Annotated in this window: 126 protein-coding genes and 7 tRNA genes (2 of these 133 cut by a window edge); 76 read left to right on the top strand and 57 right to left on the bottom strand. The window is 55.1% G+C overall.

All coding sequences use genetic code 11. The features are described 5' to 3' along the window. The 11 genes in view from ACYQ04_RS07165 to ACYQ04_RS07115 are tightly spaced (at most 39 nt apart) and all read left to right on the top strand, a layout consistent with a single transcriptional unit that may run on beyond the window. On the top strand, positions 1-1,817 hold the 3' portion of the coding sequence (locus ACYQ04_RS07165; RefSeq protein WP_460128433.1) for a proton-conducting transporter transmembrane domain-containing protein. Its footprint begins 205 nt before the window's first position; 1,817 of the gene's 2,022 nt are visible here — the last part of the coding sequence; its start codon lies beyond the left edge, outside the window; the stop codon is at positions 1,815-1,817. Positions 1,818-1,821: 4 nt separating this feature from the next. After that, positions 1,822-2,745: a respiratory chain complex I subunit 1 family protein gene (locus ACYQ04_RS07160; protein ID WP_460128431.1), complete on the top strand. Its 924-nt coding sequence runs from the start codon at positions 1,822-1,824 to the stop codon at positions 2,743-2,745. Between the two features lie 3 nt (positions 2,746-2,748). Then, a complete protein-coding gene (locus ACYQ04_RS07155; RefSeq protein ID WP_460128429.1) occupies positions 2,749-3,729 on the top strand; it encodes an NADH-quinone oxidoreductase subunit C in 981 nt (326 codons plus the stop codon). Between the two features lie 10 nt (positions 3,730-3,739). Further along, positions 3,740-4,549, top strand: a complete 810-nt coding sequence (locus ACYQ04_RS07150; protein ID WP_460128427.1) for a hydrogenase large subunit — start codon at positions 3,740-3,742, stop codon at positions 4,547-4,549. Next, the gene (locus ACYQ04_RS07145) at positions 4,549-5,154 is read left to right on the top strand and encodes a 4Fe-4S dicluster domain-containing protein (protein ID WP_460128425.1); all 606 of its coding nucleotides are present in this window, start codon (positions 4,549-4,551) and stop codon (positions 5,152-5,154) included. The genes ACYQ04_RS07150 and ACYQ04_RS07145 overlap by 1 nt, the downstream gene beginning before the upstream one ends. Continuing rightward, the gene (locus ACYQ04_RS07140; protein ID WP_460128423.1) at positions 5,154-5,984 is read left to right on the top strand and encodes an NADH-quinone oxidoreductase subunit B family protein; all 831 of its coding nucleotides are present in this window, start codon (positions 5,154-5,156) and stop codon (positions 5,982-5,984) included. The genes ACYQ04_RS07145 and ACYQ04_RS07140 overlap by 1 nt, the downstream gene beginning before the upstream one ends. Before the next feature lies 1 nt (position 5,985). After that, positions 5,986-6,303: a hypothetical protein gene (locus tag ACYQ04_RS07135; protein WP_460128421.1), complete on the top strand. Its 318-nt coding sequence runs from the start codon at positions 5,986-5,988 to the stop codon at positions 6,301-6,303. Positions 6,304-6,342: 39 nt separating this feature from the next. Beyond that, entirely contained in the window at positions 6,343-6,789 is a 447-nt protein-coding gene (locus ACYQ04_RS07130) for a hypothetical protein (protein WP_042688873.1), read from the top strand. Further along, a complete protein-coding gene (mobA, locus tag ACYQ04_RS07125) occupies positions 6,786-7,361 on the top strand; it encodes a molybdenum cofactor guanylyltransferase MobA (protein WP_460128419.1) in 576 nt (191 codons plus the stop codon). Before ACYQ04_RS07130 ends, mobA begins: the two co-directional genes overlap by 4 nt. Positions 7,362-7,394: 33 nt before the next feature. Further along, positions 7,395-7,976 (top strand): hypothetical protein, encoded by a 582-nt coding sequence (locus ACYQ04_RS07120; protein ID WP_460128418.1) that lies wholly within the window; start codon positions 7,395-7,397, stop codon positions 7,974-7,976. Next, positions 7,936-8,157, top strand: a complete 222-nt coding sequence (locus tag ACYQ04_RS07115) for a DUF8150 family protein (RefSeq protein WP_460128416.1) — start codon at positions 7,936-7,938, stop codon at positions 8,155-8,157. The genes ACYQ04_RS07120 and ACYQ04_RS07115 overlap by 41 nt, the downstream gene beginning before the upstream one ends. Before the next feature lie 61 nt (positions 8,158-8,218). On the opposite strand, the gene ACYQ04_RS07110 is transcribed toward ACYQ04_RS07115, so the two are convergent. The 8 genes from ACYQ04_RS07110 to hypA form a co-directional block, all read right to left on the bottom strand. Beyond that, positions 8,219-8,707: a hydrogenase 3 maturation endopeptidase HyCI gene (locus ACYQ04_RS07110; protein ID WP_460128415.1), complete on the bottom strand. Its 489-nt coding sequence runs from the start codon at positions 8,705-8,707 to the stop codon at positions 8,219-8,221. Positions 8,708-8,710: 3 nt separating this feature from the next. Further along, positions 8,711-9,238 (bottom strand): putative toxin-antitoxin system toxin component, PIN family, encoded by a 528-nt coding sequence (locus ACYQ04_RS07105; RefSeq protein WP_460128413.1) that lies wholly within the window; start codon positions 9,236-9,238, stop codon positions 8,711-8,713. Then, positions 9,190-9,519 carry a hypothetical protein gene (locus ACYQ04_RS07100; protein ID WP_460128411.1) on the bottom strand — a complete coding sequence of 110 codons (330 nt, stop codon included), beginning with the start codon at positions 9,517-9,519 and terminating at the stop codon, positions 9,190-9,192. The genes ACYQ04_RS07105 and ACYQ04_RS07100 overlap by 49 nt, the downstream gene beginning before the upstream one ends. Positions 9,520-9,588: 69 nt before the next feature. After that, complete coding sequence (locus tag ACYQ04_RS07095; protein WP_460128410.1) at positions 9,589-10,326, bottom strand: hypothetical protein; 738 nt, start codon at positions 10,324-10,326, stop codon at positions 9,589-9,591. A gap of 514 nt (positions 10,327-10,840) precedes the next feature. Then, positions 10,841-11,002, bottom strand: coding sequence for a hypothetical protein (locus tag ACYQ04_RS07090; protein ID WP_460128408.1), 162 nt, complete (start codon positions 11,000-11,002; stop codon positions 10,841-10,843). A 130-nt stretch (positions 11,003-11,132) separates the two neighbouring features. Beyond that, positions 11,133-11,399 carry a UPF0175 family protein gene (locus tag ACYQ04_RS07085; RefSeq protein ID WP_460128406.1) on the bottom strand — a complete coding sequence of 89 codons (267 nt, stop codon included), beginning with the start codon at positions 11,397-11,399 and terminating at the stop codon, positions 11,133-11,135. 71 nt (positions 11,400-11,470) lie between these two features. After that, on the bottom strand, positions 11,471-12,196 hold the full coding sequence (locus ACYQ04_RS07080) for an Mrp/NBP35 family ATP-binding protein (protein ID WP_460128402.1): 726 nt from the start codon (positions 12,194-12,196) through the stop codon (positions 11,471-11,473). Next, positions 12,193-12,612, bottom strand: a complete 420-nt coding sequence (gene hypA, locus ACYQ04_RS07075) for a hydrogenase nickel incorporation protein HypA (protein ID WP_460128400.1) — start codon at positions 12,610-12,612, stop codon at positions 12,193-12,195. The genes ACYQ04_RS07080 and hypA overlap by 4 nt, the downstream gene beginning before the upstream one ends. Before the next feature lie 109 nt (positions 12,613-12,721). On the opposite strand from hypA, the gene ACYQ04_RS07070 reads away from it, so the two are divergent. Continuing rightward, entirely contained in the window at positions 12,722-13,600 is an 879-nt protein-coding gene (locus tag ACYQ04_RS07070) for a cation diffusion facilitator family transporter (RefSeq protein WP_460128398.1), read from the top strand. Here ACYQ04_RS07070 and ACYQ04_RS07065 read toward each other — a convergent pair. Both ACYQ04_RS07065 and ACYQ04_RS07060 read right to left on the bottom strand, forming a co-directional pair. Next, complete coding sequence (locus ACYQ04_RS07065) at positions 13,542-14,462, bottom strand: hypothetical protein (protein ID WP_460128396.1); 921 nt, start codon at positions 14,460-14,462, stop codon at positions 13,542-13,544. The genes ACYQ04_RS07070 and ACYQ04_RS07065 overlap by 59 nt on opposite strands. A gap of 30 nt (positions 14,463-14,492) precedes the next feature. Then, on the bottom strand, positions 14,493-16,163 hold the full coding sequence (locus ACYQ04_RS07060; protein ID WP_460128394.1) for a radical SAM protein: 1,671 nt from the start codon (positions 16,161-16,163) through the stop codon (positions 14,493-14,495). A gap of 162 nt (positions 16,164-16,325) precedes the next feature. Here ACYQ04_RS07060 and ACYQ04_RS07055 point away from each other — a divergent pair, with 162 nt between their 5' ends. Together ACYQ04_RS07055 and ACYQ04_RS07050 are read left to right on the top strand one after the other, a co-directional pair. Continuing rightward, the gene (locus ACYQ04_RS07055; RefSeq protein ID WP_099210058.1) at positions 16,326-16,808 is read left to right on the top strand and encodes a GbsR/MarR family transcriptional regulator; all 483 of its coding nucleotides are present in this window, start codon (positions 16,326-16,328) and stop codon (positions 16,806-16,808) included. A gap of 55 nt (positions 16,809-16,863) precedes the next feature. Then, the gene (locus tag ACYQ04_RS07050; RefSeq protein WP_460130032.1) at positions 16,864-17,580 is read left to right on the top strand and encodes a sulfite exporter TauE/SafE family protein; all 717 of its coding nucleotides are present in this window, start codon (positions 16,864-16,866) and stop codon (positions 17,578-17,580) included. Here the strand turns inward: ACYQ04_RS07050 and ACYQ04_RS07045 are convergent. Beyond that, the gene (locus ACYQ04_RS07045; protein ID WP_460128392.1) at positions 17,549-18,571 is read right to left on the bottom strand and encodes a TDT family transporter; all 1,023 of its coding nucleotides are present in this window, start codon (positions 18,569-18,571) and stop codon (positions 17,549-17,551) included. The genes ACYQ04_RS07050 and ACYQ04_RS07045 overlap by 32 nt on opposite strands. Positions 18,572-18,614: 43 nt before the next feature. Continuing rightward, positions 18,615-18,932, bottom strand: a complete 318-nt coding sequence (locus ACYQ04_RS07040) for a NifB/NifX family molybdenum-iron cluster-binding protein (protein WP_460130030.1) — start codon at positions 18,930-18,932, stop codon at positions 18,615-18,617. Between the two features lie 124 nt (positions 18,933-19,056). Between ACYQ04_RS07040 and ACYQ04_RS07035 the strand changes: the two genes are divergently transcribed. Genes ACYQ04_RS07035 through ACYQ04_RS07020 form a run of 4 tightly spaced genes read left to right on the top strand, consistent with a single transcriptional unit; the run spans position 19,057 to position 22,700 of the window. Further along, entirely contained in the window at positions 19,057-19,752 is a 696-nt protein-coding gene (locus tag ACYQ04_RS07035; protein WP_460128390.1) for an FmdE family protein, read from the top strand. Beyond that, on the top strand, positions 19,742-20,923 hold the full coding sequence (locus ACYQ04_RS07030) for an iron ABC transporter substrate-binding protein (RefSeq protein ID WP_460128388.1): 1,182 nt from the start codon (positions 19,742-19,744) through the stop codon (positions 20,921-20,923). Before ACYQ04_RS07035 ends, ACYQ04_RS07030 begins: the two co-directional genes overlap by 11 nt. Positions 20,924-20,928: 5 nt before the next feature. Continuing rightward, positions 20,929-21,963, top strand: coding sequence for a FecCD family ABC transporter permease (locus ACYQ04_RS07025; protein WP_460130028.1), 1,035 nt, complete (start codon positions 20,929-20,931; stop codon positions 21,961-21,963). Beyond that, positions 21,960-22,700, top strand: coding sequence for an ABC transporter ATP-binding protein (locus ACYQ04_RS07020; RefSeq protein ID WP_460128386.1), 741 nt, complete (start codon positions 21,960-21,962; stop codon positions 22,698-22,700). Before ACYQ04_RS07025 ends, ACYQ04_RS07020 begins: the two co-directional genes overlap by 4 nt. Here ACYQ04_RS07020 and ACYQ04_RS07015 read toward each other — a convergent pair. Beyond that, positions 22,697-23,656 (bottom strand): hypothetical protein, encoded by a 960-nt coding sequence (locus tag ACYQ04_RS07015; RefSeq protein ID WP_460128384.1) that lies wholly within the window; start codon positions 23,654-23,656, stop codon positions 22,697-22,699. The genes ACYQ04_RS07020 and ACYQ04_RS07015 overlap by 4 nt on opposite strands. A gap of 80 nt (positions 23,657-23,736) precedes the next feature. On the opposite strand from ACYQ04_RS07015, the gene ACYQ04_RS07010 reads away from it, so the two are divergent. The 16 genes from ACYQ04_RS07010 (at position 23,737) to ACYQ04_RS06935 (ending at position 37,413) form a co-directional block, all read left to right on the top strand. Further along, positions 23,737-24,681, top strand: a complete 945-nt coding sequence (locus ACYQ04_RS07010; RefSeq protein ID WP_460128382.1) for a ribonuclease Z — start codon at positions 23,737-23,739, stop codon at positions 24,679-24,681. Next, positions 24,678-25,361 carry a TraB domain-containing protein gene (locus ACYQ04_RS07005; protein ID WP_460128380.1) on the top strand — a complete coding sequence of 228 codons (684 nt, stop codon included), beginning with the start codon at positions 24,678-24,680 and terminating at the stop codon, positions 25,359-25,361. The genes ACYQ04_RS07010 and ACYQ04_RS07005 overlap by 4 nt, the downstream gene beginning before the upstream one ends. 360 nt (positions 25,362-25,721) lie before the next feature. Beyond that, positions 25,722-25,904, top strand: coding sequence for a KH domain-containing protein (locus ACYQ04_RS07000; protein ID WP_042688913.1), 183 nt, complete (start codon positions 25,722-25,724; stop codon positions 25,902-25,904). Between the two features lie 69 nt (positions 25,905-25,973). Continuing rightward, positions 25,974-26,537, top strand: coding sequence for a glucose-6-phosphate isomerase (gene pgiA, locus ACYQ04_RS06995; protein ID WP_460130027.1), 564 nt, complete (start codon positions 25,974-25,976; stop codon positions 26,535-26,537). A gap of 49 nt (positions 26,538-26,586) precedes the next feature. Next, positions 26,587-27,942 carry an ADP-specific glucokinase gene (locus tag ACYQ04_RS06990; RefSeq protein WP_460128377.1) on the top strand — a complete coding sequence of 452 codons (1,356 nt, stop codon included), beginning with the start codon at positions 26,587-26,589 and terminating at the stop codon, positions 27,940-27,942. Positions 27,943-28,003: 61 nt separating this feature from the next. Next, on the top strand, positions 28,004-29,179 hold the full coding sequence (mpgS, locus tag ACYQ04_RS06985; RefSeq protein WP_460128375.1) for a mannosyl-3-phosphoglycerate synthase: 1,176 nt from the start codon (positions 28,004-28,006) through the stop codon (positions 29,177-29,179). Between the two features lie 3 nt (positions 29,180-29,182). Continuing rightward, positions 29,183-29,926 carry a mannosyl-3-phosphoglycerate phosphatase gene (gene mpgP / locus ACYQ04_RS06980; RefSeq protein ID WP_460128373.1) on the top strand — a complete coding sequence of 248 codons (744 nt, stop codon included), beginning with the start codon at positions 29,183-29,185 and terminating at the stop codon, positions 29,924-29,926. Then, positions 29,923-31,320: a mannose-1-phosphate guanylyltransferase/mannose-6-phosphate isomerase gene (locus tag ACYQ04_RS06975; protein WP_460128371.1), complete on the top strand. Its 1,398-nt coding sequence runs from the start codon at positions 29,923-29,925 to the stop codon at positions 31,318-31,320. Before mpgP ends, ACYQ04_RS06975 begins: the two co-directional genes overlap by 4 nt. A gap of 1 nt (position 31,321) precedes the next feature. After that, positions 31,322-32,698, top strand: a complete 1,377-nt coding sequence (gene glmM / locus ACYQ04_RS06970) for a phosphoglucosamine mutase (protein ID WP_460128369.1) — start codon at positions 31,322-31,324, stop codon at positions 32,696-32,698. 276 nt (positions 32,699-32,974) lie between these two features. Continuing rightward, positions 32,975-33,409, top strand: coding sequence for a hypothetical protein (locus tag ACYQ04_RS06965; RefSeq protein ID WP_460128366.1), 435 nt, complete (start codon positions 32,975-32,977; stop codon positions 33,407-33,409). Then, positions 33,406-34,398: a hypothetical protein gene (locus ACYQ04_RS06960; protein ID WP_460128364.1), complete on the top strand. Its 993-nt coding sequence runs from the start codon at positions 33,406-33,408 to the stop codon at positions 34,396-34,398. Before ACYQ04_RS06965 ends, ACYQ04_RS06960 begins: the two co-directional genes overlap by 4 nt. Beyond that, positions 34,395-35,171, top strand: a complete 777-nt coding sequence (locus ACYQ04_RS06955) for a hypothetical protein (protein ID WP_460128361.1) — start codon at positions 34,395-34,397, stop codon at positions 35,169-35,171. Before ACYQ04_RS06960 ends, ACYQ04_RS06955 begins: the two co-directional genes overlap by 4 nt. Next, entirely contained in the window at positions 35,168-35,611 is a 444-nt protein-coding gene (locus ACYQ04_RS06950; RefSeq protein WP_460128359.1) for a hypothetical protein, read from the top strand. Before ACYQ04_RS06955 ends, ACYQ04_RS06950 begins: the two co-directional genes overlap by 4 nt. After that, a complete protein-coding gene (locus ACYQ04_RS06945) occupies positions 35,602-36,285 on the top strand; it encodes an ABC transporter ATP-binding protein (protein WP_460128358.1) in 684 nt (227 codons plus the stop codon). Before ACYQ04_RS06950 ends, ACYQ04_RS06945 begins: the two co-directional genes overlap by 10 nt. 49 nt (positions 36,286-36,334) lie before the next feature. Continuing rightward, entirely contained in the window at positions 36,335-36,817 is a 483-nt protein-coding gene (locus tag ACYQ04_RS06940; RefSeq protein ID WP_460128356.1) for a permease, read from the top strand. Further along, on the top strand, positions 36,814-37,413 hold the full coding sequence (locus ACYQ04_RS06935) for a permease (protein WP_460128354.1): 600 nt from the start codon (positions 36,814-36,816) through the stop codon (positions 37,411-37,413). The genes ACYQ04_RS06940 and ACYQ04_RS06935 overlap by 4 nt, the downstream gene beginning before the upstream one ends. A gap of 10 nt (positions 37,414-37,423) precedes the next feature. Here the strand turns inward: ACYQ04_RS06935 and ACYQ04_RS06930 are convergent, their stop codons facing one another. From ACYQ04_RS06930 to ACYQ04_RS06890, 9 genes are all read right to left on the bottom strand, one after another. Further along, on the bottom strand, positions 37,424-38,233 hold the full coding sequence (locus ACYQ04_RS06930) for an energy-coupling factor ABC transporter ATP-binding protein (protein ID WP_460128352.1): 810 nt from the start codon (positions 38,231-38,233) through the stop codon (positions 37,424-37,426). Beyond that, on the bottom strand, positions 38,230-39,042 hold the full coding sequence (cbiQ, locus tag ACYQ04_RS06925) for a cobalt ECF transporter T component CbiQ (protein WP_460128350.1): 813 nt from the start codon (positions 39,040-39,042) through the stop codon (positions 38,230-38,232). Before cbiQ ends, ACYQ04_RS06930 begins: the two co-directional genes overlap by 4 nt. Before the next feature lie 21 nt (positions 39,043-39,063). Continuing rightward, on the bottom strand, positions 39,064-39,399 hold the full coding sequence (locus ACYQ04_RS06920) for a PDGLE domain-containing protein (protein ID WP_460128348.1): 336 nt from the start codon (positions 39,397-39,399) through the stop codon (positions 39,064-39,066). 4 nt (positions 39,400-39,403) lie between these two features. Beyond that, entirely contained in the window at positions 39,404-40,069 is a 666-nt protein-coding gene (cbiM, locus tag ACYQ04_RS06915) for a cobalt transporter CbiM (RefSeq protein ID WP_460128346.1), read from the bottom strand. Positions 40,070-40,225: 156 nt separating this feature from the next. Then, positions 40,226-41,026, bottom strand: coding sequence for a proteasome assembly chaperone family protein (locus tag ACYQ04_RS06910; RefSeq protein ID WP_042688952.1), 801 nt, complete (start codon positions 41,024-41,026; stop codon positions 40,226-40,228). Beyond that, complete coding sequence (locus ACYQ04_RS06905) at positions 41,023-41,202, bottom strand: RNA-protein complex protein Nop10 (RefSeq protein WP_460128344.1); 180 nt, start codon at positions 41,200-41,202, stop codon at positions 41,023-41,025. The genes ACYQ04_RS06910 and ACYQ04_RS06905 overlap by 4 nt, the downstream gene beginning before the upstream one ends. 2 nt (positions 41,203-41,204) lie before the next feature. Further along, the gene (locus tag ACYQ04_RS06900; RefSeq protein ID WP_460128342.1) at positions 41,205-42,026 is read right to left on the bottom strand and encodes a translation initiation factor IF-2 subunit alpha; all 822 of its coding nucleotides are present in this window, start codon (positions 42,024-42,026) and stop codon (positions 41,205-41,207) included. An 84-nt stretch (positions 42,027-42,110) separates the two neighbouring features. Beyond that, positions 42,111-42,308: a 30S ribosomal protein S27e gene (locus tag ACYQ04_RS06895; protein ID WP_015859102.1), complete on the bottom strand. Its 198-nt coding sequence runs from the start codon at positions 42,306-42,308 to the stop codon at positions 42,111-42,113. A gap of 2 nt (positions 42,309-42,310) precedes the next feature. Continuing rightward, positions 42,311-42,595, bottom strand: a complete 285-nt coding sequence (locus ACYQ04_RS06890; protein ID WP_042688957.1) for a 50S ribosomal protein L44e — start codon at positions 42,593-42,595, stop codon at positions 42,311-42,313. A gap of 166 nt (positions 42,596-42,761) precedes the next feature. Here ACYQ04_RS06890 and ACYQ04_RS06885 point away from each other — a divergent pair, with 166 nt between their 5' ends. Further along, positions 42,762-43,325, top strand: coding sequence for a ferritin family protein (locus ACYQ04_RS06885; protein ID WP_460128338.1), 564 nt, complete (start codon positions 42,762-42,764; stop codon positions 43,323-43,325). Here the strand turns inward: ACYQ04_RS06885 and ACYQ04_RS06880 are convergent. Both ACYQ04_RS06880 and ACYQ04_RS06875 read right to left on the bottom strand, forming a co-directional pair. Continuing rightward, complete coding sequence (locus ACYQ04_RS06880) at positions 43,315-43,896, bottom strand: LysO family transporter (protein WP_460128336.1); 582 nt, start codon at positions 43,894-43,896, stop codon at positions 43,315-43,317. The two genes, ACYQ04_RS06885 and ACYQ04_RS06880, sit on opposite strands and share 11 nt — an antisense overlap. Next, a complete protein-coding gene (locus ACYQ04_RS06875) occupies positions 43,893-44,129 on the bottom strand; it encodes a hypothetical protein (protein ID WP_460128334.1) in 237 nt (78 codons plus the stop codon). Before ACYQ04_RS06875 ends, ACYQ04_RS06880 begins: the two co-directional genes overlap by 4 nt. A gap of 231 nt (positions 44,130-44,360) precedes the next feature. Here ACYQ04_RS06875 and ACYQ04_RS06870 point away from each other — a divergent pair, with 231 nt between their 5' ends. Then, positions 44,361-45,560 (top strand): pyridoxal phosphate-dependent aminotransferase, encoded by a 1,200-nt coding sequence (locus ACYQ04_RS06870; protein WP_460130026.1) that lies wholly within the window; start codon positions 44,361-44,363, stop codon positions 45,558-45,560. A gap of 11 nt (positions 45,561-45,571) precedes the next feature. Here the strand turns inward: ACYQ04_RS06870 and ACYQ04_RS06865 are convergent, their stop codons facing one another. The 3 genes from ACYQ04_RS06865 to ACYQ04_RS06855 form a co-directional block, all read right to left on the bottom strand. After that, positions 45,572-45,775 carry a MoaD/ThiS family protein gene (locus ACYQ04_RS06865; RefSeq protein ID WP_460128332.1) on the bottom strand — a complete coding sequence of 68 codons (204 nt, stop codon included), beginning with the start codon at positions 45,773-45,775 and terminating at the stop codon, positions 45,572-45,574. A 940-nt stretch (positions 45,776-46,715) separates the two neighbouring features. Continuing rightward, a tRNA-Ile gene (locus ACYQ04_RS06860) sits at positions 46,716-46,793 on the bottom strand. 5 nt (positions 46,794-46,798) lie between these two features. Next, a tRNA-Asn gene (locus tag ACYQ04_RS06855) sits at positions 46,799-46,874 on the bottom strand. 97 nt (positions 46,875-46,971) lie between these two features. Between ACYQ04_RS06855 and ACYQ04_RS06850 the strand changes: the two genes are divergently transcribed. Further along, positions 46,972-47,048 (top strand) — tRNA-Thr (locus ACYQ04_RS06850). Position 47,049: 1 nt separating this feature from the next. Here ACYQ04_RS06850 and tmk read toward each other — a convergent pair. From tmk to ACYQ04_RS06835, 3 genes are all read right to left on the bottom strand, one after another. Next, positions 47,050-47,670 (bottom strand): dTMP kinase, encoded by a 621-nt coding sequence (tmk, locus tag ACYQ04_RS06845; RefSeq protein ID WP_099210093.1) that lies wholly within the window; start codon positions 47,668-47,670, stop codon positions 47,050-47,052. Positions 47,671-47,733: 63 nt separating this feature from the next. Next, the gene (locus ACYQ04_RS06840) at positions 47,734-48,438 is read right to left on the bottom strand and encodes a phosphohexomutase domain-containing protein (RefSeq protein WP_099210095.1); all 705 of its coding nucleotides are present in this window, start codon (positions 48,436-48,438) and stop codon (positions 47,734-47,736) included. 10 nt (positions 48,439-48,448) lie between these two features. Beyond that, entirely contained in the window at positions 48,449-49,534 is a 1,086-nt protein-coding gene (locus tag ACYQ04_RS06835) for a sugar phosphate nucleotidyltransferase (RefSeq protein ID WP_460130024.1), read from the bottom strand. 242 nt (positions 49,535-49,776) lie between these two features. On the opposite strand from ACYQ04_RS06835, the gene ACYQ04_RS06830 reads away from it, so the two are divergent. Continuing rightward, positions 49,777-51,654, top strand: a complete 1,878-nt coding sequence (locus ACYQ04_RS06830; RefSeq protein ID WP_460130023.1) for a phosphoenolpyruvate carboxykinase (GTP) — start codon at positions 49,777-49,779, stop codon at positions 51,652-51,654. Between the two features lie 82 nt (positions 51,655-51,736). Then, positions 51,737-54,235 carry a maltodextrin phosphorylase gene (gene malP / locus ACYQ04_RS06825; protein ID WP_460130021.1) on the top strand — a complete coding sequence of 833 codons (2,499 nt, stop codon included), beginning with the start codon at positions 51,737-51,739 and terminating at the stop codon, positions 54,233-54,235. 6 nt (positions 54,236-54,241) lie between these two features. Here malP and ACYQ04_RS06820 read toward each other — a convergent pair whose 3' ends face one another. Further along, entirely contained in the window at positions 54,242-55,960 is a 1,719-nt protein-coding gene (locus tag ACYQ04_RS06820) for a glutamate--tRNA ligase (RefSeq protein WP_460130020.1), read from the bottom strand. A gap of 109 nt (positions 55,961-56,069) precedes the next feature. On the opposite strand from ACYQ04_RS06820, the gene ACYQ04_RS06815 reads away from it, so the two are divergent. Beyond that, positions 56,070-56,798: a hypothetical protein gene (locus ACYQ04_RS06815; protein WP_460128330.1), complete on the top strand. Its 729-nt coding sequence runs from the start codon at positions 56,070-56,072 to the stop codon at positions 56,796-56,798. On the opposite strand, the gene dnaG is transcribed toward ACYQ04_RS06815, so the two are convergent. From dnaG to ACYQ04_RS06780, 7 genes are all read right to left on the bottom strand, one after another. Beyond that, positions 56,799-58,184, bottom strand: a complete 1,386-nt coding sequence (gene dnaG, locus ACYQ04_RS06810) for a DNA primase DnaG (RefSeq protein WP_460128328.1) — start codon at positions 58,182-58,184, stop codon at positions 56,799-56,801. It lies immediately after the preceding gene. Next, a complete protein-coding gene (locus ACYQ04_RS06805; protein WP_099210109.1) occupies positions 58,181-58,582 on the bottom strand; it encodes a toprim domain-containing protein in 402 nt (133 codons plus the stop codon). Before ACYQ04_RS06805 ends, dnaG begins: the two co-directional genes overlap by 4 nt. A 46-nt stretch (positions 58,583-58,628) precedes the next feature. Then, positions 58,629-59,903 (bottom strand): TIGR04013 family B12-binding domain/radical SAM domain-containing protein, encoded by a 1,275-nt coding sequence (locus tag ACYQ04_RS06800; protein ID WP_460128325.1) that lies wholly within the window; start codon positions 59,901-59,903, stop codon positions 58,629-58,631. A gap of 68 nt (positions 59,904-59,971) precedes the next feature. Beyond that, on the bottom strand, positions 59,972-60,175 hold the full coding sequence (gene hpkA / locus ACYQ04_RS06795) for an archaeal histone HpkA (RefSeq protein WP_099210113.1): 204 nt from the start codon (positions 60,173-60,175) through the stop codon (positions 59,972-59,974). Positions 60,176-60,451: 276 nt separating this feature from the next. Beyond that, positions 60,452-60,931, bottom strand: coding sequence for a dCTP deaminase (dcd, locus tag ACYQ04_RS06790; protein ID WP_460128324.1), 480 nt, complete (start codon positions 60,929-60,931; stop codon positions 60,452-60,454). Between the two features lie 477 nt (positions 60,932-61,408). Further along, a tRNA-Cys gene (locus tag ACYQ04_RS06785) sits at positions 61,409-61,483 on the bottom strand. Between the two features lie 19 nt (positions 61,484-61,502). Next, positions 61,503-61,588, bottom strand: a tRNA-Ser gene (locus ACYQ04_RS06780). Positions 61,589-61,675: 87 nt separating this feature from the next. Here ACYQ04_RS06780 and ACYQ04_RS06775 point away from each other — a divergent pair. Together ACYQ04_RS06775 and ACYQ04_RS06770 are read left to right on the top strand one after the other, a co-directional pair. Next, positions 61,676-62,926 carry an Nre family DNA repair protein gene (locus tag ACYQ04_RS06775; protein WP_460128322.1) on the top strand — a complete coding sequence of 417 codons (1,251 nt, stop codon included), beginning with the start codon at positions 61,676-61,678 and terminating at the stop codon, positions 62,924-62,926. 74 nt (positions 62,927-63,000) lie between these two features. Further along, positions 63,001-64,119, top strand: coding sequence for an alkaline phosphatase family protein (locus ACYQ04_RS06770; protein WP_460130019.1), 1,119 nt, complete (start codon positions 63,001-63,003; stop codon positions 64,117-64,119). Positions 64,120-64,234: 115 nt separating this feature from the next. Here ACYQ04_RS06770 and rpsG read toward each other — a convergent pair whose 3' ends face one another. The 9 genes from rpsG to pdo all read right to left on the bottom strand — a co-directional run bounded on the left by rpsG (position 64,235) and on the right by pdo (position 74,568). After that, positions 64,235-64,882: a 30S ribosomal protein S7 gene (rpsG, locus tag ACYQ04_RS06765; protein ID WP_460128320.1), complete on the bottom strand. Its 648-nt coding sequence runs from the start codon at positions 64,880-64,882 to the stop codon at positions 64,235-64,237. A 6-nt stretch (positions 64,883-64,888) separates the two neighbouring features. Continuing rightward, positions 64,889-65,332 carry a 30S ribosomal protein S12 gene (locus tag ACYQ04_RS06760; protein ID WP_042688992.1) on the bottom strand — a complete coding sequence of 148 codons (444 nt, stop codon included), beginning with the start codon at positions 65,330-65,332 and terminating at the stop codon, positions 64,889-64,891. Between the two features lie 10 nt (positions 65,333-65,342). Continuing rightward, the gene (locus ACYQ04_RS06755) at positions 65,343-65,780 is read right to left on the bottom strand and encodes a NusA-like transcription termination signal-binding factor (RefSeq protein ID WP_042688991.1); all 438 of its coding nucleotides are present in this window, start codon (positions 65,778-65,780) and stop codon (positions 65,343-65,345) included. Next, a complete protein-coding gene (locus ACYQ04_RS06750) occupies positions 65,780-66,088 on the bottom strand; it encodes a 50S ribosomal protein L30e (protein ID WP_099210129.1) in 309 nt (102 codons plus the stop codon). Before ACYQ04_RS06750 ends, ACYQ04_RS06755 begins: the two co-directional genes overlap by 1 nt. 13 nt (positions 66,089-66,101) lie before the next feature. Continuing rightward, a complete protein-coding gene (rpoA2, locus tag ACYQ04_RS06745) occupies positions 66,102-67,277 on the bottom strand; it encodes a DNA-directed RNA polymerase subunit A'' (RefSeq protein ID WP_460130016.1) in 1,176 nt (391 codons plus the stop codon). Between the two features lie 5 nt (positions 67,278-67,282). Next, positions 67,283-70,000 (bottom strand): DNA-directed RNA polymerase subunit A', encoded by a 2,718-nt coding sequence (locus ACYQ04_RS06740; RefSeq protein ID WP_460128319.1) that lies wholly within the window; start codon positions 69,998-70,000, stop codon positions 67,283-67,285. A 5-nt stretch (positions 70,001-70,005) separates the two neighbouring features. Next, the gene (locus tag ACYQ04_RS06735; protein WP_460128316.1) at positions 70,006-73,377 is read right to left on the bottom strand and encodes a DNA-directed RNA polymerase subunit B; all 3,372 of its coding nucleotides are present in this window, start codon (positions 73,375-73,377) and stop codon (positions 70,006-70,008) included. Positions 73,378-73,395: 18 nt separating this feature from the next. After that, on the bottom strand, positions 73,396-73,644 hold the full coding sequence (locus ACYQ04_RS06730; protein WP_042688985.1) for a DNA-directed RNA polymerase subunit H: 249 nt from the start codon (positions 73,642-73,644) through the stop codon (positions 73,396-73,398). 243 nt (positions 73,645-73,887) lie between these two features. Further along, positions 73,888-74,568, bottom strand: a complete 681-nt coding sequence (gene pdo / locus ACYQ04_RS06725) for a protein disulfide oxidoreductase (protein WP_460128314.1) — start codon at positions 74,566-74,568, stop codon at positions 73,888-73,890. Between the two features lie 133 nt (positions 74,569-74,701). Here pdo and surR point away from each other — a divergent pair, with 133 nt between their 5' ends. From surR to ACYQ04_RS06710, 3 genes are read left to right on the top strand one after another with little or no spacing between them, the layout of a single operon-like run. Next, on the top strand, positions 74,702-75,397 hold the full coding sequence (gene surR / locus ACYQ04_RS06720) for a sulfur metabolism transcriptional regulator SurR (protein ID WP_460128312.1): 696 nt from the start codon (positions 74,702-74,704) through the stop codon (positions 75,395-75,397). Beyond that, positions 75,381-75,584 (top strand): DUF362 domain-containing protein, encoded by a 204-nt coding sequence (locus ACYQ04_RS06715; protein WP_297513238.1) that lies wholly within the window; start codon positions 75,381-75,383, stop codon positions 75,582-75,584. Before surR ends, ACYQ04_RS06715 begins: the two co-directional genes overlap by 17 nt. After that, positions 75,581-76,768: a geranylgeranyl reductase family protein gene (locus ACYQ04_RS06710; protein WP_460128311.1), complete on the top strand. Its 1,188-nt coding sequence runs from the start codon at positions 75,581-75,583 to the stop codon at positions 76,766-76,768. Before ACYQ04_RS06715 ends, ACYQ04_RS06710 begins: the two co-directional genes overlap by 4 nt. On the opposite strand, the gene ACYQ04_RS06705 is transcribed toward ACYQ04_RS06710, so the two are convergent. Continuing rightward, positions 76,752-77,552 carry a hypothetical protein gene (locus ACYQ04_RS06705; RefSeq protein WP_460128309.1) on the bottom strand — a complete coding sequence of 267 codons (801 nt, stop codon included), beginning with the start codon at positions 77,550-77,552 and terminating at the stop codon, positions 76,752-76,754. The two genes, ACYQ04_RS06710 and ACYQ04_RS06705, sit on opposite strands and share 17 nt — an antisense overlap. A gap of 30 nt (positions 77,553-77,582) precedes the next feature. Next, positions 77,583-79,739, bottom strand: coding sequence for a DNA topoisomerase I (gene topA, locus ACYQ04_RS06700; RefSeq protein WP_460128306.1), 2,157 nt, complete (start codon positions 79,737-79,739; stop codon positions 77,583-77,585). An 85-nt stretch (positions 79,740-79,824) separates the two neighbouring features. Here topA and ACYQ04_RS06695 point away from each other — a divergent pair, with 85 nt between their 5' ends. The 4 genes from ACYQ04_RS06695 (at position 79,825) to trmBL2 (ending at position 86,052) form a co-directional block, all read left to right on the top strand. Next, a complete protein-coding gene (locus tag ACYQ04_RS06695) occupies positions 79,825-80,736 on the top strand; it encodes a hypothetical protein (RefSeq protein ID WP_460130014.1) in 912 nt (303 codons plus the stop codon). 12 nt (positions 80,737-80,748) lie between these two features. Continuing rightward, positions 80,749-81,249, top strand: coding sequence for a hypothetical protein (locus ACYQ04_RS06690; protein ID WP_460130012.1), 501 nt, complete (start codon positions 80,749-80,751; stop codon positions 81,247-81,249). A gap of 39 nt (positions 81,250-81,288) precedes the next feature. After that, positions 81,289-84,963 carry a reverse gyrase gene (rgy, locus tag ACYQ04_RS06685; protein WP_460128302.1) on the top strand — a complete coding sequence of 1,225 codons (3,675 nt, stop codon included), beginning with the start codon at positions 81,289-81,291 and terminating at the stop codon, positions 84,961-84,963. A 294-nt stretch (positions 84,964-85,257) separates the two neighbouring features. Further along, on the top strand, positions 85,258-86,052 hold the full coding sequence (gene trmBL2, locus ACYQ04_RS06680; RefSeq protein ID WP_460130010.1) for an HTH-type transcriptional regulator TrmBL2: 795 nt from the start codon (positions 85,258-85,260) through the stop codon (positions 86,050-86,052). 61 nt (positions 86,053-86,113) lie between these two features. On the opposite strand, the gene ACYQ04_RS06675 is transcribed toward trmBL2, so the two are convergent. The 3 genes from ACYQ04_RS06675 to ACYQ04_RS06665 are packed head-to-tail and all read right to left on the bottom strand — an operon-like array spanning position 86,114 to position 87,373. Continuing rightward, the gene (locus tag ACYQ04_RS06675; protein ID WP_460128299.1) at positions 86,114-86,326 is read right to left on the bottom strand and encodes an ArsR family transcriptional regulator; all 213 of its coding nucleotides are present in this window, start codon (positions 86,324-86,326) and stop codon (positions 86,114-86,116) included. Then, positions 86,323-86,643, bottom strand: coding sequence for an Sjogren's syndrome/scleroderma autoantigen 1 family protein (locus ACYQ04_RS06670; protein WP_042689038.1), 321 nt, complete (start codon positions 86,641-86,643; stop codon positions 86,323-86,325). The genes ACYQ04_RS06675 and ACYQ04_RS06670 overlap by 4 nt, the downstream gene beginning before the upstream one ends. 4 nt (positions 86,644-86,647) lie before the next feature. Further along, a complete protein-coding gene (locus tag ACYQ04_RS06665; protein ID WP_460128293.1) occupies positions 86,648-87,373 on the bottom strand; it encodes an arginase family protein in 726 nt (241 codons plus the stop codon). 138 nt (positions 87,374-87,511) lie between these two features. On the opposite strand from ACYQ04_RS06665, the gene hxlAB reads away from it, so the two are divergent. Genes hxlAB through ACYQ04_RS06640 form a run of 5 tightly spaced genes read left to right on the top strand, consistent with a single transcriptional unit; the run spans position 87,512 to position 91,118 of the window. After that, positions 87,512-88,732 carry a bifunctional 3-hexulose-6-phosphate synthase/6-phospho-3-hexuloisomerase gene (gene hxlAB, locus ACYQ04_RS06660; RefSeq protein ID WP_460128290.1) on the top strand — a complete coding sequence of 407 codons (1,221 nt, stop codon included), beginning with the start codon at positions 87,512-87,514 and terminating at the stop codon, positions 88,730-88,732. A gap of 8 nt (positions 88,733-88,740) precedes the next feature. Further along, positions 88,741-89,505, top strand: coding sequence for a hypothetical protein (locus tag ACYQ04_RS06655; protein ID WP_460130009.1), 765 nt, complete (start codon positions 88,741-88,743; stop codon positions 89,503-89,505). Further along, positions 89,486-90,121 carry a TIGR02253 family HAD-type hydrolase gene (locus ACYQ04_RS06650; protein WP_460128287.1) on the top strand — a complete coding sequence of 212 codons (636 nt, stop codon included), beginning with the start codon at positions 89,486-89,488 and terminating at the stop codon, positions 90,119-90,121. Before ACYQ04_RS06655 ends, ACYQ04_RS06650 begins: the two co-directional genes overlap by 20 nt. After that, positions 90,121-90,303, top strand: coding sequence for a hypothetical protein (locus tag ACYQ04_RS06645; RefSeq protein ID WP_460128286.1), 183 nt, complete (start codon positions 90,121-90,123; stop codon positions 90,301-90,303). Before ACYQ04_RS06650 ends, ACYQ04_RS06645 begins: the two co-directional genes overlap by 1 nt. Beyond that, on the top strand, positions 90,300-91,118 hold the full coding sequence (locus ACYQ04_RS06640) for a DUF4392 domain-containing protein (RefSeq protein WP_460128283.1): 819 nt from the start codon (positions 90,300-90,302) through the stop codon (positions 91,116-91,118). The genes ACYQ04_RS06645 and ACYQ04_RS06640 overlap by 4 nt, the downstream gene beginning before the upstream one ends. On the opposite strand, the gene ACYQ04_RS06635 is transcribed toward ACYQ04_RS06640, so the two are convergent. Beyond that, positions 91,115-91,477: a hypothetical protein gene (locus tag ACYQ04_RS06635; RefSeq protein ID WP_460128282.1), complete on the bottom strand. Its 363-nt coding sequence runs from the start codon at positions 91,475-91,477 to the stop codon at positions 91,115-91,117. The two genes, ACYQ04_RS06640 and ACYQ04_RS06635, sit on opposite strands and share 4 nt — an antisense overlap. Beyond that, a complete protein-coding gene (locus ACYQ04_RS06630) occupies positions 91,464-92,267 on the bottom strand; it encodes a hypothetical protein (RefSeq protein ID WP_460128280.1) in 804 nt (267 codons plus the stop codon). Before ACYQ04_RS06630 ends, ACYQ04_RS06635 begins: the two co-directional genes overlap by 14 nt. Positions 92,268-92,398: 131 nt before the next feature. Here ACYQ04_RS06630 and ACYQ04_RS06625 point away from each other — a divergent pair, with 131 nt between their 5' ends. The 5 genes from ACYQ04_RS06625 to ACYQ04_RS06605 all read left to right on the top strand — a co-directional run bounded on the left by ACYQ04_RS06625 (position 92,399) and on the right by ACYQ04_RS06605 (position 95,200). Next, a complete protein-coding gene (locus ACYQ04_RS06625) occupies positions 92,399-92,881 on the top strand; it encodes a hypothetical protein (RefSeq protein ID WP_460128278.1) in 483 nt (160 codons plus the stop codon). Positions 92,882-92,886: 5 nt separating this feature from the next. Then, entirely contained in the window at positions 92,887-93,240 is a 354-nt protein-coding gene (locus ACYQ04_RS06620) for a roadblock/LC7 domain-containing protein (protein ID WP_015859493.1), read from the top strand. A 35-nt stretch (positions 93,241-93,275) separates the two neighbouring features. Beyond that, positions 93,276-93,944, top strand: a complete 669-nt coding sequence (locus ACYQ04_RS06615; protein WP_460128276.1) for a DUF2226 domain-containing protein — start codon at positions 93,276-93,278, stop codon at positions 93,942-93,944. A gap of 30 nt (positions 93,945-93,974) precedes the next feature. Further along, positions 93,975-94,595 carry an HD domain-containing protein gene (locus ACYQ04_RS06610; protein ID WP_460128275.1) on the top strand — a complete coding sequence of 207 codons (621 nt, stop codon included), beginning with the start codon at positions 93,975-93,977 and terminating at the stop codon, positions 94,593-94,595. Between the two features lie 92 nt (positions 94,596-94,687). Then, positions 94,688-95,200: a KH domain-containing protein gene (locus ACYQ04_RS06605; protein WP_099210167.1), complete on the top strand. Its 513-nt coding sequence runs from the start codon at positions 94,688-94,690 to the stop codon at positions 95,198-95,200. Positions 95,201-95,203: 3 nt separating this feature from the next. Here ACYQ04_RS06605 and ACYQ04_RS06600 read toward each other — a convergent pair whose 3' ends face one another. Continuing rightward, positions 95,204-95,710 carry a putative toxin-antitoxin system toxin component, PIN family gene (locus tag ACYQ04_RS06600; protein ID WP_460128273.1) on the bottom strand — a complete coding sequence of 169 codons (507 nt, stop codon included), beginning with the start codon at positions 95,708-95,710 and terminating at the stop codon, positions 95,204-95,206. A 4-nt stretch (positions 95,711-95,714) separates the two neighbouring features. Next, positions 95,715-95,993 (bottom strand): hypothetical protein, encoded by a 279-nt coding sequence (locus ACYQ04_RS06595; protein ID WP_460128271.1) that lies wholly within the window; start codon positions 95,991-95,993, stop codon positions 95,715-95,717. Between the two features lie 96 nt (positions 95,994-96,089). Here ACYQ04_RS06595 and aspS point away from each other — a divergent pair, with 96 nt between their 5' ends. From aspS to ACYQ04_RS06565, 6 genes are all read left to right on the top strand, one after another. Then, positions 96,090-97,406, top strand: a complete 1,317-nt coding sequence (aspS, locus tag ACYQ04_RS06590; RefSeq protein WP_460130007.1) for an aspartate--tRNA(Asn) ligase — start codon at positions 96,090-96,092, stop codon at positions 97,404-97,406. 137 nt (positions 97,407-97,543) lie between these two features. Further along, complete coding sequence (locus tag ACYQ04_RS06585; RefSeq protein WP_460128270.1) at positions 97,544-99,622, top strand: COG1361 family protein; 2,079 nt, start codon at positions 97,544-97,546, stop codon at positions 99,620-99,622. A 30-nt stretch (positions 99,623-99,652) separates the two neighbouring features. Further along, entirely contained in the window at positions 99,653-100,015 is a 363-nt protein-coding gene (gene pth2 / locus ACYQ04_RS06580) for a peptidyl-tRNA hydrolase Pth2 (protein ID WP_460128267.1), read from the top strand. A gap of 3 nt (positions 100,016-100,018) precedes the next feature. Next, a complete protein-coding gene (gene truD, locus ACYQ04_RS06575) occupies positions 100,019-101,266 on the top strand; it encodes a tRNA pseudouridine(13) synthase TruD (RefSeq protein WP_460128261.1) in 1,248 nt (415 codons plus the stop codon). A 48-nt stretch (positions 101,267-101,314) separates the two neighbouring features. Continuing rightward, a complete protein-coding gene (locus ACYQ04_RS06570) occupies positions 101,315-102,055 on the top strand; it encodes a phosphoglycolate phosphatase (protein WP_460128257.1) in 741 nt (246 codons plus the stop codon). Further along, the gene (locus ACYQ04_RS06565) at positions 102,030-102,863 is read left to right on the top strand and encodes a GNAT family N-acetyltransferase (RefSeq protein WP_460128253.1); all 834 of its coding nucleotides are present in this window, start codon (positions 102,030-102,032) and stop codon (positions 102,861-102,863) included. The genes ACYQ04_RS06570 and ACYQ04_RS06565 overlap by 26 nt, the downstream gene beginning before the upstream one ends. On the opposite strand, the gene ACYQ04_RS06560 is transcribed toward ACYQ04_RS06565, so the two are convergent. Then, on the bottom strand, positions 102,856-104,001 hold the full coding sequence (locus tag ACYQ04_RS06560; protein ID WP_460130005.1) for a M20 metallopeptidase family protein: 1,146 nt from the start codon (positions 103,999-104,001) through the stop codon (positions 102,856-102,858). The two genes, ACYQ04_RS06565 and ACYQ04_RS06560, sit on opposite strands and share 8 nt — an antisense overlap. Positions 104,002-104,124: 123 nt before the next feature. On the opposite strand from ACYQ04_RS06560, the gene ACYQ04_RS06555 reads away from it, so the two are divergent. From ACYQ04_RS06555 to ACYQ04_RS06505, 11 genes are all read left to right on the top strand, one after another. Beyond that, a tRNA-Ala gene (locus tag ACYQ04_RS06555) sits at positions 104,125-104,202 on the top strand. 10 nt (positions 104,203-104,212) lie between these two features. Then, positions 104,213-104,290, top strand: a tRNA-Val gene (locus ACYQ04_RS06550). An 865-nt stretch (positions 104,291-105,155) separates the two neighbouring features. Continuing rightward, on the top strand, positions 105,156-105,416 hold the full coding sequence (locus ACYQ04_RS06545; protein ID WP_014121315.1) for a 50S ribosomal protein L37ae: 261 nt from the start codon (positions 105,156-105,158) through the stop codon (positions 105,414-105,416). A gap of 24 nt (positions 105,417-105,440) precedes the next feature. Continuing rightward, complete coding sequence (locus ACYQ04_RS06540; protein ID WP_042689082.1) at positions 105,441-105,590, top strand: DNA-directed RNA polymerase subunit P; 150 nt, start codon at positions 105,441-105,443, stop codon at positions 105,588-105,590. A 51-nt stretch (positions 105,591-105,641) separates the two neighbouring features. Beyond that, positions 105,642-106,277, top strand: a complete 636-nt coding sequence (locus ACYQ04_RS06535) for a ribosomal biogenesis protein (RefSeq protein ID WP_460130003.1) — start codon at positions 105,642-105,644, stop codon at positions 106,275-106,277. Continuing rightward, positions 106,226-106,498, top strand: a complete 273-nt coding sequence (pcc1, locus tag ACYQ04_RS06530; protein ID WP_460128250.1) for a KEOPS complex subunit Pcc1 — start codon at positions 106,226-106,228, stop codon at positions 106,496-106,498. The genes ACYQ04_RS06535 and pcc1 overlap by 52 nt, the downstream gene beginning before the upstream one ends. Before the next feature lie 195 nt (positions 106,499-106,693). Beyond that, on the top strand, positions 106,694-107,269 hold the full coding sequence (locus tag ACYQ04_RS06525; RefSeq protein ID WP_460128247.1) for a hypothetical protein: 576 nt from the start codon (positions 106,694-106,696) through the stop codon (positions 107,267-107,269). A 116-nt stretch (positions 107,270-107,385) separates the two neighbouring features. Next, positions 107,386-107,583, top strand: a complete 198-nt coding sequence (locus tag ACYQ04_RS06520) for a hypothetical protein (RefSeq protein ID WP_460128244.1) — start codon at positions 107,386-107,388, stop codon at positions 107,581-107,583. A gap of 11 nt (positions 107,584-107,594) precedes the next feature. Continuing rightward, positions 107,595-108,011, top strand: coding sequence for a hypothetical protein (locus ACYQ04_RS06515; RefSeq protein WP_460128242.1), 417 nt, complete (start codon positions 107,595-107,597; stop codon positions 108,009-108,011). Between the two features lie 91 nt (positions 108,012-108,102). Next, positions 108,103-108,453 (top strand): prefoldin subunit beta, encoded by a 351-nt coding sequence (locus ACYQ04_RS06510; RefSeq protein ID WP_014122032.1) that lies wholly within the window; start codon positions 108,103-108,105, stop codon positions 108,451-108,453. Positions 108,454-108,480: 27 nt separating this feature from the next. Beyond that, positions 108,481-108,582: the 5' portion of a DUF3194 domain-containing protein gene (locus ACYQ04_RS06505; protein WP_460130001.1), read on the top strand. 207 nt of this gene lie beyond the right edge of the window; only the first 102 of its 309 coding nucleotides appear in the window; its start codon is at positions 108,481-108,483; the stop codon falls past the right edge of the window.

Below are 108,582 nucleotides of genomic sequence, written 5' to 3'. Positions count from 1 at the left end.
CCGCGATATTCCTGTTCATAGTGGGCATAGTGAGCCTTGGCTCGGCAATATTCGCAATAGGCTACATGGACCACCATGAGAAGAGGGGCAAGGGCTGGGTCTATGCGGTGGCCTACAACACTTTCATAGGCTCGATGGCCCTCGTCGTTACGGTCAGCAACCTCGAGTGGTTCGTGTTCTCTTGGGAGCTCATGACCCTCAGCTCGTTCGTGCTGATATTCTGGAAGGAGGAGAAGAAGGACCTCGACGCGAGCTTCAAGTACTACATAACCATGCACTTCTTCGACACCATTCCACTGTTCCTGCTCCTCGGCCTTGCGAGCGTTTTGACGGGTAGTATTCACAACCTCAGCTATTCGGCTATTCAGCAGGCCCTCGCAACGGCCTCACCCCTTCAGAGGGGGCTGTTCTACGGCCTGTTCCTCATCGTGTTCATGACTAAAGCCGGTATAGTTCCGCTCCACTACTGGCTTCCAGACGCTCACCCTGCCGCTCCGAGCAACGTCTCAGCGCTCCTCAGTGGTATAATGATAAAGACCGCGGTCTACGGACTTCTCCGCTTTGACTGGGGCATGGCCGGCTACAACACACTCCTCGGCTACATCGTTGCCGGACTTGGAATAGCAACCCTTACAGTGGGAACCCTCTACGCCCTCAGGGAAACGAACTCCAAGAGGTTGCTGGCATACCACAGCGTAGGTCAGATGGGCTACATCTGGCTCGGCATTGGAATAGGCATGGTTCTCATACCTCATGGGGGGACCCTCGCCGCTATCGGTGCCCTTGGAATGTTCGCGGGCCTCTTCCACGCGATAAACCACGCAATCTTCAAGGGTGCCCTCTTCCTTGAGGCTGGTGCGGTCGAGTACGCAACTGGAACCGTTGAGCTGAACGAGCTGGGTGGCCTTGGACCGCTCATGAAGAGCACTGCCCTTGCGACGTTCTTCGCTTCGATGGCAATAAGCGGAATACCACCATTCAACGGCTTCATAAGCAAGTGGCTGATTTACGTGGCCGGCTTCCAGTCTGGCAACTACTTCCTCGCGTTTGGAGCGGTCATGGCGGCCTTCATCAGCGCGGCCACACTGGCTTCGTTCATCAAGTTCTACACGGCCCAGTTCGGCGGCGAGATGAAGCGCTACGAGCACGTTAAAGAGGTTCCGGCCGTCATGCAGCTCGGCGAGTGGATACTCGCGGCACTGACGCTCTTCATAGGAATATTCCCCTTCACGGTCGTTAAGTTCCTCAACGACGGCGTCGCTACCGTCAACCACGGATTAACTGCTCCAGTTACCCACAACGTCTACAAGATAGGCTTCAACTCGGTCACGTTCCTGCCAATAGTCTTCATAATCCTCCTTGGCATCGTATTCTTCATAGTCTACGCATACTTCAAGCCACTCAAGGGTCCAACGGCAAGGCCATGGGATTGCGGTGCCACGAGCATAAACGAGGACGAATACAAAGTGCTCGCCGAGGACTACTACCTCAAATACGAGGAGAAGATAGGGCACTTCTACGCCTTCACGGACTGGGCGTACTCCTTCGGAAAGAGCATAATAAACCACATCGTCAAGGCCTACCTCTGGGTTGCGAGCTACTTCGTGAAGATAGTAGACACCCCGTACACGAAGATAGAGAAGGTCAGCGACCTCTACTCGCTTGAGGTTATGTACCTCGACGAGGAAACCTTCAGGCCAGTGGTCAGACTGTTCAGGATAGTCAGGGACGTTCTTCCAGGTCTCAGGCTTGGGACGTTCATAGCACTGGCAATAATTGTTGTGGCCATAATCGTGGGAATCATAGTCTGGCTGTGAGGTGATGAAGATGAACGAATACGTTGGCTGGGCCTTCAAAATCGCGGGCGTTATCCTCTTCCTGTTGCTTCCTCCATATTTGGACGGAATAGCGAGAAGGGTCAAGGCGAGACTCCAGTACAGGCGCGGTCCTCCGCTCAGTCAGACATGGTACGACCTCAAGAAGCTCTTCGCCATTCCCTCTGTCATCCCGACCAAGAGCACCGTCTTCAGGATAGCCCCGTACCTCGCCCTGGCATCTGCAATAACCGCGGCCCTGCTGCTACCCTACGGCGGCTACGTCCCGATAAACTACGGCTACAACCTGATAGTGTTCTTCTACGTCATAGTGATGGTCAGCGTCTTCATAATGCTCGGGGGCTTCAGTGTTCAGAGTGCCTTCAGCCACCTCGGTTCGGCGAGAGAAATGCAACTCCTCCTCACCGTTGAGCCAATCCTCGCGGTGGTCTACGGCGTCCTCGCGTACAACGCGGGTTCCCTTAACATAGCCACTATATTCAACAACCTCCACCTCACTCCGTCGCTCATACTCGCCATCATAATACTCGCCTACGCGCTCTACGTGGAGAGCGGCTTCGTTCCCTTCGACATCGCCGAGGCCGAGCAGGAGGTCATTGGCGGACCCCTCAGCGAGTACAGCGGAAGGCTACTCGGGGTCTTCTACTACGCGATATACATCAAGCGCTTCGCCCTGCTATGGTTCTTCGTTAGCCTGATAACCTACCCGGTCATGAGGCCCATAAACGACGTCATAACCTCAGTTGGCCTGTTCATAGTCCAGATACTCTTGACGATAGCGTTCTATCCAATAATAGCAGCCCTTGAGGCGACCAACGCAAGGCTCCGCATAGACCATGTTGTGAAGGTTAACGTTAAGATATTCTTCATCGGACTCGGTATCCTTGCAATGGCGTTCATGGGGTGGTGAAAAATGGTAACGACGAGGGATTTGGAGGCTCACTTTGAATTTGAATGCAAAGCGTGTGAAAACGGCCACTGTGCAAAGGCGGACGTTGAGACAATCCTCTCGGAAAGGGAGGGCCTCAAGGAGTTTTACGAGGCCTTCAAAGAGCACATCAAGGAATGTAAGAGGATGACCTACGGTCAGTACATGTTTATCATCGACAGGGAAGTCCTTCCAGAGGCGGTCCTCTGGTGGCACAACCACCCTGAGTTCAAGGAGACCCATATGTCAACCGCCGTTGGGACCGACGAGAGACCACTTAACGGTAAGTTCGTTTATATGCCTTTTATCAATGTCCAGGTTGAACATAAGAACATGGACAGAAACTATTGGGTCTTCCTCAGAACCTACCTCCCAGCTGACGACCCAAGCTTCCCGAGCGTTGCCGAGAAGCTTCCGGCCGCACTCTGGATAGAGAGAGAAGTTAAGGATTTACTTGGCCTTAACCCGATTGGCCATCCAGATCCGAGAAGACTCATTCTACCTGAGGACTTCCCTGAGGGGGTATACCCGCTTAGAAAGGACATGGACTACAAGTATTCCCCGATAACTGATCCCAAGACTGAGTACCGTGAAACTCCTGAAGGGACTTCACTTGTTCCGATGGGTCCGGTTCACATGGGTATAGAGGAGCCGGCCCACTTCAGGCTCTTCGTCAAGGGGGAGGAGATAGTAGACGTCGACTACCGCGGCTTCTACTCCCACAGGGGAATCGAGAAGACCGGTGAGGGCAGACTTACCTACAACCAGGTTCTCTTCCTCGCCGAGAGAATCTGTGGAATCTGCGGCTACCAGCACTCGGTAAGCTATGCCATGGCCGTTGAGCGTCTGGCCGACGTGGAAATCCCGGACAGGGCGCGCTACATAAGGACGCTGATGCTCGAACTGGAGAGAATTCACAACCACCTACTATGGGTTGGTATAGCAAGCCCATATGGTAGGATTTGATACAGGCTTTATGCACGCCTGGCGCATTCGCGAGCCGGTCATGTGGCTCGTCGAGCGCTTAACCGGAAACAGGAAGCAGTACGGAATGAACATCGTCGGTGGAGTTAGGAGGGACATCCTCGACTACCGCAAGGAGGAGATACTCAAGGTCGTCAAGCAGATACGCGAGGAAACCAAGAAGTTCCTTGACATCGCTCTGAACACCAACACCTTCATCAAGCGCGCTGAGGGAGTCGGAATCCTGCCCTACAAAGTTGCCAAGGCCTACTCCGTCCTCGGACCGACCGCAAGGGCCAGCGGAAGGAAGATTGACACGAGGCTCGACCAGGCGACGAAGACCGCGATGGCCTACAACGAGGTTGACTTCAAGGTTCCTGTCTACAAGGAGGGCGACGTCCTCGCGAGGGTTCTCGTCAGGATGGACGAGCTCTTCGAGAGCCTCTGGATAGTGGAACAGCTCATAGACCAGATGCCCGGCGGGGACATAATGGTTCCAATCGGCGACCTGCCCGAGTACGAGGAGGCGTTGGGCTTTACAGAGGCCCACCGCGGTGAAGTGGTTCACTACGTCATGACCGGCGAGAAGAACAAGGTCTACCGCTGGAAAGTCCGTGCTCCTACGTACAACAACCTGCCCGCCGTTCCGGAGATGCTCAAGGGCTACCACGTTGCCGATGCACCGCTCATCATAGCGAGCATTGACCCGTGCTACTCCTGTACCGAGAGGGTTCAGTTCGTCGACGTCCAGACCGGCAAGGTGAAGGTTCTCACCGAGGCCGAGTTCAACGAGCTCTCAATCAAGTACAGGGGGGTGTTCTGATGGCCGAGAGCCTCTCCTACACCGAGAAGCTCAAGAAGTGGGACCGCTTCGAGGTCGAGAAGTTCAGCAAGAAGGCCCCGGTCACCACTCCCTATCCTTTTATTGACATCGAGAAGCCACCCGAGTACCGCGGAATTCCGCATATCAACCCCGAGAAGTGCATAGGCTGTGGTGCCTGCGTCAACGCCTGCCCGCCCGATGCGCTAATCCTCGAGTGGGACAAGGAGCACGGCGTTAAGAGGCTCACCTTCAACGCGGCGAGATGTATAAGGTGCCACCGCTGTGTGGAGGTCTGCCCGACCGGCGCGATGGAACCGACAACCCGCTTCGAGATAGCGACCGACAACAAGGAAGACCTCGTCGAGGTCGTCGAGCACAAGCTCGCTTACTGCGAGGAGTGTGGCGAATACCTCGACTTCACCGAGAGACAGATTGAGTACGTGAGAAACATCCTGCCCAAGGAAATCTTCGAAATGTACGCCCTTGAAGACAGAATCGGCCTGACCCAGGAGGCAAAGATGCGCAAGACCGTCGAGAAGCTCAGGGAGACCGAGGGAATTCCAGTCTCGGCCTTCATGCTCGTGAAGAAGGGGGGTGAGGAGTGATGGGAAGAAGGCTCAAGTCCGTCTGGGTCTATCACGTTGATGCTGGTTCATGTAACGGCTGTGATATCGAGGTGCTCGACGTCCTCAGCCCGTACTACGACCTTGAGAGGCTCGGTATCAAGGTCGTTCCCAACCCTAGGCACGCGGACGTTCTCTTCATCACAGGGCCACTCACAAGGCAGACAAGGATAGCGCTCAAGAAGGCCTACGAGGCCATGCCGCCCAAGCCGAGGATAGTGGTCGCCATAGGAACCTGTGCTTCAAGCGGTGGAATCTTCTACAACAGCTACGCCCTCTACAACACCTCCCCCCAGCGCGGAAGGGACAGGCTCAGGAGCGGTGGACCTGAGATGATAGTGCCGATAGACATGTACATCCCCGGCTGCCCGCCGAGCCCGGAGGAGATACTCTACGGCGTCGCTCAGCTCCTCGGCATCAAGGAGAAGAAGATGAAGGGCGAATACTGGGTCGCGCTCCCGCCGAAGGAGACGCCCAAGGCAGAGAACGAGGTCGAGTTCAGAATCCCCGACAGGCCGATACCGCTCCGCTACTGGCTCACCCTCCGCGAGGAGCTCAGGCGCGTCGTTGGCTACTACGACAGGGAGGCCGTCCTTGAGGACTTCATGGCCCTCGTCGAGAAGGCCTTCGAGAGCGACAATCCGAGGGAGAAGCTCCACGACCTCGTCACCGGCTACTTCCTCAAGGAGAAGGACTCCAGGATAAAGGTCGCCATGCGCTTCCTCGAGAACGAGTTCTGGAAGCTGTACGACGAGTACCACTCCCTCGGAGAGGCCCTCAAGAAGAAGTACCCCGTGACGGCGGGTGTCTGAGGTGCCCTGGAAGCTCTACCGCTTCAGGTACGAGGACTACCCGGAGTATTCGGCGAGGATAACCGGCCACTACGCTGGCGACCTGCTAATCATCGAGGAGGAGGGCGAGCTGAGCGAGGGGGCGGTGAGGCTCATAAAGGAAGCCCTTGGGATAGACGAAAACGCGAGGGCCTTCGACATCGAGGTCAGGGACGTGCTGAGGCTCCCGATTAAGGAGTTGCCAGAGAAGGACAGAAAGGTCCTGCTGGAGGCTTCCGAGAAGCTCGACTCCGAGAGCAAGCTTCACATAGAGTACCGCTACCAGCCGAGCTTCGATTAAACTTTTATTTTCCCACAACTTTTCTCGGGAGGTGGTGAGATGAACGAGGAGACGCTGAAGAAGGCCAAGGAGGAGCTGATTCAAAGGGTAAAAGACTTCTACGGTGACAACCTTCTCTCGATAATCTTCTACGGAAGGCATCTCCGCGACCCGAGCTTTCCGGAGATAGACGTGGTCGTAATCATCGACAAACCCTACGACCCTGTGAAGATGAACCGCATGGCCGACTTCGTGGAGAACATCCGCGACCCGATAGAGGAGAAGTACGGCTACCACGTCTCCTTCGAGCTCTACACGCGCGAGGAAGCGGAGAACTTCCACTCCGGCTACCTTGACGTTGTGGTTAACTACGAGGTCGCCTACGATAAGGATAACTACTTCCAGAACCTCATGAACGACATGCTGAACCCCAAGAAGGCGATGGACTACGTGAAGTACATCAGCACCATTGAGTACATCCAGCTGGACGAGGAGAGGGAGGAATGATTGGCGCTGTTTTGGCCGGCGGAAGGGGCAGGCGCTTCGGGGGCGACAAGCTACTCTACAGAATCAACGGCAGACCTTTGATTCTTTACACCATCGAGAGGCTTGAAACCGCCAAGAGAATCGACGAGGTAATCTTGGTTGCCTCGAAGGACAACGCAGAGAAGCTCAAAGCACTCGGCTACCGCGTGGTCGTTGATGAGCTCCTGATAGGCCCGATGGGGGGCGTTTACACGGCCTTAAGTCTCGGCGATGCCTTCGTCGTTGCCGGCGACATGCCCCTACTCGTTCCCGAGTTCATTGATTACATAATCGAAGAATTCGAGAATAGCGGAAAAATAGCCTGCGTGCCGCGCTGGAGCAACGGCTACCTCGAACCCCTTCACGCCGCTTATTCCAGGGCTTTCCGCGAAATCCTTGAGGCGAAGATAGAAACCGGAAACTACGCCCTCAACAGGGCAATCCGTGAAGCTAATCCCTGCTACCTCCTGATAGAGTCCCTTCCGGAGGAGTGGCGCGAGAGCTTCTTTAACGTGAACACGAGGGAGGATTTGGGGAGGATACAAAAGGGCTAAATACCATGCCCCCCAAAGTTTAACGGGAGAACCATGGGAATTGAGATTATGGAGAAGGCAATAGTAATCAACCGCGAGGTCAGCGAGCTGGATAAATTTGTGTTTGATGTCATAGATGTTCTTGAGAGACACGTCCGCTACGTTATAGTCAGTGGATACGTTACCATTCTCTTCGGCCGCTCAAGGGGCACTGAGGATGTCGATTTTGTGATAGGACCTCTCCCCAAGGAGAAGTTCATCTCCATGTGTGAAAGCGCGCAGAAGGCGGGCTTCGAGTTTCTAAACCCTGAGGACTGCGAGGGCCTGTACGAAATGCTTGTTGATAGGCTTGGAATACGAATGGTTAGAAAGGGTGAGATAATCCCAAATGCTGAAATAAAGTTCCCAAAGGATGCCTTCCATAGGGAGGCGCTTGAAAAGAGAATTCCTGTTCAGTTCAACGGCCGGGTGATTTACATCTCGCCGATAGAACTCCAGATAGCGTACAAGCTCTATCTTGGCACTGACAAGGACTTAGAAGATGCCTTTTTCCTCTACGAGCTGTTCAAGGATAAAATTGACCGGAGGGCTCTCGATGACTACGCGAGAAAACTTAGCATTGAAGTTCCGTTCTAAGCGTGATTTGGAAGAAAGACTCGCCTTTATCCGGCTTTACGTGAGAAGGTTAAAGGAGAACCCAGATGAGGTCTTCAAACAGCAGGTGAGGCTCGTGAATTCGTTCCTCGCCTCCGCCAAGAGCTTTCCGCTGAGTAGAGAAGAATACCTGCAGATGAAGAGAGAACTGCGGAGAGAATAACCCACTTTTGGGTGATACTCCCCTCGGTTAGTGTTCAAAAGGAAGATAAACCAATTCCCACTTACATTGTTGAGGGCTTATCCCTTTTTAGAATCCCCGTTAACAGCTCCGCCAGCCTCTCGGCGCGCTTCCTTATCAGCTCGCTTGGCTCCTGAAAGAGACCCGTCGAGCCTGGCTGACAGCCTATGAGCACGAACTCAGCGTTAACCATCGTTTTCATGAACTGGGTTACGAACTTCAGCGGAAGGCCGTGCGTTGATATTGCCTCGCCGAGCGTCCCCTCCGGGTCGGCTATGATGTACTCGCCGACCTCACCGCCGAAATCAACGGCATCGACGAGGACGACGAGGTCTGGCTTAAAGCTCGCTATTTTTCCAGTGTAGTTCTCCGGGACCTCCCCGCAGTTCAGCACGAGGACGTCGGGGTTGTCGAGCAACTCCTTCAGCCTCTCCGCTACGAGCACGCCGAAGGCGTCGTCCCCCCTGATGTCGTTTCCAATTCCGCAGATAACGACCCTTTTCGCGTTCTGGAAGAGTTCTTCGAGGTTCATTGACTACCCTCCCCCTACGAGCTTCTTTTTTCTCAACAGCTCGATAAGCTCAAGGCCCGTTACGACATAAATCTCCGTGTTTTCAACTTCAATTTTCATGCTTTCGTTTCTCATATCGAGAAGGTCTCGGTCGTAGGTAACTATGGCGAACGCATCGCCCTCAACTGCGACCTCAATCCACTTATCATCGCTTTCGTCTCTGCACAGTTTGACCTGCTTTTTTGGCGTGACGAACTGGCTGTGCTCTTCAACGAACCTCAGAACCCTCGCGGGGTTCTGGAGAGGAACTTTGGAGCTTTCGGGAACCTTTGAGTACAGTGCCGTTATCTTTGGGTGCGCGAGCTTGTACCTCATCTCCGCTATGGTTTCGGAAGAAGCATAGTTTATGAGGATTCCCCGGTGGATTAGCTCTAAAATGAATGCAACGGCGTTCCTTTTCGGGTTTTTGCTGAGGAGAAACGATATCAGGGCCGATGTCTCAATCACAACTCCAAGCCCATGGCCCTTAGCTTTCTCTCGATTTCCAGCCATTTTCTGACGTCCTCCTTGACCTCGATGAGGAGTTCGCTGAGGTCCTCTGGGGCGTCTTCCGTCGGCTCCTCGACCTCAAGGCTTCCAACGGCCTTTTCCTTTTCGGCTTTCTCAAGCCTCTCAAGGTTCTCCTTCCATTCGAGATACTTGAGGAGTTCCTCAACAGTAACGCCGAGGGAACTGGCGAGCTTTAAGACTATCTCGGAGATTAGAACCCTCTTCTCCCGGTCTTCGAGGAGTCTTTCAACGGTGTAAACTTCAGGGTTAACGACCTCGCTCATGGTTCCACAGGGGTCGTTTTGACACGGGCGTATTTTAAGGTTGCGATTGGGAAACGGGAGAAAGAAAAGTCAGACGGCCTCTGCTCCGTACTGTCTCAGAAGGTTGTAGATGTGCTGGGCCGCGTCGGTGTAAATCGTGTACTTCTTGCCCCTTGCCTTGAACTCAAGGTAATAACCGCCGAGAAGGGCCTTTTTGAGCTGAAGGAACTTTATCTCGCTCAGCGGAATGTCCTCGTAAACTTCACCGATTCCTGCGGCCCTTAAAGCGGCCTTTATGGCGACCGTTGCAACGTAACCCCTAAGCCTGTACTTGCCCGTGAGCTTGAGCCTCTTGTTCGTTATCACGAGGTTTCCGACGCGCTCCTGACTCATCGCTCCCATCTTGAAGCGGACTTCACCGCGGTAGAGTTCCTTTTCGGATTCTTCGGCTGAAACGGTAACCTTCTCGACGGTTTGGGGCACTTCAACGGGTTTAGCTGTGGCGAAGCGCTCCGCCTGCTCCTGAGTTGCTTTGGCGACCGCTCCGGTTTCGGCATCGTAGGCCTCAACGACGGCCTTGAGAAGGAAGTAGTGGAACTCGAAGAGGTGCTTGAAGAACTTGACGTCGCCGACGACGAACTTATCGCGCTCGTCGAGCATTTCGCGGGCTTCGTTGAGTAGCTCACGCATTTTCTCGACGTCACCGAGGTAGAGGGCGTCGCAGGCGCGGGCGGCGAAGTCGAGGACTTTTGGTAGTTTCTCCTCAATTATTTCGTTGTATCTCCATTCCGGTTCGTTTGAATTGAATATTCTATATTCTCGATACACTGTTTCAGAATTGATAATGTGCTCTAATGCAGATTTTGCAACTTTAAAGTTCTCAGAAGCCTCGGAAAAGGTGCCTCTCGAAAGATTCTCTAACCCCTGAATTAGTGGTTTATATAGGTATTCCAATGGTGAGATAGTTTTTTTCAAGTTTTTGTATTCTTCAGCACATTCGTCGTAGCCAAGGGAATGCTCATGCAATTTATCGTTGAGAAGAGAATTAAATTCATTTTTAAGTTTGAGATATTCTTTTGCCTGCTCTTTTGTTCTCTCGGCCTCTTGCCTACAATATCTGGCTCTAAGAGAATATAGGACTATGGATAAAAGTAGGAAGGTTATAAGTCCAATTCCTATGCCCCACATCATGCCTTTTTGGATACCAGTATATTCTAGCACAAACCCAAGAATTGATCCACCCACGAGAATCCACATAAAGGCAACGAATAAAACATCATCTCTCTTCCATTTCCATTCTTCTTTTGCCGCTCCGATGATAGTACTACAATCTTTGTGCCTCTTATATTCCCAGTAGTAATCCTCTAGTCTCTCTCTCCTCAATCAGCGGTTTAATGGCTTCAGCGCATTTCAGGATTTTCTCTGCGTCCACAGGATTCTTTACCCGCTCCAGCTCGGCCTTCATCTTCTCAAGAAGAGCGTCGAGGTTGACGTTGGCCTGCAACGACACACCACCCGAAGAAGTAGGGCGTGAAGATATTTAGGGGTTTCGGCTCGGAGCCTCTAAAAACGTTCTTTATTCACACGATGAATTCCAGTCAGGATTATAAGCGGCACTCCTTTATCTATGGTGGTCAAGATATACAGGCAGAAGACGACAATTCCAGACCATCTACGGTCTCTATATCTGCCTCTGCCTCTTCCATCGTGTAGTTTATCGGGACGTCCCTCTTTCTCAGCTCGTAGAGGAATTCCCTCAGACTCAGGCCTGCAAATTCCGCAGCCTTCCCGAGGCTCAGCCTCCCCTCGCGGTACAGTTCTATGGCCGCGAGCAGAAGAAGCTCTCTCTCAGGTTTCGGGCCAAGGAACTCGCGAAGCGTGGCAGGGGTTACACCTTCCATGCTCCCACCTGAAGTACAGTCTTCGGAGAAATATTTAGGGGTTTCGCCTCCATGAAATGAAAAAAGAAAGCTCACAGCTTCCCCGCAAGCTCCTTAACCTTCTCCGCGAACTCTGTCTTCATGAGCTCCTCGACGTTTCCGACCTTTGTGTCGAGGTCCGGATAGAAGGGTATGCCGATGAGGTACGGGACGTTGTAGCGCTCGGCGAGCTTCCTGACGTCTTCCTCGTTGTCCAATTTCATGTTCTCGACGACGCCGAGGACCTTGTGTTTCTCCTCGAGGAGCAACTGTATGAGCTTCTCGACGACGTTGAGGGCGAGCTTCGACGGGGTTGCAACGACGAGGAACTCTCCCCTCTTGAGGAAGCGGAGAACGTCGAGGAGCTGGTCGCCGAGTCCCGGTGGCATGTCGATAACGAGGTAGTCAAGCTCGTCCCAGCGCGTTATCGTGAGGAGCTCGATGAGGGCGTCGCTTATTTCCTTACCGCGGAGCGGTGTTGGCCTGTTCTCGGTGTAGTAGGCGATGCTCATGAACTTTATCCCGTGAACCGTCGGTGGGACGACACCTTTGTCCTCCTCCGGGAACTCCTTCGGCTCGAAGCCGAGAATCACGTGGTCACTTGCCCCGTGGAAGTCAAGGTCAAGCAGGCCGACCTTATAACCCTTCTCGGCCAGAGCTAAAGCGAGGGTCGTTGAGATGAGCGATTTTCCTACTCCTCCCTTCCCGCTGACGACGGGGATTATTCTCTTGACCTTCTCAAGCCTCGCGTTTATGGCTATCTCGCGCGGGTCAATCATGCCTCTCCCTCCTTCTCAATCATTATCCCGGCGACGTAAACGCCCCTACCCTGGACGACCTCAAAGTCGTGGCTCCCGCACTTCGGACAGGCAAGAAACGCGTGAACGACCTCGGGAATGAAGTGGATGTCCTCCTTTATGCGCTCGTCGAACTGGTCCTTGACTTCCTTGAGCTTCCAGGTGTGCCCGCAGTTACGGCACTTGAAGACTGCCTCTTCCTCCTCGAAGATTATCTCGGCCCCTTCGGCAATCGTTCCCGCGAACATCTGCTCCATCGCGAACTTCACGATGTCCTCCGCGACGTCCTGTAGTTCGCCGAGAACGACCTTGACGGCCTTTACCTTCTTTGCCCCCTCCCTCTGGGCGTAGTCGAGGACGGTTCTAACTATGGCATCCGCCAGCGCCCACTCGTGCATGGTATCACCGACGGAAATTGGCGTGCCACCTTAAAAATGGTTGGGTTTGAAACCGGTGGTGTGCAGACAAATTTATTAACGGTTCGATGGAACTCTCCACGGTGGTGTGATGGGGCACCACGGACACGGACTCAAGAGGAACCTGGCCATTTCAATCGTCCTGAACCTCACGATAACCATCGCAGAGGTAATCGGCGGGCTCATCTCGAGCAGTTTAGCCCTCCTGAGCGATTCGCTCCACAACTTCAGCGACAGCATGAGTCTGCTCGCGAGCTACTTCGCCCTAAAAATCGCAGAGCGAAGACCCAACGAGAAGTACACCTTCGGCTACAAACGAGCCGAAATTCTCGTTGCGTTTATTAACTCCGCCGTTTTAATCGGTGTTTCGCTCTTCCTCGTCGTCGAGGCTTACAGGCGCTTCAGGAATCCCCAGCCGATTGACACAGCCATAATGCTCCCGGTAGCCCTTATCGGCCTAATCGCGAACCTGCTCTCGGTTTTCCTCCTCCACGAGCACGCCCACGGCCTTAACGTCCGCTCCGCATACCTTCACCTTCTGAGCGACACCCTCTCGTCGGTGGCCGTCGTGATTGGTGGTTTACTGATTCGCTTCTACGGCGTCGAGTGGGTTGATCCGCTCGTTACGGTTTTGATAGCGCTCTACATCCTCCGCGAGGCCTACGAGGTGCTGAGGGAGAGCGTTGACGTCCTGATGGAGGCGTCGCCGGAGCTCGACCTTGAGGCGATAAAGGCCGAGCTCGAATCAATCCCCGGCGTTAAGAACGCCCACCACTTCCACGCCTGGCGGGTCGGTGAAGGCGAGGTTCACTTTGAGTGCCACTTAGCGGTTGAGGACATGCCTCTGAGCGAGGCGCAGAGGATTATAGACGAGGCTGAGGAGAGGCTGAGAAAGTTAGGGATAACTCACGTCACGGTTCAGCTCGAGGTTGACCGGTGCGAGCCCGGTTTGCTGTGCCCAGACGCCTGAAGAGGAGCGCGTAGCTCAGCGGGCCAAGTATGGCCTCGCCTATGACGCCGGTGAGCTCAAGCAGGACGTCGTAGACTACCAGCCAGAACGCCAGAAAGCCGAGCACGGCCCTTCTCTCGTTTCCATTGAGGGAGGCGAAAAAGAGGACGAGGGCGAGCGTTCCAACTGCATCGGTGGCGAGCGGTGGGAGAACCTTGGGAAGAAAGGCGAGGGCCGTGAAAATCGCCGCCCCCGAGATGAAGCCGGCCGTGAAGGGACGAGACGGCGTGAAGGGAACGTCCCTGCTCCCGAACTTCCTGGCGAGGAGGAAGAGCGCGAGGGCCGATAGAATGGCGACCGAGTACTGTCCCGGGGAAGGGACGTAGCCGGTGAGGTGCGCGAAGGCAAAGGCAGAGGTGCAGAAGGCGATTGTGGCCAGAAGGGCCCCGCGTTTTCCGATGAGAGACCTTCCACGCAGTTCGGGGTAGAGAAGCTCTACTATCAGAACCGGGAGGGCTATGCTCATCGTGGCGTGGTAAGCCGTCAGGAGAACGGCCCAGCTCGTGTTCACGCCGAAGACCCTGCCGTAGTCCCTGAGCGCCCCAAGGTCGGGCCAGTTAGGGTCGAACCACGAGCGGATGACGAGCCCTTCCTCAACGACGCCGTAGAGGGCGCCGAGGAGCATGAGGCCGACCTTTCCCCGGCCGAGCCGTACCCATGCCTCGCGAATCAACAAAACGCCGGAGCCGTAGAAGAGCCAGAGGAGGGGAAAGGAGAGCGGCTGGACTACAAGCTGGAGCGGGTGCGTTGAGCCACCGAGGACCTCGGCCAGGAAAGGCGAGAGGAAAGTGAGGAGTAGCACCGCTCTGGTCTCTTGTCTCATGCGTTAAACTTCGCCCTTCCTGTTAAAGCTTTATGCATGAACCTCTTGGCTTCCGTAGACCTCCGCGAGGCTCTTCTCAATCGCCACCTCAACGGCCCGGTAGTAGCCTGGAACGTAGAGGCTCGGTTCGCGGAGAACGACCGTCTCGTCCACCCAGTTGAGCTCGGTGAGGGCCTTCGGCTTTCCGTGCTTAACTATCTCCTCCCAGAGGCGTCTGTTGATTATGCACCCTGGGTCGTCACCTGCAAGGTCCAGCGTGTAGTGGTAGGCCCTGGCGCGACAGCCTCCACAGATGTACTTGTAGGGGCACCTACCGCACTGGCTATCCCAGCTATTCCTGTCGCGGAGTATTCCGAAGATTCTGCTGTTCTCCCATATCTCCTTGAACGGCCTGTACCTGACGTTTCCGACGGGGAGCGGGAGGAAGACGCATGGAACTACCGTCCCGTCTGGTTCCATCCCCGCGTAAATCCTGCCGGCACCGCAGCCGCCTATGAACTCGGCGAGCGTTTTCACGGAGTTGTCCTCGCCTATGTAGAAGTGCGCCGGCGTGACGCTCTTGCCCTGGCTCATGAGCAGGGTAACGCGCGCGTACTGGGGCGCGGTCGTCAGTATCTCCATCTTTCTCTTCTTCATCTGGCGGTAAACTTCTTTCATGAACTCCTCGCGCTCCTCCGGCGAGAGGTCCACCCTGACCATGTCCTCTGCCCTTCCCGTCGGCACGAGGTTGAAGAAGATGACGCGCTTCACGCCTATGCTCTCAGCTAAGTCGAGTATGTCGTCTATCTCCTGGTAAGTCTCCTTGTCCATTATCGTGGCCATTCCGTGGCTGAGCCCCAGCTCGACCGCATTCTCCAGGGCCTTCACCGCGTGCTCCCACGCCCCCGGAATCCCGCGGAACCTGTCGTGCTTCTCCGGCTTCGCCGAGTCAACGCTGACCTCGACGTACTTTATTCCTGCCCTGACGGCCTTTTCAAGCTCCTCCTTCTTCGCGAACGTCCACCCGTTCGTTGCCACCGACGTGTGAATTCCCCTGCTCGACAGCTCCCTGACGATTCTGAGAAAGTGCGGGTGTATCGTCGGCTCGCCACCGCTTATCGCAACCGCCGCGACGCCGGCCCTGTCGAGCTGGTCAACGAGGTTGAGCTTCTCCTCGAGCGATAACTCGCTTGCGAGGGGTTTGTCAGCCCTCTGGTAGCAGTGCTGACAGCGGAAGTTGCACATGTTGGTGAAGTTCCAGACTATAAGGAACGGCCCGGCCAGGCGCTGGGGAACGGTGACGCCGTACTTCGCTATGCCCTCGAGGACGACCCAGATTCCGCGCCTTATGTGGGGGTCCCTCAGCAGGGCTTCCTTGACGGCCTCCTCGTCACCGTGGGCGAGCTTTATGCCGAGCTTGAGCAGGAGCTTTATCGTGTCAGCCTGGAAGCGAACCATCATCGGCGCGTTTATGCTCTCGCCTGCGTAGATGCTTAGCGCCCAGTACAAAGCAGGGAGCTCGCGTCCGTTGATTTCATACTTCTTCAGAGTCGGCTTTATCAGCGCCCTCGCTATTGGGTTTCCGAGGATGAGTTTGAATGCCTTCAGTGCCGTGGTTACTTGATTTCCTCCGCCTTCGCTGGATTCGACCTCCTCTTTGACGTCTGCGGATGGATTCATTGCGTTTGGAAACGGCTCCTTTATCGTTTTCGGAGCCTTCATTTTCCCACCTCCGGTGAATAATATCTCCAATGGGTGTTTAAAGTTTTCGGAAATATCAGGAATTTCTGACATAAACGTTAGCCTTTAATGGGGTTTTGCTTTCATGAGTCAAAGGAGGTTTTATAAGCAAGTAAACCGTAGTACAAATCTGGGTGGAACACGATGGGTGACGAAAAGACTTTCGTCAGACTTATTGAGAAGATAATGATTCGTTGGGGTTACTCCCACGTTGAGGGCAAACTGTATGCGATGCTTCTCCTAAGCGAAGAGCCCCTTACGATTTCTCAACTCGTTGAGAGAACGGGGTTTAGTCGTTCTGCAGTTTCTACTGCTCTCAATCGCCTCGTTCGTGATTATCTGGTTGAAGTTAGGAGACGGGGTAGAATAAAGTACTTTACAGCCATCCCCGCATTTTTTGAAAAGTTCCTTGAGCAACCTAAGAACCTGCTTGAGAAAGAAGTTCTCCCCCTTGAGGAGGCGGTTAAAGGTTTACTGTCCTCTGACCCCCCGGAGGGTACGAAACACCGTCTTAAGGCAGTCCTTGCCGAGCTCAGACTTCTTGAGTACTCCCTTCTTCGGCTTATGGAGATTGAAGCGGATGAACTCAGGAAGCATTACCTGACTGATGAAAAACCTTTTAAATGAGGCTCTTCTCATTTTCTTCGGGTGACCTAAAACGAACTACCCGGAGTTAGCGCTCATAGCATTCATCCTGAGCGTCGTCTTCTCGATAGGCGGAGTTGGCTCTGCCATAGCCATAGTTCCCGTTATGGGCTGGCTGGGAGTGCCCCTGATGAGCTCCAAGCCGACGGGGCTGTTCATAAACGTCCTCTCGATGCTTTCGGCAACCCTCAAGAACCTGCGGGCGAAAAAGCTCGACGTCCGCTTCGGCCTGCCGATTCTCGTCACCGCGACTCTGGCTTCACCCCTTGGAGCTTACTCCGGGAAGTTTATACCACACCGCGTCGTTCTGGCCGTCTTCGTGGCTTTCCTCCTCTACTCCGGGACGATGATGCTCTTCTTCAGGCCGAAGGAGCGGAAAAGAAAGGGCAATCACATCGTTGAGGGCTCGCTCATCGGTGGAATCGCGGGCTTCCTCGGCGGTCTCCTCGGCGTCGGAGGTGGCGGGATAATCAGCCCGGCCCTAATCCTCCTTGGCTACGAGCCGAAGAAAGTCGCCAGCACTACCGCTCTAATAGTGTTCTTCTCATCGCTGAGCGGTTTTCTGACCTACTGGAAGCTCGGAGCCCTTGACTGGGAGTTGCTACTCTGGGTTTCGGTTCCAGCAATACTCGGTGGCTGGCTCGGAACTCACCTGATGCACTTCAAGATGAGCTCGGGGCAGGTAAAAAAGGTAATTGGAGTCATAATGTACGTCATAGCCCTCAAGACGCTCCTCGTCGCGCTGGGCTTCTGAAGACGAAGTTCTTCAGCGTTAAGGCTCCAGTAACCAGCCACATCGCCAGCAGGAGCCAGTAGAGGGCGAAGCCAAAGTCGGTTATCGCGTTTATTCCGAAGGTCGTCCCGACTTTGAAGGTCGCGCTGACGTAGGCTCCGAAGGGGAAGATGAAGGCCCACCACGCGAGGCTGTATGGCAGGGTAAGTTTCCTGATGTAGTGGAGCGTTAGTATTACCGCCATAACGAACCACCAGACGCCGAAGCCCCAGAAGATTAATCCAAAGGCCAAGAACGGCTCCTTCAGCTTTATGAAGTCGCTGGCCTTCACGAGGGAGTAGAGTGTGCTCGTTCCGGCTCCTATTGGTCCGAGGTTAATCCAGATTGACGGAGCTATTCCGCAGGGCATCGGCTCGTGCTTTATGAAGCGGTACATAACGATTGCGAAGAGGGCCAAGTAAAGGAAGAAGCCCGCGCCCCAGGCGAAGTAGTTGATGAAGGCCATCAGCTCCTTCACGGTTCCTGAGGAGAGCGCCATGAGCTTCGCCCCGCTGATTGGGATTACTATGAGCCCAACCGGAGGAATGAACCAAGCGGGCGTTATGTTCCTGGTGTCTATTCCATTTCCTGTGAAGACGATGTAGGGAATCAGGAATGCGAAGAGCAGGACGAAGGGCACTCCAAAGAGCCAGAAGGCCCAGGCGAGCCTTTCATTCCCAAAGATGAACAGCCAGTCCGCCGAGAGGACGAGCGAGGCGACGCCGATAGTCCCGTAGAAGTTGCCGAGAACCGGGTGGTAGAGGTCCTTCAGGGCCTCCTCGCGGTACTGTACCCACCTCAGCGTCCAGGGAACGAGGAGGACGAAGAACAGGAGCGTGTTGAGGTAGACGAGAAACTCTGCAAAGCCGTTCAGCGTCGAAAGCTTTGATGAATAGGCTTTGCTGACTAAAGCCAGCGCTCCGGTTCCCATCACGCTCGCAAACCAGCTCGGGGCGAAGTCTTTAACTCCCATGCGACCACCAAAGAAATGAAGAAAAGTTCATTTAAAAAGTTTTTCAATCCTTCCTCTCGAGAAACGCCTTCACGACCTCTACCGCCCTGCCTTCGAGTCCGGTGACAACGCTAATTCCAAGGCTCTGGAAGTGTGCGAGGGCCTTTCTGCCGACCCTGTTGGCAAGAACGATATTGACGTTTTTCTCCTTCAGAAGCCTTGGGAGCTCCCCCGCTTCGTGCTCTTCCGGTAGTTCTATCAGTTCGGCTCCGTTGAGCATACCCTCCTTTACGGAGAATACGGCGAAATACCTCGCCCGCCCGAAATGCTCGCAGATTTCACCCTCGAATGAGGGCTCCTCGACGGGAACCGCTATCCTCATCCCGACCACCAGAATTATGAACGTGTTTTCACGTAAAAACCTGTCGGTTTAAAATGGGAGGTTGATAACATCAATGAACCAAAACCGTTAAAAGCGTGTTACCATTTTTGGATTTGGTGATACGATGCTGACCCTCAACCGGCTCGTTGAGAATCGAGACTGCGAGGGAATCCTGCGTTACGCCAGGGAGTTTCACGGTCACGTCTGCCCCTATCTTGCGCTCGGAATTCGGGCTTCAATGATAGCCATGGATGAGCTTGGCGTGGGGAGGCTCGACTACGAGGGAAGCGTTGATGAGAGAATCCTGGCAGTAGTTGAGACCAACAGCTGCTTCGCCGACGGCGTTCAGGTGACGACCGGATGCACCCTCGGTAACAACTCTCTGATATACTTGGACCTTGGCAAAACGGCTCTCACCCTCGTTAAGCGCTCGGACTGGAGTGGCGTGAGGGTTTACGCAGATGCCGAGAGACTGAGTAAGTACTATCCTGAAGAGGCCACCGAGCTCTTCAACAGGGTCGTGAAGGAAAGGAAGGGGACAGAGGAAGAGAGAAAGCGCCTCTGGGAGATGTGGGAGGAAATCGCCCACAAGATGCTGCACCTTCCAAAGGGTGAGTTCAAAATAGAGCGCGTTAAGGTTAAACCCATCGAGCAGGCCCCCATATTTGAGAGTGTCCGCTGTTCAAAGTGCGGAGAGCTGGTTATGTCCACGAGGGCGGTTTACGTCGACGGGAAGCCTTACTGCCTGAAGTGCGCCGGCGAGAAATACTACGCCGTTGTAGGCAGGGGCATTGCGGAGGTGAATGGAGATGGGGTTTGACTGGAGGAAGGTTCTGGCGGTCTTTCTCGTCGTTCTGGCCGTTTCAATGGCCGGCTGTATAGGGACATCAACGTCGAGCTCAACTAAGCCAACCAGCTCCTCTCCAGCGGTAACGAGCTCAACCGCGAGCCAGGGCTACATCACCGTCACCGACATGCTCGGAAGGACCGTGAAGGTTCCGGCAAACGTTAGCAGGGTCGTTGCCGTTGGGCCCGGAGCTTTAAGGATACTCGTCTACCTCAACGCTACCAAAGACGTCGTCGGAATCGAGGAGTTCGAGAAGCGCTTCCCCTACGGGAGGCCTTACATACTGGCCCACCCCGAGCTTCTCAAACTGCCGGTTATCGGGCCAGGCGGCCCCGGAAAGCTTCCGAACATGGAGGCCCTGATTAAGGTCCACCCGCAGGTCATCTTCATGGTTTTCGTGAGCAGACAGACCGCCGATGAGGTTCAGGAAAAGACGGGAATCCCCGTCGTGGTCCTCAGCTACGGAACGCTGAAGAACTTCACAGACCCGGTCTTCTTCAAGTCGCTCCTCTTAGCTGGAAAAATCCTTGGAAAGGAGAAGAGGGCCGAGGAGGTCATAAAGTTCATTGAGGAACAGCAGAGCTACCTTGAGAACCTCACGAAGGGCCTGAAGAGCCCGAGGGTTTACGTCGGCGGAATAGGTTTCAAGGGCGCCCACGGGATAACGAGCACCTTCACCGACTACGCGCCCTTTACCGTTCTCCACCTCGACAACATCGCGGCCAACCTTAAGAGCACGAACTACGGCTGGGTACAGGTGGACAAGGAGTGGCTCCTCAAGGAGAACCCTGACTACATATTCATCGACGAGGGTGGCTTGAAGATAATCCTCGACGACTACAAGAGCAACCCCGACTTCTACAACTCGCTCAAGGCTGTCAAGGAGGGCCACGTTTACGGAGTCCTGCCCTACAACTTCTACAACACTAACATCGGAATTGCCATAGCTGACGCCTACTACATCGGAAAGGTTATCTACCCGGAGCGCTTCAAGGATATAGACCCCGTTGAGAAGGCCAACGAAATATTCACGTTCCTCGTCGGGAAGCCAGTTTACGGCGAGCTCGCCAAGGAATTCGGCGGGTTCGGAAAGATAGACCTCGCCAGCGGGAACGTAACCTATGGCCTGCCGACCAACCCGTGATGCCTATGGACTACAGGGCGTACCTGAGACGAAAGTTCCTCATAGGCCTCGTCCTTTTCCTTTCCCTGTTAGCGGTTTCTCTGTTCTCCCTCTCGAGCGGACCCTACCACGTTCCCCTCAGGGAAGTCCTCGCGGTTCTCTTCGGGGGTGGGAGCAGGGACGACCGCCTCGTAATCCTCGGCATCAGACTGCCAAGAATCGTCGCCGGAATCCTCGTCGGGGCCTCGATGGGCATCGCCGGCGCGGTTCTGCAGGGCTACCTGAGAAATCCCCTCGCCACACCGTTCACTATGGGAGTCTCGAACGGCGCCATGTTCGGTGCTTCTCTGGCCATAATCCTCGGCGCAGGTTATTCCCTCAACTCGGGGCAGGTCTTCCTCAACAACCCCTACGCCGTTGTTCTCTTCGCGTTCCTCGGGGCGATAAGCGCCACCCTCGTCATTCTCGCCCTTGCGAGGCTCCGCGGTCTGAGTCCAGAGGCGATAGTCTTAGCTGGAGTCGCGATGAGCTCCCTCTACGTCGCTTTGACCACTTTGGTCCAGTACTTCGCCAACGAGCTTCAGCTCTCGGCGATGGTCTACTGGAGCTTCGGAAACCTCGCGAGGGCAACGTGGCGGGAAAACGCCATAATGGCCGTCGCGTTCGCCTTCGTTTTCGCCTACTTCCTCGTCAAGCGGTGGGATTTGAACGCATCAACCCTTGGAGACGAGATAGCCAAGAGCGTTGGGGTTAACATCGAGAGGGAAAGACTAATCGGGACACTGCTCTCAGCCTTCATAACCTCCGTAACGGTGGCCTTCGTTGGTGTCATCGGCTTCATCGGACTCATAGCGCCCCACTCGATGCGTCTCATCGCCGGTGGTGATTACCGCTCGCTGATCCCCCTCTCGGCGTTAGCAGGAGCGCTACTCCTAGTTTCGGCCGACACCGTCGCGAGGCTTATAGTTTCACCCATGAACCTCCCCGTTGGCGTCATAACATCGTTCCTCGGCGCGCCGACGTTCATATACCTCCTCGTGAAGATGGAGGGCCGGCGATGATTGAGGCGAAAGGCATAAGCTTCTCCTACGGCGAGCGGGAGGTTCTGAGGGGAATAAGCCTGGAAGTCGGCGAGGGTGAGTTCGTGGCAATCCTTGGCCCGAACGGAGCGGGAAAGAGCACCTTTCTTAGATGTCTCGCCGGAATCCTGAAGTGCGATGGTGTGTTCGTCAGGGGCAGGCCGATTAACGACTACCCGCCGAGGGAGCTCTCGAAGGTTCTCGCCTACGTCCCGCAGAGGGTCGAGCCGGGTTTTCTGACGGTCTTCGACACCGTTCTCCTCGGCAGGAGGCCCTACATGGGGTTAACCCCGTCGGAGAGAGATTTGAAGGTCGTCGAAGAAGCCCTGAAGAGGCTCGGCATTGAGAAGTTGGCCCTCAAGAGGACGAACGAGATAAGCGGTGGAGAGCTTCAAAAGGTCAGCATAGCGAGGGCCCTGGCTCAGGAACCCGAAATCCTGCTGATGGACGAGCCGACCAACAACCTCGACCTCAAAAGTCAGCTTGAGGTGATGAGGCTCGCGAGGGAGCTGGCGAAAGAGGGGAAGACGGTCGTAACGGTCATGCACGACGTGAACCTTGCCCTGCGCTTCGCGAAGAGGTTCGTCTTCATGAAGGACGGGAAAAAAATAGCGGACGGAGGCCTTGAGGTTCTGAGTGAGAAGCTTTTTGAGGAAGTCTACGGCGTTAAGGTGGAGATAGGGGAGATAAGAGGGGTTCCGGTTGTAGTTCCCCTCTAAAGCTCCGCCTCGCCAAGGAACTCGAGCATCTCGAGCAACCTCGGGTCCTTGACCTTCTCGATGGCCTTCTTGGCCTCTTCCTCGTCAATCTTGCCGTCTTTGAAGAGTGCGAGAGCTTTCACAGCCTCAAAGAAGTCCTTCATGTCCGGGAAGGCGTTGATGAACATGTCTATGTTGAGGTAAACCGTCTCGAAGTCGTCGTCGAGGAAGAGTTGCCAGAGAACGTCCATCAGCGAGCCGAAGGCTATGTCCTCGTAGTCCGTCCCCTTCGCCCTTATGAGGGCGTAGAGGCACTCCTGTAAGGCCGCATCGTAGTTCTCTTCCTCCTCGAAGATTTCCTCGAAGCTGAGGTGTGCCTCGACGAGAAGCTCGTTGTCGTTGAGAACCTTCGGCAGGACGCCGGCTATTATGGCCTTGCCCTTGTATGTGTCGCCGGCCTCGAAGGTTATGTAGCCCCTGTGAATCTCAATCCTGAGGAGTTCCCTCTCGTCGCCGAGCTCCCTGTAGAGCTCCTCCGCCTTCTCGATTAGCTCGAGGGCCTTCTCGTACTCCTGGAGCTCCTCGTGAATCATGGCCATGCTGTAGTATATCCTCGCGGCGTGCTCGATGTTGCCCTTGGCGACCTCCTCTTCAAGGAGCGCCCTGAACAGTTCAAGGCTCTTTTCGAGTTCTCCGATGAGGTAGTAGAGGTCAGCCAGGTGGAACTTCAGCTCGAAGTCGTCGCTCTCCTTCGCGAGCTTCTCGAACTCCGAAATCTTGTCTTCGTTGAGTATCTCGTGGTAGTAGTAGAGCACGAGCTTGTAGAGCTCCCAGTCCTTGCACTCCTTCGCAAGTTTTTCGGCCTTCTCGAGGACCTCCTTAAGCTCCTCGTCGCTCAGGTCGTCCACCTTGTAGTAGAGAATCCTCCTGAGCTTTTCGCAGTTCTTTTCCTCGATGGCCTTCATAATCTCCTCCATGCTTTCACCCCGGTTTTCTAACGCGCCGATGTATTTAATTCTTTGGCTACCTTTTTAACCCCTCCGCGAGAGCTATGGACATGCTCCAGGTGATTTTTCTCGGCACCGGAGGGATAATGCCCACGCGCGAGAGGAACGTTCCAGCTATAGCGCTCCGCTACAAGGGCGAGGTTATACTCTTCGACGTCGGAGAGGGCACGATAAGGCAGATGAACACCGCGAAGCTCAGCCCGATGAAGGTCGAGAAGATTTTCATCACCCACTTCCACGGCGACCACTACCTTGGGCTCGGCGGGTTGATTCAGACGATGAACCTCTGGAACCGGGAAAAGCCCCTCCACATCTACGGCCCAAAGTACACCTTCGAGTTCGTGCAGAACTTCATTAACAGCGGTTTCTTCAGGCCGGTTTTTGATATACACGTCCACGAGCTCGGTGAAACGAGGTTGAAGTTCAAGGACTACGAAATCTGGAGTTTCAAGGTCGAGCACGGGATTCCTGCTCTGGGATACGTCTTCAAGGAGAAGGACAAGCGAGGAAAGTTCCTGCCCGAGAAGCTTAGGGAATACGACCTCAAGCCCGGACCGATGCTCGGAAAGCTTGAGAGGGAAGGTGAAATCGAGTGGAACGGCCGGATAATCCGCCTCGAAGACGTCACCGGACCGAGGAGGCGCGGTGTTAAGATAGTCTACACCGGCGACACCGAGCCAGCCGAGAGGGTTAAACTTTTCTCCGATAGGGCCGATTTGCTGATTCACGATGCCACTTACCTCAGCGATGAGGATAGGGGAGAGAGCTACCACTCCACAGTTAAGGAGGCCTGCGAGACCGCGAGGAGGGCGAAGGTAAAGCTACTCGCCCTCTTCCACAGGGCTTTCCGCTACACCTACGACGAATACCTGAGAGAGGCATCACGGATATGCCGGGAATTCGGCGTGAACGTTGTCGTTCCGAGGGACTTCGACGTTTTAACGTACAAATCCGGCGAGTGGCAACTCCGGAACCTTCTGGGGGGAGGAAAATGAACTACCTCCGCTACGTCAAGCTCATAGGCACGATGCACGTCTCGCCGAGGAGCAGGGAAGAGGTCATCAGGACGATACTGGAGGAGAGGCCACACGCAGTCGCGATAGAGCTCGACAGGGCGCGCTTCCTGGGGATGGAGCGGAACGTCGAGCTGACGCTTGAAGATTCACTCAGAATGGGCAGGGCTGGCTTGATAAACTACGCTTTGGCCAAGGTCGAAGAAAAGCTCGGTGAGACCTTTGGAATGTCGCCTGGTGAGGAGATGAAGGCCGCGATAGAATCTGCAAAGCTGTTGGGAATCCCGCTATACCTGATTGACGAGGACATCAGCGTAATCCTCTCCAAGATTGCCTCGGCGCCCTTCAGGGAGAAGCTCCTCATGGCGCTCGAGGGCCTGAGCGTTTTTCTGCCCCTCGGACGGGCTGAGATAGGCGACCCGATGGAAGAGTACAGGACGATGATGGTCGAGTTCAGGCGTCGCTACCCTTACCTCTATCGCGTCCTCGTCGAGGAGCGCAACGAGGTGATGGCAAGGAACTTGATGGCGATAGTGGATTCACTCCTCGCGCGGGGGATTAAAAGGCCTAAGGTTATAGCCGTCGTCGGCCTCGGGCACAAGCCTGGCATCGAGAGGATTCTGAACGGACGTTACTTTTCTCCTGAAAGTACCTCCCTTTGAGCTGAAGACAGGCAATCAACTCCGCTTTGAGCTATCGAAACTCTTTTAAACTCCATACGCGTAACAAGCCCTTGTAACGACCACCGTAAAACAACATAATAGGGGAGGGGTTTCGTGTTACCCTCCATCATTGGAGGGGTGACGCCGTGGGGCGTCTTTTCGAAAACCCCTCTAATGGACTGGAAGCTATAACCCCAATCCGCTTTGCGGTGGGGGGTAATGGGCCGAAGACCCGGCCCGCGGGCTGAACCAAAAGGGGCAACCTGAGTAGGTGATGGGCCAGCAAACCGAACCGCCGACCGGCGGGGAGGGGTCAGTTTTATATGGAGAAGTGAAGAAAAAAATCCTCGGGGATTGGCCATGAGGGACAGGCTTGAGAAGATGCTGAACGTGGAAATACTCGACATTGAGGAGACCGACGATAAGATTATCGTCTACGTTCCCGCTGATAAGGTTAGAATCGCGGTCGGGAGCGGTGGTGCGGCCGTTAAAGCGGCTGAACTCGTAATCGGCAAGAAGATTGAAGTCCGCGCCAAGGAGTGAACCACCACCTCAGGTGATACCTTGGGGAAAGGTTAAATAAGTTAAAGCGGAGTTTCTTCGGTGGTGCTTATGGGGTACAAGAGACCCTTCGGCGTCAGGATTGATGAGAACGGAGTCATCCCCGGGGCCAAGAAGCTCGTTAGAAGGCTCAGCGACATGGGGGGCTACTTCTACGACGAGAAGGCCTACGAGGAGCTTCTCAAGGAGGACCCCGTTGTCTACGAAGTCTACGCGGTTGAGCAGGAGGAGAAGGACGGCGACCTCAACTTCGCGACGACAATACTCTACCCAGGCAAAGTCGGTAAGGAGTTCTTCTTCACCAAGGGGCACTTCCATGCAAAAGCCGACAGGGCCGAAATCTACTACGCCCTCAAGGGAAAGGGCGGAATGCTCCTCCAGACGCCGGAAGGGGAAGTTGAGTGGGTTCCGATGGAGCCGGGAACGGTTGTCTACGTTCCTCCGTACTGGGCGCACAGGACGGTGAACACCGGCGATGAGCCGTTCGTATTCCTCGCAATCTACCCGGCAGACGCGGGCCACGACTACGGCTCGATAAAGGAGAAGGGCTTCGCCAAGCTCGTCGTCGAGGAGAACGGTGAGGTCAAGCTTATACACAACCCGCGCTGGACGTGAGCGAAACCCTTATTAGGTTTCCCCTCTTTTTCACTCTCGGTGATACATAATGTGGGACGGGCTTTACGCTTCTGCCTTCGAGAGGGTTAGGGCCAAGGTAGGCAACGTTAAGGGCGTCCTCTTAGCGTACAACACCAACATCGACGCCATCAAATACCTCGAGAGGAGCGACCTCGAGGCGAGGGTTGAAAAGGCTGGAAAGGAAGAAGTCCTCCGCTACTCCGAGGAACTGCCCGATAAGATAACGAGCGTTCCTCAGCTACTCGGCTCAATCCTCTGGAGCGTCAGGAGGGGCAAGGCATCTGAGCTGTTCGTTGAGAGCTGTCCCGTCCGCTTCTACATGAGGCGCTGGGGATGGGACGAGCTCAGGATGGGCGGTCAGGTCGGCATAATGGCCAACCTCCTCGGGGGAGTTTACGGCGTTAAGGTGATAGCGCACGTTCCCCAGCTCTCGAAGCTCCAGGCGGGCCTCTTCAAGGACGGGCCGATTTACGTGCCGAAGGTCGAAAACGATGAGCTCAGGCTCGTCCACCCGGGAGACTTCGGAGGCGACGAGGAGAGCTGTCTCCACTACATCTACGAGTTTCCCAGGGGCTTCAGGGTCCTCGACTTCGAGGCCCCGCGCGAAAACCGCTTCATAGGTGCCGCCGATGACTACAACACCACACTCTTCATCCGCGACGAGTTCAGGGAGCGCTTTGACGAGATTGCCTCCGGCGTCAGCCTTGCGATAATCAGCGGGCTTCAGGCCCTGACCAAGGACAACTACCGTGAGCCCTTTGAGATGATAAGGGAGCACCTGAAGGTTCTCAACGAGAAGAACATTCCCGCCCATCTCGAGTTCGCCTTTACGCCGGACGAGACGGTGAGGAAAGCCATCCTCGACCTGCTTCCCTCTTTCTGGAGCGTCGGCCTGAATGAGGTCGAGCTGGCCTCGATAATGGAAGTGATGGGCGAGAAAGCCCTTGCCGAAAAGCTCCTCGCGAACGACCCCGTTGACCCGATAGCGGTCACCGAAGCGATGCTCAAACTGGCCGAGCTCGGCGTTAGGAGGATTCACTTCCACACCTACGGCTACTACCTCGCTCTGACATCCTACAGGGGCGAGTTCGTCCGCGATGCTCTGCTCTTCGCGGCTTTAGCGGCGGCGGCGAAGGCCAAGCTTGGCGACGTTCCCTCGATAGACGAGATAGTCAGGGCCATGGACGTGCCCGTGAACGAGAAGGTAAAACCCGTCGAGGAAACCCTCGCCAGGGAGTACGGAATGAAAAACGGCATAGCTGAGGTCAACGGTTACCAGCTCTCCTTCATACCCACGAAGATTGTGGCCAAGCCGAAGTCAACCGTCGGTATAGGCGACACCATATCGAGCTCGGCCTTCGTCGGGGAGTTCGCCCTCCGCTGAGGGCAAGCTTTTAATTTTCCCCGCCGTATTTTTCATTTGAAAGGATTTTGGAGGTGATGCTTTGCTACTTGAGGCGCCGGTTTATAAGGAGCTCTTCGGGGCGGTTGAAATCTACGAGGTCCAGAAGGTAATAAAGCTGGACAGCGAGACGAGGGACGTTGGAACCTTCACCGTCAGGAACGTTCCGAGGGAGGACATCTACCGAATCCTCGAGGACATAGCGATAGTGGTCCCGATGAAGGACGAGAAGCTCCAGCTCGTCGACGGTGTGCTCAAAGCGATTCCGCACCAGTGCCCCATAATAATCGTCTCGAACAGCAAGCGGGAGGGGCCGAACCTCTTCAAGCAGGAGGTGGATTTGGTAAAGCACTTCTACAACCTCACGCGCTCGCGGATAATAATGGTCCACCAGAAGGACCCGGGCCTTGCCGAGGCCTTCAAAAAGACGGGCTACACCGAGATACTCGACGGTGACTCGGTGAGGAGCGGTAAGGGGGAGGGCATGCTAATCGGCCTGCTCCTCGCGAAAGCCATTGGCGCGAAATACGTTGGCTTCGTCGATGCCGACAACTACATCCCCGGTTCGGTGAACGAGTACGTCAAGGACTACGCCGCTGGTTTTCTCATGAGCGAGAGCGACTACACGATGGTCAGGCTGAGCTGGCGCCACAAGCCCAAGGTGACGACGAAGGGGCTCTACTTCAAGAAGTGGGGGCGCGTAAGCGAGATAACCAACCGCTACATGAACGCCCTCTTTGGAGTTGCCACCAACTTTGAGACCAACATCATAGCGACGGCCAACGCCGGCGAGCACGCGATGAGCATCAAGCTCGCCGAGATAATGCCATTCGCTACAGGCTACGCCATAGAGCCCTACGAGCTGGTCTACCTCTTCGAGACCTTCGGGAGGTGGGGCAGGGACAAGGATGAGGTCTACGACCAGGGCGTCGAGGTCTTCCAGATTGAAACGCTGAACCCACACCTTCACGAGGACAAGGGCAAGGAGCACGTGAGGTCGATGTTGCTGAGCTCCCTCGGGACGATATACCACTCCGAGCTCGCCACAAGTGAGCTTAAGGGGCGCATCCTCGATGAGCTCAGGATTCATGGTTTACTCGGCGAGAACGAGGAGCCTCCAAGGCCCAGGGTGATGCCCCCGGTTGAGGGAGTGGACGTGAGCGAGTGGATGAAAACCCTTGAAGACGAGGCCGAGACGCTCCTCGAGTTCGAGGTGTGAGCGTTGATTCGGGTCATCTTCCTCGACCTCGACGGGACCCTCCTGGGAAGCGATTACTCGCCCGAGGGGGCCCGTCCCGTCATTGAGGAGCTCCTGAGGCGGGGCTACGAGGTCGTTGTGAACACCTCAAAGACCCGCTTTGAAGTCGAGTACTACATAAAGGCTTGGAACCTTGAGAAGCCCTTCGTGGTTGAAAACGGGAGCGCGGTCTACGTTCCTGCCAACTACCTCCCTCCCAAGGTCGTCGGCGAGTTTGGGGTGAAACGCGGAAATTACCGCGTGATTGAGCTCGGGAGGCCCTATTCGGAGATAAAGTGCGCGCTCGATGAACTATCTTTTGAGTACGGGCTCAAGTACTACGGCAACTCAACCCTCGACGAGGTTAAGGCCTTCACGGGCCTGCCCGAGGAGCTCGCAGAGCTCGCAATGAAGCGCGAATACAGCGAGACGATATTCCGGTGGGAGAAGGAGGGGTTTGAGGCGAAGCTTGAAAAGATGGGCCTTAAAGTTAGCAGGGGAACGAGGTTCCTGAACGTCACGGGCGACACCGACAAGGGGAGGGCCGCTAGGGTCCTCCTCGAACTCTACTCCCTTCTCGGCGAGGTTGAGAGCTACGCGCTCGGGGACGGTGAGAACGACTTTCCTCTCTTCGACGTCGTTGATAACGCTTTCATCGTTGGGAAACTCTCTCATCCAAAGGCTAAGCATATAAGCTCGATTGAAGAATTGCTGGAGGTGATACCGTGAAGACCGTAATCCTTGCGGGAGGAAAGGGAACGAGGCTGTGGCCCCTGAGCAGGGAGCTGATGCCAAAGCAGTTCGTCCGCTTCCTCGACGATAGAAGCCTCTTCCAGAAGACCGTCGAGAGGGCACTTCTCTTCTCGAAGCCGAGTGAAATATTCATTGTAACCAACAGGAACTACCGCTTCCGCGTTCTGGACGATTTGAGGGAGCTGGGCGTTGAAATCCCCGAGGACAACATCCTCCTTGAGCCGAGCACCAAGAACACCCTGCCCGCTATCCTCTGGGCGACGCTCAGGGTAGAGGAGGAGTTTGGGAACTCGGTCGTTGCGGTTTTACCAAGCGACCACCTCATTGAGGTCAACGAAGCCTACGAGCGGGCCTTCGAGAACGCTGAGAGGCTGGCCAAAAACCACCTCGTCACCTTCGGAATCAAGCCGACCAGACCACACACGGGCTACGGCTACATAAAGCCGGGCGAGAAGATTGAAGAGAACGGAAGGATAATCGGGTACACGGTTTCAGAGTTCAAGGAGAAGCCCAATCTCGAGACGGCAAAGCGCTACGTTGAAAGCGGTTACTACTGGAACAGCGGGATGTTCGCGTTCTCAAGCTCGCTCTTCATTGAGGAGGTTCAGAAGCACGCCCCCGACGTCTGGGAGGCCTTTGAGGAGAGTGGTGACATAGAGGAGGCCTACAACCGCGTCCCGGAGATAAGCATAGACTACGGCGTCATGGAGAAGACCGACAAAGCGGCAGTCGTTCCCCTCAACACGAAATGGAGCGACCTCGGAAGCTTCGATGCAATATACGAGGTCCTCGAGAAGGACTCCGACGGGAACGCGGTCAGGGTTCGCGGAAAGAAAGGCTACCACGTCGGCGTCAATTCAAGGAACAACCTCATAATGACCGAAAGGCTCACCGCGACGGTCGGCGTTGAGGATCTGATAATCATAGACACCGGTGATGCCCTGCTCGTGGCGAAGAAGGGCGAGAGCCAGCGCGTTAAGGAGGTTTACAAGGCTCTGAAGGAGCTCGGCGACGAGCGCGTCATCGTCCACAGAACCGCTTACAGGCCTTGGGGAAGCTACACCGTGCTTGAAGAGGGCGACCGCTACAAGATAAAGCGCCTGACCGTTCTGCCGGGCAAGAAGCTCTCCCTCCAGATGCACTACCACAGGAGCGAACACTGGGTCGTGGTCAGGGGAACCGCCAAGGTCATCGTCGGAGACAGGGAGATACTCCTCAGGCCCGGGGAGAGCACGTTCATTCCGGCCGGCGTTAAGCACCGCCTTGAGAACCCCGGAAAGGTTGTTTTGGAGGTCATAGAGACCCAGATTGGTGAGTATCTCGGCGAGGACGACATAGTTCGCTTTGACGACGAGTTCGGGAGGGTCTGAGATGGGGAAGCTGTTCGGAACCTTCGGAGTTAGGGGAATAGCCAACGAGAAGATAACGCCTGAGTTTGCCCTCAAGATGGGCATGGCCTTCGGGACGATGCTCAAGCGCGAGGGAAGGGAAAAACCTCTCGTTGTCGTCGGCAGGGACACGAGGGTGAGCGGTGAGATGTTGAAGAACGCACTCATCAGCGGGCTCCTCAGCGTCGGCTGTGACGTTATCGACGTGGGAATAGCACCCACCCCTGCAATACAGTGGGCCACCAACCACTTCAAGGCTGACGGCGGGGCGGTTATAACTGCTTCCCACAATCCACCGGAGTACAACGGCATAAAGCTCCTCGAACCGAACGGAATGGGCCTCAAGAAGGAGCGCGAGGCGGTCGTTGAGGAGGTTTTCTTTAAGGAGGACTTCGACAGGGCCAAATGGGACGAGATTGGCGAGATTCGTGAAGAAAACATAATCAAGCCCTACATCGAGGCTATAAAGGCTCGTGTGGACGTTGAGGCAATCAGGAAGAGACGGCCCTTCGTCGTCGTTGACACCTCCAACGGCGCCGGTTCTCTAGCACTCCCGTATCTCCTGCGGGAGCTCGGCTGTAAGGTTGTGAGCGTCAACGCCCACCCGGACGGCCACTTCCCGGCCAGAAACCCGGAGCCGAACGAGGAGAACCTCAGGGACTTCATGAAAATCGTGAAGGCCCTCGGTGCAGACTTCGGAGTTGCCCAGGACGGCGACGCGGACAGGGCGGTGTTCATAGACGAAAACGGGCGCTTCATTCAGGGTGACAAGACCTTCGCCCTCGTTGCCGACGCGGTTCTTAAAGAGAGAGGCGGTGGACTGCTCGTTACCACCATAGCGACCTCAAACCTGCTTGATGACATCGCGAAGAGGAACAACGCGAAGGTTATGCGCACGAAGGTTGGAGACCTCATCGTCGCGAGGGCACTTCTTGAGCACAACGGAACCATCGGTGGCGAGGAGAACGGTGGTGTTATCTTCCCGGACTTCGTCCTCGGAAGGGACGGGGCTATGACCACCGCGAAGATAGTCGAGATTTTCGCGAAGAGCGGAAAGAAGTTCAGCGAGCTGATTGATGAACTGCCGAAGTACTACCAGTTCAAGACGAAGAGGCACGTGAAGGGCGACAGGAAGGCGATAGTCGCCAAGGTTGCCGAGCTCGCCAAGGCTAAGGGCTACGAGATAGACACCACCGACGGGACGAAGATACTCTTCCTGGACGGCTGGGTCCTGGTTAGAGCGAGCGGAACCGAGCCGATAATAAGGATTTTCAGCGAGGCCAAGAGCGAGGAGAAGGCTAAGGAGTACCTCGAGCTCGGGCTCAGGCTTTTAGAGGAGGCCTCGGCCCTCGTTGGTTGAGCCTCTAACACTCTTTTTTCACCGTCCTCGGCGCCTCTTATCGAGTTCTCTCACTGCACTAAATGGTTCAAATTCTCTGGTTACTGGCACCTGTAATATTACCTAGGAGAATATACTATCCGGACTCTAACCTTTAAGCCGTGCTTAAATTATAAAATAGCGTTACATGCTAATACAGCCAAACTGTATCCATTAGAAGTCTGTACCAATATACCTAAATTAAGTTGATTATTATATAAAAACGCCAGATGTTAAATATCGGCGGGGGGTTGACAAATGAGGAAGATTTGGGCTTTAGTAATTTTTTGGATTGGACTTATGGTTTTTAGTAGTGTTGCTTTTGTGATGGCAACTCCCTACTACCACCACATAGCCAGATGTGTTGTTGGTGGTAGTGATAGGGAAGAAGCGAAGGATGGTATGTACGCTTTTGTGTCCGGAACCTTCTACCTTCCCCCCAGATACGGCAACGGAGGTTTTTTAACGAACCTCCATTGGGATGCGGGACCAAAGGATGTGGTTGGGATAGGATTCTACCCACTGTATCCCCATTGGTGGGGGAACCCAAACGCTAAGATATATGGCCCCAATGCGTATGCTGAGGTGAAAGTAGTCGATGATTTTGTGGTTGTATACGCCGAGATTGACGAACATGATGCTTATAGGGCTGCATGGGGAGCTGAGCCTCACCACGAGGTGGGCAACCAATGAAAACCAGCGCATCGGCGTTTTTCCTTCTAGTTTTTCTCGTAACCTCATCTGTCTTGGCAGCGGGGACGACCGGCCCCGGCGTGCCGTACTGGGTTAGGCCCGGTGCAACCCTCGAGTACCGTGCCTTCAGCACCCATCCAGCCGGCGGTGGCTTCATCTTCAACGTCAGCGGGGCTCCTGTGGCCGTCACGGGCCCCAACGTCACGGTGGTTTTCCGTGTGCTCGACGTTAAAAACGGACTCGCTCTAATGCACGTTTCTATCACCGTGACGACTGGAAACGTGTCCTTCGCGCCCGTTCTCGTTATCTACCCCAGCAACTCCACGGTGCGCCCCTTCTGGAATGAGAGCAGCATAGTGGCCGTGAAGGCTTTGAACAACTATACGAAGGTTGTACTGAGCTCCCTGCGGGTGGATGGGCGGTACCGGATAAACCTGACGACCGGGTGGGTCTACGACCTCAAGGGAAGGTCCTACGGACACACGGTTCTGTGGGACGGTTTCAGGCCGAACGAAACCTTCGCCTTCTACCACGGGAAACGTGTTAAGGTAGCGGCCGTTAAGATTGCAAACGTGAGCATGAGGACGTACTACGGGACCTTTCCCAAGCCCAACGTGGTGGTACACAGCGGGCGCGTCGTCACCCCCGTAACTGTTTCCTCCTTCGACGCCGTTTACAGCCCCGAGTACGATGTTTGCATATCCTTCATGACGGACCCGATACCGGACTTCAACGCCATTGGGGTCTACGGCTTCATGTGGACAGATGACAAGGCGGCCAAAATTGACACCGAGCTCTCGGAGAAGCATGGAGGGATGGTGAACGGCATGTGGGCGTGGGGGGTTATACTCTCCAACGCAACCCTCGGCCGGGGACACAGTGTGGCCGTGACACCTCCCGGGAACTCCAGGCTTCGTTATCTGGCGGTGTTTCTGCTCATTGTAGTCTGCGTGACCTCAGCGGCGTGCTTTGAGAGACGGAGGCGGTGAGGATGGGGCGTTTGGCGAGCCTCTTCTTCTGGGAGATTAACGACTCCCCCAGGGTCCTGGTTATGGCAGTGGGGACCTTCGTTATCGGCCTCATATTCCAGCACGGCCTCCTCGTGAGCCTCGGACAGGTTGGGACAGTCTCCCAGCGGGTCGAGGGACTGCACTCCATGACCGGTTTGGTGCTCGTTCGGGCGGCGACGTCGTCCAACCTGTGGGTGGTGGCTACGTTCTTCGTGGTCGTTTTGACTGCCCTTGCGTTCCGGGCAGGAATTGAGAGAGGCTACGAGGCGGTGGTTTTCTCCCTCCCCTACTCTCGCGCGGGGGTGTTCTGCGTTAAACTCGTGGCAACCCTCCTGATGTCCGTTGTAATACTTCTCGTGCCCATCGTTCTCTTAACCGCGGTTAACCTCGCGGACGTTCCCCGCTTTGACCTCTCCGTACTCCTCGGAGATAGGTTTCTTGGTCTAACGATAGTCCTTCTGGCAGGTCTCTTTTACGTTGTTTCGATTGCAACGCTACTCGCCACCGCCCTCAGGAGCATGCTAATGGCCCTCGTCCTGGCCTTTCCGGTCCTGATACTACCGTACCTCCTGGGCGTGAACCTCCCACCGAGGAACTTTCTCTTTGACGTGTGGAGTACTCTGACGGTACTGACCACTGACTTTTCCCTATCCTGGTTCATCACTGAAAAAATCCTCCTCTACGGTTTTATAGTTCCCGGGGCGGCAGTCGCAACGTCCCTTCTGATGATTCTCGGGAGGGACGTTAGATGAGGCACCGCCTCGTGCTCTCCATCCTAATTACCCTCGGGTTCGTTTTCCTCCTTCCTGTGCTGGAGTTTGGAGCAATCCATGGGACCGTCTGGCCGGAAGGCGTTTACACCGTCTCACAGACGGAGGGCTCCCAGTTTAGCTCCCCCGGATGGGCTGTGCTCAACCTAACGTGCAACGGCAGGACCGGCAGGGTGCTCGTGATGGACGACACGACGGGCAGGCCCCTTCTGAACGCCACGGTCTCTGGTCACGGGAGCTTTGAAGTCGTTATCCCCCATGCGGGTGATTACAGCGTTTTCTCCATGTCTAACGGAACCCTCGTGTGCACTGACCGACTGTGGTATCCCCACCCAACGGAGCGCGTTCAGAACGTCTCCTATCTGGCGTCCTCCATATGCTTTGCGCTCTTTGCGTTCCTCCTCTGGAGGTGGTGGCGTTGATTGAGGCGGAGAACCTGACCAAGCGTTTCGGGAGCATAGTGGCACTCGACGGAGTTACCGTTGAGATTCCCGAGGGTTTCAACCTAATCCTTGGCCCGAACGGCGGCGGAAAGAGCACGTTCTTCAAGCTCGCAACCGGTATCTACAGGCCGAGCTCTGGGAGAATACGGCTGTTCGGAGAGAACCCCTGGAAGAACGCTAAAGTTAAGCTCAAAATTGGCGTTGCCTACGACCCTGTTTCGTTTCCCCCTCTAATCTCGGGTAGGGAGTGGCTTGAGTTCATAGCGCGTTCCAAAGGCTTTGATGAGAGAGAGGTCGAGCGCGTTGGGAAGCTCTTTCAACTTGACTTCCTCGACGAGAGAACGTCCAACTATTCCTCGGGAATGCTCAAGAAGCTCGCGGTGGCCCAGGCCTTCGTAGGCGCTCCCGAGTTGATTATGATAGACGAGCCCCTGGCTAACATCGACTTTGAAACAATGGGACGATTCGTAAAGCTTTTCAGGGAGATGAAGAGTGAAACAAGCTTTCTCGTCATAAGCCACATATGGGAACCATTGAAGCCCATCGTGGACAGGCTGTACGTCATCTCCAACGGAAGGCTTATCCTCCAGGGTGAAGCCCGAGAACTCTGGGACGAAGTGGAAAGGCTGTTCTGCTTTCCCGTTTCCGAATAGTTCACGAACTTTATAAGCCGTCCCCTTCACACTTTTCCCGGGGAAGACCATGAATGGAACGACGCTCTTCATAAACGCCCTCGCCCTTGCTTGCCTCGCCCTTGGCTTCATGAAGGACCGGGCAAAGACGAGGCAGGCCCTGAAAGTCTCCGTGAAGTTTTTCGTTCGGATTCTTCCGACGATGCTCGCGATAATCCTGATAATCGGCCTTATGTCCGGCTTTGTGCCTCCGAAGACCATTTCCCGCGTCGTCGGCCAGGAAGCGGGGTTCATCGGCGTTTTAACGGTAGCGGTTCTTGGGGCGATACTCCAGATACCGTCCTTGATAGCGTTCCCCCTCGCCGCTTCCCTGCTCAAGATGGGGGCTTCTCTGACCTCTGTGGCCGTTTTCATAACGACGCTGACGATGATTGGCTTTGTAACGTTGCCCCTCGAGATTAGAATCCTCGGGAAGCGCTTTGCCCTGCTCAGGAACGCACTGAGCTTCATAATCGCGATTCTGATAGGCCTCTTAATGGGGGTGTTACTTTGAGGGCCGACGGCAAAGTTCCAAAGGGTTCGGGGAAGGGCCGTGGGGCCATGAAAAACCAGAAGAAAGCTTTCCTGCGCGATTTGGCGTTCCTCGGTGCCGTTGTGGCGATAACCGCGGTGCTCCTACTCATGTTCCCGGAGAAGAGAGCTCCTGTTTTCTCGGCGTCAAAGGACTACCTCGTGGAGATGCTCCTCGTAATGCCAGCAGTAATGGTCCTGATGGGCCTGTTCTCGGTCTTCGTCCCCGATGAGCTAATCGTGAAGTATCTCGGGAAAAGCTCCGGGCTTAAAGGCATGCTGATAGCGATATTCATCGGCGCCTTTCCAACTGGACCGCTCTACGTGGCCTTCCCGATAGCGGCGTCGCTGCTCAGGAAAGGCGCCCGCGTCGCGAGCGTCGTCGTCTTCCTCTCGGCCTGGGCCTGCATAAAGATTCCGCAGGAGCTGGTTGAGTTGCAGTTCCTCGGGCTGAGGTTCATGGTGACGAGGCTGGCCCTCACGATAGTCTTCGTGATTGCCATGGGTCTGCTCATGGAGAGGATTTTGGGGAGGGAGCTGAGGGACGTTCCCGGGGCGCCGGAGCCGGGAAGGCGGTGAGTTTAACTTATCACCTCTGGAGGAGGCCCCTTAGAATCTCCACTGCCTCCTCCACGCTCAGCGGTATTTCGTTGATGCCGAGCTCGTGGAAGAGCCTCACAATCTCGGGCACGTCAAGGTTGGCTTTCTCTATTAGCTCCGGCCTCGAGAACAGCTCCCTCGGCGTTCCCTCGAAGAGGATTTCTTTGTTCACCACGTAAACCCTGTCGGCGAGGCGAATCAGCCTCAGGTCGTGGGTAACCACTACGACCGTCTTTCCTTCCCTCTTCCAGCTCCGAATCATGTCGAGCACGAAGTTCCTGTTCCTCAAGTCCAAATCCCTCGTCGGCTCGTCGAGGAGAAGGACTTCCGGCTCCATTGCCGTTACACAGGCTATAGAGGCCTTCTTCTTCTCGCCACCGCTCAGGCTGTACGGATGCCTATCGGCCAGCCTCTCGATGCCGAGCCTTCTGAGTTCTTCTCTGGCCCTCTCAAGGCCCCTCTCTTTACCCCACAGGTGAACGGGGCCGAAGGCCACGTCTTCCAGAACCGTCGCGCTGAAGAGCATCACGTCCGGGTTCTGGAACAGGAAGCCGACCTTCCGCCGAAACTCCCCCTCCGTCATCGTGTCCTCCGTTATCTGCTTTCCCTCAAAGAGTATCTCGCCTTCCGTTGGCATGACCAGCGCGTCCATCAGCTTGAGCAGTGTGGTCTTTCCGGCGCCGTTCGGCCCAACTATGGCCAGGGTTTCTCCCCTCTCAACATCCATGTTTATTCCCCTGAGCGCCCACTCCCCGGTTGGATAGCGGTAGGAAACGTTTCTGAGCTCGTAAACCTTCATAGCAATCCCCTCGTGAAGGCAAACGTCAGGACGACGAGGAGGACTGTGAAGGCCGAGAACGCGTAGTCAACCGTTCCAGCTTTGAACTCCCTCAGCGGTTCGATTTCGTTGGCGTAGCCCCTGGAGAGCATGGCGTAGTAGAGGTCCTCGCCGAGGGCGTTGGCCTTTATGAAGGTCGCCCCGATGTGCTTTCCGGCCTCTTTCCAGCTCTCGACCATGCCGAGTTCTCCGGCCAGCCTCGCCCTCCTCGCGTGCATCGCGTTGAGCAGGAGCTTGGCGAGGAGGAATATGTAGCGGTAGGTTAAGGTCGTTATGGTTATGACCATTCCGGGAATCCTGAAGAACGCGAGGGCCGAGACGATATCGTTCCACCTGCTCGTCATCGTGAAGAGTATCGCGTAGGAAACCGCCGTCGCGACGCGGAGCGTAAAGAGAACCGCCCAGCGGATTCCCTCCCTGCTCGCGGTGAGACCGAACAGATGAAAAACCGGCTCGCCCGGAATCATGAATATCGAAGGGAGGGCTATAACCCCCGTGAAAATCGGAATGAAGACCCAGACCCTCTTCGTGAACTCGACTACCGGCAGTCTGGAGAGGACCGCGAGGGCCAGTGCAAGGAAGTAAAAAGCTAAAATGGCGTCAATCCTCCCGAGGGAAACCACCGTCGCGACTATCGCAACGAGCGAGAACACCTTAACCCTCGGGTCGATTCTCTGGAGCAGACCGTCTCGTCTCGCGTACCTCTCGGAGAAGATGGCGTTGGTCGTGAACTCGAGGACTTCCCTGGCGGTCTCTTCGAGGAACCCCATTCTCACCACCAAAAAATAAATTCAGGAGGAGGCGCCCTTGCCGACCACGAACTTGACGAGGGCGTAGTAGAGGGCAACGACGAGTGCCGTTCCAACTATCGCGGAGATTATGTAGCCTATCGAGGCGTGGAGCTTGTCCTCCCAGCCTGGGATGTTGTAGTCGGGCAAAATCGCGTGGTTCCAGGCGTCCGCGAGCTTCTCCATGCCGGGCAACTTGTGGCCGACCATGTGCTCCACAGTCTGGACGTCCCACTCGCCCCAGGCATCGTCGTAGTTCCACACGAGCAGTATTCCAATCGGAGAGAGGATTATCATGACGCCGACGATTGCGAGGAGGGTCTTGGTTACCCTGTCCATTCAATCACCCCCTTGCAATGGTCCTCATCTCAAAGAGGTCGGGCCTGCTCTTCTTGACGTACCAGACAACTGCCGCGGTAACGACGGCCGCGGCCGGACCTGCCGTCACTAGGTGCGCTATTGCCATGGCCGGAACGGAGACGCGGAGCGGGTAGGGACAGTAGCCGGGCTGTATGTAAGGCTGTATTCCGAGTTCGATGCCGGCTACAGTTGCCGCGGTTACTATGCCGATGTACGCACCGATTCCGGCTGAGATGACCTCGTTGAGCTTGAACCTCTCGCTGAGGAACTTGTAGGTGTAGTAGCCGACGAAGGGGAGGACGACGCCCATGTTGAAGACGTTGGCGGCGTAGGTCGTTATTCCACCGTCACCGAAGAACAGGGCCTGAATGAGCAGAACTATGCTGAGCGATACCGTCGCGGCCCAGGGGCTTATGAGTATCGCTATTATCGTTCCGCCGACGATGTGGGCAGTTGTTCCTCCAGGCACCGGCATGTTGTACATCATCACAAGGAATGCAAAGGCCGTTAGAACTCCCAGCAGGGGCACCTGGCTTGGCTTGAGATTCTTGAGCCACTTGAAGGCCTTGTACCAAATCGGTATCATAATCAAATAGAAAAACGCACATGTGTACGGTCCGAGGTAGCCATCGGGTATGTGCAATTTCACCACCTCTCATTCCCGGTTGGTGTTATCAAGAGCTAAGATGGTGTTATCCTATAAAAAACTTTTTGAAAAGAGTGTTACCAACCTCAGGTTCACAACGGGAAGGGGCAGACTGGGCCTTCAAAAGATGCACGGGGAAGTTAAGGAGAATAAAAGGTATCAGAGGTAGCCCCTGTCCTCTTCTTCCGGAGCCGGGGGCATCGTCTGCTCGAGCATCGCTCTCTGCATCTCCTGAACCTTCTGGAGTATCTCCTCGGTCTCCTTGGCGCGCTCCTCGAGGGCTGTCATGTCGAGCTCTATTCCGAGTATCTTCGTGACCGCCGTTAGAACTGCCTTGGCAGCCTTGGCGTCGACGATGTAGCCGAGGCTCTCGCCGAGTATGCTTATACCGTACATCGAGCGGAGCTTGCCCATTCCGAGGAGAAGACCGGCGGCACCGACTATGGCTCCGCCCTCGTCCTCCCTCCAGACTACTTCGACGGAGCAGTCCTTGAGCTTCTCCTTGTAGTAATCAACGAGCTCCTCGTGGGTTACCGCAGCCAAAACCCTCGGCTCGCCCTGGAGTTCCGGTACCTGGTAGCCCCCCATCGTTATTATCTCCCTGACGCCGAGTTCTTGAACGAGGTCGAGCATTTTCCCAACAACCTCGTAGTGGCCGGGGCTGTCCGTCGGCGGAACCTGCTGGTCGCCGGTGATGATGATTAGGTCCCTTCCGTTCTCGTCGGGGTTCACCCAGTAGTAGAACTCGTTCTTCATGAGCTCGACGATTGAGCCCTTCTTTATGATGACCTGGTGCATGAAGTGCGGTGAGTAGAGCTCGGCGAACTTCACCGCGTTGAGCTCCTGGATGAGGTGCTCCGCGGCGAGCTTTCCAACGAGGCCTATGCCCGGGAGGCCCTCTATGAACACGGGGTCCCTGAGCTGGGGCCTCTCAAGGAGGTAGATGGTGGTTTCCTTCATTTTCTCACCTCTATCCCAAGGACTTCCCTTCTCCACCTGCGCCTGTACTCACCGTAGGGGTCCTCCGGCGAGAAGCGCGGTGGGTGGGCTACCTTGGTCCTTGCCCCGCAGACGGGGCAGGTCTCCTTCAGGGTGTACCTGCCGCAGTTCGGGCACTTCCTTATGCGGAACTTCATGGTTACCTCCTCTTAATCTTCCTTATGCGCTTCTCCTTCCTTATGAGGGTCGCCTCTCCGCCTGCTTCCTTTATGACGCGGAGGATTTCTTCAGCTATGCTCTCGAGAACCTCTTCCGCCTTGTAGTAGTCCGGGGCGGTTATGTCAATCCTGTACCTCGGGGCACCCTGGTAGGTGAACTTGACGTCTATGTCCTTCTCCTCGTTGGCCCTATCTCTGGCCCTAATCAGGGCCTCCTTGATTATCTCGATTCCGTTGGGCTTCGGAACGGTTATCTCGAACTCCGCATCGATGGTAACGGTCGGAATCTCGACGTATGCCTCGATGATTGGCCTGAGCGCTTCAATCCACTCGTCGCTTATGAGCCCCTTGAGGACGTCCATCCCGTTCTGGGCGGCGTCCTCGAAGGCGGCGTAAACCTCGCCGTACTCCTCCTCGAGCGGAACCCAGACCTCGCGCCAGGCCGTCTCGAAGTCCTTGCCTATCTTTTCAGCGGCCATCCTGAGGAGGTTCTCGGCCTTCTGGGCGCGCTTGTACTCCTGGAGCTTGGCCTTCCTCTGCTGCTGGTTCACCCTCTTGAGGCTCAGGTCTATGTGCCCCTTCTCCGGGTCAACGCGGATGACCTTGACGACTACCTTCTGGCCCTCCTTCACGTAGTCCCTGATGTTCTTGACCCAGGTTGGAGCAACCTCGCTTATGTGCATGAAGCCCTCCTTTCCGGGATACTCGTCAAGGGTGAGGAACGCTCCGTACGGGTGAATGTTCTTGACGGTAGCGACGACGAATTCTCCCTCCTCGGGAAACTCCTTGGCTTTCCTCGGCATTCTAACCACCTCTAAATTTTTCTCTCCGGAAGGTTTACGAGAAGAGGTTTTTAAAAGTTTGGCGGGAAGGAAAAAGGGAGGAAATCACTCGAGAACCTCGAGGATTTTGGCCTTGATGACGCCCTTACCACCGGTCGGCTCGACGAGAGTTGCACCGCAGACGAGACAGCGAACCTTGGTGGCCGGGTGGCTGAAGACTATCTGCTCGTTGCCGCAGTCGATGCACTTGACGCGGAGGAACCTGCTCCTCGGCATCGGGATGAGGTTCTTCGGGAGCGCCATGTTCACACCTCCACGAGCTCGAACTTCTTAACGCGGAAGCCCTTTCCTCTGGTGTGGGCCTTACCGCAGACGGTGCAGCGGAAGCGGAGGTCGAGCTTCTTGACCGGCTTCTCTCTTCCGGCTGGGTTCGGCCTCGGGAAACCGCGGTAACCCTTGAGGATTCTGCGGAAGCGCCTCTGACCCTGGCTGAGCTCGCTCCTCGGCCTCTTCTTAACCTTCTCTACCTTGTGGATGGTGTGCTTCTTACAGTACGGGCAGTACGTCCTTATCTGCTTCGGGTACTTCATCTCACTCACCTCCACGGGGAGCCCGGTGGGTTCCTTCGCGGATACCCCCGAGCCATGAGCCGATGATTAGCTCGGGTTCCCGGTTTGAGACGATGTTTAAAAAGCTTTTTCCCGGTTCCGAAACTTTTAAATACTAAAGGTTACTAAAATGTGCCGGTGATGGGAAATGAGGAGGATGATTGACCTCGTCAGGGAGGCAAAGAAGGTTGAAGAGAGGGCTGAGAGGGACTACCGGAAGCTCCTCAAAGAGCTCGATAAGCCGGAGTACGCCGATTTGAGGGGGCTCGTTCTCAGGCTCGCAATAGACACGGCCTTCCACAAGCGCCTCATGGAAGCCCTTGAGAAGGCCTATGACGACGCCCTCAAACTGGTGGAAGAGTACGCCGTCGAGAAGCCCAACGAGGACTTCGCCCTCATCCCGGGCGTTCCAACGATGGTCATGCCACTTGGCTTCGGTCCAATTGGTGCCAGGATTCCACCGGAAGAGATAATCGAGGAGTACCTCAAGGACTTCCCGACCGAGGTCGTTCTTCCCGGCACCGATGAGAAGCTCATCGAGATTCTGAAGAGGTACGCCGAGGAAGAGGACGAGATGAGAAAGCTCTACGAGGAGCTCTCAAGGAGAGCCTTCCACCCGGTTGTGCGGGAGCTTGTGAAGGAACTTAAGAGGAACGAGGAACAGCACGAGAGCCTCGTCAAAGGCCTCGTCGAGAAGTACTCTAAAGACTGAGTATCAGCGGAACCAGGAAGGGAACGACCGCTGTTAGAATGAACCCGTGGATGAAGGCAACCAGTGCCACCTCCCTTCCTCCAAATTTTGTTATTATCGGCAGGGTAGTGTCCATCGTCGTTGCCCCGCCCATCACCACCGCCTTTTTCGGGTCGATTTTTCCGATTGCAATAGGGTAGAGCAGGATGGTTAGGATTTCTCTCATCAGGTTACCGAGGAAGCCAACCGCGCCGTAAACCGCGGAGTACTGTGCAATAAGCGGGCCCGTCAGCGAGTACCATCCACAGCCGGCCCCTATGGCGAGGCCCCACCTCGGCTCTATCCCGAGAATCAGCGACGCCAGCAGTCCGCCAAGGATTGAGCCAGTCAGCGTTAGAAACGGCAGGACGAGGGCCTTTCCTCCGACCTTCCTGAGCTCCTTGGCGTTGAAGTTCAGTCCGAGGTCCATTCCGATAAGGAATATGAGGATGTAGAGCATCAGCTCGTAGGCGTTCCCGAAGTCCGGGCTGAGGAAGTGCCCCACGAGCGTTCCGATGGTGAGAGATGCCAGGACGAGGTAGAGAAACCTCACCTGACCACCTCCGCGAGGAGAAGGCTTCCGGCTATCGTCAGAACCGCGAAGAGGGCTGAAACGCCGATGAGCCAGAGGCCGTTTACCTGGACCTCCCCGGTCTTGACCCCAAGGAAGAAAATCATCGCGAGTAGCGCGATGCTCGTGGGAGTTTCAAGGTTCGGCCTTTTTCCGGCCCTTTTCAGGAGGTAGCCCAGCAGAAGGCCGAGGATGAGCGGGATGAAAACGTTCATGCCTTAGATTTTGCTCTGAAGGTTAATAAAAGTATCGAATGGGCTCGGAGGGTGTTCACGTCATCATCTGTGAGCCCTCAGTTTGCTTGCTATTCTTCATCGCCCGGGAAGGCTTTGAGCGGGGGGTTTTAAACGTTTCCCGAAAATCCATCGCTTTACGGCCGTTTTCGGCGAAACTTTGAGACTCAAGGTTTTTATGATGAACGTCTCAACCTTCGGGTGGTGGTCGTTATGATTAGGGCATCAGAGCGTGCAATGGGCGTTGAGTACGCGATTAGAGACGTTGTTCTCCCGGCGAGGGAGCTCGAGAAGAAGGGAATAAAGGTCATACGGCTCAACATCGGTGACCCTGGCAAGTACGACTTCCAGCCCCCGAAGCACATGCAGGAGGCTTATTGTCGCGCCATAAAGGAGGGCCACAACTACTACGGGCCGAGCGAGGGTTTACCCGAGATGAGGGAGGCCGTCGTTAAGAGGGAGAAGTGGAAGAACAGCGTGGACATAACGCCGGAAGACGTCCGCGTCACAACGGCCGTAACCGAGGCGCTCCAGCTTATATTCGGCTCGCTCCTCAACCCCGGCGACAACATACTCGTTCCGAGTCCGAGTTATCCCCCCTACGTTGGCCTCGTCAAGTTCTACGGTGCCGAGCCGAGGGAGTACATGACGGTCGAGGAAAACGGCTGGCAACCGGACATAGACGACATGAGGAAGCTGATAGACGAGAGAACGAAGGCAATAGCCGTCATCAACCCCAACAACCCGACGGGAGCGCTCTACGAGAAGAAGACCGTCAAGGCGATACTCGACTTGGCCGGCGAGTACGACCTGCCGGTTATAAGCGACGAGATTTATGATTTGATGACCTACGAGGGCAAGCACGTCTCGCCGGGCTCACTCACGAAGGACGTTCCGGTTATAGTGATGAACGGCCTCTCGAAGGTTTACTTCGCCACCGGCTGGCGTCTGGGCTACTTCTACTACATTGACCCCGAGGGTAAGCTTGAAGAAGTGAGAGAAGCGATTGACAAGCTCATGCGCATAAGGATATGTCCGAACACACCGGCCCAGTTCGCGGCGATAGCAGGTTTAACGGGCCCGATGGACTACCTTGGGGAGTACATGAAGAAGCTCCGCGAGAGGAGGGACTACATCTACAAGCGCATCAACGAGATTCCCGGCGTCAGCGCGGTCAAACCGCAGGGAGCGTTCTACATCTTCCCGAGGATTGAGGAGCGCTCGAAGTGGAAGAACGACAAGGAGTTCGTGCTCGATGTCCTTCACGAGGCGCACGTCCTCTTCGTCCACGGCTCGGGCTTCGGAAAGGCCGGCGACTGGCACTTCAGAATTGTCTTCCTCCCGCCGGTCGAGATACTCGAGGAGGCCATGGAGAAGTTCGAGGAGTTCATGAGAAAGAGGCTCGGGGCTTGATGCCCCTCTTTTTATCCCCCAGAAACGACCGGGATTACCTCCACGGTAACGCCGTCTTCAACTTTTTCGTCCTCGAGAACAACCCTCCCGTCAATCCTCGCTATCGCGCTCTCTGTGTTGAATCCGACCTCCCTGAGGATATCTGCAACCTTTATGCCTTTCCTCCATTCGATTTCCCTCTCTATTCCCCTTCCGAGGACCTTCACCCTAATCATCACAACCACCGATGGACGTATCCTCTCCAGTCTTATAAACTCCACTGGCCAATGATGAGCGGTCGGCCCGGCACCGAGAGGTGCGGAGGGCCACCACTTCTGAGGCCAGCAAGCTTTGCGCAAGCAAAGCTTGACCAAAAGGGGTAAACCCCTCAGAACTGGCAACGGAAGAGTTACATGCCTTTTACATAATCCGTCAGTGAGAGGTTCACATTCATGCGGGCTTGGGAGAGGTGTTTAAACTCGAAACGCGCCTGGAGGGCGCTAATGGAAAAAACACGCTCGAGAACGGCGAGTTTGAGAGCAAACCCACCCGAAAATGAACCCTTTTAAAACTTTAATGAAACTTTTGCCAAAGAGTTTCCCCGCCAGCGCTGAAGCTTTTGGAAAAAGCTTCACCAAAAGCTCGTGATTCCTCGTTAAAGCTCCCTTTGTAAGGGGATTTCAAAATCAAGCCAGCCGTTGAGAGTTTTGAATTCACACTCCAAGGACTCCTTCACACGGGTTCTACTTGAACCGCGCTCCGAAGGAGCGCTAAAAACATGAACCCTTTGTTAAAAGGCGCTTTTAAAGGAATTCACTCTCCACAAAGAGCAACTCAAAAAGAAATCCCCTCAAAAAATAGGTTTTTCTCAAAAGGGAATCGCGAACTTTGATGAAACTTTGCCCACAGCCTTTGGGAAAGGCTGGCGAAAAGAACGCTATTCTTACCAAAAAAGCAAAAGATCAGTCGTGCACTTACCGAGTGCAAGTTTAGAGGGGGTTTAACACCAAAACAAGGCTTTTCAAGCAGTTCCAACTTTGTTATTGGCGTCCGAAGGACGCCGTTTAAAGAGCGGAACACTCACCAAAGAGCAAGTAGATAAAAACCCACTCAGAAATGAACACTTCAGAAGAGGCACCTAATCTTCCGCCAGCGCTTGCGGAGCAAGGGCTGTAATGGTGGGCCCGGGGGGCTTTGAACCCCCGACCACGCGGTTATGAGCCGCGCGCTCTGACCAGGCTGAGCTACGGGCCCACTGATGGCGCCGCCGCCCGGATTCGAACCGGGGACCGCCGGATTAACAGTCCGGCGCTCTACCAACTAAGCTACGGCGGCTCGACCCAATGTAGGGGATACAAGGGACGTTTATAAATTTTGCGGTTGGAGCGGGGAAAAGGTTTTTAACTCCTGGCGGAATCCCTAAAGCGAGCCTGCCCCGGTAGCCTAGCCTGGCGGGGCGGCGGACTTGTAATCCGCCGGTCGCGGGTTCAAATCCCGCCCGGGGCTCCATTCATTTCTCGAGCAGAGCCTCAACGAGTGCAACAATCTGCCTGTGGACACCATCAACGTCCTCCAGTGCGTTGACGATTTTAATCTCAGGAAAGCGCTCCGCGAGCTTTAGGTAGTTTTCGCGAACCTTCTTCTGAAGCTCCACTATCTTGTCGAACTCGGTCTTTATGCTCCTCCTGCTTATGCGCTTCATGCTCTCCTTGACGGGAAGGTCGAGGAGTAGAACGAGGTCGGGCCTTATTGCAAAGCGGTTGAGGTCTATGAGCCATTCAAGGTCGAGTCCCCTTGCCCATTGGTATGCAAGGGAGGAGTAGAAGTATCGGTCCGAAATCACAACCTTTCCAGATTCGAGCGCGGGTTTTATGAGCTTGTCAACGTGTTCGGCCCTGTCCGCCGCGAAGAGTAAAGCCTCGGCCTCGTGGCTTATTTTAGCCCCGTCAATGATGCCCTCCCTTCCACCCGTCAAAACGAGTTTCCTGATGAGCTTGCCGAAGGGAGTGTCCGTCGGTTCCTTGGTGAGAACGACCTCGTAACCCTTTTCTTCAAACCACAGCTTGAGCAACTTTGCCTGGGTTGACTTTCCAGCGCCGTCTATGCCCTCAAGCACAATGAATATCCCCAAGCCCGTCACCCCCAAAATGGAAGAACGTGTAAACCCCTCGGTGAGGGGCTTATAAAACTGCCGTTAGAGCCTTTTGAGGTAGTCGAAGAGGGACCACATACTCATGAATTCCTTCCGCTCGCCGTCCTTGTAGAACTCAACGACGCCATCGGGTCTAAAGCGCATTCCAAAGTCGTAGTCGCCTTTGCTCAGCTTGTGGAGGAAGACCTCCTTGGGCTTCGGTGGTAGGTAGCTGGTCATCATGTCGTTCATGAGCTCGACCTCGAAGCCGAAGTGCTCGTTCATCCTCGGGAAAAAGAGCACCGCGGGGGTGTTCATGGCATCAACGAGGGCCTTTCCCTCGAGCTTGAAGTTGTAGTGCTTGAAGACGTCGTGCATGAAGTCGTCGAGGGCGTTGGGATAGTACACCGTCGCACCGATGTCGTTGGGCTGAGCCTCGATGAAGCTCCTGCTCTCGAGGATGGCGTTTATTTCATCGACGTCGATTCCGCTGACGTAAACGCGGACGCCCCCGTAGTAGTAAACGTAGGCCAGCGGAAGGCCCTTCTTGTGGGCGAAGTCCTTGAGGGCTATGAGCGGAATCAGGCGGACGTCCATTATCGTTGAACCGGTGCTGACGATGCCAACCACCATCGCCCTCTTGCCGTAGCGCGAGATGGCCCTTCCATCCCTGCCGACTATTATCGTTCCGTGGGAAACGGTTCCTATGGCCCTTCCAAGAAGGGCAAGCTCCTCGGGATTAAACCTCTGGGAATAATACACTTCCACTTTCACCACCTCAATCCGGGAGTATTATACTCTCCCGACCAATCCTTGACTCGACCCAAATCTTTACGTTCGAGCCTATCTTGCTGAAGTCCTCGATGAGCGTGTTGTCGCCGATGACGCTACCGGGCTGTATGACGACGCCCTTGCCTATGTGAACGTTTTCTCCTATTATGGCCTCCTTTATCTCGGCACCGTCCTCAATGGTCACGCCTGAAAAGATTACCGAGCGTTCAATTTTAACGTTTCTGCCTATCTCAACGTCATCACCAATGACCGCGAAGCCCCTGATTTCCGGCTTCCGCAGAATGCAACGCCTGCCAGTGTAGAGCGCCCCACCGTACTCAAGGTTGCCCTTAAGGCTTTCGGTCTTCACCTGAGGCAGGAGGAGCCGTCCGAGGAACACATCTTCCGTCGCCTGAAGGTAGCTCGACGGCCTTCCGACGTCGTTCCAGTACTCCTTGAAGGGGAACCCGTAGAGCGGGAGGTCGTTTTCGAGCATCCTCGGGAAGAGATCCTTGGAGAAGTCGAAGTTCTTGTTCTTGGGAACGTGGTCGAACGCTTCCGGCTCAAAGACATATATGCCAGCGTTGACGAGGTTGCTGAAGACCTCTTCCGGTCTGGGCTTTTCCTTGAACTGCTGAATCCTGCCGTCCTCGTCTATTATCGCTATGCCGTACTGCGTCGGGTCGTCAACCTCCGAGAGAGCTATCGTGGCGAGGGCCTTTTTCTTTTTGTGGTACTCGTAGAGCGCCCGCAGGTCGAGGTTCGTGAGAACGTCGCTTGAGACGACAAAGAACGTATCGTCCATGTGCTTGACAACCTTCTTGGTGGCACCGGCCGTTCCGAGCTTCACGTTGTCCTTGTTGGAGTAGTGAATCTCTATCCCCCACTCGCTTCCGTCGCCGAAGTAGTCGATTATGCGCTCCTTAAGGTAGCCGACTAGAACGTAAACCTCATCGACCCCGGCCTCGATGAGGCTCTGGAGGGCGTACTCCATCAGGGGTCTGTTGAAGAATGGTATCATGGGTTTTGGCCTGTAAACCGTCAGCGGGAGAAGCCTCGTTCCCTTGCCTCCGGCCAAAATCACTGCCTTCATCTTGCACCGCACCGCTTTATTGTATCACTCCCAGTTAAAATACTTTGCGCCCGTCGTCGTTCATTCACATGGATGCGTCTATGAGCCCATTGATGACCATTACTCGGTTTAGTAGTTGACAACTCTGCCCAAAAAATTCGACGTTATATCAGACGATGGCCCTTTAATCGCCCAGTTGATGGTCACAACGACGAAGGAACTTTAAATAGGTAAGATGCACACATCCGATGGAGGCGACAAAAATGGACGCCCTTGAAAAGCTTAGGGAACTCCTCCCCGAAGAACAGTTTGAGAAGGTTAAGGCGATAGACAACCCCGAGCTTCACGCTTTTTTGGCGGAGTGGATTGAGTGGCTCGAGCCGAGCAAGGTCTTCGTCTGCACCGACAGCGAAGAGGACGAGCAGTACGTCCGCTGGAAGGCCCTCTACTATGGAGAAGAGAAGATGCTCGAAACGCCGAACCACACGGTCCACTACGACAACTACTACGACCAGGCCAGGGACAAGGCCAACACCAAGCTCCTCGTCCCCGGCGGAAAGGAGATTCCCTTCCTCAACACCAAGGACCGCGACGAGGGCCTGAAGGAGATAAGGGAGCTCATGAAGGGCGTCATGCGCGGGAAAGAGCTGTTCATCTGCTTCTTCGTTCTCGGGCCTAAGAACTCGATATTCACCATTCCGGCAGTTCAGCTCACCGACTCGGCCTACGTCGCCCACTCCGAGTTCATACTCTACAGGAAGGGCTACGAGGAGTTCAAGCGCCTTGGAAGGAACGCGAAGTTCTTCCGCTTCGTCCACTCGGCGGGAGAGCTCGACGAGAGGAAGACGAGCAAGAATCTGGACAAGAGGAGGATTTACATCGATTTGATGGACGATACCGTATACTCCGTCAACACCCAGTACGGAGGAAACACCATCGGCCTGAAGAAGCTCGCCTTCAGGCTCACCATCCAGAAGGCGGTTAGAGAGGGCTGGCTCAGCGAGCACATGTTCTTAATGAGGGTCAACGGCCCGAACGGCAGAAAGACCTACTTCACCGGTGCATATCCAAGCATGTGCGGTAAGACCTCCACCGCCATGATTCCCTGGGAGAACATAGTCGGAGACGATTTGACCTTCATCCTCCCGGTTAACGGCGTCGCCCGCGGTGCCAACGTCGAGAAGGGTGTCTTCGGCATAATCCAGGGCGTCAACCCCGAGGACGACCCCATAATCTGGAAGGTCCTGCACTCACCGGTCGAGATAATCTTCTCCAACGTTCTCATTAATGACGGAAAGCCCTACTGGAACGATATGGGCGTTGAGATTCCGGAAGAGGGAGAGAACCACAGTGGAAAGTGGTGGAAGGGCAAGAAGGACAAGGAAGGCAACGAGATACCGCCGAGCCACAAGAACGCGCGCTTCACGGTTTCTCTCGAGCACTTCCCGAACGTGGATTTGGAAGCCCTTGAGAACCCGTGCGGTGTGGAAGTCGGCGGAATGATTTTCGGCGGCAGGGACAAGGACACCTGGCCCCCGGTGAGGGAAGCCTTTGACTGGAAGCACGGTGTTATAACTATGGGCGCCTCGCTCGAGAGCGAGACGACGGCGGCGACCCTTGGGAAGGAAGGCGTTAGGGCCTTTAACCCGATGGCCATACTCGACTTCATGAGCGTCCCGCTCGGCGAGTACATCGAGAACTACCTGAGGTTCGGCGAGAAGCTGAGGAAAGCGCCGAAGATATTCGCCGTCAACTACTTCCTCCGCGACGAGAACGGCAACTGGCTCAACCACAAGCTCGACAAAGCGGTGTGGCTCAAGTGGATGGAGTTAAGAGTTCACGGCGACGTTGATGCAATCGAGACGCCGATAGGGTACATTCCGAAGTACGAGGACTTGGCAAGGCTCTTCAAGGAGGTTCTCAACAAGGACTACAGCAGGGAAGCCTACGAGAAGCAGTTCACGATAAGGGTTCCGGAACTGCTCGCGAAGATTGAGCGCATAGAGAAAATCTACCGCGAGAAAGTCAAGGAAGTTCCCGAGGAGCTCTTCCGGGTTCTTGAGGAGGAGAGGAAGAGACTCCTTGAGGCCAGGGAGAAGTACGGCGATTACATAAGCCCGTTCGCGCTTGAGGGCGCGTGACTTCTTTTTTCTCATTATCGTTCAACGCCGAGCGACAGGGTTTTTAAGGTCGCGGTGAGAAGTATCACCATCGGTGGTTTCTATGGCTAAAGTTGACGAGTGCACTTACGAGAGGATTCGTGAGAGAGTCCCCAGTCCGCTCAAGGGACTCGCGGATTTGGCCTACAATTACTGGTGGAGCTGGAACAGGAGGGCGACGAAGCTCTGGGAGAAGATAGACCCCGAGCACTGGGCCGAGTACAAGAACCCGGTGAAGCTACTCCTCGACACGCCCCCCCACAGGTTCCGCGAGCTCCTTCGTGATGACGATTTCATGAACCTCTACGAGCTCGTCATGGAGCAGTTCGAGGACTACATGAACCCGGACTCAACCTGGTTCTCGACCAACTACCCCAAGTGGGACAAGCCGATTGTATATCTCTGCATGGAGTACGGCATAAGCAAGAGCCTGCCGATTTACTCCGGCGGGCTCGGTATCTTGGCCGGAGACCACGTCAAGACCGCGAGCGACCTTGGCTTGCCATTCATAGCCGTCGGCCTGCTCTACAAGCACGGCTATTTCAGGCAGGAGATAGATGAAAACGGCAATCAGATTGAGGTTTTCCCGGAGTACAGACCCGAGGAAATGCCGATAAAGCCCGTCCTCGACAGGAACGGTGAAAGACTCCTGATAGAGGTGCCGATAGAGGACAGGACTGTCTACGCAAGGGCCTTCGAGGTTCAGGTCGGCAGGGTGAGAATTTACCTCCTCGACACGGACGTCCCCGAGAACGACGAGGACGACAGGAAGATATGCGACTACCTCTACAACGCCGAGATGGACAAGAGGATAAAGCAGGAAATCCTCCTCGGCATCGGTGGAATGAGGCTGTTAAAAGCCTTGGGAATAGAGCCCGGCGTCGTCCACCTCAACGAGGGGCATCCGGCCTTCGCGAACCTCCAGAGGATTGCATGGCTCATGGAGGAGGGCCTCACGTTCACCGAGGCGCTGAGCGTCGTCAGAGGGACGACGGTCTTCACGACTCACACACCCGTTCCGGCCGGCCACGACAGGTTTCCGATTGAGGAGGTTCGGAAACGACTCGCCAAGTTCCTCGAAGGCAGGGAAGAGCTCCTCGAACTCGGCAGGGAGGGGGACCACCTCAACATGACCCTACTCGCGATTAGAACGTCGAGCTACGTTAACGGTGTCAGCAGACTGCACGCAGAAGTGAGCAGAAGGATGTGGCAGGACCTCTGGCCTGGAGTTCCACTCGACGAGATACCCATCGAACCAATAACCAACGGCGTCCACACGATGACGTGGGTTCACAACGAGATGAGGAAGCTCTTCGACCGCTACATCGGCAAGGTCTGGCGCGAGCACACGAACCTTGAAGGTATCTGGTACGCCGTCGAGAGGATTCCCGATGAGGAGCTCTGGGAAGCCCACCTCGAGGCTAAGAGGCAGTTCATCGAGCTCCTCAGGAGGAAGGCGATGGAGCGGAACGAGCGTCTCGGAACCGACGACCCGATTCCGGCCATAGATGAGAACGCGCTCATAATAGGCTTCGCGAGGCGCTTTGCAACATACAAGCGCGCGGTTCTTCTTCTCACGGACCTTGACAGGCTCAGAAAGCTCCTGAACGACCCGACGAGGCCCGTCTATATCGTCTTCGGCGGAAAGGCCCACCCCAACGACTGGGGAGGAAAGGAGTTCCTGAGGAGGATTTACGAGGTCAGCAAGATGCCCGAGTTCAGGGGCAAGATATTCGTCATGGAAAACTACGACATGGGAAGCGCGAGGCTGATGGTTGCAGGTGTCGACGTCTGGCTGAACACGCCGAGGCGGCCCCTCGAGGCCAGCGGGACGAGCGGAATGAAAGCAGGATTGAACGGGGTTTTGAACGCGAGCATATTCGACGGCTGGTGGGTCGAGGGCTACAACGGAAAGAACGGCTGGGTCATAGGCGAGGAGAGCACAGAGCCGGAGAGCGAGGCCGACGACGTTAAAGATGCCCAGGCCCTCTACGACCTCCTTGAGAGGGAGATAATCCCGACCTACTACGGCAACAGGCCGAAGTGGATTTACATGATGAAGGAGAGCATAAAGAGCATCGCCCCTCGCTTCAGCACCCACAGGATGGTCAAGGAGTACATGGACAAGTTCTACTCAAAGGCCATGAGCAACCACATATGGCTCACGAGGGAGAACTATCGGGGCGCGAGGGAGATAGCCGAGTGGAAGGACCGCGTAACCGAGTCGTGGCCGAAGGTGGGCTTCGTTGACGTTAGGGTCTTCGACGACCGCTCCGGCCTCGAGGTGACGGTGGACCTCGACGGACTGAACCCGGAAGACGTCCGCGTCGAGCTCTACTACGGGGTCCGGGCTGAGGGATACCACATAGAGAAGCCCCACATCGTCGAGCTCAGGCATCCGAAGCGGCTCGAAGGTGGAAAGTGGCTCTACACATATCACGGAAGCGCGCTGAGACACCTCGGCGACCCCTGCTGGCACTACGCCCTGAGGGTTTACCCGCACCATGAGAAGCTTCCCCACAAGTTCCTGCTCGGACTTATAAAATGGAGAGGGCTGGATTGAAAAGAATCACTTGTGGGCGAAAATCGCCCTGACCTTTCCATCTTTTACCTCGTCTATTCTCACGAAGCCGAAGCGCTCGAACTGAACGACGTCATCGACCTTAACGTCGGCGTCGCTTTCAAGGAGTCCCTCCCTGATGACCAGCTCCTCGCCCTCGGGAACCCAGACCTCGCAGGGCTTGCCCTCGGTGACCCAGTGAACCATCCTCCACCTGTTCTTTCTGGCCACCTCGTAGTCCACACTGTGGAACCTCGCCTTAATGCCTTCTTCGCCCACCTCAAGGATTTCGACGTTGAAGAGGTCCTTAAGGCGAACGAAGTTGCCTGGCTTGAAGAGCTCCATGTCGTCCCTCGAAACGTAGACCGGCTTTCCGGGGACGAATTTGAGCCTCCTAACGCCCCTCTCAGGGTGGTCCGGGTGGAGCGGAATCTCAGCCACGAACTCCTCGTCATAGCCCTCTATGTAAATTGGAATCGGGTCAGCGACGAAGAAGTAGCGGTTTGCTATTGGCTCGATTATGCGCCTGTTTATGGCGGCGAGGTTGTCCCAGCTTATTGTTGTGTCACTCCTCTTAAGCCCAACCTCGATTATTAGCTCCCTTATCGCCTCAGGCCTTATTCCGCGCCTCCTCAGGGCCCTAATCGTTCCGAGCCTCGGGTCGTCCCAGCCGAGGTATTTACCTTCCTCGATGCCCTTCCTCGTCTTGGACTTGCTGAGGATAACGCCCTCGATGCTCAGCCTGCCGTGGTGCACCGTAACCGGGTATTCCCAGCCGAGGTACTCGTAAACGTACCTCTGTCTCGTCTCGTTCTCGGCGTGCTCCTGCCCGCGAAAGATGTGCGTGACGCCGAGCTCGTGGTCGTCTATAGCCGAGGCGAAGTTGTAGAGGGGCCAGACGCGGTACTTGTTGCCCGTCCTCGGGTGGTCGGGGTTGTCTATTATCCTGAGCGCCGGCCAGTCCCTAACGGCGGGATTCGGGTGATTGAGGTCGGTCTTTATTCTGACGACAGCTTCGCCCTCCCTGTACTCGCCGTTTAGCATCTTCCTCCAGCGTTCGAGTTGAACCTCAACCGGCTCGTCCCGGTGAGGGCAGGCTATTCCCTTGTCGCGGAGCTCACGGAACTTCTCCGGCGGGCAGGTGCAGACGTATGCCTTGCCCATCTTTATCAGCTTCTCGGCGTAGTCGTAGTATATCTCAAGCCTGTCGCTCGCTATGTGTATCTCATCAATCTTGAAGCCGAGCCACTCAAGGTCCTCCTTAATCCACTCGTAGAAAATCGGCTCCGGCCTCTTGACCTTGGGGTCGGTGTCGTCGAAGCGGAGTATGAACTTGCCGTCGTACATCCTCGCGTACTCGTGGCTCAGAATAGCTGCCCTCGCGTTTCCGAGGTGGAAGGCACCGTCGGGATTGGGCGCGAAGCGGGTGACGACCTTTCCCTTCTCCGCCTTGGGAAGCGGGGGAAGGCCCTTCTTCTCCTCCTTCTTGGTCTTCTTCTCCTCGAAAAACTCGGGGTAAATCTCCCTCAGCTTCGCCGCCTGCTCCTCAAGGGAGAGGGTGTTTACCTTCTCGACTATCTCGTTCACGAGAGGGATTATCTCCTTTGCCCTCGGCCTCAGCTCGGGGTTCTCACCGAGGACCTTCCCTATGACTGCCTTCGGATTCGCCTTTCCCTTGTGGGTGTAGGCGTTGATGAGCGCGTACTTCCAAATTAGTTCCTCCACCATCTCGACCACCTGTGTGGGAATGGGGAAAGCGGTTATAAAGGTTAGTCCAAAATTCCAAAAGAGGGATAAATCTAAACGTTAAAATCTAGTTTACGAACGTTACGGTGGGGTGACCATGGAGCTTCTGAGCACTGGAATCAGGAGACTCGACCGTGCAATCGGGGGAGGCCTGATTCCAAATGGCAACCTCTTGATAATTCACAACACCTACTCAACCGGCTGGACAATAGCCTTTGAGATTATGAGAAATCGAGTTGAGATGGGAGACTTTGGAGTTGTAACGAACACCGTTTTGCCTCTCTCCACGCTGGAAATTGAGCTCGTTCCCTCCGGCGTTGACCTCCGCACCCTTGGTGAAAGTGGAGACCTGGCAGTCATAGACGTCTTCGGCTCCCTTCACGGTATCAAATACAATGAAGACTTCGTTTACTCCGGGGAGAACCTCTCAGCGGACACGTTCGTTCCCAAGTATTCAATGCTGTTCAGGACAATTGAACAGGAAAAAATGGACGACCAGCGGGTTGTCCGCGTGGATTTCACACTCGATGGCTTTGCGTTTTTCCTGGGGGAGAGGAACACACTGAGAATATTTCAGAGGTTCATGGCACTTAGCGAAGCAGACGGTAGGGAATCTATAAACCTGTGGATTCTCAACAGGGACAGAACCTCGGAAAAGTTCCTGTCGTGGTTCTCGCTTTACGCTCACTACGTCGTTGAAGTCGTTTCTAGGGAAGGTATGGGAGAACAGCTTTACGTGAGGAAAAGCCCCCTCCTGTACACCCCAAGAGAGAAGGGAATGTCAATAGAAAGGGGGAGGAGCGGAGTAATCCTCCGCTAATCACTCGGCGAAGGTTATTATCTTGAGCTGGACGGGCCTTCTAACGACGTTGTACTTCCTCGCGCCGATTAGGTAGCGAACGCCGGTTTCGCTGACTGTGTCGATGAGCCTCTGGGTGATGACGCCGTTGAAGACGACCGCGTAAACGTCCTTGCGCTCCTTGAGCTGGTTTGTGAGCTCCCTGACTGGAATCTCCGCTATGACGTTTTTGTTCTCGTCGAGAAGGAGTGCTATCCCGTCCTTCTTAACGCGCTCGATGAACTCGCCGAACTCCTCGAGCTCTGGAACGCGGGCCTTCTCGATGGGCTTGACTATCTTCTCCTCCTTGGGCTCAGGCCTCTCGACCTTCTCGGGCTTCTCCGGCTTTTTCTCCTCGACCTTGGCGGGGACTACCCTCGGCTCCCTCGGCTCGACCTTCCTTGGCTCGGGCTTCCGCTCTTCCCTTTCCCTTATCAGCTCGTAGAAGCTCTTGCCCTTGTTGAACATCTCGTTGATGACCTGCTCGGCCGGAACCTTGCTCCTTAGGGCCTTGACTATCTCTTTCTTGGTGAGTTCCTCGACTTCCTTGCCCTCAGGGGCACGGGCAACGTAATCCACATCGGCAACCTGGAGGAGCTCCTTGAGTATGAGTTCTCCACCGCGGTCGCCGTCGGTGAAGGCGGTAACTATTCTCTCCTTGCTGAGCTTGATTATGGTTTCAGGAATCGAGGTTCCCTCGACCGCTATCGCGTTCTTTATGCCGTGCTTGAGCAGGTTGAGGACGTCGGCCCTTCCCTCAACGACGATGATTGAGTCGGAGAACGGAACGTGAGGCCCTGCGGGGAGCTTCTCCGGCCCGTACTCGATGAGCTCTTTCGCCCTAACGGCCTTCTTGACCTCCTCGGTGAGCTCCTGAGTCTCGGGAATCTCCTGCTCCATGAGGGTTTCGAGTATCTCCTTGGCCCTCTCGATGATGTACTTCCTCTTGGTTGCCCTGACGTCCTCTATGCGGAGGACCCTTATCTTAGCCTCAGCCGGACCAACGCGGTCGATGGTTTCAAGCGCCGCGGCGAGGATAGCCGTCTCGACCCTGTCGAGGCTCGACGGGACGGTAATGGTTCCATAGGTCTTGCCGGCCTTGTTGTGAACCTCGACGCGAATCCTGCCAATCCTTCCGGTCTTCTGGAGCTCCCTCAGGTCGAGGTCGTCTCCTAAGAGACCTTCAGTCTGTCCGAAAATAGCACCAACAACGTCGGGCCTTTCGACGATGCCGTTAGCCTCAAACTCGGCGTAGATGACGTATTTGGTCGTTCCGAACTCGTCCTTTCCTGACATGAAACCACCCTCTTTAGCCTTTTTTCGTTTTTCAGCCAAAACCTGCTGGAGTATCGTCTTCTTTCTCTTCATCGAATCCCCTCCAGCCGGGGGTCAGAAACGGAGATTACCTTCAAATAGAGGCCGTAGAGGTCTTCAATGCCCTTGATGTCCTTTTTGACCAGCTTTTTGAGCTCCTTCCGGGTTTCTGCGTCCACCCTGCAGGGGTAGCCGGCCAGGTAGCGGAGGAGCTTTTTGGCCAGCTCCTCCCCCTTTCTGTCAAAGTCCGTGAGTATCTTGACTTCGCCGTAGGATGAGGCGATGAGCGCGACCTCTGGTAGAGGCAGGCGGGAGAGCCTGATTATCTCCGCTCTGACCCCCAGATTCCTCAGAGCCACCTCGTCTCGCATGCCCTCAACGATGAGGGCGCCTTCAAACTCTCGCAGTTCGTCTATAAGCTCCAGGAATCTTTTATAGTTTTCGGCGTACATAACGCCCTCGCCCTTCAGTACTCCGTGAAGTTAAAAGCTTTTGGGTTCAGCAGACCGGGTTTATACTCCCGTGGTAGCTCATCGGCTCCTCGTAGAACTCCTCTATCAGCTTCTGGAGCCTTTTTGAAAGCCCTATCTGAATCCCCCACGAGCCCTCTATTTTTCCCTTGGCAGCCATTCTGCCGAGGAACTTCTTCATCTCCTCGCTCAGTGGACTCGGCTTGCACCGCGCCCAGGGAGTTCCCGGAAGGGGCATGAAGTAGTGTGCCCTAACCTTTCCGCCCTTCCCCATAATCCACTTCATCAGTTCGATGCTCCTCCTCTGGCTCTCCTCGCCCTCGTTCGGCAGGCCGACGATGAAGTCAACGACCGGCTCGAAGCCGTACTCGAGCATGTACTCGACCGCTCGCTGAACGTGTTCAACCCTGTGAAGCCTGTGCATAGCCTTTAGCATCGCGTCATCCCCGCTCTGCGCTCCTATTGCTAACCTCCTGTTGTCGGCGTAGTCAATGAGGAGCTCAAGGGTCTCGGGCAGGACGAATTCAGGCCGAACCTCGCTCGGAAACGTCCCGTAGAATAGCCTCCTGCCCTCTTTCCTGAGGGGTTGCAGAGCTTTAAGCAGGGCCTCGAGCTTGTTGAGCTTGAGTATAGCTCCCGGAGAACCGTAGGCGAAGGCGTTCGGCGTTATGTAGCGCATGTCCTTCATTCTCCGTGAGTACTTCACAATCTGGTCTATGGGCCTGTGCCTCATGCGGAAGCCCTTGATGTAGGGGGTTTGACAGTAGTAGCAGCGGAAGGGACAGCCCCTGCTTATCTCTATCGGCGAAATCAGACGAACGCTCTCTGGATACGGCGGAAAGCGCCAGAAGTCCTCGACCTTCGCGAAGCCGGTAAAGGTGAACTCGCCGTTTAGATAGAAGGCGAGACCCTTCACCTTGGCGAGCTCGGGGGTTACCCTGTGGTTCGTTCTCTTCAGGGTCGTTAAAAGCTGGTATATTACCTCCTCGCCCTCCCCGATGACGGCTACGTCAAAGCCGAGCTGATTCAAGGTATGTTTCGGCATCGCTATTGCATGATAACCCCCGGCGACGAGAATGGTTCCCCTCTCCTTCAAAAGCCGGACTTCCCTCGGGAGGTCGCCCCAGATTTCCTCCGTGAAGAAGGAGTAGAGGACGACTTTGGGTTTTGCCTTTAGAATCTCGTTGAAGTTCTTCGTTATGAGGAGCTCACTCAAATCGAAGCCCTGGCTCTCAAGGGCCCCGAGGAGATGAACGAAGGCGTTGTGGTTGCGCCTGGTCATCCGAACGGCTATTTCCGGCATGGTCGAAAGCGCGAGAAGAGGCTTAAAACGCTAACGGTCAGAAAGGGATGGAAAAGCCAAAAAGGCCATCAGGCCTTGATGGCGAGCTTGATGTCCTCGGCCTTGACGGTCTTCCTGCCGGCGTGCCTGGCGAACTCGTTGGCCTTCTTGGAGAGCTCGATGGCGTACTCCTCGAGGTACTCGGCAAGGACCTTGGCGGCCTCCTCGCTGACCCTCTCGGCACCGGCCTTCCTAATAAGTCTGTCAATCGGGGCAATTGGAAGCTCGGCCATTCACAACACCTCCGTAAAAGCTTTTTCGGTATTTTTTAAGCAATTCGAGGTATATAAAGCTTTCGGTAAAAACGGCCTCTGGAGCCCCCAAATCCGGTGTACACCTAAGTATCAATGTCGTTTTGTCACGGGAAAAATCTACCGGGTGCTGGACATCGTAGGATTTACGACAATTGTTAAAAGAGGATAAAAAGACACCACCCAGATACGGCCCCTAAATCCAGACGATAGCCCGGAAATTATACCTTTTGACACTTCCGGACAAATGGATTCAATTCATCCAAGTTTCTTGGCCCTACGCTTTGAGAGGGCGATTCCAGCGCTTCCCTGGTACCTTCCGCGGTAAGGGCTCCTCGCGGGACCTTCAAGGCGGATGAAGGCAATCTGAACAAAGCGCTCCCCATGGGAGAGCTCAACGGGCTCATTAGAGGCGTTGTAGATGCCGAGGGTCAGCTTTCCATCCCAGCCAGGGTCCACCCACGCAAAAGACCCGATAAGCCCCTCCCTCGCGAGACTGCTCCTTAGCTTCATGTCTCCCATGACGTCGTCGGGAAGTTTGATTCGCTCGAGGGTTAAGACAAGCGCATACGTCTTGGGAGGGAGTACAATGGCCCCGAGCTCCTTGACGTTCAGGATTTCTCCGTTGATGTATGCCTCGTCTCCAACGCGGAGGTCGTAGCCGGCCGGCTGAAGCGATTCCTCGAAGAATGGCTCGATTAAAATCTCCCTTCTTATCTTCCAATCGGGGAGCATCATAGGAACCACCGCTGGGGATTTAAGGGGGTGATATAAAAACAATCCGGCCGATGTGTTTATGCTCCCTGGACTGAGTGGTTGGGCTGGCGCTGAGGGGTTTCGAGAGGCACCCTATCTGGGCTAGCAAGCTTTGCCTTCAGCCTTTGGGGAAGCTAGCGAAAGCGTCCTTCTGCCCAAGAGCAAAAAAGTAATTCACTAATCGAGGGGTAAGCTAAGAAGGGTTTAACACCAAAATAAAACCTCCTAAGTAGTTTAACTTTGTCATCGGCGTCCGAAGCACCTTTAAAGAGAGAAACACTCACAAGCAAGCTTTTGGGAAAAGATTGCCCAAAAAGTGTTAAACCCTCACAAGGGGCAGAGGTAGATTGGGGGTAATCCCCTTAAAAACCCGCCATCTCAAAAAGCATGCCTAATTTTGATGAAACTTCTGCTTGGCAAAAGTTTCCCCGCCAGCGCTTCCGTCAGGAAGGGATGATGTGGAGCCGGGACCGGGATTTGAACCCGGGTGGAAGGGATCTGCAGTCCCTCGCCTCGCCTCTAGGCTATCCCGGCATTGACCCAGAGAAGTTAATGGCGCCGCGGCGGGGATTTGAACCCCGGTGGGCACCGCCCACCGGCTTAGCAGGCCGGCGCCCTACCAGGCTAGGCTACCGCGGCACAGCACCCAGGTTATATGAGCCAGGGAGGGTTTTTAAGTTTTTTGGCAGGGCAAAGCTTTTACATCCTCGGGACAAGTCATCCCCAATGGTGGAGCTCTTCAACTCCAAGCTCTGCGCAGTCTGCAAGGGCCGAAAGCTCCTCTGCGGAAGGCCCACCTGCCCGATTCTCGAGCGCTTTAGGGTAGCCCGTACTGTGGAGCAGAAGCTCAACAAGAGGCACCTCTTCGGCTCTTCCCCACCCAGTATTTTCGTCGGCGAGTACGGCTACCCTAAGGTCAGAATCGGCCCGCTCGTTCCCCCAATCGAAGGAAACACCAGCCACCTCGACAGCCCACTGAAGTGGGAGGGCAAGACGATTCGCGATATCCTTTACTACCGCTCCCTCCTTGTCATGGGCGAGACGAAGGCCGATGTAGACGTAAGGAAGAGCGGAAGGATTTTGAGCGAGGTCCAGGAATTGGCGATGTCAATAAAACCCGTGGACAGCGAGGTAATCCTCAAAAGAAAGCCGGTGCTCAAAGTTCTTCCAAGCGAGTTCGCCCCACCCATCGGGCCTAAAGCGGAACTCCTCGACTTCGAGCTGACCGAGAACCCGAGGATACCTAGGAGGACCGACTACGTGGTGAGCGACGAGCTGAAGGCCGAACAGGCAATAATGCGCCTCTATAACTGGGGCTTCGACGAGTACTACATAATACGCCTTCTCTCCGCCGGGTTACTTGGAATTGAGAGGAAGCTCGTCCCGACGCGGTGGAGCATCACAGCGGTTCAGGACACCATAGGCAAGAACCTGAGGCGCGAGATTCTGCACTACCCTGAGATAAACGACTACGAGGTTTACTTCTACCGCTTCCTCGGCAACCGCTACGTAGTTCTGCTGATGCCTCAGTCTTACGCCTTCGAGCTTTTGGAGGTCTGGCTGAAGGGTTCGCTCTTCGGTAGCGAGAGGCCGAGCGTGATTCACGATTACGAGGACTTCCGCGGGAGGAAGGAGTACGTCAAGGAAACGGCCGGCGCGTACCATTCAGCTCGCCTGAGCGTCCTCGAAGCCCTCAGAGCGAGAAGAAGACAGGCGCGGGCAGTCGTCTTCCGAGAAGTTACGCCCGAGTACTACGCCCCCGTCGGCGTCTGGCAGATTCGCCTCGGCGTGAAGAAAGCTTTGAGCAATCCAATCGGCCGTTTCGAGACGCTTAACGAGGCCCTCGACGCGATACGGAGAAGGCTTGAGCACCCCTTCGAGGAGTACCTCAAGAGGAGCTACATCTTGGGAAGCCTCGCAAGGCAGAAGACGCTCGACGAATGGCTCGGAAAGAATTTATACAGGATTGACCAATGAAGCCCGGTGAATGATGACCACTCCATCCCACTGAGCGGTGATGAGTGCACGTCAGGCTGACACCGGTGATGGAAATGAGAAAAAAGCTCGTCCTGATAAGCCTCGACGGCTGCGGCGTTTACAACCTCAAGCACATGCCCTTCCTGAGCGAGTTGGCAGAAACAGGGAGCTTTGCTGTCGTGGATTCCATCTTTCCGACGCTGACGGATTTAGTGCATACAAGCGTGATGACCGGTGTCTGGCCGAGGGACCACGGCGTCGTTGAGAACGGCTACTACGACAGGCTAACCGATAGAAAGGTGAACTTCTACGACTACGAGGTCGCTTTTAACCCACACAAGGTCATTAAGGCACCGACAATCGTTGATATACTTCGCCAAAGGGGGGTTAGAACGGCGAGCGTTTCGGGCTACACGATGCCCCCCTTCAGCGGAACCGACGTGAGGATTTTCCCTCCTTTCTTCGCGAGCGACAAGATGTACAGACAGCACGGGCGCGACTGGAGGAAAGACGTGTGGGTTCTAAACTCGGCCCTTTACCTATACGAGGAGTGCAAACCTGACCTGCTCCTCGTCCACTTCGCCTCGATAGACGGAATGAGCCACGACCACGGGCCGTTGAGTGAGGGTGCGCTCAAGGCCGTGCACACCGTTGACACGGCAGTTAGGACGCTGTGGGAGCGCCTCAAGGATGAGTACGCCTTCATAATCTTCGCCGACCACGGGCAGGAGGAAGTTCACACGTGGGTGAACCTGAAAACCTATCTCAGAAAGCACGGAATTGAAACGCTCCGCGTTTCTTCTGGAGGAGGCGTTCACGTCTATTTGAGGAACCCGAACGAGGCTGAGGAAGCCTTTGAAGTCCTGAGGAGGGCGCCGGGGGTTAATGTCGTCTTCTTCCGCGAGGACTTACCTCATCTCAACAGCCCGAACAGCGGGGAGCTGATTGTCTGTGCCAAACCCGGCTACTGGTTCTGCTCTCACAGGATGTGCAAGGGGATAAAGGGGGTAAGCCACTGGGTCAAGGGCATGCACGGCTCGATGAACGAACCTGTGATGAAGGTCCCGCTGATTCTCTGGGGGTTTGAGAAAGTTAAGCTCGACGAGTCGAGCCTCATGGACATAGCGCCGACGGTTCTGAAGTTCTTTGGAGTTGAGAAGCCGGGAAACATGGTGGGGAAGAGTTTGGTTTAGTGAATCATGGCACGCTCCTGAAGGCTTTAAGAAGTCGAACCTGATAGCTCTACTCCGCACAAAACCCCTAACAACGAGACAAGAAAAGCGGAAGAGTAAAAGAAGCCTCCAGCCCTCAGCGGGAGGACTGGGCAATCCTCTCGATTTCTTCCTTCTTGCTGTAGGCGAAGCTCTTCGGGTCCTTGTTGGCCGCGGCAATGATTTCCTCAGCCAGGGCCTGGGCGAAGGTGGTCTTGTTGCGGTAGCACTTTATGCTCGCACCGAGGGCGATGTTCTTCAGAGCTATGTCGAGCCTCCTGAGCGGGGAAACGTCAACGGCCATGTGGTAGCGGATTCCACCAAAGGCGATGGTGGTCGTGTCCTCCCTCGGGGCGGAGTTCTCGATGGCCCTTATGAGAACCTGAATCGGGTTCTGCTTGGTTCTCCTCTCGATAATCATGAAGGCCTCCTTGACGACCTCGTAGGCCTTCATCTTCTTGCTCATTATCGAGCGGTGTTCCCTTCTCATGAAGTGACCGCCGGCCTTGAAGTGGCTGGCACCGCTCCTCATGACCTTGTTGATGAGCCTCTCGACGATGTGAACCTGGGCCTTGCCGAAGGGCTTCTTGGCGTGCCTGCCGTGGCTGTGCGGGAGGATTCTCGCATCGAGGTTTATGTAGGGCCTCAGCGAGGGGTCGTTGACGGTGACGTCCTCAACTGTCCAGCGTCCCATAACCTTGAGCTCCTTCGGGATGAAAAAGCGCTCGGTGAGTGGCTTGGCCATTCTCCTTCACCTCCTCGGCTTCTCCTTCCTTCCCTTGACGAGCTCCTTCAGTGAGACCCTGTTGACCTTGACGACCTTGTAGCGGATTCCGGGGATATCACCCATCGAACCGCCCTTAGGACCGCCGATTCCCTCGATGATGACTTCATCGTGCTCGTCGATGTGGTTTATGGCACCGTCACCGGGAGTGAAGGCGGTGACGACCTTACCGTTCTTGATGAGCTGAACACGAACCGCCTTACGCATTCCCGAGTTCGGCTGCTTGGCCTCGACGGCTATCTTCTCAAGGACGATTCCCCTGGCCTGCGGAGCTCCCTCGAGCGGGTCGCTCTTCTCCTTGAGGCGGAGAACTCTCCTCTTGTAGCGAATGTCGCTCCAGCGGAACTTCTTCCTCTTGAGCTTGAGCTTTCTACCGGCAAATTCACCATACGGAGCCTTCTTTCCGGGCATGAACATCACCTCAAATTATAATCACGTCGTGAATGCCGTGGTGTCTCTCCATCAACTCTTTCACGAGGTTTATGTTCTGGCCGCCCCTTCCGATTGCCCTCGGCTTGTCGCGCGGGCCGATGTCGAGGAGGGCGACCTTCTTACCGTCCTTCTTCTCGGTGATATGAACCTTTTTAACCTTAACCCCAAGGCTCTTATAAATGTTCCTCAGGAACTCCTCCGGGTTCTCGGAGTGCTCTATGAGCTCGATGTCCTTGCCGAGCATGTTCTGGACGCGCTTAACGTTCGAGCCCTTCTTTCCGAGGGCAAGACCCATCTCACCCTTCTTGATGACGTAGATGAGCCTGTTCCTGTTGGTGTCAATGAGGCAGTCGAGCACTGTTGCCCCGGTCATGCTCTCGAAGAGCGCTATGTACTTTATCTGGTCTGTGTTGAGCTTGAGCGGCATCACTCCTTACCCCCGGCAAGGGCGAGTATCTTGCTCTCGCCCGGGTCGATTATCGCGAGGGCCGAGACGGTGTGGGGCCTTCCGAGGAGGGTTCCGAGCTCGACGCTGGTCCCCTCAAACTCGTAAACCGGGATTCCACTGAGCTTGGCGTAGTAGTAGATGTCCTCCTTGATGTCCGGCCTCGCGTTCTTAGCGACGATAATCATCTTTGCCCCGCCAACCTTGGCGTACTGGATGCTCTTCTTGGCTCCCATCACTATCTTACCCGTGTCCTGGGCTTTCCTAAGCTCAAAGGCGAAGTCAACCATTAACTACACCTCCCTACTCCCTTTTCGGTCTCAGGGGGAGATTCATTGCCAGCTTGACGATTCCCGTACCGACGGGCACGGGCTGGCCGATGAGGACGTTCTCAACGACACCGTTGAGCGGGTCTGTCTCTCCCCTCTCGGCGGCCTCGAACAGGTGCTGGGTCGTAATCTCGAAGGCCGCCCTTGCTAAGACGCTCGCCTTCTCCCCGACGACACCGTGCCTGCCTATCGGCAGGATGACGCCGTCGAGGGTCATCATGTCGGCGACGAGCATGATGTGCCTGACGTCAACCTCAAGACCCTGCTCGCGCATCGTGTTGACGATTTCCTCGATGATTGCGTTGCGAGCTGCCTCAATTCCGAGCACCTGTGCAATCTCGTGGATGTTGTTGGTCCTCGTCCTGGTCGGGTCGACGCCGGGAACCTTGAGGACCTGCTTGAAGTTCGAGCCCTCGGTGTATATCACGTACTCGTCGCCTTCCTTCCTTATGATGGTCTTTCCGACGCCCGAGAGACCCTTAAGGCGGTGCTTTTTAACCTTTTCGGCAAGCCTTCTCAGGTCTGAGAGCTTCTTTATCTTCTTGGGCCTCACAATGAGCGTGTATCCATCAACCTCGAACTCGGCGCTCTTGAATGAGCTCTCAAGCTTTCTCTTGACGCGCTCCATGTCAAGGCCGGCCTTCTCGAGCCTCTCAGGGTCAATCTCAACTATGAACTCGAAGTTGAGTATGTCTATGGTTTCTTCCCTCGCGAGGTTCTCAAGGCTCGTTCCCTCAATCTTTCTCGCAACTTCAAGGGCCTTCTCGCGGTCATAGCGGTGCTTCTCGTCGAGGTAGACGGTCATTATCGGCGTTGACGGGTTCTTTCTGGCGTCGACAATCTCGATAATCCTCGGCAGACCGAGGGTGACGTTGATTTCCGCGACACCGGCGTAGTGGAAGGTGTTGAGGGTCATCTGGGTTGAGGGCTCACCTATGGACTGCGCCGCGACGGTTCCTATCGCCTCCCCAGGCTCAACGAGGGCGTTCTGGTACTCCTTGACGGTTTCCTCGATGATTGCCTCAACCTCGGCCTTCTTGAGGTCGTACTTCTCGTTGTACTTCAGGAGCTTCTGGTAGAGCTCGTCCTTAACGCTCTTCGGAAGGTCGGCCTTCTCGATGAGGTTCTTTATAGTTCTCTCGGAAACCATGAGCATCACCCCTTGGCACGGGTCTTCAACAGGGTCCTGATTATAACCCTGTCAACGTCAACGGTCTTGCCTCCCCAGCTCTTCATCGGGTCAACGCCGTCCTCTCCATAGCGGAACTGGACGATGATTCCGGTCGGGTCTCTCACCGTTCCGTCGTAGTCGACCTTGAGGTCCTGGAGGGCGTTGATTAACCTTCTCTGCATGTAACCGCTCTGCGCTGTCCTGACGGCGGTGTCGACCAGTCCCTCACGTCCACCCATGGCGTGGAAGAAGTACTCCTGTGGCGTGAGACCGCTCTTGTAGGAGTTGATGACGAATCCCTTGGCCCTGGCTCCCAGGTCGCCGGGCTTGAAGTGAGTGAGAACTCTTCCGCGGTAGCCACGGTAGAGGCGCTTTCCACGGATTGACTGCTGACCGAGCATCGCCGCCATCTGGGTGATGTTAAGTATCTTACCCCTCGCTCCAGTCTTGGCCATGATGACTGCGTGGTTGCTCATACCAAGGTATCTCTCTGCGACCTTACCGGCGTTGTCACGCGCTTCCGCTAAGACGGCCATTATCTTGCTCTCAAGGGTCTCCTCAAGGGTCTTACCTGGGAGCGGTTCGAGCTCGCCGCGCTTGTAGGCTTCGATGAGCCTGTTCACCTTCTCCTCAGCGTCACGGATGATTTCCTTAATCCTATCAAGGGCCTCCTGCGGGAGGTCCTCGTCGTCTATGGCTGTGGTGAAGCCCTTGTGCGTGATGACCCATATCGTCAGCTTGGTGACCTGGTCGAGGAACTGCCTGGCCCTCTCGACGCCGTACTCCCTCACTATGAGGTCGAGGAGCTTTCCGTCCTCCCTACCGTAGGCCTTCTTGTCTATCGCACCGCTGAGGAGCTTTCCGTTCTGGATGTAGACGAAACCGTCGTAGGCAAGCTTCCTAACTTCCTCCGGGTCTGGAACGAGCTTCTCCTCAATGAGCTTTTCGAGTGCCTCACAGCGCTCGGGCTCGTCACAGAGCTTGTTGCGGTACCAGATGGTCAGGTCGTCCGGAAGGAGGAGCGAGAATATCGTCTTTCCGCTCCAGAGCTCAACGCCGTTCTCGACCTTGTCGGGTTCGGGGAGCTCCTCAACGTCCACACCTGCGAACATGAGCATCTGCTCAACCTCTGAGCGGGTGAAGTAAGCTCCCTCGCGCGTGAGAAGGTAGCCGCCGGAGATGTGGTCCTGGATTCCAGCGATGAGCGGACCTCCGTACCTCGGCGAGATTATGTGGTTCTGGACCTCCATGAGTATCTTCGCCTCAGCCTGGGCCTCCTCCGTCTGGGGCACGTGGAGGTTCATCTCGTCACCGTCGAAATCGGCGTTGTAGGGCGGGCAGACGGCAAGGTTGAGGCGGAAGGTTCTGTAGGGCATGACTCTGACGCGGTGGGCCATTATGCTCATTCTGTGGAGTGAAGGCTGTCTGTTGAAGAGAACTATGTCGCCGTCCTCAAGGTGCCTCTCAACGGTCCAGCCGATGTCGAGCCTCTCGGCTATGAGCTCAAGGTTGTTCTCCATGAGGCGGATTCTCCTTCCCTCAGGGTCGATGACGTAGTTGGCTCCGGGATACTTCTCGGGGCCGTTGAGAACCCTCTGCTTGAGCTTCTCAAAGTTGAACTCGGTGACCTTCTCGGGAACTGTGAGCTCCATGGCGACCGCCATAGGAACGCCGACCTCGTTGATGCTTATCATCGGGTCCGGGCTGATAACCGTACGGGCCGAGAAGTTGACGCGCTTACCGCTGAGGTTTCCACGGAAGCGGCCTTCTTTACCCTTCAAACGCTGGGCGAGGGTCTTCAGGGGCCTTCCGCTCTTGTGCTTGGCTGGCGGGATTCCAGAGGTCTCGTTGTTGATGTAAGTTGTAACGTGGTACTGGAGGAGGTCCCAGAGGTCCTCAATAATCAGCTGAGGTGCTCCGGCCTCGATGTTGCTCTTGAGCCTGTTGTTGATACGGATGATATCGACCAGCTTGTGAGTGAGGTCGTCCTCGGCGCGAATACCGCTCTCAAGCGTGATTGACGGCCTCATAGTGACCGGCGGGACGGGCAGGACGGTGAGAACCATCCACTCGGGGCGGGCCTTCTCGGGGTGGAGTCCGAGGAGTGGCAGGTCCTTGTCTGGTATCTTCTCGAGCCTGTCCCTGACCTCGCTCGGCATCATCCTGTGCTTGTACTCGTTACCTTCTTCGTCCTTCCTGAGCTCCCAGTAGATGGTGGGCCTCTCGAACTTAATCGGGAACTGCGGCGCTCCACAGTGAGGGCAGACCATCCTCTCCTTGGCCTTCTTGTGAATCTCCTTGATGAGCCTGTCCTTGGCCTTCTTCCTGTCGCCAACGACCTCGAACTTCTTCATGTACTCCTCTATCTCCTCGTCGGTGAGCTTTATCCTGCCACACTCACGGCAGGTGCTTTCGAGAACCCTGTGAATGGTCTTGGCGAATCCGACGTGAATGACAGGTCTCGCGAGCTCGACGTGGCCGAAGTGGCCGGGACACTCGCCGGCCCTTGCCCCACAGGTCTCACACCTAAGACCCGGGTCGATGACACCGAGCCTCTTGTCCATGAGGCCACCTTCGATGGGGTAACCGTCATCGTCGTAGGTGTCCGGGACGGTAATCTCCGCCGCGCTCATCTTTCTGATTTCCTGGGGTGAGAGTATTCCGAACTCGATACTCCCGATGACCTTTTTCATCGACTGCATGGCCATCACACCCTATCCTTCAACTTGAGGGAAGGCCTAATCACCATCGCCTTCAGCTCGTCGAGGAGCAGTTTAAACGCGTAGCTCATCTCGACCTTGCTTATCTTCTCCTCCTCGCCACAGACCGGACAGTAGACCTTACCGCGACGCTTGTCCTCAAGTGCCAGGTGTCCGCAGTTCTCACAGACCCAGACCTCAGTCTTGTCGCTCTCCTCAAGGAGACGCTCGATGAGCAACATCGCCGCGCCGTGGCCGATGAGGACGTCACGCTCCATCTCACCGAACCTGAGACCACCCTCGCGGGCCCTTCCCTCGGTCGGCTGCTTGGTGAGAACCTGAACCGGACCCCTGCTCCTCGCGTGCATCTTGTCCGCGACCATGTGGTGGAGCCTCTGGTAGTAGATGACGCCTACGAATATGTCTGCCTCAAGTCTCCTGCCGGTTATGCCGTCGTACATAACTTCCCTTCCGCTGTGCTTGAAGCCGAGCTCCTCGAGCTCCTTCCTGAGCCTCTCCTCGGGTTCACCGATGAATGCAGTCCCGTCAACGCGCCTTCCCTTGAGTGAGGCGACCTTTCCGCCGATGGCCTCTATGAGCTGTCCGACGGTCATACGGCTCGGGATACCGTGCGGGTTGACTATGAGGTCCGGCACGATACCGCTCTCGGTCCAGGGCATGTCCTCCTGCGGGACGATTAAACCTATGACACCCTTCTGACCGTGCCTTGAAGCGAACTTGTCACCGAGTTCCGGAATGCGCAGGTCCCTGACGGTGACCTTGACGAGCTTGGTTCCGTCGCCGGTCTCGGTGACGATGACCTTGTCAACGATACCCCTCTCGCTCGGCCTGACCGTTACGCTCGTTTCTCTCCTTCCCTGGAGGGCCATTCCGCCGAGACCGCTCTGCTCCTCAAGGAACCTCGGCGGTGAGGTCCTTCCGACAAGGACGTCCTTGCCCTCAACTTTTGACTCCGGGAAGATGAGACCGTCCTCGTCGAGGTGCCTGTAATATTTCTCGCCGAGGTAGCCCTGTATCGTCGGGTCGGGAACCTCAAAGGTGTCCTTCTGGCCTCCAAGGTAGCGCTTCTCCTCTGCCTCATAGGTTCTGAAGAAGGTCGAACGAGCGAGACCGCGCTCGATTGAGGCCTTGTTGATGATTACAGCATCCTCCATGTTGTAGCCGTGGTAGCTGAGCACCGCAACGACGAAGTTCTGGCCGGCTGGCCTCTCCTCGAAACCGACGGCCTTCATTATGCGCGAGTTGACGAGCGGAACCTGCGGGTAGTGCATGAGGTGACCGCGGGTGTCAACTCTAATCCTGAAGTTGGCCCAGCCGAGGCCGAGGCTCTGCTTGGCCATACCCGCGCCGTAGGTGTTACGCGGGGCCGCGTTGTGCTCCGGGTAGGGAACGAGCGAAGCGGGAATACCGAGTATCGCGGCCGGCATGAGCTCGAGGTGGGTGTGCTCCTCGGTGACCTCCCAGGGCCAGGTTGCAACGTAGGCGTTCTCTTCCTCCTCCGCGTCGAGGTATTCAATGACGCCCATCTTCACGAGGTCGCTCCAGGTGAGCTGGCCGTTCTTAACGGCCTCGATGTGCTCGCGGGTGAGCTTGGGCTTGCCGTTCTCAACTATGATAAGGGGCCTCCTAACGCGACCGTCGTCGCTGTTGACGTAGATTTCCTTGACCTCCTCGTCCTCGTAGATGGCCACGTTTATGACCTCGCTTATCTTACCGCTCCTCCTGTCGGCCCTAATTCTGTCCACAAGAGCCTGGCCGTCCTCGATGGTTCCGATGAGAACACCGTTGAGGTAGACGCGGTAAAGACCCGGAGCTGGCCTTCTCTCCTCAATCGGGACTATGCCGAGCTTCATGAGGTACTCGCGGACCTCCTCCTCGGGAACGCCTGTGGTTATCTGGGACATCAAGGCAAGGTTTTTCACCAGACCACAGTTCGGGCCTTCAGGAGTCTCGGTTGGACAGATTCTTCCCCAGTGGGTTCCGTGCAAATCACGGGCCTCGAAGTGGGGCTGGTCCCTGCTGAGCGGTGAAGTCACGCGCCTGAGGTGCGAGAGGGTCGAGATGTAGTTGGTTCTGTCAAGGAGCTGGCTGACACCGGTTCTTCCACCGGGCCACGCACCGGTAGCTAACGCGTGCTCAATCCTTTCGCTGAGAACGTCGGGCCTTATCGAGTTTCTCACAAACCTCTGAACGTTCTCGAAGGTGTAGCGCTCGCCCTTCCTCTGGTAGGTCTTGGTCATCTGGTACTGCATGTCCTTGACGAGCTGGCCGAAGGCGATTCTGAAGAGGTCCTTGAGGAGGTCTCCGGCGAGCTTGAGCCTCTTGTTGGCGTAGTGGTCCTTGTCATCTTCACCGCGCAGGCCGAGCGAAAGCTCGAGAACCTTGAGGGCCATCATGCCGAGGTAGTAAGCTTTGGCCCTCCTCCTCTCGGGCTCGACGCCCATGTGCGGGAGGAGGTTGTTGTCTATGATGTGCTCGGCCCTCTTGAGCCTGTACTCCTTGGGCTGGCCCGGAAGCGAGAGCCTTCCTATGAGGTCCAAAGCTTCCTCCTGGGTTCTTATGTCGCTTGCATCCTCGAGGTTGTCGAAGAGAATCTGCTGAATCCTCGGGTCGTCGCTTACTGCCTCAACTATCTCCTTATCGCTGAGGAGACCGAGTGCTCTCATCACGTAGACGAACTTGACAGGCTTGGGAACGTTCGGGATAGAAACGTAAAGGATTCCATCCTTCTTCCTCTCGACGGTTATCAGGGCCCTGTAACCGTGCCTGTAGGAGAAGACCTTTGCTATAACGCGGTTCTGCCTTTCATCCCTCTCGACGAGGGTCTTGTTCGGGGCGAGGTCTTCGATAGAAACGATAACTCTCTCGGAACCGTTTATGATGAAGTATCCTCCCGGGTCCCTCGGGTCTTCCCCGAGCTTTATGAGTTCCTCATCGCTGAGACCGTAGAGACGGCAGGCCTTGGACTTGAGCATTATCGGTAGCTCACCGATGCGAACCTCCACAGGCTCCTGCTCGATGCCGTTGACGACGGGAATCATCTCAAGGTACAGCGGAGCGGAATAGGTTAGGTTCCTTATTCTCGCGTCCATCGGGTAGAGCGGTCTTCTCTGTCCCTGGGCCTCCTGGAACTCGGGCTCACCGAGCCTAATCCTTCCGAACTTGACCTCAAGGCCGGGAATATCGGGCTTGACGCCACCGAACTCGTTGACAACCTGCTGAAGTCCGTGGTCGATGAAGGCGTTGTAAGAATCGAGGTGCTGTCTCACAAGACCCTTTTCCTTCCAGTAGGATTCCATAACGAGCCAGAGCTCGTCCGGAGTTAGAGTGGGCTCGTTAACCGTAACTCCTCTGCTCATAAACTCTCACCCCTAAAATCAGTCCTCCACGACGAGGCGGTAATAGTAGTAGTAACCCGCCGTGGGGCTCTTCCTCTTTATCTCGATGACATCGCCGGGCTTGGCTCCAAGGGCAACGACAGCAGGGTCAGAAGCCTTAATCTGGGGAAGCTGGGAAATCCTAATCCTGTACTTCTTGAGGAGCTCCTCCTTCTCCTCCTCGCTGAGGATTCTGTGCTCGGGAACCAGCACGTGAGTGAATATATCAAACTCCTTTTTCGCCGCCACCGAGAATTGCCCCCTTAACGTTTTTTATTAGAACGATATCACTACCCCCACCTGCGGGTTCCGGTATATAAGCTTTTCGAGTGGTATCTCGGTGGAGAGGCTTTATATCGGTTGCGTAAAGTTTAAGAACCGTTTTTCAGCCCGTTTCGGTTCGTTGATGTATTGGATTGTTCATTTAACGCGGACGGGTTTGAAAAACCTTTTTAAACCATGGTCGCAGGCGGAAGGATAAAAGAGAAAGGCTCACTCCAGGGCGGAGAGAAGCTTCTCGAGGAACATCTTCTCCGGATAAGCACCCTCGAACTGAACCTTGTCCTCGCCGTCAACCTGGATGACTATCTTCGGGACGGCCATAACGCTGTACTGGTCGGCCCACTCCGGGTACTCGATAGCCTCGACCATGTCGCCGAGTATCTTGCCCTTGCCGGCGTTGGTGTTCTCGATGGCGAACTTGTGGGCCATCCTGACCGCGAGCGGGCAGTATGGGCAGGTCGGGGTTACAAAGACGAGTATTCTGACGTCCCTGTCAATCTTGGCGAGTTCCTCCTTGCTCTCGGGCATGAGGTCGGTAGTCATGTTGCTGACGTCAACGATGTCCTCAAGGAAGGCACCGAACTCGTGGCCAGCCGGAAGGCCGAAGAACCTGACACCGACGTCTTGGCCGTTTCTGGTTATGCTGACGGCAGGAGCGCGGTCAATCCTGTACTCCTCGGCCTTCTTCTTGCCCTCCTCGGTGTCGAAGTCTATGAACTCGTAGCTCAGCTTGTCGCTCAGCTCGGCAAGCTCCTGAACGAGTTGCTTGAGCTGGTCGCAGTACTGGCAGTGGTCCTTTCCCGTGAAGACCATGAGCTTAACCGGCTCGGTGAGCTTGGAGAAGAACTCCTCCTTTATTACCTTCTTGTCGGCATCGCTAATCAGTCCCATTCATCACACCTCCATCTAAAGGTTTATAATCACCGCGAACCATTTTCTCCGGGTGAAAATCCCCTGGTTTGCAACCTTAAGTTTAATGTCCAATATATAAGCTTTACGTCACAGGTTTGGGTGGGTGTGGGCCATGACTGAACCCGACATCTTCTACATACTCGGGAACAAGGTGAGGCGCGATTTGCTCAGCCACCTCACCTGCACCGAGTGCTACTTCAGTTTTCTGAGCAGTAAGGTTAGCGTCTCCTCAACGGCCGTAGCGAAGCACCTTAAAATAATGGAGCGTGAGGGCATTCTCAAGTCCTACGAGCGTGAGGGCCCCTTCATCGGCCCCGCGAGGAAGTACTACGACATAAACATCGCCAAGACGTACGTCGTCACTATAACCCCTAACATCTTCTGGTATCGCGGTCTTGACCTGAGTGAGGAACCGGATGTCACAATAGAGCTCCCAGAGGAGCCCAAAAACCTCGACGAGATGATTCTAACCTTTAGAAACCTAAGCAAAAAGCTCGAAGAAATCCTTAAGGAGCTCCAGGCGATAGAGGGCCGTAGAGACAGGCTCATGGCGATGATTAAGGAGACCTACCTCAAGGAAATCGGCGACATGACCCAGCTGGCAATCCTCCACTACGTCCTCCTCAACGGCTCGGCCACCGTTGACGAGCTCAGCGACAGGCTCAACCTCAAGGAGAGGGAGGTGCTCCAGAAGGCCAGTGAGCTGGACAGGTTCGTTCCGTTAAGAATAAAAGACGGTGTTATAACGATAGATGACGAAAGACTAAAGGCAAAGCTCGGCGGTGAAGACGATGCCGGAGAAGATTAAAATCGTCGTTAACGAAGACCGCTGTTACCTATGTGGTGGCTGTGCTGGAGTCTGCCCGACTTTGGCCATAGAGGTGCACTCAAGTGGATGGGAGTTTCTGCAGGACAAGTGCATAAGCTGTAAGATATGCGTCAACGCCTGCCCGGTTGGAGCTCTGAGCGCCGAGCCCCTGGAGGTGAAAGCATGAGCTGGAAGTACGACGTCGTCGTCGTTGGGGCAGGAATAGCAGGGCCCATCGTCGCCAGAAACGTCGCAAAGGCCGGCTACTCCGTTCTCATGATTGACAAGAAGTGGGCCATCGGAACTCCAAAGCAGTGCGCCGAGGGCATAAGCATAAAGGTCTTCGAGAAGTACGACATCCCCTACGACAAGCGCTTCATCAACCGCGAGATTTACGGGGCGAAACTCTACTCCCCGAGCGGTTACGAGCTCGAACTCCGCTACAAGAACGTTAGCGGTGTTATCCTCGAGAGGAAGGTCTTCGACAAGATGCTCGCCTACTACGCCGCTAAGGCTGGAGCAGACGTTCTCGCGAGGACTGAAGCCCTGGACGTCATAAGGAATGACGGAAAGGTCGTTGGAATCAAGGCCAAGCACGAGGACGAGCCGATTGAGATTTACGCCGACGTTATCGTCGCGGCTGATGGCGTCGAGAGCACGATAGCGAGGAAGGCCGGTATAAACACCTACGCCCCGCCTCACGAGTTCGATTCAAGCTACGAGTACGAGATGCTCATCGAGGGCTACGACCCCGATTTAATCCACCTCTGGTTCGGCAACGAGATAGCCCCGAGGGGTTACGTCTGGGTCTTCCCGAAGGACGAGGACAGGGCTAACGTGGGCATAGGAATCAACTCGGACAACCCGCAGACGGCCAAGTACTACCTCGACAAGTGGCTGAAGGAGAACAAGGTACCCGCCAAGAAACTCCTCGAAGTGAACGTCGGCGTCGTCCCCGTTGGAGGCTTCGTCAAGGAGCTCGTCAAGGACAACGTCCTCGTCGTCGGCGACGCCGCGAGGCAGGTAAACCCGATGCACGGCGGTGGAATGGCGGAAGCGATGGAAGCGGGAACGATAGCGAGCAAGTGGATTGTCAAAGCTCTGGAAGAGGAGAACCTCTCGCTACTCCAGAACTACACCAAAGAGTGGTGGGAAAAGGATGGAAAGAGGCTTGAGAGGGTTCTCAAGGTTAGGCACGTTACCGAGAAGCTCACCGATGAGGACCTCGACCTGTTCATTCAGATTCTTAGCGGGGCCGACACCGAGAAGATTGCCGCCGGAGAGTACACAGAGGTCATAAAGGCCCTCCTCAAGCACCCGAAGGTCCTCCTCAGCCCTAGGAGGATAAAGCTTCTCAAAAGCCTTCTCTGAGCCTGAACCCCTTTCCCTTCTTCCTTGAGAATACCACTATCTCCCTTGCACTCCCGACGCTTAGACTTCCCCAGGGGGAATGCAGGCCCTTTGAGTTCTCGATGAGGTAGTAGAGCTCAACATCCCCGGAAACCGTTTTTCTAAAGGATGAAACATCGGGGAGCTCGGCTATCTCCTCGCAGGTTCCGTCGGAGCACCGAAGGGGTTTCTCATCGAGCCCCAACCCGAGCTCGAGTGCCAGAAGCCTCGCCGCCTCATTGACCGGGGCAGGGTAAAGCGTGTAAAGCCTTCTAACCGCCTTCAACAGAACCGGAAAGCGCCTATCGCCCTCGCCTATCCCGTAGCCGATGCTCCTGAGAGGGTTCCTAACGGGTTTTCCGTGGAGGGCGTTCCTGAGCTGGACAACCCGGTTGGCCCAGACCATCGTCGGCTTCGGCTCCCCGAGGAGAGAGAAGCGCCTGTCGAGGGAAAAGCCCCTCTCCGGGTTCATCTCCTTGAGAGGGGAAAGCCACAGGTCAAATTCAGGCTCGCTTATGAAGAGGTGGCCGGCCTTAAGAACCTCCAACCCCTCAAGGAATAAACTGTAAGCGCTCTCGACGACGTCATCCAGTCCAACAGAGAAGGCGTAAAGGCTCGCGTCCGCCAGACCAAGGACGAAGGTCGACTGGACGTCGAGGAGGCTCGCCACCGTTACCTCGTTCAGCCTGACCTCGTCGCGGAGCCTTTCAAGGAACTCGCGGGCGTTGGCCAGCAGAACCTTTGCCGTTCTCTCCCACTCGTCCATGATAGGAATTCATCATAAGTAAAGATAAGGCTATCGCTTCCAGTCCTTGCAGTTCATGTCGAGGCAAATCTCGTACTCCCTGCCCTTCTCGCGAATCTTCACCACTGGAGCGCCGTTGCAACAGGTTTTGTTCGTCGGAATAACTTCCCCGCGCTGGAGTATTGGGTAGGTGACGTTGCACTTGGGCCAGTTGGAGCAACCGACGAAGCGCTTGCCGGTTTTCCTGTTGTATTTGAGAACCAAGTCGCCGCCGCACTTGGGGCACTTTCCGAGGACTAAACGCTTCTCAGAGGACTTGGTCTTCTTCGGCTCTTCCGTCCCGGATTTCGCGGAAGCTCCAGAAGCCCCTGACCGGGACTTCGATTTTTCCACCCTGGCCGAGTCCTTCGAGGTCGTAACGCCTGTCCCCGTCGTCTCAAGGAGCATCCTGCCGATGTCCAGCTCCTTCTCCTTGAAGACCTTGAGGATTTTAATCAGCTGGTCCTTGCTCTCTTCGATTACCTCGTCCCTCTTTGCTTTCCCGGCCATTATCTCCTCCATCTTCTCCTCGAAGGCCCTCGTGAGTTCAACGCTGACTATGTCGGGAACGTTCTTCTCAAGGGCCTCCACGACGCGCATGCCGAGGGGTGTAACCTTTATCTTCTTCTTGCCCTCGATGTAGCCCCTGCTGTAAAGCGTTTCGAGGATTTGAGCGCGCGTTGCCTTCGTTCCTATTCCTAAATCTTCCATCTTCTTGATTACGGCCGCTGGAGAGTAGCGGGCGGGAGGTTTCGTTTTCTTCTTCTCGCGCTTAATCTGGACGACCTTGACGGGCTCGCCTTCCCTGAACTGGGGCAAAATAACCTCGTCGAACTTGACGTATTTCCCGTAGACCTTCAGCCAGCCCTCTTTAAGCGTTCTCGCACCGCTCAGGATGAAGCGATGGCCGTTGGAGTTTATAATTACCTTGACACTTTCCCTGATGGCAGGTTCCATGAAGAGAGCTAAGAAGCGCCTCACGACGAGGTCGTAGATGTTCTTCTCGTCCTTGGTCAGCTCACCGGGCTTTGGAAGCTCGCCGGTGGGGTAGATTGCCGGATGAGCTGGGTCTTCCTTCTTGCCCTCAACGGGCTTGAGGTTGCCCTTGCCCAGAAGCTCGTGGGCGAAGGGCTTGTACTCCGGCAACTTCGCGAGGTTCTGGAGTATCGAGCGGAAGTTGAGGTTCTTGGGGAGCTTTTGAGACGAGGTTCTCGGGTACGACTGTAAACCCTTCTCATAGAGCTTCTGTGCAATCTCCAGGGTCTTCTTCGGGCTGTAGCCGAAGGCAGAATAAGCTTCCCTCTGGAGCGTTCCGAGGTCGAATGGAACCGGCGGGTTCCTCTTCTGTTGCTTCACTTCAACTTTCTCGACGAAAGCCGGCCCCTTCTTGGCCTCCTGGACGATTCTCTTCGCCTCCTCCTCGTCCCATATCTTGTCCTTCTCGTAGGTCGCTGTGTACTGCTTGCCCTCCTTCTCAAGAATCATCTTGATGACCCAGTACGGCTTCGGCTTGAAGTTCTGGATTTCCTTTTCCCTCTCCACCAGAAACTTGAGCGTCGGCCCCTGAACGCGACCGGTGCTCAAAACCATCCATTTTCCACTGGCGCGCTTTATGGCCGATGTTAAGGCCCTCGAGAGGTTCACGCCCCAGTACCAGTCGAGGACGTGGCGCGCTATTCCCGCATCTGCCATTCCGAAGTTTATCGTCGGTTCAAGGTTGTACCAAGCTTTGAGGAGGTCCTTCTTCGTCAAGGCGGAGAACTTCATGCGCTTGGCCTTTGATGGGTCAACGCCACAGGCGTATTTCAGGGCCGTGTAGCCGATAACCTCGCCCTCCGTGTCGTAGTCGCAGGCGACTATGAATTCATCCGCCTGCTTCGCGAGGGTCGCGAGGGCCTTGATGTAGTCCTTCGCGTAGCCCTTGCCCTTCTCGGCGACGTAAACGGGAACCCATTCTATGTCGAAGACCGGATAACCGTAGGTTTTGGTCTTCGGAGCGAGAGAGAAGAGATGGCCGACGGCCGGAGCAACTATAACCTTCTTGCCGTCGCGGGTGAACTCATAATAACTTACCTTCCCTATCGTCTTCCTGACGGGCTTTCCCTCGGCCAAGGCGTAGGCTATCTTTCTCGCGACGTTGGGCTTCTCGGCTATGATGAGCGTGACCATAGGCCTCGTCTTCGATTGGCGACCCCATATAAAAAACCTCCGACGAAGGGTTTATAACCCGCTAACTGAAGGGCCTTTGATGACGATGCTGAGCGTCGGAGGTGTCGGTGTTCTCTTCAGCGGGGAGCTCAACGACGGCTTCGTTGACGGCTTTAGAACGCTTTTCGCTCGGCGCTACCTGCCGGACGTTCTAAGGGCAGAGATAAAGCCCGACATTCTGATAGAGCGCTTCAAGGGCGAGTCCTTCAGGGTCTTCAGCTCGATGTACGACGTCAACGGAAAGGACCGTTACAAGCTCGAGTCCGCCGTTCCTTCCGCCTACAAGAACGAGGCGCCGGTTTTCTTCCTCCTTCAGGCAACGGCAAGGGCCGGCGCGCGGAAGGGCAGGATTTTCATAACCGATTCGGTGAGCGTCGTCAACCCAGAGGGAAGGGCGGTTCTTTTCGTCGGCTACCCCCACACGGGCAAGAGCACGATGTCAGCCATAGCCGTCTCCGAGGGGTTGGACGTCCTCAGCACCGAAAACACGGTCGTTGACGTCCGCGAGGGGAAGCTCTACGTCATCGGAGGAACCGAGGTTCTCGTCTACGACCCGAGGATTGAGGACGTCTACGGCGTCTCGATAGACTACGATGAAACCACGAGGAGCGGTTACAGAATAGTTGACCTGGAGAGCACCGAGCGGAGAAGGCTTCTCAAGAAGGGCGTCGAGGTCGAGAAGATTGTAGTCCTCCACGCGGCCTTTGGAGGGGGCGAGGCCAGCTTTTCGCCGGTCAGGGGGAGGAAGATTAAGAAGACCCTCTGGTACTTCTCGACGTCGCTCCTCAAGGGAATGGACTACTACGAGCCGGCACCGCTCTACATGCCCATGAGCGACGACATAAACTACAACCTCAAGGAACTGCTCGACTCCGCCGTTGAGAACTATTCGGGGAAGATGTTCGAGGCCTTCGGAAACCACAGGGACGTTTTTAAGAGAACCGTGCTTTTCACTTAGCCGGTGGATGCGATGGCAAAAGTTCTCTGGGTCGTCAAGGCTGGTGGTAGGCTCTACTCCAAGGTTCTGGGGGAGTACCCGTACTACGTCGAGGTTGACCTTTCCACCGGCGAAAGCCTCTGCACCTGCCCGCTCGGAGGAAACTGCCCCCACGTCTCCGCGGTGGTTGGGACCTACGAGAAAGGCCTGTACTTCGATGCCGGAAGCGAGGGGCCCCTGAATCCCGAATCGCTCGCGTGGGCCTACCTCTCAGAGGCCCCCCGGCTGGCGCTTGAGGTCACCCTTGCGGAGCTCTTTAACTCCCTCAGAAGGGACGAGAGCGGGAGCGAGACGGCAATGCTCTTCCTGCGCGCGTTGAGACTTCTTCGCGAGACGAAAGCCGAGGAGTACCTTCACCCGCTCGGCGAGACCCTCGATGAGCTGTCGGCCGTTTTCCACGATTATCCCCTCGTGAGCAGGCTGAGGGAAGCCTACGAAGATGTCAAAAACTCCCTCCAAAAGGAACCCTTATAAGGGCCTACCGGCGGAAATAACAACTTAGAGGGTGGGAATATGAAGGCGATTTACAGGGAGGCCTGCCCAAACTGCTCGGGTAGAATCTCCGACGAAAGGCTCGTAATGAAGAACCCCTGTGATGAGTGTCTCGATAATCCCGTCACCACTGAGGACTACTTTGAGCTCGTAAAGGCCGTGAGAAAGGCGCTCAAGGAGAGAAAGAAGCTAAAAGCCTGGGAGGAAATCTACTCCCTCGAAAAGGGGCTCAGGGACGTTGAGAAGTTCTTCGAGAAGGCCACCGGCTTTAGGTTCTGGAGCGCTCAGAGGACGTGGGTCAAAAGGCTCCTCAAGGGAAGGAGCTTCTCGATAATCGCTCCAACCGGAATGGGCAAGAGCACCTTTGGAGCGTTCATGTCCGTCTACTACGCCACGAAGGGCAAGAAGAGCTACATAGTCGTCCCCACGACGCCCCTGGTAATCCAGACCATCAGGAAGGTCCAGGCGATAATCGAGAGAACGGGGCTGGACGTTAACCTCGCCTACTACCACGGCAACCTCAGGAAGAAGGAAAAGGAAGAGATGCTCGCCAAAATCGAGGGAGAGGACTACGACATACTCATAACGAGCGCCCAGTGGTTAGCTAGAAACTTCGACGAGAAGCTGAAGGGTAGGCACTTTGATTTCATTTTCGTCGACGATGTTGATGCCTTCCTCAAGGCGAGCAAGAACATAGACCGCTCGCTTTTGCTTCTCGGCTTCACCGAGGAAATCATCGGCAAGGCCTGGGAAATCATCAGGCTCAAGAAGCAGATGAGCCGTTATCTGAATGGTCGCGCCCAGGACAGGGAGGAGAAACTCAAGGAGCTCAACGAGGCCATAGAAAAGCTCCAGCGCGAGATTGAGGAGTTCAAGAGGAAGAACGACATCGGAATCATGATTATCGCCTCGGCAACCGGTTCGGCGAGGGGCGACAGGATAAAGCTCTACCGCGAACTGCTCGGCTTCGAGGTCGGTTCCGGAAGGAGCGCGCTGAGGAACGTCGCTGACAGCTATTTAAAGCCGAGTAAGGACATTAAGGAGCACGTGGAGGAACTCCTCAGGAAACTTGGTAAGGGTGGCCTGATATTCGTTCCAATCGACCAGGGGCTGAGCTACGCTGAGGAGCTCGTGAACTACCTCCGGGAGAGGGGCTTCGCCGTTGAGCTCGCGAGCTCGAAGAACAAGAAGGCTGTTGAGAGGTTTGAGAACGGCGAGGCCGATTATCTGGTCGGCGTGGCAACATACTACGGCTCGATAGTCAGGGGTCTGGATTTGCCCCACCTAATCCGCTACGCGGTCTTCACCGGTGTCCCGAAGTTCAGGTTTTCGATAGACCTTGAGAGGCCCACCATATACCGCGCCCTTGGCCTTCTCAGTGAGGTCATGGACTTCCTCGACGACGAGGACAGGAGGAAGGCCGAAAAGCTGCACGCGAGGCTCAGGAGGCTGATTAGAAACATCCCGCAGTTCGAGCTCCTCAAGATTGAGGAGGCCTTGGCGGAGGGCCTTCCCATCGAGAACGACTTCCACAGGACGGTTCTCAACGTATTCCGCGAGCTGGTTGAGTTCCTGCGCGAGGTTCTGAAAAAGGAGGACGTTCTCAAGAGGCTTGCCGAAGACCCCTTCGTCAGCCTCGTGAAGGAAGGGGGCAAGTGGTTCATCGAGATTCCGGACGTCAGGACGTACATCCAGGCAACCGGGAGGACGAGCAGGCTCTTCGCGGGCGGAATAACGAAGGGACTCAGCGTCCTCATAGTGGACAACGAGAAGGTCTTCAACGGCCTCGTGAGGCAGATGCGCTGGCGCTTCACCGAGTTCAAGATGGTGCCCTTTGAGGAGCTCGACCTCGAGAAGCTCCTGAAGGAGATAGACGAGGACAGGGAGAAGGTAAGGCTCGTAATGGAGGGCAAGATAAGCTCGAAGGTCAAGGATCTCGTCAAATCGGCCCTCATGATTGTGGAGAGCCCCAACAAGGCCAGGACGATAGCCAACTTCTTCGGAAGGCCGAGCAAGAGGCGCATCGGTGATTTGGTCGCCTACGAGGTGAGCATAGGCAACAGACAGCTGACGATTCTCGCGAGCGGGGGGCACATGTTCGACCTCGTCACCGACGAGGGCTACCACGGCGTCCTAATCGAGCGCGAGGAGGACATGCTCAGGTTTATCCCCGTCTACGACACCATAAAGCGTTGCCGCGACTGTGGCTACCAGTTCGTTGACTGGGAGAAGAAAGGCATCTGCCCGCGCTGTGGCTCAACGAACGTCCGCGACGCCCTTGAGAACGTCATCGCGATGCGCGAGATTGCCCAGGAGGTCGACGAGATACTCATCGCGACCGACCCGGATACTGAGGGTGAGAAGATAGCCTGGGACATAAGGAACATTCTGAGCCCCTACACGCCGAACATCAAGAGGACGGAATTCCACGAGGTCACGAGGCCGGCCATACTGAAGGCCATCGAAGAGGCGAGAGACGTAAACGAGAACCGCGTTGAGGCCCAGATTGTCAGGCGCATAGAGGACAGGTGGATAGGCTTCGAGCTGAGCGGTGAGCTCCAGAGGGTCTTCGAGAACAGGAACCTCTCCGCAGGTAGGGTTCAGACGCCCGTTCTCGGCTGGATTATCGAGAGGTATAAGGAGTTCAGCGAGAGCGAGGTCTACTTCCTTGGCCTGACCCTTGAGAACGGTCTCCAGGTAACGGTCGAGCTCGGAAAGGACGGCAAGGACGTCAAGCCACCCGAGTACGTTACGGTGGAGGAGGTCCAGCTCGAAGAGAGGGAGCTCAACCCCGCCCCGCCGTACACGACCGATGCAATGCTCCGTGATGCCTCGACGTTCCTCAAGCTTTCGGCCCCTGAGACGATGCGCTTGGCCCAGGACCTCTTCGAAATGGGTCTCATCACCTACCACAGAACCGATTCAACCCACGTGAGCAACGCGGGAATAGAGGTCGCCAGGGAGTACATAACGAGCGAGCTCGGCGAGGAGTACTTCAAGCCGAGGCCCTGGGGTGAAGAGGGCACGCACGAGGCCATAAGGCCGACGAGGCCCATCGACACAGGCAGGTTGATGCAACTCATTCGCGACGGCGTAATCCAGCTCCCGAGGAACCTCACGCGCAACCACTACAGGCTCTACGACATGATATTCAGGCGCTTCATGACGAGCCAGATGGTTCCGGCGGTCGTTCTCCACGAGAGGGCGGTGATAAACGCGGGCGTTGGAAAGGTCGAGCTCGAGGGCTACGTTGAAATCATCAAGGACGGCTGGACGAAACTCAGAAACCCGCCCATGAGACAGCTACCGAAGCTTGAGCAGGGGGCGAGGCTTAAGGTCGTTGAGTCCAAGAAGTGGAAGGCGCCGAAGGTTTCCCTCTACACGCAGGGCGACATAATAGCCATGATGAAGGAGCGCGGTATAGGAAGGCCTTCAACGTACGCGAAAATCGTTGAGACCCTCATACGGCGTGGCTACGTTGTCGAGACGAGAGGTAGGAAGAAGCTCGTTCCGACTGAGAAGGGCATAAAAGTCTACCACTACCTCGTCAGCAAGTACCGCGAGCTGGTGAGCGAGGAGCGCACGAGGGAGCTTGAGAGGCTTATGGACTTAATTGAAGAAGGAAAGGTCGATTACACTGGAGTCCTAAACGACCTTTACGCCGAGATTAGGCGCTACGTTTATGGAGAAGGGTAAACGTTCCTATTTATCCCCTTGCACTTTTGGTAACTATTTTTGGTCATCTTTTCCGCATGCATAATCGGGTAGTGAAACTTTGGTTTACGGTTGTTGTTTTATTTGATGGTAAAACCAAAAACCTTAAAATTCATCTTTGAGTAATGCCTTTGCATGTCCATGCAACCCGGGTTTTATCTCGGGAAGTCACCCCTTGCAATTGGGAGGTATTTGCTTGCAACACTCCCAGTGTTTGGAAAAAGTTTATAATGGATTTCCTCGAATTTAGGGATAAGAAAGTTGGTGGTGGTAAAGATGGTTAAGGACAGGATGGTGGAACTCCTCCAAGAACACTTTGAGTTGAACCTCTACGAGGCAAGGGCGTACGTCGCCCTCGTTGGCTTCGGCGTCCTCACTCCTGCGGAGCTCGCCAGTGTCTCGGAGGTTCCCGCGCCGAGGACCTACGACGTCCTCAGGAGCCTTGAGAAGAAGGGCTTTGCCATAAGCCAGCCGGGCAAGGTCAACAAGTACAGGCCGGTTCACCCCGAGAACATCCTCGAGAAGTTCATCGAGGAGTGGCAGGAGAGGGTCCAGGAAGAGCTTGAGGCCAAGAAGCAGGCGAAGGAGGAGCTCCTCCAGCTCATGAAGCCCCTCATCGAGACCGAGATTCCGAAGTACGGCGTCGAGCGCGTTTGGGTCGTCCGCGGAATCAGGAACGCAACCCTCAAGACCAAGGAGATGTTCGAGGAGGTCAAGGAGCAGATTCTCCTCGCCGACGATGGGTACATAGCAATCAACCTCGAGAGCGACATCATAAGGGCCATAGACAACGGCGTCAAGGCCAAGATAATAGTCACCGAGCCCGTCCTCAAGAGGATTGAGGGCTCGAAGATTCTCGACTACGCCAAGAAGGGCAAGCTCGAGCTCAGGGTTCTCGACAAGTTCGACCTTCCGATGCTCATCTGCGACGACGAGGTCTTCTTCGCCCTCGAGGACATGGCCGCGCGCTACTTCAACTACGAGACCCAGGTCTGGATTAAGGACTTCAGGATTAAGGCCCTCTTCGAGACCAAGTTCAACGAGTACTGGGAGAAGGCCAAGAAGGTCTGATTTCCTTTTCTTTTCGTTCCTGCATATCGTTTTTGGATTCTGAATATGAAAAACCGAAGGGTCAGACGTACTTGAACTCCTCTTCGAGCTCGTCCTTCTCCTTCAGCTTCCAGTAGAGCTTGCCGTCCTTCTGGTAGCTCTCGACCTTTCCGCTCTCGGCGAAGCGGAGCAGGTAGCGCCTTACTTCCATCGGCTTGATGCCGGTCTCTTCGGCTATCTCCTCAACGGTCTTCGGGCCGTTTTCGAGGGCCTTAAGGACCTTCACGTTCTTCATTCCCCTCCCTCCAGAGCCTTGTACCTTTCCAACAGGTTGATTATCAGCTCCATAACCCTTAAGTGTTTCTCAAGCTCCTCAATGTCGTCGGGCATTGAGTTCGCCAGCTCGGTGAGCTTCTCCATGAGCCTCTCCTCAACCCCTTTCATCTCGCTCGCCATCTGCTTCTTCCTGTGCTCGCAGACCGGACAGAAAACCCTGCCGTCCTTCTCGAAGAGCGGTGAGCCGCACTTGGGGCAGTGTCTGTCGAGCATCTTCGCGCCGGACAGCATCAGGGGCATGATTATCTTCCGTATCTCCTCGTCGCTAATCGACATGGCATCACCCCATCAGGAGCTGGAAGACCTCGAAGAAGGCCTTCTTTCCGAGCCTTGAGCGCCTAAGCCTGTCAGAAATCTCGGCTATGTCGAAGGCGATTATTTTGAAGTTCTCCTTTACTGCCTCAAGGATTTCGAGGAGTTCCTCGAGCGTCAGCTCCCCGTGCTGGAAGCGGGCTATCTTGTACTCGGGCCTCAGAACGTCCATATCGACGGTCAGGTAGATTTCCTCGCCGAGGTACTTCTTAGCTTCGCTCATTATCTCCTCGACCGAGTTCGTCTGGAAGTTCTTGTAGGCCCTCCACTTTCCGCGAACTTTCCTGCTCCTCAGCGTTGCCGGGAAGACCTTGACGCGCCTCGTCCAGAGCTGGGTTCTTTCTGTTGTCGGAATCATGAGAACCGGGGCCATCACAACGGCCCTCTCGATTAGCCTTCGCTCAAGGGCGTAGGCCAGCCACGAGCCGTGGTCGAGGTAGTCGTGCATTAAATCGGTGTGGGCATCGACGCTGATTAGAGATTTAGGCCGGAGCTTCTCGATTATACCGTATGTGGCGAGGTGCTCACCGATTATGTAAGCCCTGTCCTGGGGAACCCTGTCCGGAAGGAGCTCAACCCGGCTGGCCTCGACGATGACGTAGTCGTCAATCAGCTTGTTCCTCTTCAAAAGCTGGAGCGCGTAGAGTACGCCTTCCCTGTTGGGCTTCTCGCCGAAGGGAATGAATGTGACCATTCAACCCACCGAAAAGGATTAGGGGCTTCTTTTTTAAACCTTGACGAAAATTTTTGGCATTTTCTTGTAAATTTTCAAAGCCAAACTTTAAAAAGTCGCCCCGAAACCATAAATCGAAAACCTTTCGGAGGTCTCGCCATGATACTCCAGGTCGCCCTTGATTTGACCGACATCGAGCAGGCCATCTCGATAGCGGAGAAGGCCGCTCGCGGTGGCGCTCACTGGCTTGAAGTTGGAACGCCACTCATCAAGAAGGAAGGCATGCGTGCCGTTGAGCTTCTCAAGAGGCGCTTCCCGGACAGGAAGATTGTCGCTGACCTCAAGACGATGGACACCGGTGCCTTGGAAGTCGAGATGGCCGCGAGGCACGGAGCGGACGTCGTTTCTATTCTCGGTGTCGCCGACAACAAGACCATAAAGGACGCCGTTGACGTCGCGAGAAGGTATGGAATCAGGGTTATGGTTGACCTAATCGGCGTCAAGGATAAGGTCAAGCGCGCCAAAGAGCTCGAAAAGATGGGCGTTCACTACATACTCGTCCACACCGGAATAGACGAGCAGGCCCAGGGCAAAACTCCTCTCCAGGACCTTGAGGAGGTCGTCAAGGCCGTTAAGGTCCCCGTCGCGGTCGCCGGCGGTTTAAATCTTGAGACGATTCCAAAGGTCATAGAGCTCGGCGCGACGATAATCATCGTCGGAAGCGCCATAACCAAGGCCAAGGACCCGGAGAAGGTCACGAGGCAGATAATCGACCTCTTCTGGGGCGAGTACATGCAGACCATCAGAAAGGCCATGAAGGACATCGTCGAGCATGTGAGCAACGTTGCCGACAAGCTCAAGCTCGAGCAGGTTCGCGGCTTCGTCGATGCAATGATTGGGGCCAACAAGATATTCATCTACGGGGCAGGAAGGAGCGGGCTCGTCGGAAAGGCCTTCGCTATGAGACTAATGCACCTCGACTTCAACGTCTACGTCGTTGGCGAGACCATAACGCCGGCCTTCGAGCCTGGGGACCTGCTCATAGCCATCAGCGGTTCTGGCGAGACTACGAGCATAGTCGATGCCGCGAAGATAGCCAAGAAGGAGGGCGGAAAGGTCGTGGCAATAACCTCCTACGCCAACTCGACCCTCGGAAAGCTCGCTGACGTCGTCGTTGAGATTCCGGGAAGGGCGAAGACGGACATCCCGACCGACTACATAGCGCGCCAGATGCTCACCAAGTACAAGTGGGTTGCCCCGATGGGAACCCTCTTCGAGGACTCGACGATGGTCTTCCTCGACGGCGTCATAGCCCTTCTCATGGCGACCTTCCAGAAGACCGAAAAGGATATGAAGAAGAAGCACGCGACCCTTGAGTGAGGGTTGCGATGCGCTCTTTCACTCACCTTTTTGTTGGAATCGGCAACGCTGGAGCCAGGATAGTCGACAGGATAAGCGCCGACGGCGTGGTTAGGGTGACAATCAACCCCGGCCACTACCTTCTGCGTCCGGGACGCTACGCGGAGAGAATCAGGGACTTCTTCTCGCACCTGCCCGAGGACACCTTCCTGTGGCTTCTCTTTGAGGACAAGGAGATAAACCTTGAACTGGTTGACCTAATCCTCGAACACAGCCCTTCTGACGCGATAAAGCTTGCCTACGTCCTCACGCCGAGGAGGGAGCTCATCCACGAGAAGCCGGTTTGGGCCGATAACTTCGAGACCGTCTTCTACGACTCCCTCTGGGACTTCCTGAGCGAGGATATCCCTCTCGGCGTTGCCTTTGAGAGGGCCTCCGTCTCGATAGCCGAGTTCTTCTCGAGGCTCTACTACTACCTCGAAAACCAGATGCTGGTCAACATAGACTACGCCGACCTGTTCAACATGATTCGCGGGGGCAACGTCGGCATAATGCGCCTCCTGGATAGGGTTGACTTCAACTGGCACTGGGGAATATGGGAGAGGGGCCTTATCGGAATCCTCGTCGGAAACGACTTCCCGCTGAAGGGAGCCCACGAGATACTCTCGCGTTTCCAGGAAATCCTCGCCGAGAAGGACATAATCTGGGGTGTCGTGACCGACGAAAACGTTAGGGGCGTCGAGATACTCGCGTTGCTCGTGAAGGGGTGGGAGAATGAAGGCGGTTCTCTTTGACGTTGACGGAACCCTGCTCACGGAAATGCCACTTATTCAGCTTTTCCTTCCCTGGGTCTACGATGAGCTCGCGAAGAGGCTCGGGGTCACGAAGGAGGAAGCGAGGGAGCGGTTCCTCAACGAGATTATGGCGAGGAGGGACACCTACGACTGGCACGACTGGAACTTCTTCTTCAGGCTCTTCAACGTTGACCTCAACTACGAGGACCTTCTGAGAAAGTATCCCCACAAGCTCCACGTTTATCCGGACGTTGTGCCCACCCTTGAGTGGCTGAAGGGCAATGGCTACCGGCTCGGTGTCGTCACGAGCGGACCTGAGTACCAGAGGCTCAAGCTCGAACTTACCGGGCTCGATAAATACTTTGATGTAATCGTGACGCGGGAGGACGTGAAGGCGATAAAGCCCGAGCCGAAGATTTTTCTCCATGCCCTTGAACGGCTCGGCGTTGAGCCCGGCGAGGCTCTCTACGTTGGCGACTCCCTCAGCCAGGATGTTTACGGAGCCAAGCACGTTGGTATGACCGCCGTCTGGATTAACCGCGACGGCTCGGACGGCTACCACATGGCCGATTACGAGATTAGAACCCTCCACGAGCTTAGGAAGGTACTGGGGTGATGGGTATGAAGGTGTTCGAGGCGGAGGGCGTTTTCGTCCGCTACTCGGAGAAGGAAGTGGAGATAAGGCCCGGGGATAAGCTCGTCCACAGGAGCGAGGAACCAACGGAGCTCTGGTGGAAGCTCAAGGAGGCTGTCAAGGGCAGGAAGGTTAGGATTGTTGTCTACGAGGTGGAAGAATGATTGCCCACCTGATAAACACCGACGTCGGTGGCAGGGGCGTCGGAAGGTTATACCTCGACTACAGGAGGAGGGACTTTAATTTTTTACATAATTCTGCAAAGCTATTTTTAGATAATTATGGAAAAGTGCTAATCGTTACCGGCTTTCCAATCCCCCCGATGAACATTCCGGAAACCGACGGCCCACCGGGGGCGCTGGCACTGTACCGTGCCGTCAGGGAGCTCGGTGGGGACGCTGAGATTCTCGCTCAGGAAGAGGTCATCAACGCGATGATTCCATTCCAGAAGGCCCTTTCCCTGCGCTTTGCCGGGGAACCGGACGTCTCAAGCTACGACCTCATAATCTTCGTCGAAACGCCCGGAAGGGCTCAGGACGGCAACCACTACTCCATGTCCGGCCTTCCAGTCGTTGGAGAGACCTTTGACTGGGTCGCGGAGAAAGCTAGAGAACATGGAATCCCGACGATTGGAATCGGCGACGGGGGCAACGAGATTGGTATGGGAAAGGTTCGGGATTTGGTGGTTCGCTACGTTCCGCACGGGGAGAAGATAGCTTCCACAGTCGAGACCGACGAGATTATCCTCTCCTCCGTCTCGAACTGGGGGGCCTACGGGTTGATTGCCCAGGCCTCGCTGGAGCTTGGAAAGAACCTTCTCTCCGGCTGGGAGGAGGCCTTCGTCGTCCGGCTCCTGGTTGAGAGTGGTCTCATTGACGGCGTCAGCAAGAAAAGGGAAGTGAGCGTCGACGGGATTCCAATCGAGGTTCACGTTGCTTTCGTTGAGTTCCTGAGAGGGATTGTTGAGTTCAATCTCTAAAGTTTGAGCTCCTCCCTTGTAGCCCGTTTCAGTTCTTCAATTTCCTCCCAGGGGAGGATCCTCCTGCCCTTTGTCAGCATCATCACGTCGCTCGTGACCTGCAGGATGCAGTAAACCGCACTTGGGGTTATCACAAGGTAGTCGTTAGAGGGCTCTACATCCGACAGCCCCTTCTTGAGCTCGGGCAGCTTTGCGGAGAGCTCCTCGGGGGATTCAAGCGTCCCGCCTATGGGCAGGCCCTCTGTGGTTGCGAGGAGGAAGCCGCTTATTTCAAACTTTCTGAGTAGCATATCTTTAAAGTCCAAAAACTCTTGGCTCTCCGGTCTCAGAAGTTTCCTAAGCCTATCAATCAAACCCATCTTTACCAACCTCCATCCCAATGCGTTTCATATATGATGAACACGAGGTCTCGACTAGTTCAACTCCCCGCGTTTTGAACCATTCATACGGATTCTCATGAGAGATTTCTTTTGAAATCCTCTTCGACAGCCGTTTTTGAATTCGAATTAGCTCCTCTGAGGTTATCCACTGATATTCGACTCCAAGGTTCTTTAGGTGCCTCGTCAATTTGTTGTCTTTACCCCTGGTTGGAACGAGCGGAGGCGTTCTTGAGAGAAGAACGAGGACTCGCTTTCCCTTCAGGCATTCTAAAACTCCATCGATTGTGTCTATGATGGGTTTAAGCCTGAGTGACTCTGCAAGCTTCCACAGAAGTATTTTGCAGTTTTTGACATCAACCATGAGGAGGAGCCTGTTGCGCTGTTCCTTCAGCGTGATGTGGAGAACTAAAATCCCAATGACCGCGTCCCACTCAAGAAGCGTTTGAAGGATTTCCTCCGAGATTTGCTTTGTTCTGTGCTCCCTGATGACGCTCCAAACCTTGTACCGAGATAGTTCAACCCCCGTCTTCAAGAGGTGGTTGTGGATTTCCTCTATGGTATACCCCTGCTCCTTTAAATCGACTATGAGGTTTACTATTTCTGATGGAAGTTCTTTCTTTTTCCTGCCTGGAGTTTTAATCTGTTTCGTTTTAAGAACCTGGAGTACGCGCCTTCGCGACACGCCCAGCACCGCCGCGATTTCATCGAGCTTCATTCCATCCTCTCGGAGCTTCAGTATCTTTTCAACGTCCTCTGGTTTGAGCTTCATAGGTCGTTGTGTGCTACTAATTTGGCAGGTTTATATAACTAATGCGAAATCTTTTCCAAATAATAGGCGGCAAATATTATATCGCGTCGTGACATCGTGTTGCTGACCTGCCCCTTTGAGGGGTGTCACCCATGACGGAGGCGAAGGTCGTGGAAAGGGTTAATGAGAGGTCTGAGGAAATGGCGACTAAAATGAACAACCTGATTCTCTATGGAATATACAAAGTTCTCGGGGCCGGAGCCAAGGGCCTTGGGAACTCTGTTGGTGAGGAGCTTCTGAATACAATGATGGAGGAGTACGGACTGAACTTTGAGGGAAGCGATGACCCCCAGGAGCTCCTCAACCGCTTCACGGAGGTTATGATAAACACCCTCGGGTTTGCCGAGAAGGGTGAAATCATCGTGAACGGAAACAACGTCACCCTGAAGCTTGACAATCCCATGGACCTCTATGCGCTTCAGTTGCTTGAGAAGAAGGGCATGAAGCCCATGCTCTACCCGATGGCCAACGCCATAGCCGTCGCCATCAAGAGGTTCAGCGGAAAGAACGTCCTGATTAAGGAAATCCGCGTTTCGGACAAGCACGTTGAAGTTGATATGCTGATTCTGGGGTGATGTGAATGTTTGAGAACGTTATTGCCGACCTTCTCAGGGTTGATGGCGTCAAGGGAGTTGCCATAGTGAGCAAGGACGGTCTCCTCATCGAGGGTCAGGCGAGCGACAGGACGATAGACGTTGAGAGTGTCGCCGCGATGGTCGCGACCATCTACGGTACTGCACTCAACGTGTCCAATGAGGTCTTCCACGAGGAAGCCGTTGACATGGTCACGCTTGAATCGCCGAAGGGTAAAATTATCACCGTCGAGGCGGGTGAAAACGCTGTCCTGACGGTTCTCACGGACCCGAAGGTCAACCTCGGTCTCGTCAGGATTTACCTCAAGAGGAACGCTCAGAAGGTCGCCTCGATGCTGTGAGCCTTTCTTTTACTTAATTTTGTAGGGTGGTTGAGATGTTGCCCGGAAAGTTTCTTGGGGTTGTTGTTGATTTTAACAGCACTAAGGAGCTTCTTGAGAAGGTTCAGCAGGGTTACCTTAAGGCCTCATGGCGCGACGGCGAGACGCTAAAAACGGGCTACGTTCTCGTTTCGGCGGGACAAATCGTGGGGGCACTCATTGAGGACGTATTAAACGGCACTCGCCTGGAAGGTGAGTCCGCCCTTGAGGAGATGTCCCGCGTTTCCAGGTCCAAAAAGGTCAGGGCCGTTGAGCTTTATGAAGCAGACGTCACCGAAATCCTCCGCGAGAACCCCTCAATCAGGGTGGAGAACGGGGTTATAAGTGAGGAGATTCCCGGATGGGACCTCGATTCACTCCTCCTCGTGCTCACCACTCACAGGGGAGAACTCAGGGTTCACAACGGGGGAACCTCCTGGCGCCTTTACCTTGATAATGGTGTCGTGAGGGCCGCGCAGACGATTCGCGGTCCAACCTTAAAGGGAAACGAGGCACTGAAGAACCTTCTCTGGGAGATTGGAAAGGTCATCAAGGACGGCAGGTTTGAAACCGGCGGTCACTGGGAGTTCACGAGGGAGGAGGAAGTCCATGACGGTGGCGTCTTCACTGAGAGCGTTCACCTGCTGAAGGAGAAGAGGCGCGTTGACAACGCCAAAGGCTTTTAAACCCCTTCCTTTTTCTCCAACCGATGCGCTATGAAGCTTGAGGAGTTCATACCCGACGCCAAGACGCGGGAGCTAATAGAGAGAACGCGCGAGTTCGCGAGGGGCTTCTTCGAGAGAGAAGGGACGCACGGCTTCAGCCACGTGGAGAGGGTTTTCAACCTCTGCATGCACATAGGCAGAGAAGAAGGGGCGGACCTCGAGGTTCTGGCCCTGGCATCGCTCCTCCACGACATAGCGAGACCCCTTGAGGACGCCGGCAAAGTTGAAGACCATGCTCTGGAGGGCGCTAAGATAGCGAAGCGCTTCCTTCTAAGCCTTGGTTACCCTGAGGAGAAGGCCAAGGCGGTTGCCCACGCTATAGAGTCCCACCGCTTTTCGAGAGGTCCGGAGCCAAAGACCCTCGAGGCGAAGATACTCAGCGACGCCGACAAGCTCGACGCAATAGGGGCCATAGGAATCGCGCGCGTTTTCATGTACTCCGGCGAGCACGGGAGGGATATTGAGGCCTCCCTCAGGCACTTTGAGGAGAAAATACTCAAGCTCAAGGATTTAATGTACACCGAAACCGCGAAGCGCATCGCCGAGAACAGGCACCGCTTTACCGTTGAGTTCATCGAGAGAATTCGGCGGGAAATCGAGGGCGAGCTTTGAGTTCTTCCCCTTTCGAGCCACATAATAACCTTTTTAAAGGGCTTCCTGAATTAAGGGTTAGCCCATCAAGGTCATTCTAAGGAGGTGAGAACGTGAAGGCGCCAATCTGTGAGGTTTGTCTCAAGACCGACGACATTCTCTGCCCCGCTGACGAGAAAAAGCTCCAGGAGGGTATAATCTCCGAGCTGGACGTTAAGGTTGCACGCTTACTCTACAAGCTTCTCGGCGACGTTGAGGTCGAGTTCAAGAAGGCCGTCGAGGCTGGAGACCTAATCGTTATCGTTGTCGGAGAAGGAGACGTCCCGATAACCATCGGCAAGGGTGGAAAGAACATAAAGACCCTCATAAGGGAGCTCGGAAAGCGCGTTAGGGTCATCGAGGGCATGAAGGCGGAATCAACCGATGAGCTCAAGAAGCTCGCCTCCGACCTGCTCTACCCTGCCGGTGTCTTCGGCGTCAACGTCGTTTACAGGCCCGGCGGAGAGACCTACTACAAGGTCCTCGTCTTCGGCAGGGACAGGAAGAAGCTCCCGGAGAAGCCCGAGATACTCGAGAGCGTCCTGAGCCAGATAGTCGGGAAGGAAGTCAAGATTTCGTTTGTCTGAGGTCTATCTTTTCTTGACTTCCCTTATGAATTCCCTAGCAGTGAGCACGTAAAAATAGTGATTCACAATCCTCGCTCGGCCTGTTTTGGAGTCGTCCTTTAAGACAAAGTTCCCGAAGTGCTTCGTGTTCTCTGTGATGAGATACTTTGCTTTGGACGCGAAAACCGCCTCAATGAATTTCACATCGTCGGGGTCTTGGAGCCTTATAACTGTCTTCTTGTCGTTCAGAGTATGTTTAGGTTCGAGAAACCTCGAATTAGAGCGGATTATACCCAGTATCCTATGGGCTTTGTCCACGAGGTTCCAATACGTTTCGGGAGTTGCGAACTCTATCGCTATCGAGAACAGAGTAATCTCCATCTCATCGAGGATTTCAGGAGTAACGTAGTTTTCAATCTCCCTGGCTTTCAACATTTCCAGAATCTTCCACGCTGGGCTTCTGGCTTCGTCTTTGGATTTAAGCGCGCTCACTAAAATCGACGTGTCAATGACGGTTCGGAGTTTTGGCATTGGCTCACACCAAACCGGCTTTCCTGAGTTTTTCCTCTATCCTCTTGTATTTCCTGAAGTTTTTCTTTCCTGCATCGAGGAGCTTCTCCAGTGGCTGGTCTATACCAACGGATTTATCCGATTTGGATGCGAGTTTGTCAAGCTTCCCCGAGCGAGAAGCTTCGATGAGGCTCTTAAGCTCGAAGAACCACAGAACGTCCTCGGGTTTCTCACCTATTTTCTTCGCTATGCTCTCGGCCATGAGCTTTGTAACCTCGCTGGAAGTGCTCACGGTCTCGCTCATACTCCCACCATTCCAAACTTCGTTTGGGAGTAGATTAAGGTTTTGGTGCAATCGAATACCTTTAAAAGCTCGCCCCTACTCCTTCTGGGGATGGCCATGTACAGGACTCACTACTCGAGCGAGATAACCGAAGAACTCAACGGCCAGCGCGTTAAAGTGGCCGGCTGGGTGTGGGAAGTCAAGGATTTGGGCGGAATCAAGTTCCTCTGGCTCAGGGACAGGGAGGGAATAGTCCAGATTACCGCCCCGAAGAAGAAGGTTGACCCCGAGATATTCAAGCTCATTCCGAAGCTCAACAGTGAAGACGTCGTCGCGGTCGAGGGAATCGTTAACTTCACGCCCAAGGCGAAGCTCGGCTTTGAGATTCTCCCGGAGAAGCTTGAAGTCCTCAGCAGGGCGGAGACACCTCTACCCCTCGACCCGACCGGGAAGGTCAAGGCCGAGCTCGACACCCGCCTGGACAACCGCTTTATGGACGTCAGAAGGCCGGAGGTAATGGCGATATTCAAGATACGCTCGAGCGTCTTCAAGGCCGTTCGTGACTTCTTCCACGAGAACGGCTTCATCGAGATTCACACGCCCAAGATTATAGCGACGGCAACCGAGGGCGGAACCGAGCTCTTCCCGATGAAGTACTTCGAGAAGGACGCCTTTTTAGCTCAGAGCCCTCAGCTTTACAAGCAGATTATGATGGCGAGCGGTCTGGACAGGGTTTACGAGATAGCGCCGATTTTTAGGGCTGAAGAGCACAACACGACGCGCCATTTAAACGAGGCGTGGAGCATTGACGCGGAGATGGCCTTCATCGAGAACGAGGAGGAGGTAATGGAGCTCCTTGAGAGGCTCGTGGCTCATACAATCAACTACGTCCGCGAGCACAACGCAAAGGAACTCGAAACCCTCAACTTCGAGCTGGAGGAGCCGAAACTGCCTTTCCCGAGGCTGAGCTACGATAAGGCCCTTGAGATTTTGGCGGACCTCGGGAAGGAGATTCCATGGGGCGAAGACATAGATACCGAGAGTGAGAGGCTACTCGGGAAGTACATGATGGAGAACGAGAACGCTCCGCTCTACTTCCTCTACAAGTACCCGAGCGAGGCGAAGCCCTTCTACATAATGAAGTACGATGACAAGCCGGAAATCTGCAGAGCCTTTGATTTGGAGTACCGGGGCGTTGAGATAACCTCCGGTGGCCAGAGGGAGCACCGCGTTGATGTTCTCGTCGAGCAGATTAAGGAGAAGGGGCTCAACCCGGAGAGCTTCGAATTCTACCTCAAGGCCTTCCGCTACGGGATGCCGCCGCACGGTGGCTTCGGCCTCGGCGCCGAGAGGCTGATAAAGCAGATGCTTGACCTTCCGAACATCAGGGAGGTTATCCTGTTCCCGAGGGACAGGAAGAGGCTCACACCGTAAGGCCTTTATACCTTTTGTCTATTTTAAATAGACGAGTGTTGCCTATAATCTAAGGAGGTTTGAAGATGAAAAAAGTCATGGCGTTTAGTATTATAGGCATTCTAATGTTTTCACTCCTGTTGTCAAGCGTGGGAGTGGTGTCCGCGGATGATACCCTGTACGGTAAGATTTATCCAAGTGTTGAGCTCTCCCTGGGCTCAAAGGTTACCGTTGGTCCGTACACAATAGAATTCAAGGACACCGACAGGTACTTTACTACCGCCGTTCTTGTAGTCAGCGGTCCCGAGGGAACCACTCAGGTTTTTGTCCAGGAGGGGACCACCGCTTATTATCCCTCTCAGTCAAACCCAGTGCTTGCATTCAGGGTTGCCATATGGACTCAGAACGACAAGCCGGTTGCCTACTTAGACATTCTCTCCCCCCTCAAGAAGGTCAATCCAAACACAATAACCCTCAGCGCAGGCGCTACGTACAACCTTCCCGTTGGAACCCTTAGGGTGTCATCACTGACGAACACTAGTGCAACCTTCACCGTTTACCTTCCCAACAACCCCGCCCAGAGCATTACTCTCAAGGCCAACCAGTCGGGGGGTATAACTTACTCTTTCCCCAACTCGGACTTCAAGTACAGCAACTTCGTTTACATAACCGTCCAGAGTGTTTCAACGAAGTCCGTTACCTTTGACGTTTACATGCCCCGCGTGACGGCTACGAAGATAACGACGTACTCGGGTAGCGGTTCGTCGTCTTCCAGTTCAAGCTCTTCATCAGGCACCCAAACGGTGTCGACAACGTTGATTTACAACGGTGTTCTTTACACAAACGAGAAATTACCAATAACCGTGAACAGCACAAAGTATTACATTGATTTGATATCCGTGGTCTCCACAAAGGTCAGCCTCAAGGTCTACAAAGGTGATAGCGTTGTTGGTGTATTCTTCGTGAACGTCGGCGCGATTCAGGACCTCAAGGGAACACCCTTCAAGATTTTAATTCAGAGAACCGAGCCCATTTACAACCGTGCGAGCCTCGTGATTTACGGCCCAGAGAACGCCCAAGTGACTCCAATACTTCGCTCTGCCGACATCGTTGCGACGATAAGCACAGTTCCAAAAACTGTGATGCTTGGGGACGACATGATAATCGTAGTCTCAGTTGAAAACAAAGGCAAAGGAGACGCATACGACGTCACCGTTGCCGCTCCGATACCCAACGGGTTCCAGTTAGTAAGCACTACCAAGAGCTGGACATTTAAGAGCCTTCCCGCCTTCACCAAGATGCCCGCCCTCATATACGTCCTCAAGCCGACCAAGGTCGGTAAGTTCGACATAGGAAAGGTTCTCGTCAAGTACTACGATGACCAGAGTCTCGAAACCGGCCAGATGAAGACGGTTTACTCCGCTCCCCTTACGAACATAGTGGTCTACGGGGTACCGAAACTTTCCGTGTCCGCGGTGGCATACAACGGTAGTACAACGGGCAAGTACGTTCACGCGAAGGCCAATCAGGAGGTTACGCTCAAGTTCACAGTATCCGCTCAAAAGGGCAACCCAACGTACGAGTTCATAAAGAACGCAACCCTCTACCTCGTGCTTCCAAAAGGTCTCCAGGGCAATTCCCTCATCAAGGTTGGAGACCTGAAAGCGGGTTCCTCCAAGACAGTACAGACCAAGGTTAAAGTTGGGGGCCAAGCACTATATAACATTGGTGCCGTTCTGGTCTACTACGACCCCGTTGGCAACAAGCACGAGCTCAACCTTGGAAACCTAGTAACGATAAACAGTGTTCCTCCCGCCGTTGTCACTAAGGAAGTCAAGGTCTGGCCCAGTGAATCTGAGGTGCCCTCTTACATAGGCCAGCTCCTGACGAAGTCCAAGGACCCCCAGAAGCTCACCGAGGAGTTGCTCGTTGAACTTGCACCGTATACGACCAACGAGAGCCTATCCCAGTACCTCAACAAGGTTCTCAATGGGACCAACTCAACAGGCCTTGCAAAGGTCGCGTACGACACCGTGACCGTGTACTACAAACCCTCAAACCCCTGGAAGCCGCTGGCGGTTATCTTCCTCCTCGCGACTCTCGTGGTGGCAGGTTTGGCCTACAACTACAGAACCGAAGCCGATAAGCTCCGGGAGAGGCTCGAAAAGAAGAAGAGCAGACGCCCTGGAGGACTTCCAAAGAAGGAAGAGACCGAGGAAAAAGAGGAGGGCGCTTGATTTTTAAACCCTCCCTACTTCTTTTCTTCCATGAGCGCGTTCAAGTACAAGCAGGTTATCGTTTCAAGGAAAGATTTGAAGCTCAGCAAGGGCAAGTTCGCGGTTCAGGTTGCCCACGGGGCAGTTACGGCGGCACTCAAAGCCCAGAAGGAGAGGCCTGAATGGTTTAAAGCGTGGTTCGACGAGGGGCAGAAGAAGGTCGTCGTCAAGGCGGAGAACCTCGAGGAGCTGTTCCAGCTGAAAGCCCAGGCTGAGAAGCTCGGTCTCCCTACGGCACTGATAAGGGACGCGGGATTAACAGAGATTCCCCCGGGGACAATAACCGTCTTAGCCATCGGGCCCGGGCCAGAGGAGCTGGTGGACAAGGTTACTGGCCATCTCAAGCTGGTGTGAGTCATGGACTATCGCGAGTTCTTCTCCCAGTTCCGGCACCTGAGCGAGAAGCCCAGGATAGGGGGCAGAATCAAGGCCCTTCCCGAGGATTTTGTTGTCATCGAGGAACCTCTACCCCAGATTTTTGAGGGAAGACGGTACGCGGTTTTTCTCCTTAAAAAGCGCAACTGGGACACTATGGCCGTGATAAAGGAGATAGCCAAGCGCGCCGGGATAAGCCACCGCGAGATAGGCTTCGCCGGGACGAAGGACAGGCACGCGGTGACCTACCAGTACATAAGCGTGCCAGCGAAGGCTAAGGAGAAAGTTGAGTCAGTTCAAATCCGGGACGTTGAGCTGAGGTTCGTCTCCTACGGCCGGTTCATAAAGCTCGGCCACCTGCTCGGCAACAGGTTCAGGATAATCGTCAGGGACGTCGGAGAGGACGCCTTTGAAATGACTAAGGAGATAATCCGGGAGCTCCGCGGGAAAGGTGGCTTCCCCAACTACTTCGGCTACCAGCGCTTCGGCGAGAGAAGGGTTGTGAACCACCTGATTGGAAAGCTTCTCCTCCAGGGGGAGTTTGAGGAATCGGCGAGGCTTTTCCTCGGCTACGCCGACGGGAGCATGGAGGGTGATGAAGCCAGAAAGAACTTCTGGGAGACGGGAGACGTTGACAGGGCCCTGGAGGAGTTCCCGCGCTTCCTCCGTTACGAGAGAACTCTACTCTACACCTACAAGAAGACCGGAAGCTGGAAAAAGGCTTTCCTGTCGCTCCCGCTCCCGATAATGCGCATCTTCATTCACTCCTACCAGAGCTACCTCTTCAACCTTTACCTGTCAAGGCGCATTGAAGAGCTACCTCTCAACGAACCACTGGTCGGCGATATCGTCGTCCAGATGAAGGGAGGAATACCGTACCGCGACAGGACATACCGCGTTACCGAGACGAACATCAACTTCGTCCGTGAGAAGGTGAAGAGGGGCGAGGCCATGGTTTCGGGCCCGCTCTTCGGCTTCGCGATGAGGAAAGCCAAGGGACTTCCCGGCGAACTTGAGGGGGAAATTCTCGAAGAGGAGGGAATAGCCCTCGACGCCTTCAAAAGGCTCCCGAAGCCGATGGCAGAACCTGGTGGAAGGCGGGAACTCCTCATTCGCCCAATAGGCATGACCTACGGCTACGTTCCCGGAACCGGAATGTGCTTCCGCTTCTTCCTTCCTAAGGGGGTTTACGCGACGAGCGTTTTGAGGGAAATCATGAAGGACCATTGAAAGCAAAGCCTTATAATCCCGCAACCTTTCCCGTCTTCGGGTGAGAGAATGAGGATTAAGGCGATATCCCTCGACATAGACGGCACGATAACGTACCGCGACAGAACGCTGAGCATCGACGCCCTGAAGGCCATAAGGCTCGCCGAGAGGCTCGGCGTTCCGGTAATGCTGGTCACAGGGAACTCCGTTCCATTCGCCGAAGCCGCGGCCGTTTTCATAGGAACGAGCGGGCCGGTTATAGCTGAAGACGGCGGGGCGCTCTCGCTGAAGGGCGAGGGAACAATGAGGAAGCGCGTTTTTCTAACGGATATGGACGAGGAGTGGATTCTGTGGAGCGAGCTGAAGAAACGCCATCCCGAGGCCGAGCTGAGCTATTCGACAATGGAGCGGAAGGCAGGTCTCGTCCTGAGGAGAACGGTTCCCGTTGAGGCCGTTAGGGAAATCATAGAGGAGTTGGGGCTTAACCTGGTGGCTGTTGATTCGGGCTTCGCAATCCACGTGAAGAAGCCCTGGATTAACAAGGGGACGGGAATAGAGAAGGCCTGCGAGTTTCTCGGGATAAAGCCCGACGAAGTCGCCCACGTCGGCGACGGTGAGAACGACCTCGATGCCTTCCGGGTCGTCGGCTACCGCGTTGCCATCGCCCAGGCCCCCGAGAGCCTCAAGCAGAAAGCTGACTACGTTACCAGGAAGCCCTACGGGGACGGCGGGGCGGAGGCGATAATGCACATCCTCAAGAAGTTCGGCTACCTGGGTGAGGACGATGAGAATCCGCTGGGCGACACTTGACGACATTGGAGGAATCGTTGAGCTCCACACCGCTGGAGAAAATGTAAGCGGTACCCTCTACGAGCGCTACTCTGCTGGAGGCCCCTGGATGGCCGTTGAGACCCTCGCGATTCACCTCAACAACCTCCTGCTCGATGACCAGCTTGTTGCAGTGGCGGAGCTCAACGGAAAGGTTGTCGGCGAGGTGGAAGTGCTATTCTCAGAGGAGCCAATCAACGGGGAAATCAGGAGGATAGGGCACGTTGACCTCATAGAGGTTCACCCCGATTACAGGAGAAAAGGCGTAGGCAGGGCGCTGATGGAGTTCGTTGAGGACGTTGCGAGGGAACGAGGAGTTGAGATGCTGACGGTTCAGCCGGAAGAGGAAGCAGAGGACTTCTACCGTCGCCTTGGGTTTGATATGAAGCCCTTTGAGGGGACTACCGTGTGGGTTCCATTGAAGGGGGAGGGAAAGACAGAACCCTCTGTCTTTAGCTGGGATGACGTTAAAGAGCTTGAGCTCGTCGCGGGTCGTTTTCAGAGCTCGTACAGCATGTATTTCTCTGCGTTTAAGGACAGCATCGCGGGGATACACTACACTGTCGAATCCGGAAGGGTTGGGGAGTCCTATTACGTGCTCAGGAACCTGCCCGGCAGGGATGGGGTTGCGGTTCTTCTCTGGGGCAGGGTCGAGGACCTCAAGCCCCTCCTCGGGAGGGCACGGGCTCTCGGATTCAAACGGGCTCTGACGGCCCTTCCAGGAGAAGTTGAAAGCTTTGGTGCCGAAAAAATACGAAAAATCAAAATACTCGCGAAGGAGCTCACCTGAGGAACTCCCTGGCGAGCGCCACTTCCATCGCGGTACCGAGGTGAAGGACGTCCTCATCAACGTCGAACCTCGGGTGGTGTGCCGGGTAGATTATTCCCTTTTCCTCGTTTCTGATTCCGAGGGCGAGGAAGGCTCCGGGGACACGCTGGAGGTAGTACGCAAAGTCCTCAGCCCCCATTGAGGGCGGAACCTCTCCATACCTGAGGCCGTACTTTTCCGCCACCGTCCTTGCGAAGTCAGCCATTTCCTTGTGGTTGATGGTCGGCGGAACGAGTTCAACAATCTCGCTCTTGCTCTCAAGGTTGTGGGCCCTCGCTATGCCCGAAATTATCTCTTCAATCCTCCTCTCGATGAGCTTTCCGACTTCCTCGTTGTAGAACCTGAAGGTTCCTTTAAGTTCGGCCTCCTCAGGAATTACGTTGTGCGCCGTTCCCGCGTTGAAAGCGGTAACGCTGACAACTGCCGTCTCGAAGGGCGACACGTTCCTGCTGACGATGGTCTGAAGTGCCATCACTGCTTCAGCTCCCGCGGGAATGGGGTCCCTTGCGAAGTGGGGGTAAGCCCCGTGTCCTCCAAGGCCTCTGAACTTTATCGTGAAGAACCCTGCCCCCGCCAGGAACGGGCCGTCTCGAATTCCGATGACTCCACTCGGCAGTTCCATCCACACGTGGAAGCCAAAGATTGCATCAACACCGTCAAGGGCGCCCCCTTCAATCATCTTCACGGCCCCGTTTCCGCCCTCCTCGGCGGGCTGGAACACGAGCCTGACCCTGCCGTTGAACTCCTCGATGTGCTCGGCGATTATCTTTCCTGCTCCAAGTAGCATGGCCGTATGGGCGTCATGACCGCAGGCGTGCATCTTTCCGGGAACGCGGGACTTGTAGGGGACATCGTTCTCTTCCTGAATCGGCAGTGCGTCCATGTCGGCACGTAACGCTATGGTCTTCTCACCCTCACCGATGTCGCCTATAATTCCCGTTCCAACGCGCTTTATCTTATAACCCCACTCGCGGAGGTGCTCCTCCACAATCTTCGAGGTCCTCTCCTCCTCGTACTTGAGTTCCGGCCACATGTGGAAGTCCCTGCGCCAGGCTATTATCTGGTCCTTAATCTTCTCGGCTTCTTCAATCGGATTCATTCCAATCACCGGTTCAATGTTGGCAGAGATGCATATTAGCTTTTCGATGTATATCTGAAAAGAACATTCGACCGCAAAATTTATAAACCCGCCCAGAAAGGAGATAACGGCGTCACTGGAAGTGGGCCGGTAGCTCAGCCTGGTATGAGCGCCGCCTTGGCAAGGCGGAGGCCCCGGGTTCAAATCCCGGCCGGTCCACCATCCTTGGGTTGGGCCCGTGGTCTAGACTGGTTATGACGCCACCCTGACAAGGTGGAGGTCCGGGGTTCGAATCCCCGCGGGCCCACCATTACAGCCCTTTCTGACGAAAGCGCTGGCGGAAAAGTAGGTGCTTTTTTTGAAATTTGGCAATTGTGAGAGAGTTTCTTTTTGACTTGCTCTTTCAAGAGTGTTTCATTTCCCAAACGGCGTCCGAAGGACGCCAAAAATAAGTTGAAACTAATACTCAAGGCATCTTTGAAGTTAAACTCACTTTAAAATCGCACATTAATTAGTGCACGACTGACTTTTTGCTCCTTGAGTAGAAGGGCACTCTTTGGTCAAACTTTGCTTAGCAAAGTTTGTTCGCCTGCGCGACGTCGAGCTTTGCTCGACGCAAGGGACGAAAGTCCCGCAGAGTTTGACCAAGATTTGTAGCTCCTTTTGGAAGGTTAAGTTTTTGGGTGATTTTTCTTGTTGAATGGTCAATTTAATTGTGAGAACTTTCTCAACTTGCTCCTTTCGTAGGTTTTTGCGTTTAAATCGACGCCCTTTGGGCGTCAGGGAAGAGTAAACCCTTTTGTGAGGGGGCTGTTTTAGCAGGTTCTCCTTTGGGAATGCGCAGTTTTGTGAGTAAAATCTTGACTAGTTTGAGCCTTCCGTAGGAGCTACTAACTTTTGGTGAAGCTTTTTCCAAAAGCTTCAGCGCTGGCGGAAGAGGTAGTGCTTTTTTAAAGTGTTCACTTTGTAATGACGTCTTTGGCTATAGGCTACAAACTTTTGGTGGTGAAGCATTCCCGGATAAATTTTATAAGGGAACCCTCCATCAACGGGCTGGTTTGAGGAAATCTGAGTTTGATGAAACTTGAGGAGCACGGTTTCCGGGCAAAGGTTTATAAAACGTCCCCGGAAACACTCTCCAGTCTTCGAGAATGCTTAGCTTTGGGGTGATGCTCATGGGAAGGACTGTTAAGGTCGGTTCAGCCGGAAGGTTCGGTCCGAGGTACGGTCTCAAGATTAGAAGAAGGGTCGCGGCCGTTGAGGCCAAGATGAAGCAGAAGCACGTTTGCCCTGTCTGCGGAAGGAAGGCCGTCAGGAGGATAAGCACCGGCATATGGCAGTGCCAGAAGTGCGGTGCCACCTTCGCCGGCGGTGCCTACCTGCCGACCACTCCGGCAGGAAAGGTCGCGAAGCGCGTCGTCGCTTCCAAGGCCTGATTCTTTTCCTTTGAGGTGATTCCTATGGTCGTTGCCATCTACCGCTGTGCCAAGTGCGGTAAGGAGGTCGAGCTCGACCTCGCCACAACCAGAGAGGTCCGCTGCCCCTACTGCGGAAGCAAGATACTCTACAAGCCCCGCCCGAGGGTTGCAAGAAGGGTTAAGGCCATCTGAGCCTTTTCTTTCGAAAGGCTTTTATCAACCAAACCCAAACGAGTGGTTGCCATGATGCTGATAACGACTTCCCACAGACCGACGAGGAGGACGAGGAGCTTCGGCCACGACTTGGAAAAGGTCTTCCCCAACTCGCTCTACCTGACCAGGGGAAAGAAGACCATCCAAGACCTTCTCATGGAGGCCTACGACAGGAACTACGAGAGGCTCTTGATAATCAACGTCTGGAAGGGCAACCCGCTCAAGATGACCTTCATCAAGGTTGACCCCAACGACTGGGGCTACCTTGGCTACCTCTACCTCCACGGCATCAAGCTCCAGCGCGAAATCGGTTTTAGGGACATCAGGCCAATCCGTGAGGAGATGCCCTTCGTCGTAACCACAGCCAAACGCGTTGGAATAGACCATACGGCCTTCGCCCAGGCCTTCGCCGAGCTCACCGGCGGAAAGTTCGTCCCTCGCGGGAACAAAAGCCTCCAGACGATAGCGGACAAGAACAACACGGACGTAATCGGCGTAATCGAGAACTATCCGAGGGGAATGGCCGTCAACTTCTACCGCTTCGACGTTACAAAAGACAGGCCCGTTGGGCCGTTAATCCTCGTGAAAATCTGGATTATGGAGGACGGGCGGAGATGGGACTACAAGGAAGCCATTCTGAGGAAGTCTGGCCAATCGAGGGAGTGATTGAGCTCGCCTTTCCCGACGAGGAAACGGCCAGGGTTGTCTACGAGAGCGTTCTCTACGAGCACAAGACCGTCCCCTACAGGCGGAGCAGGATTGATTTCCTTCTCGACGGGAGGAGAATCGTAATCCGGTTTCTGGCTAAGGATAACTCGGCCTTACGGGGAACGCTGAACTCCTATTTGAGATGGATTAAGGTCGCGATGGATTCCCTTGAGCTCTGATCCCGGCCTCTTCTCGTTGCCTGCCAGTTTTTGGGTTATGTCTCTACAACTAGGCTTATTGGCTTTTCCATGGCCAAAACGGCTGAGGTACCTAACTCCGAAAAGGGAATGTTACTTAATTATAATTAATAGTAAAACTTATAAGGATAGGGTGTGTATAATGTATTGTCAACAACTATAGGGGAGTGAAACGTCGTGAAGTGGAAGGCATTGCTTGCACTCCTGTTAGGACTGCTCGTCGTTGGAGTGACTGCAGGAAGCGCGGAGGCAACAGTGGGGACACCTGTAGGCACCAGCAGTCCCTCGGACCCGTGGGAAGCATGGGCAAAGCAGCACACTGTCCGTGTGCTCGTCGTCGAGAGAATCCAATACCTGAACGGGAAGCTCATAAAGCAGGTTGAGTACACGGGTGATGAACTACAGGCCAAGTTTGGAGTTGACAGGATTTCCAAGGTCAAAGTCGCAAGAATGTCCCTCAGCGAGTTGCTGAAGCTGTATCCCCTGGAGGCAAAGACGCTGGCCTTAGGAATGCCCGTGGTTAGAACATATTACAAGACAACCGTCCTGACCACCAGCGACGACCCGTACCCCTGGTGGGAGCATCCCCCATATCTCCCGAGGTGGACCTGGGATAAATTGAATACTGTGGATATCTGTTCTGCCACACTTACTATGAAAAAGCAGACCCCGTCAACCTCGTCTGGGAGGGTGGTACCAAGGACGATGTCAAAAAAGTACTCAAGGATGCCGGCTGGAACGACTGGATTGTAGCATCTAGTCAGTATATCTACGACCCGCCCCAGTATGGGGGAGGTGGCTGGGAAGAGGGAGATGACCTAGCAACTAGCTGGCATGGACTTTTTGGAAGATATCACATTCGCCTCTGGGTGATTTACAATGGAAAGATAATAGGCTCGGCCCATCATGACACAAGCTTTCCTCACCATGCTGACACATACGAGGGGGGCGAGGACAAGGTGGCAGGATATTACAAATCGCCGTGGCACGTCTGCAAAGACTGCGTGAATCTGCACAACGCTATCGGCGAGAAAAACGATGGGTACGCGACGGTAATTAAGAAGTGAGGGGTGGAAGCATGCGGCTCGGGCGCCCCTTTTCAACTATTGTTTTTGCCTTTTCAGTGTATTTCCTATACATGGGCATAATCTTTACGCTTGCACGTCTTCCCCTTTCCGGTGACGAGCCAAACCTGCTCCTCGACCTCTTACCCGTCGTCATTGGCCTCTTCGTGCCCGCAATAGCCTCGTTTCTCTTTCTGCAGAAAACAAAGGTTCCACTTGGGTTTTTCTGGATGAGCTCGGCGATAACGGTAATTCTTGCGTCCTTAATTACATACACAATCATCACAAGGAACTGCACGCCAACAGCGTGCGACGACAACGATGCCATCCTAGCCTTCATGGCCGCCCTCGTTATCCTTGGCTTCCTGCTCGGTGTCTTCCTCTATCGGCTGACCGGAAAGCCGGGTTCCAGAAGCTCCCCTCCTGCCTGATTAACTTTTTGAGTTTCTGTGTTGTCCTACCTAAACTATTTAAAGCCCCGCCCTTATTCTAACCCGGCATTACGATTACGGAGGTGTTGTCATGCAGGGTATCCCGCCACAGGTTCAGTCCATGCTGGCCCAGCTTGAGAGCTACCAGGGGCAGCTTCAGCTTCTTGTCCAGCAGAAGCAGAAGGTTCAGCTCGAACTCAACGAGGCCAAGAAGGCCCTTGAGGAGATTGAGAAGCTCCCCGACGACGCGGTCGTCTACAAGACCGTTGGAACGCTCATCGTCAAGACCGACAAGGCCAAGGCCGTCGAGGAGCTCAAGGAGAAGGTCGAAACCCTTGAAGTCCGCCTCAGTGCCCTTGAAAGGCAGGAGAAGAAGCTCAACGAGAAGCTCAAGGAACTGACCGCTAAGATACAGAGCTCGCTCCGCCCGACGGCGGGCTGATTTCCCTTTTCTCTCCCGGTGGTGAGTATGGAGCAGAGGGGCGTTATCAACATAGGCCTTCCAGAGCTGAGCGAAGAACAACTCATCGAAATCGGGGAGCTGGCGCAGGGGGTCATAATAAAGCACGTC

The organism is Thermococcus prieurii (assembly GCF_054657655.1).
The sequence above is the reverse complement of the archived record's forward strand: the minus strand, read 5'-3'. Positions and strand labels throughout refer to the sequence as shown.

Coding starts and splice junctions, on each gene's coding strand:
- ACYQ04_RS07160 (WP_460128431.1), top strand. CDS start 1,822: ATGAAGATGAACGAATACGTTGGCTGGGCCTTCAAAATCGCGGGCGTT.
- ACYQ04_RS07155 (WP_460128429.1), top strand. CDS start 2,749: ATGGTAACGACGAGGGATTTGGAGGCTCACTTTGAATTTGAATGCAAA.
- ACYQ04_RS07150 (WP_460128427.1), top strand. CDS start 3,740: ATGCACGCCTGGCGCATTCGCGAGCCGGTCATGTGGCTCGTCGAGCGC.
- ACYQ04_RS07145 (WP_460128425.1), top strand. CDS start 4,549: ATGGCCGAGAGCCTCTCCTACACCGAGAAGCTCAAGAAGTGGGACCGC.
- ACYQ04_RS07140 (WP_460128423.1), top strand. CDS start 5,154: ATGGGAAGAAGGCTCAAGTCCGTCTGGGTCTATCACGTTGATGCTGGT.
- ACYQ04_RS07130 (WP_042688873.1), top strand. CDS start 6,343: ATGAACGAGGAGACGCTGAAGAAGGCCAAGGAGGAGCTGATTCAAAGG.
- mobA (WP_460128419.1), top strand. CDS start 6,786: ATGATTGGCGCTGTTTTGGCCGGCGGAAGGGGCAGGCGCTTCGGGGGC.
- ACYQ04_RS07120 (WP_460128418.1), top strand. CDS start 7,395: ATGGGAATTGAGATTATGGAGAAGGCAATAGTAATCAACCGCGAGGTC.
- ACYQ04_RS07115 (WP_460128416.1), top strand. CDS start 7,936: ATGACTACGCGAGAAAACTTAGCATTGAAGTTCCGTTCTAAGCGTGAT.
- ACYQ04_RS07110 (WP_460128415.1), bottom strand. CDS start 8,707: ATGAACCTCGAAGAACTCTTCCAGAACGCGAAAAGGGTCGTTATCTGC.
- ACYQ04_RS07105 (WP_460128413.1), bottom strand. CDS start 9,238: ATGGCTGGAAATCGAGAGAAAGCTAAGGGCCATGGGCTTGGAGTTGTG.
- ACYQ04_RS07100 (WP_460128411.1), bottom strand. CDS start 9,519: ATGAGCGAGGTCGTTAACCCTGAAGTTTACACCGTTGAAAGACTCCTC.
- ACYQ04_RS07085 (WP_460128406.1), bottom strand. CDS start 11,399: ATGGAAGGTGTAACCCCTGCCACGCTTCGCGAGTTCCTTGGCCCGAAA.
- ACYQ04_RS07080 (WP_460128402.1), bottom strand. CDS start 12,196: ATGATTGACCCGCGCGAGATAGCCATAAACGCGAGGCTTGAGAAGGTC.
- hypA (WP_460128400.1), bottom strand. CDS start 12,612: ATGCACGAGTGGGCGCTGGCGGATGCCATAGTTAGAACCGTCCTCGAC.
- ACYQ04_RS07070 (WP_460128398.1), top strand. CDS start 12,722: ATGGGGCACCACGGACACGGACTCAAGAGGAACCTGGCCATTTCAATC.
- ACYQ04_RS07065 (WP_460128396.1), bottom strand. CDS start 14,462: ATGAGACAAGAGACCAGAGCGGTGCTACTCCTCACTTTCCTCTCGCCT.
- ACYQ04_RS07060 (WP_460128394.1), bottom strand. CDS start 16,163: ATGAAGGCTCCGAAAACGATAAAGGAGCCGTTTCCAAACGCAATGAAT.
- ACYQ04_RS07055 (WP_099210058.1), top strand. CDS start 16,326: ATGGGTGACGAAAAGACTTTCGTCAGACTTATTGAGAAGATAATGATT.
- ACYQ04_RS07045 (WP_460128392.1), bottom strand. CDS start 18,571: ATGGGAGTTAAAGACTTCGCCCCGAGCTGGTTTGCGAGCGTGATGGGA.
- ACYQ04_RS07040 (WP_460130030.1), bottom strand. CDS start 18,932: ATGAGGATAGCGGTTCCCGTCGAGGAGCCCTCATTCGAGGGTGAAATC.
- ACYQ04_RS07035 (WP_460128390.1), top strand. CDS start 19,057: ATGCTGACCCTCAACCGGCTCGTTGAGAATCGAGACTGCGAGGGAATC.
- ACYQ04_RS07030 (WP_460128388.1), top strand. CDS start 19,742: ATGGGGTTTGACTGGAGGAAGGTTCTGGCGGTCTTTCTCGTCGTTCTG.
- ACYQ04_RS07025 (WP_460130028.1), top strand. CDS start 20,929: ATGGACTACAGGGCGTACCTGAGACGAAAGTTCCTCATAGGCCTCGTC.
- ACYQ04_RS07020 (WP_460128386.1), top strand. CDS start 21,960: ATGATTGAGGCGAAAGGCATAAGCTTCTCCTACGGCGAGCGGGAGGTT.
- ACYQ04_RS07015 (WP_460128384.1), bottom strand. CDS start 23,656: ATGGAGGAGATTATGAAGGCCATCGAGGAAAAGAACTGCGAAAAGCTC.
- ACYQ04_RS07010 (WP_460128382.1), top strand. CDS start 23,737: ATGCTCCAGGTGATTTTTCTCGGCACCGGAGGGATAATGCCCACGCGC.
- ACYQ04_RS07005 (WP_460128380.1), top strand. CDS start 24,678: ATGAACTACCTCCGCTACGTCAAGCTCATAGGCACGATGCACGTCTCG.
- ACYQ04_RS07000 (WP_042688913.1), top strand. CDS start 25,722: ATGAGGGACAGGCTTGAGAAGATGCTGAACGTGGAAATACTCGACATT.
- pgiA (WP_460130027.1), top strand. CDS start 25,974: ATGGGGTACAAGAGACCCTTCGGCGTCAGGATTGATGAGAACGGAGTC.
- ACYQ04_RS06990 (WP_460128377.1), top strand. CDS start 26,587: ATGTGGGACGGGCTTTACGCTTCTGCCTTCGAGAGGGTTAGGGCCAAG.
- glmM (WP_460128369.1), top strand. CDS start 31,322: ATGGGGAAGCTGTTCGGAACCTTCGGAGTTAGGGGAATAGCCAACGAG.
- ACYQ04_RS06965 (WP_460128366.1), top strand. CDS start 32,975: ATGAGGAAGATTTGGGCTTTAGTAATTTTTTGGATTGGACTTATGGTT.
- ACYQ04_RS06960 (WP_460128364.1), top strand. CDS start 33,406: ATGAAAACCAGCGCATCGGCGTTTTTCCTTCTAGTTTTTCTCGTAACC.
- ACYQ04_RS06950 (WP_460128359.1), top strand. CDS start 35,168: ATGAGGCACCGCCTCGTGCTCTCCATCCTAATTACCCTCGGGTTCGTT.
- ACYQ04_RS06940 (WP_460128356.1), top strand. CDS start 36,335: ATGAATGGAACGACGCTCTTCATAAACGCCCTCGCCCTTGCTTGCCTC.
- ACYQ04_RS06930 (WP_460128352.1), bottom strand. CDS start 38,233: ATGAAGGTTTACGAGCTCAGAAACGTTTCCTACCGCTATCCAACCGGG.
- cbiQ (WP_460128350.1), bottom strand. CDS start 39,042: ATGGGGTTCCTCGAAGAGACCGCCAGGGAAGTCCTCGAGTTCACGACC.
- ACYQ04_RS06920 (WP_460128348.1), bottom strand. CDS start 39,399: ATGGACAGGGTAACCAAGACCCTCCTCGCAATCGTCGGCGTCATGATA.
- ACYQ04_RS06910 (WP_042688952.1), bottom strand. CDS start 41,026: ATGAAGGAAACCACCATCTACCTCCTTGAGAGGCCCCAGCTCAGGGAC.
- ACYQ04_RS06905 (WP_460128344.1), bottom strand. CDS start 41,202: ATGAAGTTCCGCATAAGGAAGTGCCCGAACTGCGGCAGGTACACCCTG.
- ACYQ04_RS06900 (WP_460128342.1), bottom strand. CDS start 42,026: ATGCCGAGGAAAGCCAAGGAGTTTCCCGAGGAGGGAGAATTCGTCGTC.
- ACYQ04_RS06895 (WP_015859102.1), bottom strand. CDS start 42,308: ATGGCGCTCCCGAAGAACCTCATCCCGATGCCGAGGAGCAGGTTCCTC.
- ACYQ04_RS06890 (WP_042688957.1), bottom strand. CDS start 42,595: ATGAAGTACCCGAAGCAGATAAGGACGTACTGCCCGTACTGTAAGAAG.
- ACYQ04_RS06885 (WP_460128338.1), top strand. CDS start 42,762: ATGAGGAGGATGATTGACCTCGTCAGGGAGGCAAAGAAGGTTGAAGAG.
- ACYQ04_RS06875 (WP_460128334.1), bottom strand. CDS start 44,129: ATGAACGTTTTCATCCCGCTCATCCTCGGCCTTCTGCTGGGCTACCTC.
- ACYQ04_RS06870 (WP_460130026.1), top strand. CDS start 44,361: ATGATTAGGGCATCAGAGCGTGCAATGGGCGTTGAGTACGCGATTAGA.
- ACYQ04_RS06865 (WP_460128332.1), bottom strand. CDS start 45,775: ATGATTAGGGTGAAGGTCCTCGGAAGGGGAATAGAGAGGGAAATCGAA.
- ACYQ04_RS06835 (WP_460130024.1), bottom strand. CDS start 49,534: ATGAAGGCAGTGATTTTGGCCGGAGGCAAGGGAACGAGGCTTCTCCCG.
- ACYQ04_RS06830 (WP_460130023.1), top strand. CDS start 49,777: ATGGACGCCCTTGAAAAGCTTAGGGAACTCCTCCCCGAAGAACAGTTT.
- malP (WP_460130021.1), top strand. CDS start 51,737: ATGGCTAAAGTTGACGAGTGCACTTACGAGAGGATTCGTGAGAGAGTC.
- ACYQ04_RS06820 (WP_460130020.1), bottom strand. CDS start 55,960: ATGGTGGAGGAACTAATTTGGAAGTACGCGCTCATCAACGCCTACACC.
- dnaG (WP_460128328.1), bottom strand. CDS start 58,184: ATGAAGAGAAAGAAGACGATACTCCAGCAGGTTTTGGCTGAAAAACGA.
- ACYQ04_RS06805 (WP_099210109.1), bottom strand. CDS start 58,582: ATGTACGCCGAAAACTATAAAAGATTCCTGGAGCTTATAGACGAACTG.
- ACYQ04_RS06800 (WP_460128325.1), bottom strand. CDS start 59,903: ATGCCGGAAATAGCCGTTCGGATGACCAGGCGCAACCACAACGCCTTC.
- hpkA (WP_099210113.1), bottom strand. CDS start 60,175: ATGGCCGAGCTTCCAATTGCCCCGATTGACAGACTTATTAGGAAGGCC.
- dcd (WP_460128324.1), bottom strand. CDS start 60,931: ATGATGCTCCCCGATTGGAAGATAAGAAGGGAGATTTTAATCGAGCCA.
- ACYQ04_RS06775 (WP_460128322.1), top strand. CDS start 61,676: ATGGTGGAGCTCTTCAACTCCAAGCTCTGCGCAGTCTGCAAGGGCCGA.
- ACYQ04_RS06770 (WP_460130019.1), top strand. CDS start 63,001: ATGAGAAAAAAGCTCGTCCTGATAAGCCTCGACGGCTGCGGCGTTTAC.
- rpsG (WP_460128320.1), bottom strand. CDS start 64,882: ATGGCCAAGCCACTCACCGAGCGCTTTTTCATCCCGAAGGAGCTCAAG.
- ACYQ04_RS06760 (WP_042688992.1), bottom strand. CDS start 65,332: ATGCCCGGAAAGAAGGCTCCGTATGGTGAATTTGCCGGTAGAAAGCTC.
- ACYQ04_RS06755 (WP_042688991.1), bottom strand. CDS start 65,780: ATGCCGCTCAAGCTCAACACAGACCAGATAAAGTACATAGCGCTCTTC.
- ACYQ04_RS06750 (WP_099210129.1), bottom strand. CDS start 66,088: ATGGTTGACTTCGCCTTTGAGCTTAGGAAAGCCCAGGACACGGGTAAG.
- rpoA2 (WP_460130016.1), bottom strand. CDS start 67,277: ATGGTTTCCGAGAGAACTATAAAGAACCTCATCGAGAAGGCCGACCTT.
- ACYQ04_RS06740 (WP_460128319.1), bottom strand. CDS start 70,000: ATGCAGTCGATGAAAAAGGTCATCGGGAGTATCGAGTTCGGAATACTC.
- ACYQ04_RS06735 (WP_460128316.1), bottom strand. CDS start 73,377: ATGAGCAGAGGAGTTACGGTTAACGAGCCCACTCTAACTCCGGACGAG.
- pdo (WP_460128314.1), bottom strand. CDS start 74,568: ATGGGACTGATTAGCGATGCCGACAAGAAGGTAATAAAGGAGGAGTTC.
- surR (WP_460128312.1), top strand. CDS start 74,702: ATGACTGAACCCGACATCTTCTACATACTCGGGAACAAGGTGAGGCGC.
- ACYQ04_RS06715 (WP_297513238.1), top strand. CDS start 75,381: ATGCCGGAGAAGATTAAAATCGTCGTTAACGAAGACCGCTGTTACCTA.
- ACYQ04_RS06710 (WP_460128311.1), top strand. CDS start 75,581: ATGAGCTGGAAGTACGACGTCGTCGTCGTTGGGGCAGGAATAGCAGGG.
- ACYQ04_RS06705 (WP_460128309.1), bottom strand. CDS start 77,552: ATGGACGAGTGGGAGAGAACGGCAAAGGTTCTGCTGGCCAACGCCCGC.
- topA (WP_460128306.1), bottom strand. CDS start 79,739: ATGGTCACGCTCATCATAGCCGAGAAGCCCAACGTCGCGAGAAAGATA.
- ACYQ04_RS06695 (WP_460130014.1), top strand. CDS start 79,825: ATGCTGAGCGTCGGAGGTGTCGGTGTTCTCTTCAGCGGGGAGCTCAAC.
- ACYQ04_RS06690 (WP_460130012.1), top strand. CDS start 80,749: ATGGCAAAAGTTCTCTGGGTCGTCAAGGCTGGTGGTAGGCTCTACTCC.
- rgy (WP_460128302.1), top strand. CDS start 81,289: ATGAAGGCGATTTACAGGGAGGCCTGCCCAAACTGCTCGGGTAGAATC.
- trmBL2 (WP_460130010.1), top strand. CDS start 85,258: ATGGTTAAGGACAGGATGGTGGAACTCCTCCAAGAACACTTTGAGTTG.
- ACYQ04_RS06675 (WP_460128299.1), bottom strand. CDS start 86,326: ATGAAGAACGTGAAGGTCCTTAAGGCCCTCGAAAACGGCCCGAAGACC.
- ACYQ04_RS06670 (WP_042689038.1), bottom strand. CDS start 86,643: ATGTCGATTAGCGACGAGGAGATACGGAAGATAATCATGCCCCTGATG.
- ACYQ04_RS06665 (WP_460128293.1), bottom strand. CDS start 87,373: ATGGTCACATTCATTCCCTTCGGCGAGAAGCCCAACAGGGAAGGCGTA.
- hxlAB (WP_460128290.1), top strand. CDS start 87,512: ATGATACTCCAGGTCGCCCTTGATTTGACCGACATCGAGCAGGCCATC.
- ACYQ04_RS06655 (WP_460130009.1), top strand. CDS start 88,741: ATGCGCTCTTTCACTCACCTTTTTGTTGGAATCGGCAACGCTGGAGCC.
- ACYQ04_RS06650 (WP_460128287.1), top strand. CDS start 89,486: ATGAAGGCGGTTCTCTTTGACGTTGACGGAACCCTGCTCACGGAAATG.
- ACYQ04_RS06645 (WP_460128286.1), top strand. CDS start 90,121: ATGGGTATGAAGGTGTTCGAGGCGGAGGGCGTTTTCGTCCGCTACTCG.
- ACYQ04_RS06640 (WP_460128283.1), top strand. CDS start 90,300: ATGATTGCCCACCTGATAAACACCGACGTCGGTGGCAGGGGCGTCGGA.
- ACYQ04_RS06635 (WP_460128282.1), bottom strand. CDS start 91,477: ATGGGTTTGATTGATAGGCTTAGGAAACTTCTGAGACCGGAGAGCCAA.
- ACYQ04_RS06630 (WP_460128280.1), bottom strand. CDS start 92,267: ATGAAGCTCAAACCAGAGGACGTTGAAAAGATACTGAAGCTCCGAGAG.
- ACYQ04_RS06625 (WP_460128278.1), top strand. CDS start 92,399: ATGACGGAGGCGAAGGTCGTGGAAAGGGTTAATGAGAGGTCTGAGGAA.
- ACYQ04_RS06620 (WP_015859493.1), top strand. CDS start 92,887: ATGTTTGAGAACGTTATTGCCGACCTTCTCAGGGTTGATGGCGTCAAG.
- ACYQ04_RS06615 (WP_460128276.1), top strand. CDS start 93,276: ATGTTGCCCGGAAAGTTTCTTGGGGTTGTTGTTGATTTTAACAGCACT.
- ACYQ04_RS06610 (WP_460128275.1), top strand. CDS start 93,975: ATGAAGCTTGAGGAGTTCATACCCGACGCCAAGACGCGGGAGCTAATA.
- ACYQ04_RS06600 (WP_460128273.1), bottom strand. CDS start 95,710: ATGCCAAAACTCCGAACCGTCATTGACACGTCGATTTTAGTGAGCGCG.
- ACYQ04_RS06595 (WP_460128271.1), bottom strand. CDS start 95,993: ATGAGCGAGACCGTGAGCACTTCCAGCGAGGTTACAAAGCTCATGGCC.
- aspS (WP_460130007.1), top strand. CDS start 96,090: ATGTACAGGACTCACTACTCGAGCGAGATAACCGAAGAACTCAACGGC.
- pth2 (WP_460128267.1), top strand. CDS start 99,653: ATGAGCGCGTTCAAGTACAAGCAGGTTATCGTTTCAAGGAAAGATTTG.
- truD (WP_460128261.1), top strand. CDS start 100,019: ATGGACTATCGCGAGTTCTTCTCCCAGTTCCGGCACCTGAGCGAGAAG.
- ACYQ04_RS06570 (WP_460128257.1), top strand. CDS start 101,315: ATGAGGATTAAGGCGATATCCCTCGACATAGACGGCACGATAACGTAC.
- ACYQ04_RS06565 (WP_460128253.1), top strand. CDS start 102,030: ATGAGAATCCGCTGGGCGACACTTGACGACATTGGAGGAATCGTTGAG.
- ACYQ04_RS06560 (WP_460130005.1), bottom strand. CDS start 104,001: ATGAATCCGATTGAAGAAGCCGAGAAGATTAAGGACCAGATAATAGCC.
- ACYQ04_RS06545 (WP_014121315.1), top strand. CDS start 105,156: ATGGGAAGGACTGTTAAGGTCGGTTCAGCCGGAAGGTTCGGTCCGAGG.
- ACYQ04_RS06540 (WP_042689082.1), top strand. CDS start 105,441: ATGGTCGTTGCCATCTACCGCTGTGCCAAGTGCGGTAAGGAGGTCGAG.
- ACYQ04_RS06535 (WP_460130003.1), top strand. CDS start 105,642: ATGATGCTGATAACGACTTCCCACAGACCGACGAGGAGGACGAGGAGC.
- pcc1 (WP_460128250.1), top strand. CDS start 106,226: ATGGGACTACAAGGAAGCCATTCTGAGGAAGTCTGGCCAATCGAGGGA.
- ACYQ04_RS06515 (WP_460128242.1), top strand. CDS start 107,595: ATGCGGCTCGGGCGCCCCTTTTCAACTATTGTTTTTGCCTTTTCAGTG.
- ACYQ04_RS06510 (WP_014122032.1), top strand. CDS start 108,103: ATGCAGGGTATCCCGCCACAGGTTCAGTCCATGCTGGCCCAGCTTGAG.